The sequence below is a fragment of the Halobellus salinus genome (assembly GCF_014646875.1).
GTDB classification, from domain to species: domain Archaea; phylum Halobacteriota; class Halobacteria; order Halobacteriales; family Haloferacaceae; genus Haloquadratum; species Haloquadratum salinum.
Window position 1 is genome coordinate 1 of record NZ_BMOC01000013.1, and the last position, 97,623, is coordinate 97,623.

The window sequence follows — 97,623 nt, forward strand, 5'->3', positions numbered from 1 at the left end:
GTTAAACGTTCGTGTCGGCTTCACCCTCGGGGTCAAGCCCCGAGGCACTCGCCTTGTTTATCTGTAGACCGTCCCGGCCCCAATCCCCACGAGCGCGTACTGCAGGGACACAGCCGCCACGTTCGGTGCCCGCGTGTCCGGCCACGAGCAGGAGCGTCCCCCCGCTGGCGGGACTCGCGGCCCCACCCGGTCCCGCACCCACCCCGCGGGGAACTGCGACAACACTTGGAGGATCACGAATAGCGTGAATACCGTCCCCAGTGCCGTCTCCGACGCGCCGATTCGCGCCCCGAGCGGCGTGCGGATCGACGATTAGACGAACTGGTATGTTCCCCATCCCGGTCCCGACCGCCGCGATGGCGACCAGCCACCACCGGGAGAGCCGGTCCTCACGAGTCACAGTACCGATCCGGCGAACCGCGGTAGTGGGCTTGAGCATCGTCTTCAGACCTATTATACGGCTTCTCCGCGGATCACATACGGATCGTTGTCGTCAGTTACCGTGCGTCGTTGACCTCGAGCCGACGACGGCCGGCAGTTCGGAACGACGAGCCGTCTCAGGCGTTCGGCCAGCGCTCGATGTAGACCGACTCGTCGGTGTAGAATCGGACCACGTCCTCGGCCTGGGCGTGGAGGTCACCGAAGAACGAGTCCTTCTCGCCGCCGAAGTGGAAGAAGGCCATCGGCGCGGCAGTCCCCGCGTTGACCGCGAGGTTGCCCGCTTCGGCGTCGTGTCGGAACCGCTTGGCCTCCGCGCCACTGCTTGTGAAGAGGCTCGCAGCGTTGCCGTAGTCGCTCGCGTTCATCACCGCCAGCGCCTCGTCGAGGTCGCTGACGGGCATAATCCCCACGACCGGGCCGAAGATTTCCTTCCGAGCGATGACCATATCGGCGGTCAAGTCGCGGAACACGCACGGTCCCAGGAAGTTGCCGTCGTACTCGTCAACTTCGAGTTCGCGGCCGTCGTAGACGAGCTCTGCCCCCTCGCTGATCGCGGTCTCGATGTCGTTCCGAACCTGCTGTTCGTGCTCGGCGGAGATCAGCGGCCCGACGGTCGTCCCCCCGTCGTTGCCGTAGCCGACGACCTGCCGGTCGGCCCGCTCGACGGCCAGGTCGACGAACTCCTCGTAGACGGACTCCTCGACGGCGACAACATCGTTGGCGAGACACCGCTGGCCCGAACACGCGAGCGCCGATCCGATCGCTTTGTCCGCGGCGAACTCCAGATCCGCCGACTCGGTCACGATAATGTGGTTCTTCGCGCCACCCTGGGCCTGGACCCGCTTTCCGGACGCGGCCGCCCGCTCGTAGATGGTCTCTGCAACGGGTGTCGACCCGACGAACGAGACCCCCTCGATGCCCTCGTGGTTGAGGATCGCGTTGACAGTGTCGACGCCGCCGTTGACGAGTTGGACGACACCCTCGGGGAACCCCGCCTCCTCGGCCAGTTCGACCATCCGCTGCGGCACGAGCGGGTCCTGCTCGCTGGGCTTCAGAATAAACGAGTTCCCGGTGGCGACCGCATAGGGGAGAAACCACATCGGGATCATCCCGGGGAAATTGAACGGCGTGATCGCCGCGAACACCCCAAGCGGCTGGCGGACCGCTGTCTCGTCGATTCCCGGCGCGGCGTTTTCGACGTGGCCGGCCTGCATCAGCGACGGGATCCCCGTCGCTACCTCGACGTTCTCGATCCCGCGCCGAAGTTCGCCCTTCGCCTCCGCAAACGTCTTTCCTTCCTCGTCGACAAGTAGTTCCGCAAGTTCATCCTGGTGCTCCTCCAACAGCTGCTTCAGCTCGAACAGCGGCTGGATCCGCTCCTCAACGGGGCGTTGCCGCCACTCCTCGAAGGCGTCCTGCCCGGCCTCGACGGCCGCATCGACGTTCTCAGGGGTGCTGAACCCGATATGTGCGATCGTTTCGCCTGTCGCTGGGTTGTCGACGGGAATCCCCTCGTTACCCGGTGCCGTCCACTCGCCGGCGACGTAGTTCCGTACTTCCCCGTACTCGAGCTCTGCCTTCTGTGACATAGTGCTTTGAGTTCCTATCCGGACCATCATAAGCGTTCTCCAGTTTCCGAACAACGTACTACGAAACTACTCGCAGCCGGGAATTTATTCGCTCAGCTCTACTTCTATTGAACGCTATCGCAACGACCGGACCACCCAACGGATCCGACGTTGCGGCAACAGACGCCGCGATTCATACTGTTGGCTACTATGTGACGTGTGTCCACATCCTTAGGGTGTCGACATACGTCACGTGACCCTAGCCGATAGTATCAGGAAACAGCCTGCCGAGGAGCGTGTCATAGAATCATTCTCAACCGAAGACAGACGTGTAGATTGAGTAGTGAGACACCCACCAGATTGGAATGGTATTCGTACTGGTATGCAAGATATAGTGCGCGAATCTTGCAGCCTCGATAGAACGAACACCCGGTGGTGTCCGACGCGAACGTGGCGAGGCGGACGACACAGAGCCCCATTCGCTATAATCGTGGCGTCTCGATACGGGTATATGGCAACCGCGACTGACCATGACGTGTTGATCGTTGGGGGTGGTCCCTCAGGACTGTCCGCGGGGATTTTCACTGCTCGCGCGGACCTGAACACGCTCATCGTCAACGATGGGGACCCGATCCTCCGACGTAACGCCCACTTGGAAAACTATCCCGGGTTCCCTGCCGGCGTCAACAACCGACTCTTGTTGGATATGATGGCTGATCAGGCCGAGCGCGCCGGCTGTGAGCGCCGCGAGGCACGCATCGTGGACCTTGAGCCGGTTGATGGGAGGTTCGTCGCCGAAACCGAGGCGGGCGGAACGCTCACCGCGACGTATGTCATCGCCGCGACAAAGAATACGGTTGACTTCGTGGAGGGGATCGACGGTGTCGAGATTATCGACCGGGGCAATACGTTCGTCGAGACCGACAATCGCGGACGGACCGGGGTTCCCGGGCTGTATGCCGCGGGTCGGCTCACCCTTCAACCTTATCAGACAATCATCGTCGCCGGCCACGGGGCGTCAGTGGGAGTCGCTGTGATCGAGGACTCGGATGTCGAGTTCTACCACGACTGGGTCGCGCCCGACCAGTATTTCACCGGCCGGGGACGGGATCTCCCGCCAGGCTGTGAGGAGATCGACAAGGAGGAACGGGAGCGGAGAGAGCGTGAATCGTTGGAGGTCATGCGCGAGTACTTCGCCGACCCTCATCCGGACGAGCCGAATCAGCACCCGAGCGTCCGCGAGGAGTGAGCGATCACCGCTCGTGGCGTCATCGCGGATGGTTAGCGTCGGCGTCTGCCGTGTTCCCGCATCTGGACGGAATTGTCCTATGCGTATTTTGTGTGTTTTGGCAGATATCATCTTTAGCAGTTCGTTCTCTGCACCTCCTGCGCTGATGAATTCACCCTCTGTATCTTGCACGCGACTTCTGACGATACTTGGATAGTTCCCGTGGCAAGCTTTCTATGACACGCTGGCAATCCATCCTATACGAGACGTACAATCACCGGACAGGAGTTGAACGAACCAACGATGCGGTCAAGGACTGCGGCCTCGGGCACGTCCGCGCCCGAGGCCGCGTTCACGCACGAACACAAGTGTTCCTTGCGCTGTGTCTCCGTCTCGTCGTTGCAATCACCAACTTCGAGCGGGGAGACGACCCTGGCCGCGAGAAACTCAAGCTATGAGATGGTTTCTATGACAGGCTCACTTATGGGTAAAAGGCAGCGCTAAAGCACGGGGCTTTCTCCTCGATTCTCCGTAATCAGGAATCCATCGCGTCGTCGGAGACATCGAGTGCCTCGTCGAGGGCGGCGACAGCTTCGTCGACATGGTCTTCCCCGATCGTCAACGGCGGCGTGACCACAATCGTATTGACCGAGGTGTAGAAGTACACATCGTTGTCGAGCGCGTGTGCCCCCACGTCGTCGAGGACCGTCGTGTTGCTGGACACTTTGTCGCTGCGCTCCTCGAAGGGCACGCGCTCCTCGGTGCTACGGGTGAGTTCGAGCCCCTGGTGGAGACCGATCCCCCGGCGCTCGCCGACGCTGGGATGGCGCTCGGCGAGCGACTCGAGTTCGGACTTCAGATACTGCCCCATCTCCCGCGCGTTCTCGATGAGTTCGTCCTGCTCGTAGGTTTCGATGGCTGCGAGACCCGCGGCGCACGCGGTGGGATGCCCGGAGAACGTGTGCCCCTGGTTGAGGAGGTTGCTCTCGAAGTACTTGCCGATCTCCTCGGTGACAGTCGTCGCCGCAAGCGGCTGATACGACCCTGTCAACCCCTTCGCCATTGTGATGATGTCCGGTTCGGTCTCGAACAGCGTCGACGCGAACCACTCGCCGGTTCGGCCGAACCCGGTCATCACCTCGTCACAGATCAGCAGGGCGCCGTGATCGTGGGCGATCTCCTTCAGTCTGGGCAGGTAGTCGTCCGGCGGGGTCAACACGCCGTTGGATCCCACTAGCGGTTCGACCAACACTCCCGCGACAGTTCCTCCTTCGAGAGCCAACATCTCGTCGATGTACTCCAAACTCTTGTCGGGATCGAGGCTCGATCCGTACGCGTACGGGTCCGGACCCTTCACCATCCCGGGCACCTCGGGCTGAACGTCGGGACCCTCGGCGACCCGCCGAGGGTCGCCGGAGGCTGACAGCGAGGCCGCGGTCGCGCCGTGGTACGAGCGGTACCGCGAGAGGATCTTGTGGTTCCCTGTGTACGCGCGGGCGATCTTGAACGCGACCTCGTTGGCCTCGGTTCCGCTTGTCGAGTAGAACGTCCGTTTCAGTGATCCGGGCGTGATTTCGGCGAGTTTCTCGGACAGTCGCGCTCGCGGCTCGGTTGCCCACCCGGGGTTCACGTACGGTACTGTTCTGATCTGCTCGTTGACTGCGTCACAGACCCGTTCGGCGTCGTACCCGAGGCTCGTACAGACGTACTGGCTGCTGAAGTCCAGAATCGAATCACCGTCCGCGGTGATGATCCGCGGCCCGTCCGTATCGACGATCTGTGTCGGATCGAAGTCCCGCTGACGCGACCACGTTCCGAGCGTGTACTCCCGGTCGAGTCGTTCGATATCGTTTTTTTCGGCTGTCTGCTCTGCCACACGCACATATTGGAAGCGAACCGTAAGAATGTTTCGTACAATTTCCTACCAATTCCTAATTTTCGACTCTCTGTTGAACCAGATCCACTGCAGTAAGGATTATTTCCCAGTAGCGGGGGTTCTTTCCGAATCGGAACTCAAATACCACGGTCCACTCTCCCCATCCCGGCGTGAGACCGTCGACCGGTCGACCCGAGACGCGGGAGTTGACCCCGCGACGAACGCGACGGGACCCCGACACGCTCGCGAGACTCACGGCGCGGAACAGCCCCCGGTAGCCTGTGTCGGCGCGGCGCTACGGGTCGAGAATCGCATCGCGCCCGGACTGCGTGAGATTCGCGCTGATGTTTCGCGCGCCGTGGAACTCCTCCAACACGAACTTCGAGGATGTCTCGTTGACGCCGTCGATGGCGACGACCTCTTCGATGAGGTCGTTGAGTTGACTGCGCGTCTGTACTCGACTCACCGCCACGAAGTCGACGTCACCCATCGTGTAGTACACCTGTTCAACCCCGTCGATCGTCATAATCTCCTCGCCGATGTTCTCCGAGTAGCCCTCCCGGTGCGTCACCGACACGTCGGTGAGAGAGACTACTTCGAGTCCGAGCGCGAACGGGTCGACGTCGGCGGTTACACTGTTTATTATCTCCTCGTCTTTGAGTTTCTGTATTCGATAGTGGACCGCCGACTTCGAGAGGTCGAGTTTGTTCGCGACGGTTTCGAGGCTCACGTCAAAGTCGGCCTCTATCTGTTGTAGAATTTTCAGATCGATATCGTCAATATCCGGACACATAGACGAGTGCTGCCCCATATGGATCGTACATCTTCCGAATAAATAAGCCGTTTGACTAATATTAGTCAAGACGGCCGCCGGTAGCGGGGCATGCGAACCGCAACGGGGCCGACCTTCGCAGCGTCCACCGTATGGGTCCTGCCGTCCCCGACTACACTCCCAACAAGCGGACGCCCGAGGTACCGGCGGTATCGTATCCCGTGGCGCGGTCCGACGCACGACGGCGTAGGCCGTGGTTGTTATGTAACGCGGTTCCGTACGCCTTCGATATGGCTGTCTACCGGCGACCGAGGTGTGTGGAAGGCTCGCCGGCGAGGCTCAGACGGGGGCTACCGCCTCGTCACCGCCGCCGGGAGACGCGGGGTGCTGCTGGGGTAGTATGACGTCGCAGACGACGAACTCGCCCGCAGTCAACCCCGAGATCGGCCTCGGTGTCAGCATCCTCGCCATCTCGACCAGCGCCATCCTGATCAACTGGAGTCGTGCTCCGGCGGTCATCCAGGCGTTCTATCGGGTGGCTTTCACCACACTGTTGCTCGCCCCGCTCGCGGTCCGGCGTCACGCCGACTCGCTCCGGTCGTTCTCCGCAGGATCGTACCTCTGGCTGTCGGTCCCGGGGGTGCTCCTGGCGATCCACTTCGCCCTGTGGTTCGAGAGCCTTGACTGGACGAGCGTCGCCGCGTCGGTGACGCTGGTTCAGTCGCAACCGCTGTTCGTCGCCTTGGGGGCGACGCTTCTGCTCGACGAGCGGTTCAGCCGCCGGATGCTCGCCGGGGTTGTGGTGGCGACCGCGGGCACGGTGCTCCTCTCGCTCGGCGACCTGCTGGGAGGACCGGTGCTGGGCGCGTGGCCGCTGTACGGCAACGCGCTCGCGCTGGCGTCAGCGGTTGCGCTGGCCGCGTACATCGTCGCGGGGCGCTCGTTCCGCCAGCGACTGTCAGTCGTGCCGTACGTCACAGTTGTCTACACTGTCTGTGCAATCGTTCTGCTCGCGGTCGCCGTGATAAACGATCTGCCGCTGACCGCGTACCCGCCACGCGAGTGGCTGCTCTTCGCCGGAATGGCCGTCGGACCGGGCGTCCTCGGACACACGGTCCTCAACTGGTCGCTGGGACACCTGGAGTCCGGGGTCGTCAGCGTGACGCTCCTGGCGGAGCCGGTCGGGAGCGCGATACTGGCCTACGTCCTGTTGGACGAGGTGGTCGGCCCGACAACGGCGGTCGGTGGCGCCGTGGTGCTGGCCGGCATCTACTTCATCGCCGCCGATCGGTGACGAGTGTGTGGCGGCCGCGGATGAGCGGCGGAGGCACCGGCCGCGGCCGATGCGGGACCCGTGATGGCCGAACGGAGCGCCCCGAAGCCGCGCCGATCGCAACCGGTGAGCGGCCTCAACCGGCCGATAGCCGCTCCGAGAGGCTCCGGCGAACCCCTCGGAGAGCGACGGCGCGCCGGGGCTCTCTCCGGCGGCCCATCGCGAACCACCTCGGTCGACCCTCGCCGGTCGCCCCCGGGTGTCGCCGGATACCGCTCCCTCGCACGACATCATATCAATTTAATATTCGGAATATTCGCGGCCGTATATAAGGGCATATAGTGAGAACTAAGACGCATCAAACCATAGGTCTCGGTATGGAAACGCGCAAGGTACAGCGGTTGGGTCCCTCAACGCTCGCCATGACGCTCCCCGCGGAGTGGGCCAAAGAGCACAACGTCGAGAAGGGTGACGAGGTTTCGCTCCGCATGGGTGGGAAGGGAACGCTGACCGTGCTACCGGAGTCCGCGAGCCAGGAGGACTCCTCGGCGGCGATCCGCGCGGACAACCTCGACGCCGACTCCTTAGAGCGGGCGATCGTCGCCCAGTACGTGCTGGGACGGCGGGTCATCCACATCGAAAAGGAGGATGGCGCGCTCGATTCCGAGCACATCAACGCGGTCTACCAGGCCGAGACCCAGTTGATGGGGCTGGGCGTCATCGAGGAGACCCCCGACCGGATCGCGATCCGGTGTTCGGTCGACCCCGAGGATTTCACCCTCGACAACCTGCTCGAACGCCTCGAAAGCACCGGGAGTACAATGCGCGGGGAGGCCATCAAGGCGCTGGCTCACGGCAACACCGACCTCGCGGAGCGCGCACTGAACCGCGAGCGGCAGGCCAACAAGATCTTTGTGCTCCTGTTGCGCCTGATCTTCACCGCCTACCAGAATCCAAACCTCGCCCGCGCGGTCGGACTCGAATCGGGCTTCCCTCTCATCGGCTACCGGTCGGTTGCGAAAAACCTCGAACTGACCGCGGACAACGCCGAGGACGTCGCGACCATCGTCGCCGACGCGGATGGCGACATACCCGACGTCGACTCGAAGACGATGCGTCGGATCCGGGAGTTCACCGACCAGGTGGACGAGCTCACCCGAACCGCGGTCCAGTCGGTGGTCGAACGCGACTACGACAAGACCGTCGAGTGCCGCACGCTGTTCCGCCAGCTCCGGGACCGCGAGCAGGACGTTCTTGACGACCTCCCGGAGATGACCAACGACGAGGTGCTCCAGATTCGCGAGGTGCTGGTGAGTCTCCAGCAGACCGCCCAGTACGCCATGCGGAACGCCGAAATCGCGGCGAATCTCGCGCTCAACGAGGAGTCCGAGCACGTCCAGATCGGGTAACGATCCCGCGTTCCGTCCCGCGGTCGCCGGGGCCGACCGCCCGGGTTCGCATGAACTAAGTCACGACCCGCCAACCTCAATCTATGGAAGCCGCATCCGTGGGCTCCGACAAGGGGTTCGGGCTGACAGTCCTCTTTTCGGTTGTCGCACTCCTGGGCGTCGTGGGGATGTTCATCGCGGGGCTGACCGGCGATCAGCTCGTCGCTGCAGTCGGGTTCGCGGTGGCTACCATCGCCGCGTCGCTCGCCGTGTCTGCGACTCACCTCTTTGGGTAGTCCAGACGGGAAATTTAAGTCCGAACCGCCCGTATAGCGCGCACGATGAGCGATTTCACCGAGGAGGACGAGCGGATCGTCAGCTACCTCCGCGAGAGCGTCTCCGCCGGTGATCGGTATTTCCGCGCGAAGAACATCGCCGACGCCATCGGTCTCTCCGCGAAGCAGGTCGGGGCCCGCCTCCCACAACTCGCAGAGAAGTCCGACGACGTTGACATCGAAAAGTGGGGGCGCGCGCGGTCAACAACCTGGCGCGTCACGCGAAGCTGAGCCGCCCGCCCAGGTGGCGGGGTGGGGAGCCGCGAGCCTTTTTGACCCCCGCTGCCAACACGCCAGTATGACGGTACGTGTTCGGCGGGTCCTCGAGTTCGACGGCCCGCCCGAAGCCGTGTGGAACTTCATCTCCGATCCGTCCAAACGGGCAGACGCGATCAGCGTCGTCGACAGCTACGAGATACACGGGGACGGGTCGGCAACCTGGCGCGTTCAGTTGCCGATCCCGCTGGTGAACTCGACTGTCGGTGTCGAAACCGAAGACGTCGCGAGCGACCCGCCAACACACGTCAAGTTCGTCGGGAAGTCCTCAACCTTCCGGGTGACCGGCGAGCACACCATCGAATCGACCGACACGGGGTCGCGACTCGTTAACGAGTTCGTTGTCGACGGCCGGGTGCCCGGTGTCGAGGGGTTCTTCGAGCGCAACCTCGACGACGAGATGGCCAACCTCGAACGCGCGCTGGAGCAGGCCGTCGGGCCCGCGACGTGACCTGTCGGACGCGGTTGGGGCGGGACTCGATCCCGGTGGGTTTATTCGTCTGCGCTTCCGACCAATAAGTGCCGGCGACCGACGCTTTTCTCGTCGAAGTCGGCACTCAACACACCCGCCGCACACCGCCGCAGTGTCGGGGTCCACTGCGGCTCACCGCGTCCAGCGCTCCCTTCTCCCGGAGAGGGGGCGGCTGTTCGCACCACTCCCGCCTCCGCCTTCACGCGCCGTCCGCTCACGACGACGAGCGCCGACTACGGCGACGACGCCCGTTTCTCAATCTCGCCGTGGAGCACCGCGGCGTCGAATCCGTGGTCGGGCCGGATGTTGACGAAGTCCAGAAACCGGGCGGCCGTGAGTAGTTCCGCCGGGGAGAACGCCGAAAGCGCCGCGTCGACTGTGCGCTTGCCGCCGATCAACGGTTCCAGGGCGCCGAGCGCACACGCGATGTCGTAGGATTTCGCGTCTGTCGCCCGGGAGTCGGAGACGCTGGTGGCGTCGATGAAATAGATCTCCTCGTCCAGGATGAGCACGTTCTCCGCGCGGAGGTCGCCGTGGAGCAGGTCGTGGTGGTGCATCGTCCGTAGCGCCGCGAACACCGCGGGCGCGAGGTCGGCCTCCGAGGCGGTGTCGAGGTCGTTGAGGGTCCGTAACTCCGGAAGGTATTCGAGCACGACAACGCCGAGGCCGTCAACCTCGAACGCCTCCACGGGTTCGGGGGCGTTGAGGCCGATGTCCCGCATCCGGGTTGTGGCTTCGAGTTCGTGTTCTGCCATCTCCACGGGGTCCTCGAAGCGCTCGAAGAAGCCCTCAGTCCCCGAGGAAAAAGCGCCGAGGTTCCGCCCGGTGGTGAACAGCCCGTGGACCACGGAGTTTCGCTTCGAGATCACCTTCACGAACCACCGGTCGTCAACCACCATCGGTGTTGAGAGCCAGTTGTCGGCGTCGAGAAAACGGACTGACACCTCTTCGCGGCCGTACCGGTCGCGGATCTCGCGGGCCACAGCCTCCAAGCGGGGCCACTCAACGCGCCCGCGCAGGAGGCGGCGGAGCTCCATAGCGGCCTTAACGTTCTACGAGCGTATATACGTCGCCCCGGTGTGGCGGTCGCTCTCGTGTGGCCGTCATGCCTGCCCGGCCGCATCCACCTGGAGTGTCACAACCGGCACGTCCGACCGCCGGGCGGTCCGTTCGGCCGCGCTCCCCAACAGATACCGCTCCGGTCCGGCTCGGCCGTGCGTCCCCATCACGGTCAGATCGCAGTCGTGCGCAACCGCGTACGCCACGATGTCCCGGCTGGGGATGCCGGCCTCGACCGCGGCGACGGTCTCGATTCCGGCATCGGCCGCACGCGCCGTGACCGTCGCCACCACCGACTCCGCACGGGATCGGAGCTCCCGTTCGACGTGGGCTGCGTTCACCGCCGGGAGGGTCCGAGCCATCTCGGTCGCATCGACTACAGACAGGGCGTGGAGCGTCGCGTCCGACCCGGCTGCGAGGCCGGTCGCGTGGTCGGTCGCACGCTCCGCGCACTCGCTTCCGTCGGTCGGGACGAGGATCCGGTCGTACATACTCACTGGTCTGTGGCCGGCTGCGTTGAGCGTTCGGGTGGTTCCCGCTCGGTGGAACCGGGGCGTTCGGGCCGGGGTATCGGTCGGCGGCTCACTCCGAGAGCCGCTCGGCGATCCGACGGGCGCCCTCCGCGGGTGCGAGGTCCGGACGGTCAGCGGCGATACACTCCACGTCGCGGTCGAGCGCCGCGGAGAGCCGCTCCTCGAAAACGTCCACGATCCCGGGGATACACGCCATTCCGCCGGTGAGGACGATGGGTTTCGAGAGCGCGAGCTGGTAGGGCTTCATGTGGTCGTTCGCGAGCTGTGCGAGGAAGTTGTTGGCGACCTCGTCGACCGCGTCGTCGATGTAGTCGTCCAACGGCTCCATGACCGACCGCTCGATGGTGAACTCGTGGGCGCCACCGCCGGGCTGTTGGATCACGTCGGTGAACGGCTCGAACTCCTCGAAATCGGCGTGGTCTTCTTTGTACTCTCGCGCGGTGGTGAGGTCGATGTTGACCCGACCCTGGGTCTCCTCCTCGACGGCGTTTGCGATGTTGCGGTCGACTTCGTTGCCGGTGACTGCGCCCGACACGAACGGCGAGAGCTGTTCGCCGTGGCGGTACGCGGAGGCCTCCAGGTTGGTCGACCCCATGTTCACGGCCGCGAACACCTGCTCGATGGCTTCGAGGTCGTCGCCGATCGCCGGGATCGACCCACACAGCGACTCCGGGAAGCTCCGGACCGGGGCGTCGCCGACGGGGCTGTTCTCGATCACGCGTTCGAGGTTGCGGAGTCCGGGTTCGTTGTCGATGGTCGGGATGGCGTAGACCACCGCGCTGTCGGCGTCCGGCCCATCCGTGCTGTCGGCGTCCAGCCCCTCCGCAGTGACGACCTCCTCGAAGAACGTCGCCGCGAGGTCGACGCTCTCGTCGTCCTCCGGGAGCCCAGACCGGAGCATGTACCGGACCCGGTCGGGATACTTCTGAGCGGCCTGCTCGCCGAACAGCACCCGTTTCTCGCCGGTGAGGGCGTCCTCGTATTTCGCGAGACAGGTCAGCGTCCGCACGGTTTCGACTGACCCCTCGCAGACGTACTGGAGTACGGTTCGTGTACTGCCGAGTTTGACGCCGACCGGGGTGCGCCCCGGCTCGGACCGGGTGCCGGCGGTGTCGGCTGTCGCTTCCGTCTCCGATCCGTCCGCGTCGGCGGACGCGCCATCAGCTCCCATACTCCGAGGGAACGAGAACCGATTAAAAAGTCCTGTTGGTGTCCCGAAGCGACTGAGGCCGGGAGGTCACGTCATCGAGGCCAACCGCGCGATGTAGACCAGGCTGAGGTGGTGGTCGTCGACGTCGAAGGTCTCGGTCTCGGAGACCTCCCCGGAGAACCCCACGAGGTAATCGCGGAGTTCCGCTTCGACCTCCGCGGCCAGCCACTCGACGGTGTGGTAGTACCGGAGCGCGTCCAGTGTCCGCTTGAACCCACCCTTCAGTACGAGGAACTCAAGCCAGTCGAACAGCAGGCGTTCGGCGGCGTACGCGTCCGGAAGCGCCGTGAGGTACGGCTTCGACAGTCCCTCCGAGTCCGCGGTTTCGTGGACGAGAAGGTGTTCGAGTTGGTTCTCGCGCAGGGCTTTTGCGGGGCCGCTCCGGGGGCGCTCCCGAACCTCCGTGTCGAACTGAAAACGACCGACATCCTCGTCGGCGTAGCCGGTGCGGTGACGACCGCCCGAGTCGTGGCGGGGCCGCCGCTCGTTCCGGCCGCCGGCGTGGCCGTTCCGGTGCCGACCGTCGCCGTCGTCACCGAACCCGAACTCGCGGGCGATCCGGTCGGCGCGAACCACTTCCTCACCGTCTCGACCGCGGTCGGTGTGCTCCGACCGGCCGTTCCCACCCCGCGGCCGGACGGTAACCTTCCCGGAGGGTGACTCGTCCGACGACGCCTGATCCTGACGACTGTCACCGGGCTGCTCCCCGGACCGGCCGTTCCGACGTGGCCCCCGTCGGGCGCCGTTCGACTCGCCTCGGCGGTGCTGTGGTGGCCCATCTCGGTTGTGACGCCCGTTTTCCGCCCGGTCAGTGCCGTCGGACCGACGTGCGTCCCGCCGGTCGTCGGCGATACGTCTGAGCTCTCGGAGGTCGTAGTCGTCAGGATCGATTGTCATAGCCTGTGTGCGTCCCACGGCGGTCTACGGCCGCCCGGAGTGTCAGGTTTGAGTTTATGATGTCGGCGCATAACCCTATCCCTCGAGTTATCAGAAACGGTAACGTGAACTCCGTCGGCGTTCGGCCAACGCAGTGCGGGTGCTGTGGAGGCTCACCCCGGGCCCGGAGGGTCGTCGTCGGTGTCGGTGTCGGTGTCGGTGTCTCCCCCCACCTCCAGCCGCCGTTTCCGGAGGCGTTCGATCTGCCGACGCCGGTAGAGCAGCCCGCCGATCCCGACGAGGACGATCGCGCCGAGCACCCCAGCGAAGATGTAGAGGTCACGGCCGAGGTAGTACCGCACCGAGATGGTGTCGGCCGTCACCGGCTCCGCCCACACGATCCGGACACGCCCGCGGTCGTCACGGACGACCTCGTGGTTCCCCGGCGACACCTGCCCGAAGATCGGGAACTCGATCTCGCGGTCCGCAGGCAACACGACCTCGTAGGTCCCGTCAACGTACGTGGGGAGGGTGAACCGCTTCGGTGTGCCGCCGCTCGTGAACGCGAGGGTTCCGTTTTCCGGGGCGTCCGGCGGGAGTTCGACGACCGTCTCGTCTCTGGTCTCGCGCACCTCGCCTCCGCGCTCGCGGAGTTCGCTCCCCGTGATGACTGTGCCGTCGGGGTAGCGGTACCGGACCGCCTCGACAGAAAGTGGGTTGGACCCACCGAGGCCGTCGCGGCGGAACAGGTCGATCGTCGACTGGTTGATCTCCATCACCGCCCGGAACTGGGTGTTCTCCTGGACTGTGATGTGGGCTGTCCGGTTGGACTCCCACTCGTAGGGCTCGGCGGGGTCGCTGTCGAGGGTCTCCTCGCCGACCGGGCCGGTGCCGATGCCGAGACAGCCGCTCGTGACGGCGAGCAACGCCAGACAACCCGCTGCGAGAAGGAGTCGCCGGTTCATACGCGACCTTGGGGGTTCGGACTCATATGGTTCGTGGCCGCGCGCGTCACGTCAAGACGCACTTCAGTTCCGACCGGAGGTGCGGGCCGATGCTGGCGAGCAGCCCCGGAGGGTCGGTGTCCGCGGGACAGACGATGCTCTGTTCCAACAGCCCCAGCCGCTCGACGGTCACGATGTCGTCGGCGTGGCCGGCGCGATTGACCGTCGCCCGCACGCGGCCTCGGGTCGCGCTGTTGACGTTCACTCGGCCGCTGCCCTCGCCCCGCGTCCACTCGTAGAGCCGATCCCGGGTCGCGTCGGCCAGCCGGGAGGGCTCGCCGTAGACGAACCGCAGCGGGGTGTGTTGGACGATCCCGAACCGGTCGCGGATCTGTCCGGGCGTCCCGGTTCCGAGCCCGAGTTCCGCCGCGGGGATCCGGACCCGAGTGCCGTTGCCGACGTCCAGCAGCCATCCGTCGTCGTCCCACGCGTCGAGGGTTCCCACGTAGGTTTCGCCGGGCTCGAACGCCGTGCCGACCTCCCCCCACGACTCGGCGAGGGCGTTGCCGGCGGCGGTGGCGTCCGCACCCGAGAGCTCGACCGCCACGAAGTCGTCGTCCCGGACGTCGATCTCCCACTCGACGGCGAGGTCACCGATCTCGTTGTCGACGAGGGAGTCGAACCCCTGGATCGCACGGCCGCGTGCGTCGCCGCCGACGTAACACTTGGTTGCGAGGACAACCATCAGTCGTCACGACCCACGTCGACGTTGAGTTCGTCCCGAAGCTCCGCGATCCGCCGTTCCATGGCGTTGACCATGTCGTCGTTCTCCATCGGCTCCAGCGGGGCCCCGGTCTCGGGGCACTGAAAGCCCTGCTCCATCGCCTCGGAGAACTCGAACCGGATGCCTGCGGGCTCCGAAAGGTAAAATTCGTGGGTCTGTTCGTACTCCAAGCGCTCTTCGAGCGCCTCAAGCAGCCGGTCCATCTCCTCGCGGAGGTTCTCGGGGATGTTCTCGTAGTGGAACGTCCAGAGGTAGGTCAGCCACCCGGAGTCCTCGTCGCGGACCCGGCGGTACTCCGCGAGGTCGTTCTCGTAGAGAATAAACAGCGCGCGCCGAACGTCGTTGAGCTCCAGCCCCAACTCCTCGGCGAGTTCCTCGTCGGTCACCTCGCCGTCCGGTGGGGCCGCCGCAACCGGCATCCCCGTCGGTCCGACCAGTTCGTGGAGGTATTTCTGGATGACAGGGTCGTTCAGCAGCTCCTCAAAAGCCATTACGTACGTGTGCGCCGCTCACTCGTTTTAAAGTTGCGGAAGCCGGAGGATCCGTACGGCAGACGGCGCGCGGGGTGTGAGCGAGCCCCCCTGCTCGACGCGACGGTTGTGTCGTCAGGACACTGCCGTCAGAGTCGACGGGACATCCGGTGTGCGGTCCCCATAGGATTGATCACCGAGAAGCCTGCGCGGGTGTAGAACCGCTGGATATCCCGCTTCCAGGACTCGACGGAGAGCCACACGTACCCGACGCCTTCGTGCCTCGCGTGGCCCAACCCGACGGCCATCAGCCTGGTTCCGATCCCGGCGTGTTGGAACTCCTGGTGAACGAAGATCGCGAGTTCGTGCCGCCCAGTGCCGTCGGGGACGAAACTGATGTGCCCCACCGGCCGGTCGCCGTCGAGCGCGACGACGTTCACGCCCGCCAGCAGGCCGGTGAGCCACTCGCGGACCGCATCGGCGGCGAGCGGGGGCGTTCCCTGGGCTCGCTGTGCGGGGTCGAACGTCGTGTACATCCGGACGAGGCCCTCGAAATCCTCGGGGTGATACGGACGGAGGATGATCTCCCGTTCGGCACCGTCGACGAACGTTTCCGGCGGACGGACGGGCGTGATGCGGGTCGGTCGGATACGACCGAAGAGCCGTCCGAACGCCCGGCGGATCGTCTCGATCACTCGGGGACCCTCTTACAGGGGTGTCGTGGCAGAGGAACTTAAATGTAGATCGGAGATCAGGTTGTGGGACCGGCCGTCCGCGCGATAGGGACCGGTCTCCGGCCCCGCTCACGACTCGTCGGCCGCGCCGTCGCCGTCGACCACGCGCTTGCCGCTCGCCTGCGGGACCACCCGGTTTTCTGCGTCTTCCCACTCCTGCGCCAGCTCCCGGCCCTCGAACAGCCGATCCAGGAAGACCGCCAACCCTGCGACCTCCGAGTGGGGTTGGTTGGTGACCGCGACGTTCCAGTCGGCCGCGTCGTACACCTCGAAGGGCACTTTCTCGCCGCCGACCACGATCAACAGCGGCTCCGACCGGTGGCGCTGCCGGATGTCGCCCGCGACGTCTTGGACCCGTTCGCCGTACATCGTGAGGTGGACCACGGCCCCCGACCACCGGTCGATGGTGGCGTCCAACTCCGCGGTCTGCTCAACCTCGAAGGGGCCACCGAACCGGTCGGTGATGTCGGCGACAGTCGCCCGGGATTGGCTGGCGTTGTCCGGGAGGATCACGCGGTCAGCGCCGAGCGCCCGGGCGGTGAGTCCGACGTGGGTCGTCATCCGGTCGTCCCGGCCGGGGCGGTGGCCGTACCGGAGGACGGCCACCTCTGGTTCCTCGTGCATACCCCGACACACTCGGGGCGTGCGGTAATGGGCTTCGGAACGTGCGGACGACGACCATCTCGTCGCGGAGCGGTACGGCTTTGCGTCCCGGCCGCCATATCCGAGTGTGCAGATCGTCGGGTACGACACGTCGGAGCCTGGGGTGCTCGTGAGCCACGCGTCGCGTGGGTCCGACAGCGATATCCGCGGGCCGGCCGACGCCACGGGCAACGGGGCCGGGATCGCCGACCCCGACGCCCCAACTGAGGTGGCGTTCGTGCCGCTCGAACCCGGCACGGACCTCGAATACGCGCTCGGGGACCGCCACTGCGCGGGCACCCTCACCGACTCGGGCCACGTTCCGTGCGCGGAGCCGACCGCACCGCAGTGCCCGCAGCACCGCTCGACGTGGGTGTGCGCCAAGTGCACGGGGACGTGTCTGAAAGACGAAATGGACTGTGTCGAGCCCCACGTGGTCTACCTCGCCGCCTTCGCCCCGGACACGTTCAAAGTCGGCGTGACGAAGGAGTGGCGGCTCGAAACCCGGCTCCGCGAGCAGGGCGCCGACCGGGGCGCGCGGGTGACGACAGTTCCGGACGGCCGGATCGCCCGGGAGCGGGAGGCCGAGATCGCCGGCACTGTTCCGGACCGGGTCCGCGTGCCGGCGAAGCGCGCGGGCCTCCACCGATCGGTCGACGTCGACGCGTGGGCGGATCTGCTCTCGTCGTACGACGTCGCCGACAGCGATCGCTACACGTTCGACTACGGGCTCGACCTCCGGGATCGGCCCGTGGCGGAGACCATCGGCGCCGGGACGGTCCGCGGGGCCAAGGGGCGGTTGGTGGTCCTGGATCGTGCGGGCACCACGTACGCGGTCGATCTTCGGAACCTCGTCGGCCACAGGGTCACACAGGGGACGACAAGCCGGGATCTCCAGGCGAGCCTCAGCGCGTGGGAGTGATCGGACGCCTCTCGCCGGTCCGCGGCGCGAACACCGCTCAACCCGGCGAAAACCGGACTAATTCGGCGTGACGGACTGGCGTTTATATACCGAACGAGACCGTCGTGACGGACGCAATGAACAGAAACGCGCTCGCTGCCGCCCTGGTGGCGGGGCTGGTGGTGCTCGCTGGCTGTTCCAGCGGGTTCACCGGGTCGCCCGACGGGACAGCAACCGGGGAATCCGCACTCAACGGAGAGACGGCCGCCGAGGAGATCGAGGCGGAGACCGGGACGCTGAACATGTATATCAGCGACGAGCAGAACGCGATCGATGAGTTCGAGCACCTCAACGTCACCATCACCCGTGTGGGCGTGAAGCCCGCGGGCGACGACAGTGCGGATAACGACGCCGACGACGGTGACGACCGCGACACCGACGCCGACGATACCGACGCCAACGACACGACTGAAGACGACGACAGCAACGAAACCGCAGACGACGGCAACGAGACCGCGGACGACACGAACACGACCGAGTCCGGTGAGGTCGAAACCGAGACTCCTGAGGCCGAGGACGGAGCAGACGACGAGGACGACTCCGACGAGGCGGACGACGAGGACGACTCCGACGAGGCTGACGACGAGGACGACTCCGACGAGGCTGACGACGAGGACGACTCGGAAGACGACGATGGCAAGTGGGTCGAGTACGAGGTCGACAACCGGCCCGTCGACCTGACCCAACTGAAGGGCGCAAACGCCACCAAGCTCTCGTCGCTGGATGTGCCGAACGGCAGCTACGAGAAGGTGTTCGTCTACGTCTCCGACGTGAACGGGACGCTGAACGACGGGACCGACCAGCGCGTGAAGCTTCCGAGCGGGAAGCTCCAGTTGAACTCCGCGTTCACCGTCGGTGACGGCGAGGAGGTCGACTTCGTCTTCGATATCACCGCGGTGAAGGCCGGCAACAGCGGGAAGTACATCCTCAAGCCGGTGATCTCCGAATCCGGGACCGACGTGGAGATCGACGATGTCGACGAGCGCGACGACGATGAGGACCACGAACGCGCGGACGAAAAAGAACGCGGCGACGAGCGCGACACGGACCTGAACGCCAGTTTCGACAGCAACGTCACCGCGGGGGAGGGCGTGACACTGAGCGTCACCAGCGACGGTGATCCCCTCGAGGACGCGACCGTCTTCGTCGGCGGCGAGCGCGCCGGGACGACCGGCGCGAACGGCACCTACGCGATCCGGGTTCCCGACGACGCCGAGGAACTCGAAGTCGGGATCATTCACGAGGGAAGCGAGACGGAACTGGAAGTCGAACTCGGCGACGAGTCCGACAGCGACGGGACTGATGACGAGTCCGACGGTCCCCCGGAGGAAACCGCGACCACAAACCGGTCACAACAGCGGTTAGCCGTCGGCTAACCGACGGGACCGTCGCTCGCGGTTTTCTATCGAGACCGAGTATGAGTGGTGGACGACGGGATTGCCCGGCGTTCCGACACGGGGAATCCCGGGTGCCTCCTCCACCCCGCGATCCTCCGAGCGACGAACGTTCGTCGGTCCGCTGCTCGCTTCCGCGCCTGACGGACTGCCGACGACGAATCACCTCGGACCGGCCCTGCGGCCGGCGTCGGTGAACCGCCGCCCCCGAAGGACGAGGTTTCGACGTTGGCTTCCGGGGCCCGCACCGGTCTGTCCGGACGCCTCCGCGTTCGGTCCCCGCTGAAGGCCAAAGATGCGGGTGAGGAGCAGGGCCTAGCTGCCCGACCTAGTCCGCGCTGAGATATGCCGCACCGACATAAGGGGCTTTCGACTTCTCGACCCCCCGGATCGCAGGACACCGGGCGGGTCCCCCCGCTCGGGCGGTGGCGCTGCGTCACGGGAGCGTTGACATTGCGTACCCGCCGGCGGCCAGCGTGGCGAGCGCCGCGCCGGCGACGACAACCCACCGGTGGGACTCGATCCAGGCGTACTCCGACGGGAAACTGAAAATAACGGTCGGGTCGATCGAGACGGCCCACAACACCGCAAACAGCACCATCGACACCCCCGAGACGGCCGCGACCCCGGCCAGCGTCTGGGGGTCCGACCGGCCCTGTGCGCCGGCGAGAAATACTACGATATTCACCAGCGCGAGCACGCCAACGATCGAGACCCCCAACGGGCCGGACGCGTAGTACGCCGCGACGGCGTTGCCGGGGGCGGACACGAAAGCCGCCGGCACGAAAACCACGCCCGCGAGCAGGAGACACGCGGCCGCGCCCAGCCGCGGTGTGAAAGAGTCCAGGTCCATACCGAACCTCGGCCCGGCGGGTGTGTAAGCGCTTCGAGAGTCGGCCACCGGGTGCGGGTGGGGGACGCCCGGAAGGGAAACCGGTAAACCACACGTCTCCCCTTCTGGGGTATGGAGCGCGTAGCGATCATCGGCGCGTCGATGACCCAGTTCGGGCAGCGCGACGCCTGGATCCGCGAACTGCTCGCGGAGGCCGGCAGCGCATGTCTGGACGACGCCGGCGTCGCCGCCGACGCGGTCAAGCACCTGTACGTCTCGAACATGGCGAGCGGGGAGTTCGAGGGACAGACCGGCGTTCCGAACGCCCTCGCACACGACCTCGCGGCGGTGCCGGCGTACACCGCCCGCATCGACCAGACGTCCGCGTCGGGCGGTGCTGGCGTCTACGCCGCGTGGCAGTCGGTGGCGTCGGGTGCCTCGGATATGACCCTGCTCGTCGGCGGCGAGCGGATGACACACAAGACGACCGCCGAGGCCACCGACGTCATCGCGTCGCTGACCCACCCCGCGGAGTACAAACACGGTGTCACCCTCCCCTCCTTTGCGGGGTTGACGGCGAGACACTACCTCGAAACCTACGACGCTCCCAGGGAGGCGCTGGGTCGGGTCGCTGTCAAAAACCACAGCAACGGCGTCGACAACCCCCACGCCCAGTTCCAGAAGGAGGTCGACCTCGACACCGTCCTGGAGTCGCCGATTGTGGCCGATCCCCTCCGGCTCTACGACTTCTGCCCGATCACCGACGGGTCGGCGGGACTGCTGTTGTGCCCCGAGTCGGTCGCCCGCGAGTACACCGACGAGTACGCGGTCGTCTCCGGGATCGGCGGCGCGACCGACACCCACGTGGTTCACGAACGCGCCGACCCGACGACGATGGGCGGCGTCGTCAACTCCTCGGAGGAGGCCTACCGGATGGCTGACGTCGGTCCCGACGACGTCGACGTGGCGGAACTCCACGACATGTTCACCATCCTCGAGTTCCTCCAGTCGGAGGACCTCGGGTTCTTCGAGAAGGGCGAGGGGTGGAAGGCAGTCGAGGCGGGCGTCACCGACCGCGACGGCGACCTCCCGATCAACACGTCCGGCGGGTTGAAGTCCAAGGGCCACCCGCTCGGCGCGTCCGGCGTCGCACAGGTGTACGAGGTCTACAAGCAGGTTCTCGGCGACGCCGGCGCCCGGCAGGTCGACGCCGGGACGGGGTTGGCGTGCAACGTCGGCGGGTTCGGGAACTGCGTGACCACGACCATCCTGGAGGGAGCGGTATGACTGAAGACGGGAGCGGTGCGGCCGGATCGGACGCCGCCGACACGGGGGACGACACGACGCCGACGATGGACGCCGCCCGCTACCCGGACGGCAGCCTCACGCATCCACCCCACCCGGTCGGACCCGGCGGGAAAGAACCCGTCGGAACGGTCGACCTGAGCGACTACACGGCCGAGGTGGTCACCTGGACGACGTCGACCGCGACCCCACCGGGCGTCAGAGAGCCGAACACCCTCGCGATCGTGGAGTTCGATGTTGACGGCGAACCGGTTCGGGCGATCGGCCAGGTCACCACCGAAGCTGTCGAAACCGGCGACAGGGTGCGGCCGGTCTACTGCGAGGAGCTTCGAGACCCCGATGCCGGGATCAGAGCGCCCGACAGCCAGGCGTGGGACGGGTTCCGGTTCGAGCCGGTGGCGTAGTCGACGCCGCGGCTCCGCGACACACACGCTTTTAGTTTCGCTCTGAGTCAACCCGGTATGAGCCTTGACTACCGGCGACTCGGATCGACGGGCACCACGGTATCGGAACTCTGCTTCGGCACCTGGCGGTTCGGTCGCGAGACCGACGGCACGGTCGAAACCACGAAGCAGGACGCCCACCGCCTGTTGGACGCCTTCGCCGACGCCGGCGGCAGCTTCATCGACACCGCCAACGTCTACGGCGACCCCAACGGCCGCAGCGAGTCGTGGATCGGCGACTGGCTCGCCGACCGCGATCGCGCCGACTACGTGCTGGCGTCGAAGGTCTACTTCGGGTTCGACCCCGACAACCCCAACGGGTCGGGACTGTCGCGGACGCACGTCAGAAACCAGATCCAGGGCACCCTGGATCGGCTCGGAACCGACTACCTCGACCTCTACTACATCCACCGGTGGGACGACGAGACCCCAATAGAGGAGACGCTTGCGACCCTCGATCAGTTGGTCGAGGAAGGAACGGTCAACTACCTCGGCGCGTCGACGATGGCGGCCTGGAAGCTCGCGAAGGCGCTGTGGAAGTCGGACGTCCACGACTGGGAGCGCTTCGAGGTCACCCAACCGCTGTTCCACGCCGGCTACTACGAAGACGTGAAGGAGTATCTCGACGTCTGTGGTGACCAGGAACTGGCGGTCTGCCCGTACTCCCCGCTGGCGGGCGGGTTCCTCACCGGGAAGTACGAACGCGCCGACCCCGACGACCCCGAACGGGTCGTCGCCCCCGACGGCTCCCGTGGATCGCTCGACGACCAGTTCGGCGACTACTACCTCTCCGAACGCGGGTGGCACGTCCTCGATGCGATCAGAGCGGTCGCCGACGAGGAGGACGCCACCCCCGCACAGGTGGCGCTCCGGTGGCTGATGGAGTACCCAGACGCGACCGTGATTCCCATCGTCGGCGCACGGACGGTCGACCAACTCAACGAGAACGTCGCGGCCGCCGAGGTGGATCTCTCACAGGACCAGTGGGACCGGATCTTCGAGGCCCGCTACAACGACAATGGAAAACGGTTCGGCCACCGAGACTGACCCGGCGATCCGCCTTCGGAGCGGCGCTTAGACCGACTGTTTCACACAGCGGGTGATCGCGTCAACGTCGTAGTCGTCGGCGGCTTTGTCCCAGACTACGTCACCGTCGACGGCAACCGTCAGGACGCCGCGGTCGCCGGTCACCAAGGCGACGCGGTCCAGTCGGTCACCGAACTGTTCGAGCAGCGCGTGTTGGATCTTCTCGGCGCGCTCCAGGAACCCACAGGGGACGCAGTATTCGATCTCGACGGTTGGCATCGTCTCCGTATTGGTGACGACTCGTGTTAAATCTGCGTCCAGTCGCCGGAGTGTGTCACCCGTACTCTCCCCGGCTAGTCGCCGCCGACCGACGGCCGCCAGTACAGCAGCCCGACGGTCACCAGAAACACCGCCGTCGAAAGGTCGTAAGAAAAGCCCAACGCGGCGGTCGCGACCGCCGACCCCCCGCCAACCACGCCGGTCGCGACGGAGGCGACCACCGGCCACGTACACGAGACACACGAGAGAAGCCCAAAAAGGCCGGAAACGGCGGATCCAGCCGCGTCGATGAACGTGGCGTAGACCAGATACGAGAGCCCCACATAGCCGACGACGCGAGCGGGGACAAGCCCCACGACCACGTACGGCGTCGTGAGCACTGGTGCAGGACCCCACCCGGGCGGCAGCGGCACCAGGCGAATCCCCCACGTGGCCCCCGCCCCCGTCTCGGGGAAAGTGAGGAGGCCGCCGGCGACCGCAAGTGCGGCGAAGTAGCCGACGGCGGCCGCGGCCGCCCGACGCCGCGTCCGGTCGTCAGTCGTCGCGGGAGCGGTCTTCCAGACGGTAATGAGCCCGATAAACACCCATAGGAGCCCGTAGACGACGTACCGGGGTTCCGGGGCCGTGACGCCCCCAAATAGCATGTACGCGACCGCGAGGAGCACCAGCGTGTTCGCGACGATCGCGCCGTGCAACAGCGTGTGGATGTCGACCCGCGAGCGGAGTGACACGGCCGCCATATCACACCACCAGCGTATCGACGACGACCGCAAGCAGCAGCGCGCCGAGGTAGGCGTTCGACGCGTGGAACGACCGAAACGCCGCCCGCTCGGTCTGCTCATAATGGAGTTGGACCGCGAAATAGAGGAACGCGGCGCCGAAGCCGACGCTCGTGAGCGCGTACAGCGCCCCGAGCGCCTCCATCGACGCCAAGGCGCCGGCCGCCACGAGCGTCGCGGCGAGGTACCACAGAATCTGTTTTCGCGTTTCGGTCTCGCCGCGGACCACCGGCATCATAGGGAACCCGCCGCGCTCGTAGTCGTCTTTATACGCCAGCGCGAGGTTGTAGAAATGCGCCGGCGTCCACAGGAAGATGACCGCCGCGAGTCCCAGCCCCGCGAGTCCGATCTCGCCGGCGACCGCGACCCACCCGATCAGCGCCGGCAACGCCCCCGCAGCGCCGCCGAGGACAGTATTCTGTACGGTGTTAGGCTTGAGCAGCAGGGTGTACACGACACTGTAGAAGACGATCGCCGCGAGGCCGAGCACGGCAGCCAGCAGGTTCACCCACGCGAACAACGCGAGCGACCCGGTCGCGAGGACGACCCCGAACGCGAGCGCGTTCCGGACCGGGACGATGTCGGTCGCGAGCGGCCGGTCGTTCGTCCGCTGCATCCGGCGGTCGATGTCGCGCTCGAAAACGTGGTTGAACGTGCCGGACGCCCCGATCGAGAGCACCCCGCCGCCGAGCGTGGCGAGGACGACACCGACGGTCAACCCCCCGGTGGTGGTCGCCGCCAGCGCCATCCCCGCGGCCGCGACCAGACATAGCAGCCACATGAGCCGGGGCTTCGTCAACCGGAGGTACGCCGTTGCGGTCTCGGCGACTCCGGCAGTGTCGTGCGAGGATGCGGTTGACGGCGCGGTTGCGGTCGGTTCGCCGTTCGCCGGGGCCGGCGGGTTGAGGTCGATGTCCTCGTTGGGACGGTCGGTGGGGTCGCCTGTCGCCCGTTCGAGCGCCCACGCCAGCGCCACAACTAAGCCGGCGAAGATGGCCAGCCCGACGGTCAGGTGGGCCGCAGACAGCGTCGGTGTTACACCGCCGACAGCGACGAACGCCCCCAGCCCCGCCTGGACGGGGTAGAGCACGCCTGCGACCGTCATTGCACCCAACACCCGGTGGTCGATTCCGGCACGGACGCCCGCAACGAGCGCCGCGAGGCCGAGCAGGCCGACGACGACCGCCGCGATCCGGTGACCGATCGCGAGCCACCCGGCGGGCGTCGCGGGTGTTGTCCACCCATCGCCGCAGACAGGCCACGCCGCACACGCCGCAGCGGCGTCGGTCAGCGCTGTTGTCACTCCGACCAGAAGCAGGAGGTAGACCCCGATGGCCGTTGCCGCGAGCAGGCCGTGGAACCGATCGTGGGAGGGAGTCGATGCCACGTGAATCACCTGTCGGGCGTTGGGAACCACCGTACTTAGGCCCGCCGCTTCCGCCGTCGGCCGGCGGCTGGGGTGGGCGGTCGCGGGGTCGGCAGAGACGGCACATATTTACGTTGCTCTTTCTAAGCCCGGATTGATGCGAAAAACGCGCCTGGCACTCGGTTCGTTGCTCGCCGCGGTGGTGGTAGGCCTCTCTGCGGATCCGGTCGCCGCCCAGCCGTCCGCCAGCGCGGAGCTTATAAACGGCCTCAACGTGAAGTTGCTGTGGATTGCGATCCCCATCACCCTCCTGGTCGAGGGGATCCTGATCTACACGGTCGTGAAGTTCCGGAACAACGACGACCCGTCGCCGACCAAGGAGAACCGTCGACTGGAGATCACCTGGACGATCGCGACCGCGGTCATCCTGCTCTTCGTCGGGGTCGCCTCCTACGGCGTGCTCGCAGACCAGAACGTCGCGGGCCCGCCGCAGGCCGAAGACGCCTCGGGCGAACCGGTGGTCGTCCACGCGGAAGCGTTCCAGTGGGGGTGGGAGATGTCCTACCCCGAAGCCGGAAACTTCTCGACCGGCACGGAGATCGTCGTCCCGAAGGACCGGCCGGTCGTGTTCGAGATCACCTCACGCGACGTGATACACGGGTTCCACGCGCCTCAACTGGGACTCAAACAGGACGCGCTTCCGAACCAAGTGAACACCATCCGGACGGTCCCCTACGAGGAGGGCACCTACCAGGGCTACTGCTCGGAGTACTGTGGGGTGTCGCACTCCCAGATGTACTTCACAATCGAGGTCGTCTCTCAGGAGGAGTACCAGGGGTGGCTCGACGAACAGCAGAGCGCCAGTGAGGAGTAGCGCATACGCTCTCTGTTGAATCGGTCTCCGGCGTCACGTGCCTGAATCGGTCTCCGACGTCACGTGCTTGAATCGGTCTCCGACGTCACGTGCTTGAATCGGTCTCCGACGTCACGTGCTTGAATCGGTCTCCGACGTCACGTGCTTGAATCGGTCTCCGGCACCACATACGAGATACACCCGCTTCGGGTGTTCGTTCTGGCGTCTGTGAAACTCGACTACCGGGTGTCGGGCTCGGATGCCGCCCCACCGGCGCCCGCTGCCGGGCCGGCGTCAGCGCCTCGCTCCGCGAGGATCCGGTCGACGATCCGACCGGTCGAGAGGAGTTCGTCGCCGTAGTCTGGTTCTCGGGCGGACGCGCGCGTCACCTCACAGTCGATGTTCCGTGACCCGAGCGCGTTGCGGACGGCGTCGGCGTCGTGGTGTTGGTCGTGCCCCAGCACGATCACGTCGGGATCGATCCGCTCGATCGGGACGAAGATGTCCTCGGGGTGGCCGAGGTGGGCTTCGGTCACGGCTTCGAGCGCGTCAACGACGTCCCTGCGCTGCCGGCCGTCAAGAACCGGGCCAGTCTTGTGCGTGACGTTGTCCCGACGGGCGACGATGACATGGAGTTCCTCGCCCAACCCAGCGGCCTCCGAGAGGTAGTGGACGTGACCCGGGTGGACGATGTCGAACGTGCCCTGAGCGACGACCCGGCGAGTCACCGGCTGGAGCCTCCGGCGTAGCCGCCGCCCGTGTAGTCCAGATCGAGGTCGGCTTCGGTGAAGTCGAAGAAGTCCTCGGGGTCCGGCAGGTCGATATCGAGGACCGCAAGCTCGCGGACGTCGCCGTCCTGGTCGAACGCTCGCCAGTCGGTCAGCCCGTAGGGGTGGCCGAGGATGATGTGGGCTGTGCCGTTACCGAAGGTGTCGAGGTCGGCGTCGCTGGGGCGGAGGACGCCGTTGGGGTGAGAGTGAATCGACCCCACGGTCCGGCGGTCGTTCGGGATCATGTTCGAGTCGACGGTGGCGCTCGTCGGGTTCGAGCGCGTGCCCGGGACGATCAAGACCTCCGTGATCACGGTCCCGGACCGGTCGAGGTCGAAGTTGCGGGCGTCCTCACCGCGCAGAAAGCCCATATACTCGTCTGGGTGGGTCTCTTGGGAGGCCTCCCGTGCGAAGTTGAGGGCGTCGGCGGCGATCCCGAGGACTTCACTCGACCCGAAGAGTCGCATACTCGGTGGTCGGGTTCGGTGGGTTCTAAGCGTTCCGGTCGCGCTAACGGGACCGCGCGTACGGGGCTGTACTCGGCAGGGGCAGCGCCGCGACGACTCCGGGCGTTGCCCCGTTGTCGGCCCGATCGACTCGTTTCAGTCGTCTACTGGCGCCCGTTTCGACGAGTCTGCCGGCTCGGTCGGTCGTGTGTAGGGAAACGATAGCCGGCCAGAAAGCCGCCCTCGAGCGGGAGTCCCGCGAGTCGGGCGGGACTGGAGGTCCCGCCGGAAGCCGGCGCGGAGCGCCGGCGATGGAACGAGCAGGACATCGATGGACGCGAGGGTCCATCGGGACTAGACGGGGCCGCGCTCCCAGTGGCTTCGGCGTCGTAAGCCGTGCGAACGACAGCGAAGCCATCGAGTCGAGAGTGCGGGGGCTTCCGCGCCCGTCTCGCTCCCGTTCTCACCGAGTTTCCCCCTCGCTACACAGCGCTGCTCGGTCAGTCACAAGATTCATACGCCGCGAGAGGGACGCGCGGACGTGTCAATCGACACCGAGAACCTAGAGCAGGAGTTTTTGACACTCACGGACGGCAATCAGACCGAGCTACGGATTGCGTTCGGCCGACTGCTCGAACGGTATGCTGAGGTATACCCACACGTCACGGAGCTCGAAGACCTCGCTGCAAACGGAGACGAGGATGCACCACCACGCTTCGGTGAAATGGTTGATGAGAGCGAGCTCATCGCGTGGAAACGCGAAAACGCGGAGGTTGCTACCGAGATCCGTGACCTGTACGGCGAGTTTGACGAGATGCTCTCGAGCATCGGCGTCGAGTCTGCAGACCCCGTTTCGGACAGAGACGAGGTGGAGCGGGTGATCGGAGCGGACCTGACAGACATGTACCGTGACCTTCTCGTGTCGTCCGCTTTCGTTCACTGGGCGGACCGGGGCGGAGGCGCGTCGGACACGGATAGCGGACTCCTGTCCGGCGTTCGATCGAAACTCACCCGGTAGGTTCCGGCCGGCGGGGGGGTGTGCTGCCGGAGTCGGACCCCCTCGCGTCCACCCGAGGTGTCCTCGGTCGCCCCCCGGCAACCTGCCCACGGCTCACGCAAGATTGTAAAGTCTTAACCCCGGCGCACCACTGTTCACCAGTATGACACCCGATACCGCCGGGGATTCCGGCGGCGAGGCGACTCCGGATTCGGAGTCGGACTCGCGACCTGTGGTATACGACCTCGCACCGGATTGCACCGCCGAAGACGTCGACGTCGGCGCGAACTACCACGCTGTCGTCAACGGCGTCGTGGAGTACGGGATCTTCGTCGACGTCTCCGACGAGGTCTCCGGTCTCGTCCACGAGTCGAACCTCGACCGCTCCTACGAAGTCGACGACCGACTGACGGTCACCTTGTCCGAGGTCCGGGAGAACGGCGACCTCGCCTTCGACGTTTTCCAGGCGTCGACCTACCAGACCATCGTGGTCGACCACGACCCCGTGCTCACGCCGGTCGCGAACCTCGATGTCGGCGACGAGGTCCACGTCGAGGGACAGGTCGCCCAGATCAAACAGACCGGCGGCCCGACCGTCTTCCGTATCGCCGACGAAACCGGGATCGTCTCCGCGACCGCGTTCCGGGAGGCCGGGGTCCGCGCGTTCCCCGCGATCGACCTCGACGACGTCGTCCGGGTCGGCGGCAGTGTGGAGTCCCACGAGGGGGCACTCCAGATCGAGGTCGACTCGATGGCCCGGCTCAACGGCGACGACGCTACCGAGACCCGACAGCGGCTGGACGCCGCCATCGCGGAGCGCGCCGAACCCACGCCGGTCGAGCCGCTTGTCGAGTGGCCCGCGTTCGAGAGGCTCCGCGGCGACCTTCGGGACCTCGCCCGGCTGCTCCGCCAGACCGTTCTCGAGGGGCGCCCGATCCGCGTCCGCCACCACGCTGACGGCGACGGGATGTGTGCGTCGGTGCCGGTCCAACTGGCGCTCTCGAACTTCATCGAGGAGGTCCACGACGACGAGGACGCTTCGCGGCACCTCATCAAGCGACTTCCGTCGAAGGCGCCGTACTACGAGATGGAGGACGTGACACGGGATCTGAACTTCGCCCTGGAAGGGCAGTCGCGACACGGCCAGCGGCTTCCCTTCCTCCTGATGCTCGACAACGGGTCGACCGAGGAGGACGTCCCCGCCTACGAGAACCTCGCCCACTACGATATGCCGATTGCAGTCGTCGACCACCACCATCCGGATCCCGACGCGGTGGAGGACCTGCTCGCGGCCCACGTCAACCCCTACCTCTACGATGAGGACTACCGGATCACTACCGGGATGATGTGCGTCGAGCTCGCGCGGATGATCGACCCCGACGTGACCGACAACCTCCGACACGTCCCCGCGGTCGCGGGGCTCGCGGACCGGTCGAAGGCAGAGGTGATGGAGGAGTTCATCGGGCTCGCGGAATCCGAAGGCTACGACCGAAGCCGCCTGCTTGACGTCGGCGAGGCGCTGGACTACGCCGCCCACTGGCTCCGCTACAACGACGGCCAGTCGCTGGTCAACGACGTGTTGAACGTCGGCTGCGACGACGAAGACCGCCACCGCGAGCTCGTCGACTTCCTCGCGACGCGAGCCGAGCGCGACGTAGAGCGGCAGATGGACGCCGCGGCGTCACACCTCGAACACGAACGGCTCGACTCCGGCGCGCACCTCTACACCGTCGACCTCGACGAGTGGGCCCACCGCTTTACGTACCCCGCGCCGGGGAAGACCACCGGGAAGCTCCACGACCGACAGGTCACGGAACACGGCGAACCAGTCATCACCATCGGCTACGGCCCCGACTTCGCGGTGCTCCGGTCGGACGGCGTCCGGCTCGACATCCCGCGGATGGTCTCAGAGCTCAACGAGGAGGTCGTCGGCGGCGGCGTCTCCGGCGGCGGCCACCTCGTGGTCGGGTCGATCAAGTTCGTGAAGGGGATGCGCGAGGACGTCATCGACAGCCTGGTCGACAAGATGGCTGACGCAGAGCTCGACGCGGAGCTCTCCTCGCAGGCGGTCGTTGACACCGACCTGTAGTGTCATCCGTCCCGCGTCCTCTCGACACACTCACTCGAATTCGACCGTCCGCCGAAGCACGAACCCCGCCAGCACGACTGCCGCAACCCCGCCCGCGGCGAGCGTTGCGTGGAGCCGCCACCTGTCGATATCGGTCCCGGGGTCGGCTCCGCCTCCGGCCGCGGCCTCCCAGTCGGACTCGAACGTGCGGCCGTAGTACGATGCGGACTCCCTGCTGCGGAGCGCGACGACGACCTCCCGGTTCTCCCTCGCGGCGTGTTGGTTCCAGTTGAGACTTCCCAGGAGCACGGTCCGGCCGTCGATCACGGCGCCTTTGGCGTGGATCTTCTCGAACCGGTCGGCGGGCACAGCGATCCGGGCCTCGATCGGGAGGCCGCGGTCGCTCAGCCGGTCGACGTGGGCGACCAGTTCACAGTTCGATTCCTCGTCGTACCACGCGTTCGAGAGGAGAATCCGGACTTCGACGCCGCGCTCGGCGGCCACGACGAGCGACTCGAAGTACGGTCCCGACGGGTCAAGGCGGGGTGAGATCACGTCCACGGTGTCGTTTGCGGCCTCAATCGAGCGCCGCGTCGCGTTCCCGGCGTTCCCAGGGGCGGTCAACACGCGGACGCTGCCGACCTCAACCGACGCCGGGTCGAACGCGGTGTCGTACGACCCAGAGGCCGGATCAACCTCGACGAACGACGCGTTGCGCCGCCGGTCGCGCCACGGGATCGCGTCAATCCCGTCGGCGTCGTGGGCGAACACCGACGCGAGCGCGTCGGCAGTGCGTTCAGAGCGGATCCGGACGCCCCACCCGCGGCTGCTCCGGCCACCCGTGCCCGCGGGCTTCCAGTTCTCCGTGAGCACGAGCGCCTCGTTGTCGACGACGGCGAACTTCGGGTGGTAGTACGCGAAGCGGGCGTGAGGCCCGTCGATAGTGCGGACGTCGACGCCGCCCGCAGCCAACCGGTCGAGTTGGTCGCGCTGCCGCGTCGTCATCCCGCCGATCGGGCCGCCGTCGAGCACCACCCTGACCCTGACACCGCGGTCGACAGCCGAAAGCAACACGTCGGCGACGCGAGGAGATGCGAACGTGTAGCCCGCGACCAGGATCCGACGGTTAGCGCTCCGGAGGGTCTCAAGCGGAACGTCGGGCGCATCCGGGAGCACGAACGCGGTCGCTGTCGCCGGGCCGGTCGCGACGGCCTCCCGTCGGTCAAGGCCGCGGGGAGTCCACCGGCCGGTGGTCGCGTTCAGTCGTTCGCCCTCGTTCGTGCTCTCGTAGCCGACGCGGTCAACGACAGTCCCGTTCCGCCGGAGCACGAGCCGCTCGCCGCTGTTGGCGAGCGAAAGGTCGGCCTCGACCACCGGCACGCCGACGAGGTCACGGGTCAGATTCGGGGTTGTCGACACCGCAATGGGGCCGTCGGGCGGGAGTGAGACGGTGGTCTCGCCGTCCGACAGCGACAGGTTCGACGCGCCCGCGGGAGCGACGAGGACGTACTCTCCGCTGTCGCCGTCGGCGACGGGATCCGGGAAGACGGAGACGATGTGTGGGTCAGTGTGAGCCGGCGCTGGCGCCTCCGTGCCCGGCTCCGAGCCGCCAGCGACGGGCGGAGCAGCGGCGAGCGACGCGCACACAACGAGCGCGACACACACCAACTGAGCCACACGGGAGGCCGCAGGCTCCGTGGCTCGGTCGGGGGCCGCGGCGGGTCGCCGGAACACGGGGCGTCTGGCCCCCCGACCGTATTTGAATTTACGGGGGCTGGAAAACGAGACGGGGAGGAAACACCGCAGTGTGACGGGGCCTCACGCGGTCGGCGCTTCAGCGTCGGCGTCGGCGTCGCCGTCGTCCAGCGCGTCGGCCGCGAGGTCGGCCTCGTGTTGGACGAGGTACGACCGCTCATCGGTGTACGCCGCGGCGGCTTCTAACGCGTCTCGGGTCCCGATCTGCCGGAGCGCCCACGCCGCGGCGGCCCGGACGGTTTCGACGCCGTCGGATTCCAGCGTCTCCGCCAGCGGGTCGATCGCGCGCCCATCGCCGATGAGTCCCAGCGCGCGCGCTGCGTACGGCCGGACATTGTCGTTATCCATCTCGAGTTTGTTCGCGAGCGCCTGTGTAGCTTCCTCCGAACCGATCTCGCCAAGCGCGCGAAACGTCACCTTCTGGAGTCCGGGGTCGGAGTCGGCGTCGACGTACTCGATCAGGGTCTCGACAGCCTCGTCAGCACCCGCACCCATCCGACCCAGTGCCTTGATCGCCTTTTTGTTCCGGCGCTGGGCGAGTTGGTGCAACTCCTCGAACGCGTCGGGGTTCGCCATCCGGATCAGCGCGTCCATACAGTGACCCTGCATGAACTCGGATTGGAGGCTGTCCTTCGCGAGCAGGACCATGTCGACGCGGCCGCGCGTCTCCCACTCTTTCAGCGCCGAAAGCTCCGGCGGGAAGTCCTTGTAGTGGCCGAGCACGTCGTAGAACCCCTCGGCCATCAACTGCTCGTTGACTTCGAGGTCGTCCCACTCCTGAGCGTCCTCCAGGCCCGCTTCGAGGTCGTCTGTCGCCTCGAGCAGCGCCGCGATGGGTTCGGCGTCGTCGTCGGGGTCCAGGTCCGCGTCCGCGACCGCGGCAACGGCGTCGTCAAGCGTCGTCGCGAGAGTTTCCGGGTCGGCCGGGGCGTCCGCCCCGTCGTCGTCGGCATCCACGTCCTCGTCCGTATCGGCGTCCACGTCGTCGGCGATGTCGGTGCCGAGCACCTCGTCGACCTCGTCGGCGAACGCCGCGACGGCGTCGGCGACCGCGGGCCCGCCCTGGTCGGTCCATCGCGTCCCCGTCAGCGTCGCACTCGCGGACTCGATGGCGTCGGTCACGTCCTCGGCGTAGGGACCGCGGTGGGCTTCGAGGTCGTCCCGGAGGTCGGACACGCGGGATTCCAGTGCCTCCCCCGGGTCCTCCTCGTCCTCGTCGTCGGGGACCGGGAGGTCGGTGTCCTCGAGGTCGGCCGCCACGGCGTCGAGGATCGCCTCCACGTCGTCAAGGTCGGCCTCCGTCTCCGCGGCGTCGAGGTCGGGTTCGACCCCGTCGAGACGGTCGTTGAGGGTGTCGGGCGTCGCGTCTGTCGGCTCGTCGGACCCCGCCGTCCCGTCGGATTCGGCGGCGCTGTCGTCGTCCTCGTCGCTCATACGCCGAATATCCGTCCGTACCCGAAAAGAGCGTTTCCCTTCGGTCTCCGCGCCGGCGTGGCCGCCGGCCGACGGGGGGCGGCGGGACGACGCCACACCAGAAGTCACCTCCGGGGACGACGGCTCCGCCGGACCCCGACCGCAACGGCTGGGATTCCGCAGCGTATGGCGGCCCCTGCTCGTTCGTTAACGAGTCTCGATCGGGCGTTGGCGAGCTGTTCGATCACCCGACCCGACGAGCGGGTCCTCGGAGTAGGGTGTGAGACCGATCACCTCACCGATCGGATCGCCGAGTCGGGTGCGGAAGTAGTCGTGCTCGGCAAGGATGAGGGGTGCTCGCAACAGCGCGGGCCCCGTCCCCGACCCGATGGATCCGGCGGGCCGACGCCCGCGACCTTGACGTCAGAAAGCCGTTCGATACTGGGGTGTTGATACTGTCGGCTATAGTCGCGTGACGTATTTCGACACCCCGGGGTGTCGAAAATCTTCACGTAGTTATAGCCGACAGTATGAGTGCGGTGCTCCACTGGATCGACAGCCGGGAGGCGGTGCTCCACTGGATCGACAGCCGGGAGGCGGTGCTCCACCGGATCGACAGCCGGGAGGTGGGCTCCGGTCGGCCGCCGACGCGCTCCGTCCCGGCGGGCGGTTCATTACGGAGTTGAACCGAGCGGAGAACGTCGCGATCATCGTCGACACGGAGCTTTCAGCGTGGCTGAAGACGTTCGGCGGCCGACTCCGGGCGGAATCAGACCGTCTCCGGGTACGCCTCCGCGAGGCCGTCGAGCGCGTCGTGGCCCTCGGTGGTGTGCGGCGCGGTCAACGGCGACACCGACACGTGACCTTCCACGACCGCGCGCCGGTCGGTGCCCTCGGGGTCCGGGAAGTCGTCCGCGCGCATCCGTTCCCAGATGCGGTCTTCGAGCGTGATTTGTCCCTCACCGTCGTGATTGGCGGTCATGTCGTACAGCGTCGAGGGGCGGGTTATCTCGATCGGCGCGACCGGATCGTCGGCGGCGGCGATCGGGGCGTTGAGATTCAGATATCCGGTTCGTTCGAAGACGCCGGCGTCTACAGCGTGCCGGAGGAGGTACCCCGTCGCGCGGGTGGCGTTCCGGAACTCCGCCGGGGACGTGGCCTGCTCGTGCCACGGGACCTCGCCGCCGCCGGGGACGTACAGCGAGGTCGCGATCGCGGGGACACCGAAGAACGCGGACTCAACCGCGGCACTCACCGTGCCCGACCGCCCGAGGACGTACGCGCCGAGGTTCGCCCCCTTGTTACACCCCGAGACCACCGCGTCCACGTCGGGACAGAGCGCTTCCAATCCCGCGACGATGCAGTCCGCCGGGGTCCCGTCAATCGCGTAGCCGAGGCTGTGCTCGTGGACCGCGGCGTCGGTCGACAGCTGCCGCCCCACGGCGCTTTGATCATCCATCGGCGCGACTGCGGTCACGTCGGCCCAGTCGGCGAGTGCGTCGTACAGCGCCCGAAACCCGACGGCGTCGATCCCGTCGTCGTTGGTCAGGAGGACGGAGAGAGAATCGGCCATACACGCACCAGTCCCGGCGAGCGCAAGTAGCTTTTCCACCGACCTTTTGCTGCGGGCGGCTCCGCCGCCCTGACAAAAGCTCGGTCAAAAGCGCGGCGTCGTCACCAGAACGCGGAGCGTTCTGGTTAGCTCACGAGAACCCTGGTTCTCGTGAACGGCCCCTTTGGGGCCTCCTTGGCCCGCTCGCTCACTGCGTTCGCTCGCGGTAGAAGTACCTACACTAACCCAAACCGATCCGCGACAGCGACAACGCCCTCACGCCACCCGCTCGACCACCGTCTCGCGGTCGACGACCAGGTTGTACGCTTCCTCGTCGTCGTTCCACAGACAGAGCACGTTCTCGAAGCTCAGCACGTCGCCGTAGTCGGCCGAAAGCAGCGCGTGGTTCAGCGGATCGTCGGTGGTCGAGACCGCGTAGTGATCCACCGACTGGCTCCCGTCGCCGACCCTGAACAGGGGGTTGGCGTCGGCGTCGTCGGTCAGATCGCGGCTCAGTTTCACCGCCAGGAGGTCGATGCGGTTGGTGATGTGACGCTCCATCTCGGCCATCTTGGCGTGGCGGTCGGAGCTCGCACGGACCGCGGTTCGACGGTCGCCGTCCGGGCGGAGGATCGAATACGAGAACTGAACGGTCTCGTTCGTGAAGGTGCCGTCGCCGGGGATCCGACCGCCCTCGTTGGAATCGGCGTCGCCGCCCTCATCGAGCCGGCGCTGGAACGCGGGGGCGTCGATACCGGGGCGGCGGTCGAACGACCACCCGCGGTCGGTCGGCGCCGCGTCGGGCCAGAGCCTGAGCGTCGGCGCGTAGACCGCGGCTCCGGCGTCGGGGGGTGCGAGCGCCCGCTCGACCCGCCTGAGCCCGATACTGGTGTTGCGGTCGGCCGGTGCAAGCGCGACGAACGAGCCGTCGGCGGCGACCGCGTTGAGGTACTGGGCGGCCACCGACTCGGGGTCGTCGAGTTCGCTCAGGACGTTCGCGAACAACACCAGGTCGAAGCCGCCCTCGGCGTCGGCGACGGCGCCGGGGTCGACCGACTCCGCCGTCTCGCGGTGGATCGTCGACCGGAAGTTGCGGCCGGTCTCGTCCAGCAGCCGGTCGAGCACGTCGGCGGCGGCGGAGGGTTCGATCGCGTGGTAGTCGACAACCGCGTCGTCGGGGAGGTAGTCATAGAGGCCGAGCGCCGGGCCGCCGGCGCCGGCGCCGACGTCGAGCACGCGGAGCGTCCGGGGGAGCCGCTCCCGTGTGGCGAGGTCGTCGAGGACGTAGCCGGCCGCGGCGTAGTAGTTCGGGAGGTGATACACTGCGTACGCTACGGCGGTCTCGCCGTCGTACTCGACGTCGTTCCGGCGGTAGTAGTCCGCCTTGAGCCGGGAGATCGTCTCCCGCAGCCGGTCACCGCTCTCCCCGCGGTGCCAGTTGGCGCCGTGGCGTTCGACGAGCAGGTCCTCGACGGCGAAGGCGTAGGTCTCGGGGAACGCTCCGGGCTCCCACCCCGGTTGCGGCGCGGGGTCGTCCTCAACCGGAACGAACGTGCCGTCCTCGAGTTCCCTGAGCCCGAGGTCGAACGCCTCCTCGCGGAGGACCTCCCGGACGACCGCCGGGTGGGGAGTGCCGCCGACGTAGTCGACGAGTTCGTCGGGGTCAATGGGGCGGACCCGCCGCAGGTACTTCGCGGTGTCGCGGATGGCCTCGCGGTCGATCACGCTCCGGGCTCTCCGGTCCCGCCAGTCCCGTCGACGTTGCCAGCCCCCCCAGTGCCGTCAGTCCCGTCGTCGGCGTTGCCGCCCCGATTGCGGCGGGCGTGGTTGCCCGCCTCCTCGTAGAGCTGCTCAAACGCGTCGCCGTCGGCGTCGGCGACCCGATGTGCGGCGTCGGCCACCGCGTCGGCACCCTCGAAGGACCCCTGTATCTCTCGGTACACCCGTGGAGTGCCGCCGGTCACGGTCTCGACCAACTCCGACAGGTCGCGGGAAACCGGCGTCGCAAACTCCTCGCGAACGCCCGCAGCCGACAGCGCGTACGCCAAGATCGCGGTGTGGGCACCGGCTTGGACGGTCTCCATTGCGGTGTCGTGCTCCTCGGGCGTGGTCTCGAACGTGTGGTTCCCGCCCGCGGCGACCGCGTCAAGCACTTCCTCAGTCACCGGGCCGGGAGCGTCGCGCACGACCGCGACGTTGCCGGGGGCGTTCTCGGGGGCGAAAAGCGGGTGAAGGCTCACCCGCTCGCGGTCCGGCAGGTGGTCGCGCATCGCCGCCACTGGATCCGCCATCACGCCGGTCACGTCGACCATCGCCCGCGACGCCCGGTCGGCGTGGGCGGCGACCGCCTCTCGAACCACGCCCATCGGGACCGCGAGACACACCACGTCGAAATTCTCAGCGGTGTCGAGGCCGACCACCCGGCCGCCCACTGCGTCGGCAGCGGCGCTCGCGGCGGCCAGGTCCCGGTCGGCGAACGCGATGTCGGTCGGCGGCGCTCGCGCTGACACGAGCGTCCGGCCAGCCCACCGCCCCATCGCGCCCGATCCCACGACGAGTACCTCCATCGAAGCCGACTACGCGCTGCCGGAATCAAAAGGGGTTCGATGCTGTACCCGTTGGGGGTTCACCGAGGGCGGCGGAACTGCACTCCGCAGCGTATCGGCTGTGATATTCGGGGCGTCAGGGTTATTATACGGCGCGCTTAGAATGCTACTGAGACACCGAGAGTCCGTTACAGACCGGCCGAGGCGCGGCAGACATCCCCCGCCGGGTGTGGGGGAAAGAGCGTCGCACGCGTTGCCGTTCTCTGGTAAAACGCGACCCGGACACCACAGATGAAATTCCCAACCGTCCCCGGACGGGACACACGCGGTACCCGTCTCGCGTTGCCCGATGACCTCAACGGTGAACAGACGCTTCTCGTCGTCAGCTTCCACCACCGGCAGCGGTCGCTGGTGGGGTCGTGGCGACGGTTCGCCGAGGAATTGAGCGAGCGGTTCGAACACTTCGGGTACTACGAACTCGTCGTGGGCGCGAGGTCCGGAATGGTGCCGCCGAGTGTCAACGGCGGGTTGTCACAGCCGAGCGCGACGTACCGCCAACACGACAACACGATCCGTGTGTCCGTCGACAAGACGGCGTTCCGCCGCCGACTGGGGATGGTCGGTGAACAGACGATCTACGCGTTCCTGCTGGAAGACGACTACGTCGTCCGTCGGGAGGCAGGGGTGCTCACCCCGTCGGTGGGAGAGGGCCTCGAGTCGCTGCTGGAGTCGTACCGTGACGCGAAACACACGCGCCTCACCGGCACCGAGAGCGCGGGCGAGTCCTCGGGGTAGTCCGCCGCCGCGGGCGCCCCGCAGCGGGGCGCTTCCTGCCCGAGCACCCACTTCGGTGGACGGTCGTCGTTCGGCCTGTGTGCTACACCCGGAGTCCGATCGGGTACTCGGTCAGGTTCTCGTAGCCGTCGTCGGTGACCACCATCAGGTCCTCGATCCGAACGCCGCCGACCGACGGGTCGTAGAGGCCGGGTTCGACCGTGATGACGTGTCCGGGACGGAGTTCGTTGCCGTCGGGGGCGACCCGCGGCAACTCGTGGACATCGAGGCCGACGCCGTGGCCCGTGGAGTGAATGAACCCGGTTTCGGCCGTCGGGTCCGACCGGAGCGTGGGCACCCCGGCGCCCTCGTACACGTCGCAGACGGCGTCGTGGACGGCCGCTCCGGTCACACCGGGTTCGACGGCGTCGAACGCGGCGTCGAACGCCTCGTGGGTGCGGTCGAACCACTCCGAAACGGTGTCGTTGGGGTCACCCACGACGAACGTTCGGGTCATATCCCCGTGGTAGCCGGTGGTCTTCGACCGCGGGAAAATGTCGACGATGATCGGCTCGTCGGGTCGGAGCGGACCGCTCCCCCTGTTGTGTGGGTCGGCCGCGTCGGCCCCGCAGGCCACGATCGTCTCGTCGAGCCCGCAACCGTGTTCGAGCAGTGTCGATTCGATCTCGGTTTTGACCCGTTCGCTGGTCAGGGCCGACCCGTCGTGGTGGAGGACGGGGTCGGCACTGCCGTCCGCGGCCACGTCTGCCTCACGCAGGAGCGCCTCGGCCGCCCGCATCGCCCCCTCGTTGGCTCGCTGGGTGTCCCGGATGTGGTCGATCTCGCTGGGCGTCTTCCGCGCGCGGATCCCGGTTACGACGTCGTCGGTGTCGGGCGTGACTCCGACATCGCGCTTGCGGAGTCGGTCGGCGGGACCGAGCGGGAACCGGTCCGGGGTGGCGACGGAGTCGACGCCCAGATCGTCGAGCCACGCCGCGACGACTCGGGCTTTCGCCTCCTCGGTGCCGTGCTCCGACGCCAACTCGCGGTAGTCGTAGTCCGCCAGCCGCGACACGTCGTCAGCGCGGCTGTCGGTCTTCGCGCGGCCGAACTCCAGGCCGGAGACCAAGATTGCGGTCGCGTCGGGGGTGTAGACGGTCGTGAACGGGTCCGGGGCCGCAAACCCCGAGAGGTACCGCTGGGTCGAGTTCGCGCCGTCGGCGTCGACGAGGTAGCCGTCGAGTCCGGCGTCGGCGAGGTGGTCGTCGAGCGCGGAGAAGTCGGGGTCCATACCCGCCACTGCGGCTCGGGCGAATAAAGTCTCACGGCCCGCGGCACGGCACCGCACGGTTCCCACGCCGGACCACAACGGTATTACGGGTGCGCCGCCGTCGTTCGACTATGGCTGTGGAGAACGTTGTCTGGCCCCGCTACATCGACGCCTCGGTCTCCCGGGGCGACGGCCGCCGGGTCCCGCTGTCGGAGGCGGTCGCGGAGCCGACGGTCGACGAGATCGCGGAAGCCGTCCAGCAGATCGGCTACGACGCCGTCATCGAGCGGGATCAGACCCACCCGCGGGAGTGGGAGCCCCGGGGGCGCGTGTTGGTCCAGGGTGCAGCGGACTCGACGAAGAACGACCTGGTCCAGGCGGTCGCCGCCTACGTCGGGATCCTTCGGGACTGATCGGCGTGGAACGGCTCGGCACCGCCTCGCGGCTGGCTCAGAACCTCCTGATCGTCCGGTGTGACGACACCGACCACCCCGATATCGGCGCGACCGCTGTCGACGAGTCGCTGTCGCGGGTCGGCCGCGTCGTCGACGTGTTCGGTCCGGTCGAGCGTCCCTACGTGGCGGTCACGCCGGCTGACGGCGTTCGCGCCGCGTCGTTGGTGGGTGAGCGACTCTACGCGAAGTAGGGGGTACTATCCAACTCTTCGCGTACACTGGGAGACGCACGAATCACTCACTACAGGTGAACTACCCACCGCGAGCGACCGGAGGGAGCGAGCGGGTCAAGGGCCGACCAACGGGAGGCTCGCGGGCTTTTGGCGCAGCTTTTACCAGCGAGCCGAAGGCGAGCGCAGTAAAAGGTGCGCAGACACGATCCCCGGGTATTCGCGGACAAAGAAGTGAAAATAACGTCGTATGAAGATTCTACGAGTTATCGAAGGAGTGTCGTGACAGCCGATGGACACGGGTGTACGCTCCAAAGCACAACCCCCATAGTGGGTCAGTCGTAACGCCCGGGTATGCGAAGACGCGTCGCCGCTGGCGTCGGGTTCGCCGCGCTGCTGTTCCTCCTCGTCCAACTCGGTGCGCTGGCGCTCGTGCCGACGTTCGACGCCGCGGGCTACCAGACGGTCGAGGATCCCTCGGACCCGACCAACAGCCTGGTGTACATCGGCGCAATCTTGGTCGCGACGGCGGCGATGCTCGCGGCGTTCAAGTTCGACCTCCAGTGGGTCGTCCGCGGGTTCGTGGTGCTCGCGACCGCGTCGCTGTCGTGGTACGTCTTCTCCGTCCTCCTGCCGCCGCTGCCCGCCATCGGCGCGTCGATCGTCGTCGCCGCGGCGCTCGTCGTTTATCCCGAGTGGTACGTCGTCGACACCGCGGGCGTGGTGATGGGCGCGGGCGCGGCGGGGCTGTTCGGGATCAGCTTCGGGCTGCTTCCCGCCTTGGTGTTGCTCACCGTGCTCGCGGTCTACGACGCGATCTCGGTCTACGGCACCGAGCACATGCTCGACCTCGCGGAGGGTGTGATGGACCTGAACCTCCCGGTCGTTCTCGTGGTCCCGACGACGCTGTCGTACTCGCTGCGGGATGCCACCACGGACGTCGGGTCCGGGGACGGCGAGTCGGGAGAAGACGGGAGCGAGGGCGACGCACACGACGGAGGTGACAGCGACAACTCGCCGACCGACACCGACAACTCCCCGACCGACACCGACGACTCGCCGACCGACACCGACAACTCCCCGACCGACACCGACGACTCGGCGACCGACAGCGACGAGCCGGCTGACTCGGACGGCGACGAGTCGAGCATCCGCGACGCGTTCTTCATCGGACTCGGCGACGCCGTGATCCCGACCGTGATCGTCGCGAGTGCGGCCTTCTTCCTCCCAACGGAACTTACGCCGTCGCTCGGCGTGCCCGGACTCCCCGCGCTGACGCTCCCCGCGCTGACTGCGATGGTCGGGACGTTCGCGGGGCTGTTCACCCTCCTGTGGATGGTGTTGAAAGGCCGCCCCCACGCGGGGCTCCCGCTCCTGAACGGCGGCGCGATCGGCGGGTACCTGGTGGGGGCGCTCGCAAGCGGTGTGCCGCTCCTGACCGCGCTGGGGCTCTGAACCCCCGTAACGGCTACTCGTTGCCCTCGCGCACGAAGACCGCGGCGCCGGCCTCGAAGTCGGTCATCGCGTCCGCGGAGAGTTCGGCGCGCCCGACCGCGAGCAGCGTGTCGTCGCCGAGCACGACCGCGACCTCGTCACCCGGGCGGATCGCGGGGTCGACCTCGCGGACGAACTTCGCGAACGCGTTCTTGCCGTCGCGGACGAACGGTTCGCTCTCGGAGCCGACCACGACGCGGGCGGTCGGTGGATCGAACGCCGCCAGCAGCCGTCGGCCGCCCTCGAGCCCGAGCGTGAACCGGCCGTCGGTGCCGTAGGAGACGATCCGGCCCTCGGGGGCGACGACCTGCCGGGGTCGGCCGCCGGTCGACCGGTGGAGAGTCAACTCCTCGTCGGCGTCGGGTGGGAACAGCGCGGCTCCCGCGCCGGCGCCGAACTGGTAGTCGGCGACCGTCCGGAGCTCTCCCAGGGTCGTGTCGGCGGCTGTATCGGTCATACCTCCGATACCGAGCCGGGCGGCAAGAGCGCCGCGGTTCGGCGCCGGGAGTCTGAGGATCGCCGTCCCGGCGGGCCGGGGCGGTAGCGGCGTCGCCGTCCGGGATGTCAGACGTTTCACTGATTGGTTCCGACCCGCATCATAGACGATGATCGGACTCCAAGCGGTGTTTCCGATCGAGCCCGACAAGCTCGACGACGCGGCGGCGATGGAGGCGCACGTCGAGTTCGACCACTTCGGGGAGTTCGAGGCGGCGCTGCCCGAGCCGCTCACGGGCACCCCCGACATCGTCCGGTTCGACGTCGACTCGGTCTCGGACGTCGGGCCGTGAGCGGACCGACTGACGCCTACAACAGGAACGTCTCCTGTCGCTCGGAGAGGTCGAGGAACGTGTCGGCGGCGTCGATCAGTTCGTCGGCGGTCGACTCCTCGAACGCCATCACTTCCACGCGCACGCCCTCGTGGCGGAGGTGCGAACACAGTCGCGAGAAGTCGCCGTCGCCGGTACACAACACGACTGTGTCGACGTGGTTCGCGAGCGTCACCGCGTCGAGACTCATTCCCACGTCCCAGTCGGCCTTCTTCGACCCGTCGCCGAACGTCTTGATCTCCTTGATCTTCGGCTCGAACCCGATGTCGACGAGGGCCTCGAAGAAGCTCTCTTCCTCCGGAGAGTCAGCGCGGACGACGTACGCGATTGCCCGAGTGAGTTCCCGGCCCGACACGCCCTTCTCCAGAAGCGCCGCGTAATCGATGTTCCGGGAGAAGAGGCTCTGGGCGGTGTGATAGAGGTTCTGGGCGTCAGCGAGCATCGCGACCCGCTGACTCGGATGGATCTCGGTCATACAGTCCTTGGGGACGGCATCCTACATGAATGTCCGGTCCCGCGGCGGTGGTGGACGGACTCGTACGTCCCTCCGAAACGGCGCACCGTTCGATTTAATTATACCAACTCCCTCCGCTGCTCTGTTATGATCGGTGGCGATCACGCGCCGCAGGGAGTTCCTGCGTCTCGGCCTGGCCGGGGCGGTCCTGATACTGTCGGCTATAGTCGCGTGACGTATTTCGACACCCCGGGGTGTCGAAAATCTTCACGTAGTTATAGCCGACAGTATGAGTACGGCAGGGTGTTCGCAGGAGTTCACGTCATCACCGGACAACGGGGAGGACGAACGCACGCCACCGGACTTAGACGGGACGACCTTCGAGTTCCGGTACGATGCCGAGAACCGCCGCGCCGAGGTCGAGTTCACCGGTGGCACGCCGCTCAGAGCCGGAAACGTACAGATCCGGATTGACTCCGGTATGCGGACATCTTGGGCAGAACTCGGATCCACGACCGCAGACACCGACCAGCGAATGGAGGTCGGATCAGTCGCGGTGCTCGGCGAGGAGATCATCAACTGGGGGGAGCCCGTGTCCCCCGACGACTCGATCCGGCTCGTCTACACCGGTCAGGAGACGCCGGCGACACTCGGCCGGTTCGAGCCCGCCACAACCACAACGCTCACCACGACAGTCCGGACGACGGCGACACCGACCGAGACGGCGACACCGACCGAGACGGCGACACCGACCGAGGCAACCACGGGGACAGCCACGCCGACCGAGACGACCACGGGGACTGCGACACCGACCGAAGCAGCGACGCCGGCCGAGACGGCAACGCAGACCGACACGACCACGCTGGAGGACGACACCCAACCGTCGATCACGGCGTTCAGCCTCGCGAACCCGTCGGGTCGCCGGCTCAGGCCATCGTTCGATTCGAGCGAGCGACTCGACGAGGTCACCGTGGAAGTCAGCGGAGCGGAGTCGACGACACTGACCGCCAGCGCGTTCTCGGAGACGGAGACCCAGGATGGGACGTACCGGTACGAAGCAACGTACACGCCGTCGATCGATGGGGCGTTCACCGCAACGCTGCGGCGGGCGGTGGACGCAAGCGGTGACGACGGCGCCAGCGGGCAGTCGGTGCAGTTGTCGGTGATCACTACGGAGACGATCCGGTCCGCCGACGGGAGTCTCGCGCTCGACCCGCCGGAGTCCGGAGACACGCACGCCGGCTTCTTGGGTGATGTCCGCTACGACGGAACCACGCTGGCTCCAAGCGTGAGCGCGTCGCCGCGGCTCCCCCCGGTGACCTGTTCCAGTTCGTCGAGCGCGATCGGTTGGAGCGTGTCGAGACGGCTGCGGTGAGCGGGTACAGAGCTGTCGACGACTACACCTCGAACGACTACACGCTCCGGATCACGAGTGCTGTCGTCGTCGATAACGATGGCGACAGCGGCCTCGTCTCGATGGAGCTCACGAACACGGGTAGCGGGACCATCGAGCTCGACACCCCCAGCTCCTACGTCGGGCAGGAGACGAGTGTGGCTTACCTCGGGTTCGTCGAGTCACAACGCGGAAACGGCGACGAGTACAAGTTCTACGTCTCAGAGGACACCCGCCGGAGCTTCTCGGAGGTCGGCCAGTGGGAGACGTACGAGATCGCCGGCTCGATACCGTTTGTGATGGCATCGAACAGCGACTACTCGGTCGCGGTCGGCGTGGGTGATGGGCCGGCGGATACGAACCTCGCGATGACGGAAACCGATCCGCCTACACTGATCCGGATCTTCACGAACCGGGTCGTGCTGGATCCCGAGGAGACGGTGGAGTGGCAGCTTCCGTACACCGGACTCGGGACCGGAGACCTGCCCGCCGACGAGGCGCGTAACCGGATTGAAGCGGCGTCGTCGCTACCGATCCCGGACGACAGCGAGTGGGAGATCTTCGGGTGACCCGGCCTCGGGCGGAACCCACCGACGCCTGACCCGCTGTGGCGACGCGTCCGCCGGTGTGGTCCCTCGATCGACCGGAGAGACGAAACGTATATTATTCCACACGTCCTGTACGCGAACGTGCGACGCGCTATGCCGTCCGCGAGAGACTCGACGCCCTTGCGAGCGACGGGTGGCGCCCCCGCTTTTCTGAAGAAACGTGCACGCTGATACGGGTCGTCGGCGTTGACTGCCGGCCGTCGCCGAACCGCGCCGGTGACGGTCTGACGTCCGGTACGACGATCCGTCCGACGCCCCGAGCGGGAGTGGCACCCCCGTTCGTGGCGGCCTCCTGGCAGGCGCACTGCGCGTACGACCGAGCGTCGACCGACAAACCCTACACAGACGGGGTCACACCTTACACCACCCATGACAGACATCGACTTCACCGGCGTGTTCCCTGCGATGACCACGCCGTTCGCACCCGACGGACGCATCGATCACGAAACCCTCGCCGAAGACGCCCAGCGGTTGGAGAACGCCGGCGTCGCGGGGCTCGTCCCCGCTGGCTCCACCGGCGAGAGTGCGACGCTCACCCACGACGAACATATCGAAGTCGTCGAAACGGTCGTTGAGGCCGTCGACGACGTGCCCGTGATCGCGGGGTCGGGGTCGAACTCGACGCATGAGGCGGTCGACCTCTCCCGGCGGGCCGCCGGCGCCGGCGCCGACGCGCTGCTTCTGATCTCGCCGTACTACAACAAGCCCGAACAGGCCGGATTCAGACGGCACTTCCGCGCGGTCGCCGACGCGGTCGACCTGCCGCAGATCGTCTACAACGTTCCGGGCCGGACCGGAAAGAACGTCGAGCCCGAGACGGTCGCCGAACTCGCCATCCACGGGAACATCCGGGCGTACAAGGCCGCAAGCGGTGACGTCGCACAGATCTCGGAGGTCATCGAGCACACCCGCGGCGAGGATCTCGCGGTCCTGTCGGGCGACGACGCGCTTACACTGCCGGTCTGTTCGCTGGGCGGCCGCGGCGTGATCTCCGTCGCCGGCAACGTCGAGCCCGAACGGACCGTCGAGTTGGTCGACGCTGCCCTCGCGGGCGATCTCGACCGCGCGCGCGAGCTCCACTTCGAGTTGTCGCCGCTGTTCCGGCAGCTGTTCGCCGAGACCAACCCCATCCCGGTGAAGGCCGCGATGGCGATTCGCGGGCACGCACCGGAGACGCTCCGGTCGCCGCTGACGGAGCTCTCCGAGGAACCGCGCGAGGAGCTCGAACGGATCCTGGCGGAGCTTGCGGCCGCCGACGAAGCCGCGACCAACACCACGGAGGCGGCGTGATGGCCGGGCTCCGCGTCGCGATCACGGGCGCCAGCGGCCGGATGGGCGCCGAACTGATCGACGCCGCTGCCGGCCGCGACGACGTCGAATTCGTGCTCGCAGCGAGCCGGACCCCCGAGGCCGTCCCGGGCGGCGACGCCCCCGGCGCGGCCGACGTGGTCGTCGCCGACGCCGACCTCGGCGCTGCACTCCGGGAGCGAGAAATCGACGCCCTCGTCGACTTCACCGTGCCCGAGGCGAGCGTCGGCTACTTGGAGGCGGCCGCCGACGCCGGCGTCGCGGTCGTCGTCGGAACAACAGGGTACGACGAGGATCGACAGGCCGCACTCGACGCCGTCGCCGACCGGGTGCCGTTTCTGAAGGCCTCGAACTTCTCGCGGGGAGTCGCGGCGCTTCGGCGGGCGGTGCAGGCCACCGTTCCCGCGCTCGACGGCTACGACGTCGAGGTCACCGAGACCCACCACAGCGGGAAACTCGACGCCCCCTCCGGGACCGCGGTGACGATCCTCGACGACATCGAGAGCGCGCGTGGTGGCGGTGACCGAGGAGGCGACGGTGCCGACCGCGTCCACGGTCGCGAGGGCGATCAGCCCCGAACGGGAGACGAGATCGGTGTCCACGCCCGCCGGGCCGGCGACATCGCGGGCGAACACGAGATCCTGCTTGCGGGCAACAACGAAGTGGTGGAACTGACCCACCGCGCGGGCTCCCGGAGCATCTTCGCCGCGGGCGCGCTCGACGCCGCGGCGTGGGTCGTGCGTCGCGCCCCGGGACGGTACGATTTCGACGCCGTCTTGAACGCGGACGGCGACGACGGATCCAACGGAGACCGACAATGACACTCGAATCCGACATCGAGAACCTGTGGCAGCGCTACCAGGACGACACGGGAACCGACGCCGTCGGCTCTGCGGCCCAGTCGACGCTGGACGCGTTCCTGGAGGGGCTCGAGACCGGAGAGATACGGGCGGCCGAACAGATCGGCGATTCCGGCCCCGACGCGTGGGAAGTCAACGAGTGGGTCAAGCGGGGAATCCTCCTCAACTTCGGCCTCCGGGAGACGGAGGCCAGAGAGTACGGTGGGGTCTCGTACTACGACGTGTTGCCGCTGCGGTCGACCACCGACCTCGGGGGGCGCGGCACGCGGAACACCCCCGACGGGACCGCGATCCGGCGCGGCGCATATCTGGGATCGGACTGTATCATGATGTCGCCGTCGTTCGTCAATATCGGCGCGCACGTCGGCGACGGGACCTTGGTGGACTCGTGCGACACGGTGGGATCGTGTGCGCAGCTCGGCGAGAACGTCAAACTCGGGGCGAACACCCTGATCGGCGGCGTGTTAGAACCCGTCGAGGACGCGCCCGTCATCATCGAGGACGGCGTGTCGTTGGGTGCGGGCTGTCGTGTCACCTCCGGGTTCCACGTGGGCGAGAACACGGTCGTCGGCGAGAACACGCTGCTCACGCCGCGGATCCCGGTGTACGACCTCGTGACCGACGAAGTCGTCTACGGCCACCTGCCCGCGAACCGGCGGGCGTTCACCCGGTACGTGGAGTCCTCGTTGAGCGATCACGACCTCTTCGAGTCCGGCGCGTACAAGCCCGCGGTCGTCGCGCTCGACATCGCCGAGGACACCCTCGACAACACCCGGCGCGAGGAGGCGCTCCGGGAATGAGCCGGGTCGGCGACGGCGGCCCGGCGGTCCGCCGCCTCGCCGAGTGGGACGCGACGGACCTGCTCGCGCTCGCCGAGGAGTACGACACACCGCTGTACGTGATCGACCGCGACCGCGTCGCCGAAAACTGTGCGCGACTCCGCGAGGCGTTCCCGGACGCCGACATCAGCTACGCCGTGAAGGCACACACCGGCCAGGCCGTCCTCAGAACGGTCAGGGAGGCGGGTCTCGACGCCGAGTGCGCCTCGGCTGGCGAGGTCGAGCGTGCGTTCGAGGCCGGATTCACGGGGAATCGGATCCGCTACACCGCAGTCAACCCGCCCGGACGCGACCTCGATCGGGTGGTCGGGCGGTGGCAGGCGAATCCCGAACTGACGATCACCGTCGGCGCGGCCGACACGGTCGATCGACTCCGGGATCGGGGCTTCGACGGTCGGCTCTGCGTCCGCGCGAACCCCGGTGTGGGTGCGGGCCACCACGAGAAGGTCCGAACCGGTGCGAACGCCAAATTCGGAATCCCGATCGAGCGCGTGGCTGATCTCGCGGAGGCGTGGGCCGCGGAGTTCGACCTCGTGGGCGTCCACGCCCACGCCGGGAGCGGGATCTCCGGCGATGACCTCACCGCACACCGGGAGTTGGTGTCGCGGATGGGTGACCTCGCGCGGGAGGTCGAATCCCGCGGCGGGGGCCTGGAGTTCGTCGACGTGGGCGGCGGGTTCGGTGTACCATACCGGAGCGAGGAACCGCCGCTCGACCTCGACGCGGTCGCGGCGGCGACGCGAGAGGCGCTAGGCGACGTCGCCGGACGCAGTCCGGCGGGCTGCCAAGCGGAGCTTGGTAACGTCGACGCGACGCTATCGATCGAACCGGGGCGCTACGTGGTCGCGGACGCCGGCGTGCTCCTGACGCGGGTGAACACGGTCAAGGAAGCCCGAGACGCGACCGTGGTGGGCGTCGATGCGGGGATGACCACGCTGCTCCGGCCCGCGATGTACGGCGCGTACCACGCGATCCGGAACCTCTCGGCCGGCGTCGACTCCGACACCGATGGGGAGCCGAACGCGACCGGGGATCGCGAGACCGTTCCCGTGACCGTAGCGGGACCTATATGTGAGTCGGCGGACGTACTATGTGAAGAGAGACCGCTGTCGCGGCCCGAACGGGGAGAGGTCCTCGCGGTCGGGAACGCGGGGGCGTACGGATACGAGATGTCGAACACCTACAACACCCGGCCGCGACCCGCCGAGGTCGCCCGGTCGGGCACGACCGTCCGGCTCGTCCGACGACGCGAGACGGCCGCTGACCTCACGGAGTTGGAGCGATGACCGTCCTGCGCCACCAGGTACCGATTGAAAAGTACCACGGCACCGGCAACGACTTCATCGTGGTCGACGCGGCCGAGTCGGTTCCCGACCGGCCGGCGTTTGCGACCACCTACTGCGACCGCGAGACCGGTGTGGGCCACGTCGACTCGGCCCGAACCGACGTCGACTCGGCCCGAACCGGCGCCGACGGCGTGCTCTTTCTCTCCCTGGAAGCGCGCTACTCGCCGCCCCGCGTAGTAATGACGCTTGTCCAACCCGACGGGTCGATCGCCGCGATGTGTGGTAACGGCGCGCGGGTCGCCGCCGCGTGGGCCGCAGAACGCACCGGCGCGACGGAACTGATGATCGACACCCCCGCCGGGACACGCCGCGCGATGGTCGAGGGCGACGACGTGACAATCGAGATGGGCGTGCCGGCGTTCGCGCCGCGGGCGGTGCCGCTGTCCCGCGAGACCGAACTCGTCGAGGAGGACGTCGAAGGGCTGACCGTGACCGCGGTGAACACCGGAGTCCCCCACGCTGTCGCACTCGTTGACGACGTCGATTCGGTCACCCTCGGATCGGTCGCGCCTGCGGTCAGATGCGCCGGCGTGTTCCCGGAGGGCGCGAACGTCACGCTGGCGTCGCGGGCCGATTCCGGTCCCCCCGGGACGACAGACGACGAGGTGCCGCGGTTCCGCCAACGGACCTACGAGCGCGGCGTTGAGGGCGAGACCCGCTCCTGCGGCACTGGGGCGGTCGCGGTCGCGGCGGTCGCGAAGCGTCTGGATCGTCTCGGCGGCCACGACGCAGTGACCGTCACCCCGCCGGGCGGGGACCTCCGGATCACGGTTCCCGACGGCGGAGCGGCGACCCTCTCGGGTCCGGCCGTACGCGAGTTCGAGAGCGAACTCGAGACCGTGGTGCGGTCGGCGTAGATGACTGGTAATCCGACCGCGGACCCTGCACCCGCCGACGGGTTCGATCCGATCGACTTTCTGGAACGGGCTGTCTCCGTGGCCTCGAACAAGGACGTCACCGAGGTGCGTCACCGCCTCGTCGAGGCGATCGAAACCCACGGAATTGACGCCCGCGTCGATAACGCGGGCAATACGCTGGCGTCGAAGGGCGCGAGCGCGTCGGCCGCGACGACCCACCTCGTCCTCAACACGCACATCGACACGGTCTCCCCGCACGTGTCGTTCTCGCGGGAGCAGGGCGACGACGGGACCGACCGGATCCGGGGGCGAGGGTCCTGCGACGCCAAGGGGCCGCTGTCGGCGCTTCTCGCGGCGTTTTTCGCCGCCGATCCTCACGAGACCGCCCGACTCACGCTCGCGGTGACGCCGGACGAGGAGGTGCTCTCAACCGGCGCCGCGGCGCTCGACACCGATGCCGACCTGTACATCGTCGGCGAGCCGACCGGGTTGGACGTCTGTCCCGCGGCGAAGGGCCGGTTCCAGGGCGCGCTGACGCTGTCGGGAACCGCGGCCCACGCCGCCGACCCCGAGTCCGGCGCAAACGCGATTGCGGGGCTGGAAGACGCCCTCGCCGCGATCCGGACGTTCGACGCCGACCGCGACCCCCACCCGCAGTTGGGGCCGGCGACACTCACGCCCACGACTGTCACGGGCGGCGAGGCGACGAACCAGGTCCCGGCACGGTGTGCGGTGGTGGTCGATCGGCGGAGCGTGCCGCCGGAGACCGCCGCGGGGTTCCGGTCGGAGTTGACCGCGGCCGTTCGCGACGCAGTCCCCGACCACCTCGGCGTCGACTTCGCGCTGACCGACCGGCCGACGCCGTTCCTGGAGGCGTTCGCCACCGACGCCGGCCACGAACTCGTCCAGACGCTCGCGACCGCGGCCGAGCGAGCCGGCGGGTCGGGCGCGGTTCGACCCTTCACCGCCGCGACGGAGGCATCGTACTTCGCGCCCGCGCCGGTGGTGGTGTTCGGTCCGGGGGTGCTCGCCGACGACGAGGGCGCGGTGGCGCACGCCGAGCGCGAGTACGTCGCGGTCGCGGACGTCCGTCGTGCGGCTACGGCGCTGACGGACGCGGTGCGGCAGCTGGTCGGGTGAGCGGGAGCCGCGCCGACCCGCGGATCCGTAACGGCCATACGCGCCGGCCGCGTCGGTCGCGGTATGTACGAGGCGGTCTACGCCCACCCCGACGGCGATAGCACGGCCGCCCGGTTCGCGGTGACGGCCGACCGGGACGGGTACGACGGCGTGATCGTTCGCGCGGTCGACGCCCACCCCGACCACGATCGACTCCGGGAGTCACTACCGACCGACCTCGTCGACGCCGCGGAGGTCGTCGCTCCCGACCCACAGCACGCCAGCGGCGCGGTGGGGAACGCCCGCACCGAGCGGACCGTGGTCTGCGTCCGCGGCGGGACCGACGCGCTGAATCGCTTCGCCGTTGAACAGCCCCGGGTCGACGTGCTCTCCAAGCCGTTCGTCGGCGACGGCCGGGGAGACCACCGTCGCGGTGGCGGCTCCGGCGACGTCGATCACGTGCTCGCGAAGGCCGCACGCGACAACGGAGTCCACATCGAGGTGAACCTGGGGCCGGCGCTTCGGGGTCGCGGCGGCAGCCGGGTCCGCCACCTGAAGCGGCTCCGTCGGCTGCATCGGATCGTTGACCACTACGACACCCCGTACGTCGTGAGCGCCACCGCCGAGTCGCACCTCCAGCTCCGGGCACCCCGGGAACTGGCCGCCGTCGGCGAGGAGATCGGGCTCGGCGAGGAGTGGACCCGACGCGGGCTCGACGCGTGGGGCGACCTCGTCGAACGGAACCGGACGCGGCTGTCCGAGTCGTTCATTGCCCCCGGCGTCGAACGTGGCCGGTATGAAGAAGACGATCGCGGAGCACGCTGAGCGGTTTTCCGAAGCGGCGGGCACCTATGACGGCGATCAAGACTCCGAGGAGTACCTGGCGTGTGCGGACCTAGTGGTCGGCCACGCCGCGCCCGACGCCGACGAGGTCGTGCTCGATCTCGGCACCGGTACGGGCGCGATCGCGCTCGCACTCGCGCCGTCGGCGGGCCGAGTGATCGGCCGCGACATCAGCGCCGGAATGCTCGAAGCGGCCCGATCGAAGGCCGCCGACGCGGGGATCGACACCGTCGAATTCGGCGAGGGTCGGTTCCGCGACCCCGGTTACGACGGCCAGGTTGGCGTTGTCACCTCGAACTTCGCGATGCACCACCTCTCGGACGACGAGAAGCGGGAGGCCATCGGGGTCATCGCGGACCTGAACCCCCGGCGGTTCGTGCTCGGTGACGTGATGTTCTTCGGGGAGTCCGACCCCTCGGAGCCGTTCTACGACCCCGCTGTCGACGACCCCGCAACCGTCGGGACGCTCGTTGACACGCTGACCGACGAGGGGTTCGTTCTGGTCGCGGTCGAACGGGTCCACGACCAGGTCGGCGTGCTGGTAACCGAGCGGTTCGGCGAGAGGAGCGAGCGCGCCGGGGTCGTTGGGGGTGGGGTGGAGTGAAACACCTCCCCAAACACCTGCGAGCACGGTGGCGGTACCTCGCCGTTGGGATCGAGACGTGGCCCGACGCCGACGTCGACCGCGCGGCGTTCCAGCGGGAGGTGTGGTACGCCGCCCAAGACCTCTACGGCGACGTCGGCAGCGCCGAGGCCGACCTGACGGTGGTGGAGTTCGATCTCACGGAGGGCGACGGCGAGGCGATCGTCCGGGCGCATCGCGGGGCCGAAGAGCGCGCGCGCGCCGCGGTCGCGTGTCTGGCGGCCGTCGACGGCCACTCAGTCGGCGTCCGTGTCCGCGGGATTTCGGGGACGATGCGGGCGTGTTCGGAAAGGTATTTGAACGGCGGGACCCGAGGTGGTAAGCAGAGAGACGTCGTGTTCGAGAACGAACCTAGCCCTGCCGTCGTCCGTGGAACGCGTTTCGATGTCGACGCCGGGGACGGGTTCGTGGGCGCGACGCGGCTCGATTTCGAGTAATACTATGCAGGGACAAGCCCAACAGCAGGCATACGACCGTGGAATCACGATCTTCTCGCCAGACGGTCGGCTCTACCAAGTGGAGTACGCCCGTGAGGCGGTCAAACGCGGGACCGCAAGCGTCGGCGTCCGGACACCCGAGGGGGTCGTCCTCGCGGCCGACAAGCGGTCGCGCTCCCCACTGATGGAGCCGACGAGCGTCGAGAAGATTCACAAGGCCGACGACCACGCCGGGATCGCCTCGGCGGGCCACGTCGCCGACGCCCGACAGCTCATCGACTTCGCGCGGCGGCAGGCGCAGGTCAACCGCCTGCGGTACGGCGAACCCGTCGGCGTTGAGACACTGACGAAGAACATCACCGACCACATCCAGCAGTACACCCAGGTCGGCGGCGCGCGGCCGTTCGGCGTGGCGCTTCTCGTCGGCGGCGTCGAGAACGGCGACCCCCGCCTCTACGAGACCGACCCCTCCGGCACCCCCTACGAGTGGAAGGCGGTCTCGATCGGGTCGGACCGCGGCGACATCCAGGAGCACCTGGAGGAGAACTACGACGAGGACCTGAGTCTCGACGACGGTGTCGGGTTGGCGCTGCAGGCGATCGCGTCGGCGAACGACGACGAACTCGAAAGCGGCGGCGTCGACGTGGCGACGATCGGTGTCGACGACGAAGCGTTCGTCGAACTCAGCAACGATGAGATCGACGAGTACATCGCTGCGAACGACCTCGAACCGACCGAAGAGGACGAAGAGGACGAAGAGAACGAAGAGGACGAAGAGGACGCAGACGGCGACGAAGACACCGAAGAGTAGTCCCGCAGCGTCCGCATAACTGCGTTCTTTCGATTCGGTACGATCTTGCTCCGACAGTCTGTCCGCTGACAGTTCCGACGGTGATCGGCTCGTGAGAGTTGCGAAATCTGGTACAGAGATGCACCCTGCGAGGATTTTGCACCCGCCGTGGAGTCGGTCGGTGTAGTGCACTGGCCGCGACCGACCGGAGGGAGCGAGCGGGCTAAGGAGTCCTCAACGGAGCGGGCCAAGGAGTCCTCAACGGAGCGAGCCAAGGAGTCCTCAACGGAGCGAGCCAAGGAGTCCTCAACGGAGCGGTGACGCCGCGACTGAGAGGGTGACGCCGCGCTTTCGATCGAACTTCTGTTAGTGGAGTTTCAGAGGAACCTCATACAGCCGGGCGGCAACGCCGCCCGCGACAAAAGGTCGGTTCTAGTGCTCCTCGTACGCCAGATTCATGAGCCACTGCGAGAACGCGTCGCTGTTGTGGTTGACCTCCTCCTCGCCGATGAACGGCGAGAGCATGTCTCCCGCCATGAGGAGCCCGAACTCGAGGTCACGCGCGGCGGGCGCTAAGTGGTAGGTGTTGTGGCCGTCGTAGACCGTCTCCTCGCGCTGGATCAATCCCTGTCCGGCGAGCGACTCGGCGATCCGACTGCCTTTCCGCGAGGAGATGTCCAGTTCCTTCCAGAAGTCGCTCTGGTGGATCCCACCCGTCTCCCGTATGAACTCCAGCCCTTCGCGTTCGTCCTCCGAGAGGTCGGCCTCCGCGGCGCTCGCGCTCATACGTGTACGTGGCTTACCGAGTCGCTTAAATGTGGCCTTCCACCCGGCGGAAGGCGGTCTCACACGGTGGTCCGTCCGCGAACCGCATATCGGTGGTGCCGTCCGACCGCAGCGTGAAAAGCGAGGCCGAGCAGGTTCCGAACTCGCGCTCGGGGTCGTGAACGCAGACGCCGTGATTGTGGTCGCCCAGCGCGTCGGCCGCGCGGGACCGCCACGCCGGCGCCGACTCGCCGGGCTCGGGGGTTAAGACGTTTCGGAGCCGGGTCGCGTTGCCCGCCTGCTCGGCGCCGCGGCCGGGATCACGTTCGGGCTCGAAATACTCCCCGTCGATACCGACGTTGACAACCACGTGGACGCCGGGATCGAGCCGCCGGACGTCGAGGCCGCCGTCCCACTCGAAGTACAGTGCGGTGGGGTCACCGGGCGTTGCCTCGCCGCCGCGTTCGGCCACGATCAGGTTGAATCCGTCGTAGGTGTGGGCCGCGAGCGCGTCGTCGACGACTGACCGGGCCTCGTGGGTCGACGCCGCGCCGAGTACGTCGCGGACCAACAGTCCGCGGGAGCGCTCGCCACCGCCCGGGACGTCGACCCACCGGTTTGTGATCGCAACGACGACGCCGTGTTCGTTGGCGCCGATCCAGGTCCCGCCGGCCTCGGCGTCTCGGGGCGCGAGGATGGACGGATCGCCGTCGGTGACGGCTGGCGGCTCCGACGGCCGCCCGGACAGTTCGTCGCGGTTCGCGGCGACGACGACCGGCGCGTCGTCGACGACGCGCCACCCGAGCGTCAGCGTGCACATATCGAGTCTACGAACGGCAGCGTGAATACGCTGTCGACGGCGTCGGGCGGTCGAACCGCTGTCTACACCGGGAGCGAAGGGAGGCGGCTCCGCCCCCGCCCCCGATGTAACGGGACCATTGAAATAGACACTGTGCGAAGCCGGGGACGAGATGTACGATCGGATCCTCCTCCCAACCGACGGCAGCGACGGCACGGAACAGGCGTTGGCACACGCGGTGGAGGTCGCCGACGGCCGCGACGCGACCATCCACGCGCTCTCCGTGGTCGACCGCCGGCTCTATCTGGCGGCCGACGAGGCGCAGAAGCCCGACCTGAAGGCGACGATGCAGGACGACGCCCAAGCGGCGGTCGAGCGCGTCGCCGACGGGGCCGCCGAGGCGGGGGTCGGCTGTACCGCGGTCGTCCGCGACGGCGTCCCCTCCCGGGAGATCTTGGAGTACGCCGCGGAGACGCCGGTCGACCTCGTCGTGATGGGGACGCACGGCCGCTCGGGGCGCGACAAACTCGCGAACCTCGGCAGCGTGACCGAGCGGGTCGTCGAGAACACCGACACCCCGACCCTGGTGGTGCGGATCGACGACGCCGAGGCGTGACGGGCTGGCCGTCGACGGTGACGGCGATGCTCGTCTCGGCGTCGCCGTCCCGATACGTCTCGGCGTCGACCGTGAGGCGACCCCGACTCGCGTCGGTCCCGAGTGTCGCCATCGGGTACTCGAGGGTGACGCCGTCGGCGTGCTTGCTACGCAGCAGGCCGCTCAGACGCCGTACCGGCTGTCGCGTTCGACGACGGTGTACCCCTGCGCCGCGAGGGCTTCGTCGCGGTACCGGCCGGCGACGAGCCGCTGTGGGAGGCGGCGCAGCCCGAAGCGTCGGTCGGACACGTACTCGTACTCCACTCCCGTCCGGCCGTCGTGTGGGGTGACGTGGACGGTGTACGTCGACCACGGTTCCCCCTCCGCGGTCACCGTCAGTTCGACGGTCCGGCCGCGCTCCGGGGTGGAGTTGCCACGGGCGCGGACCGTCACCTCCACCGACTGCAGGCCGAACAGGTACGAGATGCGGTACGTGACCGCCTCGTCGTCGACGACGACCGCGTCCGCGATCCCCCACTGGAACGCGAGCACCGGCGGCGTCGGGCCGGTGAACGCGTTGACTACCGCGTCTGCGTCGGCGTCGGTTTCGAGTCGGACGGTCCCGCGCAGTCGGAAGATGGGCACGCTGACGAGTGCGAGCGACCCGGCGAAGACGCCGACCGCCGGGACCAACGACGTGGCCAGGTACGTGGCGAGGAACGTGACCACGACAGCGATGGCGACGAGTGCGCTCAGGGGGCGCTCGTACCTCCGGTATTGCTCCGCGACGGTGCGTGCGTCGCGTGGTCGTTCGACATCGGGGTTGGAGGGCATACCGAAGGATCCACGCCTTCACCGTTGTATGTCTGTCGGGATCCGCTGGCCGTTCTGCCGACGGTCTCCGGCGACGCCCGTCCACAGCGCCTGCGATCCCCGGGCGCGACCGACATAATCATACCTGTCGCTCCCTCATCTCGGTGCCGTGAACCTGGACGAGTACGTCGACCTCGAACGCAACGAGCGCGCGGAGCGTCGGCGACTCGCCGACCAGAAGTCCTACGACATCCTGGATCACCTCGAGACCTTCCAGGACCGCTTCGAGGAGACGCTCCAGGGCGATTCGCTCTACGGCGGCGTGTCGCCGTCGATCTTCGTCGGCACCTCGAACTACCCCCGCGTCTCCACGGGCGTGCTCTCGCCGGTGGGCCACGACGACGACGCCGAGCGGTTCGAGACCTCCGGCGCGTGGTACGACGAGGGAGTGTCGATCGCAGACGTGTTCGCCCGTCGGACATCGCTTCTGAACTCGACGCGGCCCCAAGAGGTGACGAGCGTCGCCGACTCCTGGAACGGCTTCCTTGGCACGCAACGGGAGGTCGCGATCTCCGACCGCCCGGTGACCGTCGAGATCGGGCTGAACGAGCGTCCGAACGTCGACCTCGACGCCGGCGTTGAGGACGTGGCAACGCCGCTCGGCCCGCGGGCCCGCGCCACCTCCGCGGATCTCGCGGAGAACCCCCACGTGCCCCGACTGGTCGAGAAGACGCTCGAAGACGACGACTGGAACGCTGAAGGCGCAATTACCTACCTCTACCGCCGCGGGTTCGACGTCTACGACATCAACACCATCCTGTCGGCGGGCGCGCTCGGACAGACCGAACAGCGCCGCCTCGTCCCCACGCGCTGGTCGATCACTGCTGTCGACGACACTGTGGGGAAATACCTCCGCGGGCGGATCCGCACCAACCCGTCGGTCGACAGTGTGGAAGTCCACCGCAACGAGTTCCTCGGCAACGCGTTCTGGGTCCTGCTCGCGCCCGGCGAGTGGGAGTACGAACTGGTGGAGCTCAAAGCCCCCGGCAGCGTCTGGAACCCCGATCCCGAGGCCGGAATGTACTTTGCCGCCGACCGGGAAGGATCGGAGGGTCGAACCGGCTACGTCGACGAGACCGCGGGCGCGTACCACGCCGCCCGGCTGGGTGTCCTCGAACACGTCGCGGAGCGCGGCCGGCAGGCCAAGGCGCTCGTGGTGCGGCACGTCTCCGACGACTACTGGGGCCCGGTCGGGGTCTGGCAGGTCCGGGAGGCCGTCCGGGACGCCTTTGACACCGACACCCACGGCACCGCAGAGACCTTCGGCGCGGCGCTCCGTGGGGTGACCGAACACCTGCCGGTGTCGGTGGCAGCGCTCCGACGCAAGTCGACGATGGCCGCGGGGTTACAGACGACATTCGGCGACTTCGGGTGACCGCCGCGGCGCGGTCCGTACGGGCCGGTCTCACGCGGTAGCCCGTTGAACGGGCGATACTACTTTATTCATCGGCTGAGACGATCCGACGGAGGTCTTACGGTGGAAATCTCAGATAAACTCCTGTGTCTGTTCAACGCTGACGTTCGCGACGAAGGCGATCGGTACGTCGTCGAGGTACCGAAACGCGAGGTCGAGACGGGGTCGGTCGATCCCGGCGAGACGTACCGCGTCGCTCTCATCTCCCGCGCGGTGGAATCGACGTCCGACCCCGGTGAGCCCGACGAACCGACGTCGGAGCCCCAGCCACCAGTCGAACCGGGCGAGCTCCGGTACGTCGAGATCGAGGACATCGGCAAGCAGGGCGACGGCATCGCCCGCGTCGAGCGGGGCTACGTGATCATCGTCCCCGGCACCGAGGTCGGCGACCGTGTCAAAATCGAGGTCGCCGAGGTCAAATCCAACTTCGCGGTGGGTGAAGTGATCGAAGAGGAGGTGTGATAATGGGTACTCTCGGCTCTTGCCGGTGAGTGACGTCAACGGAGGTAGCGCCCGGCTGTGAACAGTGAGAGTAACCGTTGTGAGGGTTACTCCGCGTTCGACCGCTCGTTGCGCGGATATCGACCGGTGAACGCGGTGAAGTCGATTTCGGGGCTCGGAACTGTCGCCGCTGAGTCGTACGGTCGGTTGACCACGATGTCACCGGCAGTGCTGTCGCCGATCCCCGGAATCGCGGTGAGTTCGTCCATCGACGCGGCGTTGGGGTCGAGCGGGTATGGCACCCCGGTGACCGACCGGTAGCCGTGGTCGACCACCGCGACGTCGGTGGTTGTACCCAACTCGCGCTCGCCCGGGACGCCAACCAGAAGGGGGTAGGTCCCGAGCTGTCGGCCGAACGTCCGGCCGTCTTGATGATACTCCAGGTGGACGTCCGGAAGCACCGTCCCGGTTGGCGCCAGCCGACGCAGCATCGGCTGGTCGATCTCCTCGCGGACCTCGCGTTTGTACCGTTTGAACCGCTTTTTGTGGTCGATCGCGATGTCGGCGCCCGCCTCCGACATCTCGGTCCCCTCGAACGCCATCACCTGCCGGATGTTGATCCGGCGGAGCATCAGTCCCGCGTCGTAGACCCGCTGGAGGAACCGCTTGTTGTGTTCGAAGGTCTCGGCGCGCTCGCCGTTGAGGCCGTGGAGCAGGTTGATGCCGGGGAGGAGTTTGGGGAGCCGGTCCGCGGCGTCGGTACCGTGAGTCGGCGCGTCTCCCCGGTCGTCGCCCGGCCGCCACCCCGCCTCCTCGTTGACGACCCGAACCGCCTCGAAACACTCGTCGGCGGTGACGTTGAGGTGGTTCTGCTCTTGGACCACCGGATCCGCCGACTCCAGGCCGAACGCCGCGGTGTCGCCGGGAGTATTGAACTCGGCGATGATCCGAATGCCCTCTCTGGCCTGCTCGGGCCACTTCACCACCGTGATGGGGTTCATGTTGTCGAGATGGAGGGTCTGGAGCTCGGGGGCGACCTCGCGGATCCCGGCGTAGAGCCGCCTGAGGGCGTCGGGGTTCGGGGCCTCGCCGTCGCCACCGTACGCGAGGATGTCGGCCTGCCGCCCCACCCGGAAGTGCCGCACGCCCCGGTCGGAGAGCGCGTCGACCTCGGTGACGACGGAGTCGGGCGGCCGGAACGCGGGATCGCCGTACATCGGCTCGGTGCAGAACGAGCACCGGTAGGCACACCCGCGGGAGGTCTCGAGTTCGCAGATCAGGTAATCGGGGTGGTTGGGGTGGTGCTCGACCACGAACGCGCCCCGTTCGGCCCACCGGTCGAGTTCGTCGTTGTCGCGATACCTGTTCTCGAAGCCTTCCAAGCCGTTATGGACCAGGTCGTACGCCGCGGCCTCAACATCGCCCATCGCGAGGAAGTCGTAGTCGAGATCCTGCCGCTCCATCTCTTGGGCGCCGGCGTTTTCTTCACCGACGCCGAATCGGATCGGGCCGCCCATCACCGAGACGCCCTCCGCGACCCACGCGAGTTCGCGCACCTCGTCGGGTTCGGCCGGGGTTCCGCCGACGTAACTTCCGGGGACGGTCATGCCGCCGATGTAGACGAGGAGGTCCGCGTCGGCGACGTCGGCCCACTTCCTCCGTTCCTCCCGGAGTTCGTCAATGGTGTGGTAGGTGACCTGCGATTCGGGAACGCCGGCATCGACGAGCGCACCGGCCGTGAACCGCGGGTACGTGGAGATATACGGTGGCACACCGAAGTGCGCCGGCTCGTCGACGTAGCCGTCGACGAGCGTCACGGAGAGGTCGGCCGGATCGATCATACCTGGGGGAGGCGGTCGAAGCCTAAAACGCTCACCCTCCGCGGTCAACGCCCGAGGGGTCGAGACAGCCATCCCGAACCGCAACACCGGTTATCCGCCGACGCCTCCCGTTCGGTATGCACGACGACGCCCCTCCGGGTGGCGACAACATCGGCAGCGACCTCGAGGGCACGACCCCGGCCGACGCCCCCGTCACGATCCGTCCGGCCCGCCCCGACGACGCGTCCGGCGTCCGCGCGATCTACGCCCCGTTCGTCCGCGACTCGCCGGTGACGTTCCGAACCGAGGTGCCCTCCGTCGACGAGATGGCCGAGGAGATCCGCGAGACCCGGGCCGAAGACGAGTATCCGTGGTACGTGGCGGCCGTCGGCTCCGGGGAACGCGAGGTCGTCGGCTACGCGTACGCCGGCCGGCTCCGCGACCGGGCTGCGTACCGGTGGGCGGCCGAGACCTCCGTCTACGTCGCGCCCGACAGCCACCGCGCGGGGGTCGGGCGCCGGCTCTACGACCGGTTGCTCGGCACGCTCGGGCGGCAGGGGTACTGTTCGGCGTACGCCGCGATCGCGACACCGAACCCCGGGAGCGTGGCGTTCCACGAGAGTCAGGGGTTCGAGCGGGTGGGCACCTTCCCGGCGTCGGGATTCAAACTGGGCGAGTGGCACGACGTGGTGTGGTACCACCGTCGGCTCAACGACCCAGAGGGCGAGCCCGCGGCCCCCGACTCAGTCTCGGTGGTCGACGGCGGTGGCCCGACCGGGTGACCGAACCTCCGCCCCCTCCGCAGAGTCGCCACGTTCAAGCGCGCTCCCCGAGTTGCTTCGCACAAGATGACACGAAGCGTCTGGCTGAAGGCCGACAACGCGGTCGGCGACTGGGAGACACGGAAGCGGCGGATCACCGCGGGGCTCGAAGCGGGCGTCGACTGGGTACTCGTCGACGAGGCCGACGTCGGGCGTGTCCGGGACCTCGGCGACGTGTCGGTTGCGGCGTTCCACACGACCGCTGAGACCACCCTCATCGACGATGTGGGCGGTGACAGTGACGGCAGCGACGCGGCCGATGACAGTCCAGTGGACGCCGCGGAGTTGGGTGGCACGGACGGGGACGCCGGCCCCGACGCGCACGTCGTAGGCAAGCACGGTGAGGGCGACGGCACTGTCGACCTCCCGACCGACTTCTCGGGGTCGGCGGACCTCACCACCCTCCGGCGGACGGATAACCGGGCCAAGGGGGCGTACGTCCGGATCCGCGCCGAAGAGTACGAAGCGTTCGCCGAGGAGGCCGCCACCGACGCCGACTACACCATCGTGATCGGCGACGACTGGACGATCATCCCGCTTGAGAACCTCATCGCGCGGATCGGCGAGGAGACCGACCTGATCGCGGGCGTCACCTCCGCCGAAGAAGCAGAAACCGCGTTCGAGACGCTCGAGATCGGCGCCGACGGGGTGCTGCTCGACTCCGACGATCCCGACGAGATCAGAAGGACTGTCGAAGTGCGCGACAACGCCGAACGGGAGACACTCGACCTCCAGTGGGCAACCGTGACCGACGTCGAACGCGCGGGGATGGCGGATCGAGTCTGTGTCGACACCGGGAGTCTGATGGAGCACGACGAGGGGATGTTGGTGGGGAGTATGGGCCGCGGGCTGTTCTTCGTCCACGCCGAGACCGCGGAGTCGCCGTACGTCGCCTCCCGGCCGTTCCGCGTGAACGCCGGTGCGGTCCACGCGTACGCCCGGACGCCCGGTGGCGGGACCACCTACCTCTCAGGGCTGGGAAGTGGCGACGAGGTCCAGGTCGTCGATAGTGAGGGTGGGACCCGCGAGGCCGTTGTCGGCCGCGTGAAGATCGAGAAGCGGCCCATGTTCCGGGTCGAGGCCGAGATCGACGGCGACCGGGTGGAGACGCTGCTCCAGAACGCCGAGACGATCAAGATCCACACCCGCGAGGGCCGAACCGCGGTGACCGATCTGGAAGCGGGTGACGAGGTGCTGCTGTTCTACGAGCGGACCGCGCGCCACTTCGGCGAGGCCGTCGAGGAGAGTATCATCGAAAAGTAGCGCGCACCACGCCGGTTGTGCTATTCGTCGGCGGCGTCGGGGTCGACCCACTCCAGTTCGGCCGTACACCACGGACAGAAGTCGATCTGGCGGTCGAGTTCCTTCCCACAGGACGGACACGCCGGGGTGTCGCCGGCCGCCGCTTTCGGGACGGTTGCGAGCCGGTGGGCGTCCAGAGTGCTAAGCAGCAACAGCGCAAACACCGGCCAGACGACGACGCTGGGGAGCGCCGACGGATCAAGCGTGGCGACCGCGCCGGGGTCGCCGAATCCGCCCATCCCCGGAAGGACGAACGCGACGAGCAGGGCGAGCGCCGCCCCGACGACCACTACAAACCACACCGCGGCCCGCCGCCACCGCCGGAGGTAGAGATGCCCCACACCGGCGATCCCCACGGTGGCGCCGAGAACAGCGGCGAGCGTCGCGACCACCGCGCGTCGGCTCGGTCGGTTCATACCGTGCCACGACGCGATACTCCCGGTTAAACGTGCGGAAAACGCCCGGCGGTGCGAGGAGTGTAAACTGGATTTGTTACTCGGACGTATCCGCCGAGCAACTCGTGCTCGGCGTGTCGTCGTTCCGATCCAGATGTCACACAGCGCGTGGTCAACCCCCAACAGTCCGCTCCTCAGGATCGGGCCGCCCGGAAGCCAGGCGCTCCGGTAGCGGTTTCACCGGTGGTACGCCGTCCGAGGAGGAGCCGTTCCACCACTCCTCCCACCCCCAGGCCACAGCACGGACCGTGTCCCGCTGGTCCCCGATGCTCCGCTTTCCCCAGCGGCGATCTCCGCCGGTCCTAATCCTGAGCAGTACCCGCCGTGGGGGGACCGCGGACGGTTCGTTGCCCGTGATCCGCATAGCCGCGGTGGCACTCAGCAACCACCCGACCGCACCTCCGTCGGGGGGCACGACTCACCCGTCCTCAGAACCCGACGGAACCACCGTCGACCGGATCGCCTCGCGTAGATTTAATTCGACAGGTCAAGAACTACCCGCGTATGGGCCTACTGGAACGCTTCTCGCTCGACGGGGAGGTGGCCGTCGTGACCGGCGCGGCACAGGGACTGGGCAGGCAGATGGCGGCGGGCCTCGCGGAGATGGGCGCGGACGTCGCGATCGTCGACCTGAACCACGAGAAGGCCGTCGACACGGCCGCCGAGCTTGATGGGGAAACCGAGGTGACCGCCATCGAAACCGACGTCACCGACGAGGTGTCGGTCCGCCAGATGGTCGAGTCGGTGACGGAGCGACTCGGTCCGGTCGATGTCCTGATCAACAACGCCGGCGTCGTCGAGAACGCTCCGGCCGAGGAGACGAGCCTCGAATCCTGGCAGCGGGTCCTGTCGGTGAACCTCGACGGCGTCTTCCTGTGTGCCAAACACGTCGGTCGGCAGATGCTCGATCGTGGGCAAGGACGGATCGTCAACGTGTCGTCGATGTCGGCGTTCGACGTTAACCTGCCGCAGAAACAGGCCAGCTACAACGTCACGAAAGCCGGTGTTTCGATGCTCACGAAGTCGCTGGCCGTCGAGTGGGCCGACCGCGGGGTCCGGGTGAACGCCATCGCCCCCGGGTATATGCGGACTGAACTCGTCGACGACGTCCTTGCGAACAACCCCGAGATGGAGGAAACCTGGATCGAGAACACGCCGCTGAGGCGGCTCGGGCGGCCGGAAGAACTGCGCGAACTGGTGGTGTATCTCGCTTCCGACGCCTCCTCGTACATGACTGGTACCACGGTGGTGATCGACGGCGGCTACACCGCCCAGTGACGGACTCTCGGGGAGTCCGACACGCCGGGACTTCGACCAACGCCCGCATCCGCTCCGTTGTATTGGACCAGCCACAGCCTGGTTCGTGGGTTCTTTTCAGAAGGACGGCCTGTCAGGTCACGCCCGGAGCTCAGATCGGGGAACGGTCCGATCCCGACGGGCCGTGTCAACGGGTTGCCGACGGCAGTGGCTTCGACCGGGGCCGGCCTCCACCGGCCGGCGTCACGTCGACGAGCAGCACATACCGGAGTCCGCAACGGATGCCGTCCATTGCCGATATCGATCGCTGCACCATCCAACTGTTTTTGAACTTATATAAAATATTGAAAAGTGTAGTTCACAACGTACGTGCAGAATTATGGATACCAGAATCAGAGCGGGTAGAACGAGTGAAACACTGAGGCCACTCGGATCCTATTCGAGAGCAACTCATCGTATAATGAATATTTGCCTGGAAAGGTATTTGATATGTAATGTAAAGATATTTTATTATTCGAACCTATAGATCAACACCAAGCAACTGACAGTAGACCCGTACCCTCTTCTTTCTAACGGAACTGGTGCTACACTCGGTGCCCCGATACGAACATTCGACAAAATACGATTTTCGGGTCGGATGAACTACCGCTGTAACACTCACTCGTCGAAGCGGTGAACGCATTCGGTTCATTCCACTGGAATCTCGAAAGTATAAATAATTTTACTGACATAGAAACGGAGATAGAATATACTTTCCCGGCTGGGTACTGAAATCTTGAACCGTCCAAACATCATCACCCACACGGCTGTTTGCATCTGCCTCCCTGACGTTCCTCACAGACGATCGGTCCAGGAAAATCTCAGTACCCGTCCTCGGTGGTTGAATATTCACAAAATTACAATCGTATAACCGTAATGCAAGCCCCAAGCATATTTATATTTTGAAGAATGCGACCGATGTGGTCGATACTGCTTGACAAACAGAGGCCTGAATGAATGTAACGAACCAGTGCAATTAGAGAGATATTTTGAGCGAAATACTTTGAATTAACAACTGAGCAAGTAATAACAATCACTAGGGTACGATACTAACTTCCGCTTTAGCCGATTAGGTAACGCGATTGTGAACGGACAATACTGATAGAATATACTAGCAAACTAAATATTGACTTGAAAGACGTTAAATTAATTATTATTATTAACTAATAATCAGTCCAACGACGAACTACCTGCTGAAAAATAGTATCTAGTATCGCTCCGGCCGCGCGATCCTTTTGATACCGGAGCGAGTGAGAATTTATATAGGTGGACCCAGTTCATTAACCGGAAGACAATGGAGACCGCCGAGCTTTTAGACACCCCTTCGGGGAACGCAGTAGTTGTAGCGTTAGACCACGGACTCAGCCTTGCAGCACCTGAGGGCTTCGAAGACCCGGCGGAGACCCTCGAAACAGTGCTACGCGGTGAACCGGACGCTGTGCTTGTTGGGCCGCACTTTGCCCGTCATTACTCGGAGCGATTGGAGGCTGCAGACGTCGACGTCGTCCTCACCGCAGATGTAGTGACCTGGTCAACCAGTCCTGGTCGTGACCACGGCCAGGACATCTGGACGCCAGCGTTCGACGTCGAGTTCCTTACACAACTTGACCCCGTCGGAGTGAAGACTGTCCTCGTGTTCGGCCGCGACGACGACGAGACGTTCCGGCGTAACGTCGAGTACATCAGTCAACTCGCCGAGGAGTTACGTGGTACGGGCGTCCCGCTAGTCGTCGAACCCGTGATGTGGGGCGAACGGATCCCCGACCAGTTGGGGACGGACCCGGACTACGTCGTTGACGCACTTCGCATGGGTTGGGAGTTTGGAGCTGACATCTTGAAAGCGCCGTACACTGGGAGTGTCGAGTCGTTCGAGCCCCTGGTCGAGAACGCGCCCGTTCCGGTGATGATCCTCGGCGGCGCCGCAACCGGAACCACCCGAGGAATGCTCGAATCCGTCGAGGGGGCAATGGACGCCGGTGCGCGCGGGCTGATGATCGGGCGAACCATCTGGAAGTCCGAGGATCCCGAACGGACTGTCGGTGCGCTAATGCGGATCGTCCACGAAGGCGCCGAAGTCGACGAGGTTTGGGGCACGGATGCCAAACCCGTTTCCGGCAGGGGAGAAGACTAAGTAACGGTCACACGTACCCGTCTCTATGTTACGTGTATCGATGAGACAAGCGCTCAACTCCCGTTCTATCATCGGATGACCACACCCGAGCAGCGCCGTCGCACTATTGCGGATCTTGTCACGCAACACGATGGATTGTCGGTCGACGAACTCGCCGCACGCCTCGAGGTATCGTCGTCGACTATCAGGCGCGACCTGTCGGCTCTTGCCGAGCGAGACCTCGTTGAACGTACTCACGGCGGCGCCGTCCCGGTAACGAACGTTGGCGTCGAACAGCCATTCAACCAGCGGGTTGTCCATAATCTCGAGCGGAAACGACCGATCGGGGAACGAGCCGTCAGGGAAATTCAGGAGGGACAGGTCGTCTACTTCGATGCGGGGACAACGACGATGCAAGCGGCGAAGAAGACCCCCGAGGACCTATCAAACGTCTTCGTCACCAACTCGCCGTTATTGCTGTCTCGACTCGCCGAAGGGGAAGAAACTGTCAAATTGACTGGCGGCCAGTATCGCCCCGAAACGAAGGCTCTGGTTGGCCCGACGGCCGAAGCTTACATCAGAAACTCGAATTTCGACCTCGGCTTCCTCGGTGTCAACGGGATCTCCGAGGACGGGGAGCTCTCAACGCCAAACGAGTCCGAAGCGGCACTCAAACGCCTGGTGATGGCCAATACCAGCCGGGTTGCCGTCGTGACTGCCACCGAAAAGTTCGGCGAGCGGAGTTTCCGGCAGTTCGGCTCGATCGACGACATCGACCTCCTGGTCACCGACGCACGCGTCCCGGAACCGTTCCGCGACCTGTTCGACGGGACGGAACTCGTTGAGGACACATTCGGATGAGTCGAGTACAGCGCTTCTCAAACCGGAATCGATCGACACGGTCGAACGCGAGTAATGGCCCGGTCTCGCTCTCCTGAAGTGGCTCCGCCACGACTTACCGACGACGCACTCACGAGCAGTTGATGCGGCAGTTCGTCGCGGAGATCCGAACTGAAAGGTAAACCGCAGATCAAACCGTTGGGTCGCCCTCACCCGGGAGGACGACCTTCTTAAGTCCGTGGTTACTTTCCATCTGTTCAAACGCGGACGGAATCTCCCCGAGACCGATCTCTTCAGTAACGAGCGGATCGGCGTCGATACGGCCGTGCTGCAGTAGTGTCACTGCCTCCTCAAACGTCTCGTGTGTGAGAGCGAAGGTCCCCCTGATATCGAGATCGTTATAATAAATTTCGAACGGATTAATCTCCATCGTGGCGTCCTGTTTCGGGACGCCCACGATGAGGGTAGTCCCACCCGCAGCCGTCACGTCGTACGCCTGTCGGATCGTCGGCACCAATCCGACGACTTCGATGCCAGCGTCGACGTCACCGATCTCTTCCCTGATGGTTTCGACGGGGTCGCCGGCTTCGGGATCGACAACGAGGTCGGCACCCATCTCCTTCGCGATTTCACGCCGTTTCGGGTTGAGTTCCGACACCGCAATCGGACTCGCGCCACGGTTCCTGAGCGTCTGTAACATCAGGAGACCGATCGGCCCCGCCCCGATCAGCGCGACACTGTCGGCCTGACCGACTCCGCTCCGGTCAGCGGCGTGAATACAGCACGCCAGTGGTTCGGCGAGCGCTGCGTGACGGAAGGGTAGGTCGCCAATCTGCTCCACATTGCCCGCGGGGGCTCGGACGTACTCGGCGAACGAACCGTCGATGATGCGATCCCCCGCACCGCCGATCGAGGCCGCGTTCTCACAGAGGTTGGTCTTCCCTCGCTTGCAGTACGAGCAGTTGTAACACGGCACCACCGGGTTCACCGTGACGCGGTCGCCGGGCGCCGCTCCATCGACGCTGTCACCGACTTCGACGATGGTTCCGGCGCTCTCGTGCCCGAGCACTACCGGGAAATCGACGGCAAAGGAACCGCGGAACATGTGCAGGTCAGTCGCACAGACGCCGCACGCACCGACACGCAACACTACGTCGTTCGGCCCCGGTTCCGGCCGTTCCTTCTCCCGGACTTCCATCTCCCCGGCGTCCGTCAGTGATGCTACTCGCACTGCTGTCCCCGCTGACAGGAACTAATTCTTGTTTCGGTTCGGGTATCAGTACTCTTTATATGTGACATATCTATCATTTTATCGTGGAACTCGGGGTACCCTGAGAGTGACAGGAGGCGTCGGCCTTCACCAAACACGAGTGAGTCGTTCGCACAATCAAACCTCGGTTTGATATGATCGGACCCGGAAAATAAAAGTTGGCACCGGAGTCCTGGTCGTGGTTAGTTAATCGACTTCCGACCCGAAAACCACCGACGGGCGGGACTGGAAGGGGCCGCGCTCTCGACGCAGACGCGCGAAGTAGGCACCGCAGGAGCGGACGTAGTGAGCGACGAGGAGCACAGCGAGCACATCAAGTCGAAAGCGCGGGGGTTTCCGAGGTCGTCACTCTACCGTCTTCATCCATTTCAGCCCTAACTAAACAGTACCGGAGTTCTGGCGGTGTGGCTATCGACTATCCAGCTGCCAACTGTCGATGGGGACCTGTCCGCCGTCGACACGGAGTTCGTGACCGTTGACGTAATCGCTCGCTGGGGCGGCCAGGAACGCAACCGCGTCGGCGACCTCCTCGGGTTCAGCGAACCGTCCGAGCGGATTGTTGTCAAGAATCTGCTCGGTGACCGCGTCGCTGAACTCCTCAGTTAGCCTCGTGTTGGCCCACCCGGGGGCGACAGCGTTGACTCGGATCCCCTCTCGCCCGAGTTCGAGAGCGAGGCTTTTCGTCAACCCCAGGAGGCTGTACTTCGCGACGTCGTATGCGGGTGACATCCCGACGCCGTTCTTGGTGTGGATCGATGTGAAATTGATTATCTTCCCGTACCCCTGCTCCACCATCCCGTCCAGCACTTCACGGGTGCAGTTCAGCGCTCCGCCGAGGTGTACGTCTAGATTGAGGTCGAAGGTTCCGTCGTTCTCTTCGTTCAGGAACGGTCCCGCGTCGCCCACACCTGCATTGTTGACGAGGATGTCGATCGGTCCGAGTTCATCTTCCGCGGTCTCGACCATCGCGGCGACTTCCGCCTCGTCGCTTACGTCCGCGGGGACGCCGATGGCGTCAACACCGAGGTCGCGAACGTCCGCTGCCGTCTCGTTCACCACCGTCTCGTCGATGTCGTTGACAACGACGTCAGCCCCGTTTCGTGCCAGTTCTTCGGCGGATGCCCGTCCCATTCCTCGACCCGATCCGCTGACGAGTGCCGTCTTTCCCGTGAGGTTACAGTTCATTATACTACCCTGGTTCCGCTACGGTAGTTATTAAACGTGCCGTGACAAAGTTTTATATACAATCATTATTAATTCCCCAGCGGAGCACGTATGACAGACGATTACAAACGGCGGCAGTATTTAAAAGCGGCAGGCGTAACGGGATTAGGCGTCCTGAGCTCCCTCGCGGGTTGTACCCGCGGTGGCTCAGACGGTGACTCGGGCGGTGACTCAAGCGGTGGGTCCACCAGCGGTGGATCCACCACTGAGGGATCCGGCGGAGGAGACTCGGGATTCTCCGAGGACCTCCCCATCCCACTCAGCGAATACGATAGCGCGGACATCGAATGGCAGCAGTTCGAAGGCGATCAGATCAACATTGGCGCGGTCTCACACCCATGGGTTGACGCCATAAAACCCGCAATCCCCGTCTTCGAGGAACTCACCGGGATCGATGTCGTCTGGAACATTCTGCCGGAAAACCAGTTCCGGACGAAGCGCCAGACTGACGTCAGCACCGGTTCGGGACAGTTCGACGTCTTCTTCATGGACCAGGTCGTCAACCAGTTCCGTAACGAAGATTGGCTTCAGCCCCTCGATCCGTACATCAACGACGGCAGTATGTTCGACGAGAGCTGGTACGACATGGACGACCTGTTCGAGTCGTCGATCTGGCAGGCTCACGGCGGGGGCTACAGCGACACCTGGACCGGAATGCCGATCACGGTCGAGGTCCAGACACAGTACTACCGGCAAGACCTCTATGATAAACACGGCTTGGAGGTCCCGGAGACGTGGCAGCATCACCGTGAGAACGCCAAGGTCATCCACGAGGAGGAGTCCGACATCGTCGGGACTGCCGGTCGTGGGCTGAAGGGCTACGGGATGAATATCTACATCCTGAACACGCTCCTTCGCCAGGAGGGGTCCACACTCTGGACTGAGTTCCCGAACGACTCGGGGCTTGACACCCAGGGCGTCATCAAGGCAGCGGAGTATTACACCAGCCTGCTCCAGGACTATGGTCCGCAGGGCGCATCGAGTCAGGCGTGGTCAGACGTACAAACGACAATGCAGGAGGGCCGCACCGGTCATATCGTTGCCGATGCCAACCTGTTCTGGGGCGGCCTGACAAGCGATGAATCGAGTGTTCAAGACACCGTCCGAATCACGAAAGTACCCAAGCCCGAAGGCGGCGAGCTGAACCCCAACGCGTTTAATTGGCAGATTTCGACATCGCAGGCCGCCAGCAACTCCGAGCAGGCGTTCCTGTTCATGGTGTGGGCGACCTCGGAGCCGACCAACACCTGGATGCACACGGAGAACGGCGCCGTGTTCTCCGTGCGGCAGTCCGTCTGGGAGAACGACGACTTCATCTCACAAGTCGGCGAGGACTTCGCGCAGGTCTCGCTCGAATCGCTGCAGGTCTCGTCGCCGGACCCGTTCGACCGGAGATATCCCGAGTGGGGACAGCGGTACTCCGAGGAGCTCCAGAGAGCTATCGCGGGCCAGAAATCCGCCGAGGAGGCGATGACAGACGCAGCGGCAGCCGCCGAAGACATCTACAGCTGAGGCACAGACCGAATGATCGTACCGGGGTAATTTTTCAAATACGCGTCTATGAGCACACCAACAAAGACACAGACGGAAACGACCAACAGACAGGGGCTCGCCCGAGTCCGGGATCTGTGGAACGACTACCTGCCGTACTGGATGATAACACCGATGGTGGTGGTGATGGTGATGATCACCTTCTTTCCCGGTGCGTACGATCTGTACCTCAGCCTGATCGAAGAACCCACGGTAAACATCCTCGCGTCGGAGTTTGCCGGACTGGAGCACTACGAGACAGCGATCACCCGTGGTGGCGCGATCAACTCGTTCGCCATCACGGTCACCGTCGTTGTCAGTGCCCTGTTGCTCGAGAGTGTCATCGGTTTCTTTTTGGCTGCCTTCGTGACTGGAGTCGAATCCAGCCGGCTCAAGTCGTTCTACCGAGTTCTGTTCATCCTCCCGATGGCCGTCGCCCCCGTCTCACTGGCGACCATCGGCAGGATTATGTTGAACAGCGAGATCGGAGTCATTCCGTACGTGATCAACACGTTGACGCCGTTGACGGCGCCATCGTTCCTCTCGGACCTGCCACTGCTGACCGTGATCCTGCTGGATACGTGGAACTGGACGCCGTTCATGTTCATCATCTTCTACGCCGGCCTCTCGTCGGTGCCTGACACGCTGGTCGAGGCGTCGCGCGTCGATGGCGCACCGCTGTGGCGGCGCTACGTTCACGTCATCATCCCCTACATCAAGCCGGTGGTGTTCGTCGCCGTCCTCATCAGGATGATCGACCTGTTCCGGACGTTCGGCGTGGTGTACGGTCTGACCCAGGGCGGGCCGGGGACGGCCACCCAGCTAGTGAGCATCAACATTTACGAACAGATGTTCATCAACAACGCGCCGGGAGTTGCAGCCGCGATTGCAGTCGTCTACCTCGTCTTTGTCATCGCGATCGCGAACATCGTCATCGCAAAGGTCGGCTTCGAGGGGGTGTGGGACTGATGGCAACAGCAGACACCGAACCCGGGTCGTCACAGCGGTTCGAGAAGGGGACGCGTGAGACGCTCGTCACGGTTGCCCGCCACGCCGTTCTCCTCACGTGGTCGTTCCTCGTGTTGTTCCCGCTGTACTGGCTCGCATCTATGTCGCTGAAGCCCTCGGGGCAGGCGAACTCCCTCCCGCCGGACTGGATCTTCCTACCGACGGTATACAACTATCTCCAGCTCGTCCAGAGTTCGGATTTCGTGACGGCGTTCGCCAACAGCCTGCTTATGGTTGGGGCGTCGGTGGTTCTCGTCCTGCTGATCGGCGTGCCGGCGGCATACGTCCTCTCGCGGTACGACATCCCGAAAGAGAGGGACGTCCTCGTGTGGATCCTCTCGTCGCGGATGCTCCCGCCCATCGCCGTCGTCCTCCCGTTCTTCATTATCTTCCAGGAGTTCAACCTGTTCGACAGCAAGATCGGAATGGTCCTCATGTACGTCAGCATCAATCTCTCCCTGGTCGTGTGGGTGATGAAGGCGTTCTTCGATGGTATCCCCGAGACGCTGGAGGAAGCCGCACGCGTCGACGGCGCGACCCGCTTCCAGGGGTTCCTGAAGATCATCCTCCCGGCGGCCAAACCCGGCATCTTCTCGGTCGCGATCATCAGCTTCATCTTTGCGTGGATCGAACTGTTGTTCGGCCTCGTGCTGACGAGCTTCAATGCGGTGCCGGTGACGTTATTCGTGTACTCGTTCATCGGCTCGCGGTCGATCGAGTGGTCGATGCTCGCGGCGGCCTCGACGGCGATGATCATCCCCGTCGCCATCTTCCTCATAGCGGTGAACAAGTACCTCGCGGCGGGACTCAGCTTCGGCGTGGTGATCAAAGAATGAGAGACACTACCGACGACACGGACTGCTCGCAACGCGCACTTCCGTCACAGTCATTACCCAGCCACACCACGGGGGGAACAAAATGGCAGCCATCACGCTAGACAGCGTCACGAAGCGCTTCGGAGAGGGCGGAGACGCGATCCTCGCGGTCGACGACGTCTCTCTCGACATCAAAGACGGCGAGTTCGTGGTCTTCGTCGGGCCATCGGGGAGCGGCAAGTCGACGCTTATGCGTATTGTCGCCGGACTCGAAACCCAATCGGAGGGTGACGTCTACATCGGCGACACGCTCGTCAACCAGTTCGGGCCGCGCGCACGGGACATCGCGATGGTGTTCCAGAACTACGCGCTGTACCCGAATATGACCGTCGAGGAGAACATGTCGTTCGGGCTGAAAATGTCGACGGAGCTCTCGACGTCCGAGATCAAAACGAACGTGACTGAGACCGCCGAGATGATGGGCATCGGCGACTTACTCGACAACAAGCCCGGTGAGCTATCCGGCGGGCAACAACAACGCGTCGCGCTGGGTCGGGCCATCGTCCGCGACCCGAACGTGTTCCTGATGGACGAACCACTCTCCAACCTGGACGCGAAACTACGGACGACAATGCGTACCGAAATAAATCGTCTCCAGAACGACCTCGACGTGACGACGCTATACGTCACGCACGACCAGACCGAGGCGATGACGATGGGAGACCGGCTGGTTGTTCTCGACCACGGTGAGCTCCAGCAGGTCGGCACGCCGGTGGATTGTTTCTACCGTCCGGTAAACCAGTTCGTCGCGGGCTTCATTGGCTCGCCCTCGATGAACTTCTTCAACGGTCATATGGAAAACACAACGCTTCGAGCCGACGGGTTCGATTACGAACTCACTACACGGATGCAATCATCAGTCGGCGACACCGACGAGGTCGTGCTTGGCGCCCGTCCGGAGGACATCGTGCTCCGCGACGATCCGAACGTTGATTACGAGTTCGAGGCGGTTGTCGACGTCGTCGAGCCGATGGGGAGTATCGCCTACGTGTATCTCCGTCCGAAGGCACAGGAAATCGACCAGACGTTCGTCGTAGAGACTGACGGCAGGCGTCCGATCACTGAAGATGAGTATATCAAAGTAAAGATCCCGGACAAAGACGTCCACCTGTTCGATGGGGAAACCGGGCGGACGATCCACCAGCGGGAACTCGATTCGGAGGGACAAGTCGCGGTGAGCGAACAGAGGTAGTTCGCCGACAGCTCTATGCGACACCCGTTATCTCCCGCGAGTCGGGGTGTCCCTGCCCGCTTCCCGTGACGGCACTGACACGGCCGACCACGGCGGCTCCGTTCCGTCTGCCAAATTTATTAATACCTGTATGACACAGATTCTCATATGAGAACCGCGGTGCTGGTCGAACCACACCAGTTCGAGCTTCAAGACCGACCCCGACCATCGCCAGGCCCGGACGACGTCCTCGTCGCCGTACGAGAAGTGGGTATCTGCGGCTCCGACGTGCACTACTACGAACACGGTCGTATCGGGGACATTGTCGTCGAAGACCCGCTCGTCCTCGGTCACGAGAGTGCCGGGGAGGTGGTCGATACCGGTGAGAACGCCACCACACTCGAACCAGGTGACCGCGTGGCCCTCGAGCCCGGTGTCCCGTGTCGCCGATGCAGTCACTGTATGGAAGGTGACTACCACCTCTGTGAGGACGTCCGTTTCATGGCGACACCGCCCCACGACGGGTCCTTCAGCGAATACGTGTCCTGGCCGGCGGATTTTGCCTACAAACTGCCGACAACCGTCTCGACCACTGAGGGCGCCCTCTGTGAACCGCTTTCCGTCGGCATCCACGCCTGCCGTCGTGGCAACGTTGGCACGGGCGACACCGTACTCGTGACCGGTGCGGGGCCGATCGGATTGATGATGCTAGAAGCCGCCCGAGCGGCCGGCGCGACCGACATCATCCTGACCGACATCGTCGATGAGAAGCTCGCGTTCGCACGCGAACGGGGGGCCGATCTCGCGGTCAACGTCGCGGACGACGACCTGGAAGCGGCCGTCACCCGATATACTGACGACGGCGGAGCCGATGTCGTCATCGAGGCGTCCGGTGCAGTCTCGTCCATTCAATCCACGCTCGAGGTGGTCCACCGGGGGGGCACCGTCGTCTTGGTCGGACTCGCAAACGAGGCGACGGTCCCGTTCGACGTACTCGACATCATCGACAACGAACTCGACGTTCTCGGATCCTTCCGATACAAAAACACCTACTCCGCAGCCATCGACCTCCTGAGTGATGGCGCCGTTGATGTGGAAGGGATTGTCGAATTCGAATCCACGCTCGCGGATATCGACGACGCTTTCGAGCGAGCAATGGACCCGAGCGTCGTCAAGGGGCTGATTACCGTGGGGGAGTGAGGGTGTCGTAGCGCTTGCAACTGATCACTCGGCAGATCGCACGACCACGTGCGATCGGGTAGGTGGAGACCTGGAAACGCTACCGTAGAGCGGACCAATCGGTCGTGGTTCCGCGTCCCGGTTGGCCCGCTACGCACGGACTGGTCTCGTCCGGTGATACCCTCGACGGGACGTCAGACGGGACCGCTCGGACACGCTGTCGCGCCCGTTCGCTCCCCGGAGCACCACTACTCATTTAACGACTGGTCGTGTGGCTATCCGACAATGGCAGACAGAGAGCGCGCGAAGAGTGACACGAGAACGGCAGTCCGCTCCTGCCGCGAGCACTTCTCGACGGATCCGCAGGAACATACGGTCCTTTTCGGGTTTGACGGCATCATCGACACGGTCCGCGAGATGATCTCGGAGCGCGAAAGCAGGGATTCGGTGTCGCTCATCCGGGAACTGGATTCCCTGGGGAGGAGAATCACCGACTCCGTGGCGTCGGAGACGTCGGTCGCGATCGAGTGGATGGACTGCGGGACGCGAACCGGGGGACACGTGTGTCATCTCTCGCGTACGCTCGGTCGCTGGGGGCTTGACCCGCTCATGGTCGGAACGTTTGGGACTCCGATGGAGTCGGAGTTCGAGTCGGCCTTCGCCGAGTACACGACGCACTCGATCGGAGACCCCGGCACGACCGATGCAGTCGAGTTTGACGACGGAAAACTCCTCCTGACTGAGACCGGTGACTACCGGAAACTAGACTGGGACCTGCTGGACAAACGGCTGGGCCACGACCGACTCGCAACCCTCCTAGAGCAGGCTGACCTCTTCGGGATGGGGTACTGGTCGATGATTCCGGACATGCCCGGGATTCTGTCCGGACTCGCGGAGGACGTCTGGCCGACCCTCTCGGATCCGCCGGCGCACGTCGTTTTCGACCCGGCGGACATCCGCCACCTTCCGGATTCACAGCTCGTAGACGGGTTTGAAGCGTTGCAGACGTTGAACCGACAGGTTCCGGTGACACTCAGTGCGAACCGCGGTGAAACTGAAGAACTCGTTACGAGCGGTGGTGGATCGGTGGCGGGTGACTCAATGCTCGATCTTGCCACCGCCGCCCGCGACGTCGTCGGCGTCGATACGGTGGTGTCACACGGTGCACGTGCGTCAGCGATGACCAGTTCGGACGACCAAGCGTTGGTTGAGACACTCCACATCGAAGAGCCGGAGATCGTGACCAGTTCGGGCGACCATTTCAACGCCGGCGTCTGTCTCGGACTGTTGGAGGGATTCGACGCCGAAGCGACGACGGCACTCGGAAACGCGGTGGCTGGAGCCTTCATCAGGGTCGGCAGGTCTCCGACGCTCCCCGAAGTTGGGACGTTCCTCGGCGAGTACGCGAGGCAGATATAACCGACCTTCCGGTGTACTCGCACCCACCAGCGAGCCGTGTTCGGTCAGGCTGATAGGGTTTACTGTAAGGAACTACCGGTCAGCGACCGTACGGTCTGTCGCTGATCAGTAATCGACTACGGCAATCCGTGTGAGTCCATCCGAAATCGAACGATCTTGGCAACTCGCAAGGAGTTTTGTTTCGTCGCTGCTGAGACAATCATAAATTTGATAGTTTTCATTAACTTAAAATATATTAAATTTTTAGCGATCCGTATATCGTTTATAAGGAATGATTTTGGGCCGAAACGAATCCAATCACTACAGAAAGTTTAGAATCTGAATAGTATTTTGAAATGGTACTTTGCATAGGGAAACTCAATGTTGAGTATGAGTATCGGTCGTGGTGTTAGCTTTTGTCCCACACGGTCCACGTTGATATCGGTGAAAACGCCACAGATGCGATCGTTGTGGAGTACGTACGGTGGACACGCGCCACCGCTCGTTTCGACCCTTATTCGAAGACCGTCCCACAACCGTACGCGGTCACAATGGGTACTCTCGCCTTGTACCGCCGAGCGGTGTCAGCGGGGGTTTCGCTCGGCGGTGCACAGTGAGAGTAGCCGTTATCAGAGGTGCAGTCAGTTGCAGGCCTACGGTGGCCACTCCTTCCCGGATCCATCGTTTTGAACGAACGTAGGGCGGGTGAGCTGACGGTCGTACGTCGAGACGTAGCGGTCAGCACCGAATCGGACGAGGAACGACCGGAGAGTCCGTTACGGGACTCCGAATCAGGCGAGCCCGATGCTCTCTTCGGCTTCCAACAGCTCGTGGTACCGGTTCCGGATCGTGACCTCGGAGATGTCAGCGACCTCGCTCACCGCGGCCTGGGTCGTCTTTTCGTTGGTCAAAAGCGCGGCGGCGTAGACCGCGGCCGCGGCGAGGCCGACCGGCGACTTTCCGGAGTGGACGCCCTTCTCCTTGGCGTTCTTCAGCAGTTGGCGCGCGCGAAGCTTCGCCTCGTCGGAGAGGCCGAGCTCCGAGGCGAAGCGAGGGACGTACTGCTCGGGATCGGCGGGCTTGACCTCCAGAGAGAGCTCCCGCGCGATGTATCGATAGGTGCGCGCGATCTCGCTTTTCGGAACGCGGGAGACTTCCGCGATCTCGTCGAGTGAGCGCGGAACGCCAGCCATTCGAGCAGCGGCGTAGACACACGAGGTCGCGACGCCCTCGATGGAGCGACCGGGCAGGAGGTCCTCATCGAGCGCGCGACGGTAGATCACGGAGGCAGTTTCCCGAACGTTCTCGGGGAGGCCGAGCGCGGAGGCCATGCGGTCGATCTCGCCGAGCGCCTGTTTGAGGTTCCGTTCTTTCGAGTCGCGGGTCCGGAACCGCTCGTTCCACTTCCGGAGCCGCTGCATCTTCTGGCGCTGGTTCGACGACAGGGAGTTGCCGTAGGCGTCGCGGTCGCGCCAGTCGATGTTGGTCGACAGCCCCTTGTCGTGCATCGTGTTCGTGGTCGGCGCACCGACCCGGGACTTCTGATCTTTCTCCTTGGAGTCGAACGCGCGCCACTCCGGGCCGCGGTCGACGGAGTCTTCGGTGATGACGAGGCCGCAGTCCGCACAGATGGTCTCACCGTGCTCATCGTCGGTGACGACGTTACCGCTGCACTCCGGACAGACGAGTTCCTCGTCTGTGGTCTGTTCGTCTTCCTGTTCAGTCTCCTCGCCGGGGCGAACCCACCGCTGGCCGACCGAGTCACCGCTTCGACCGTCGTCTCTCTGCGATTCGTCTCTCGTGCTCGCGTTCACGCGAGTGTACGTGCTCTTCTCGCTCATCAGTATACAACGAATGCGCCGGCCCCGGGATCGGAAGTACTGGGCCGGTGCGGTCCGTACGATTCTCACCGAGGGAGAATATAAAAACGGTTCGGAATCGGTCTCCCGAATCCAGCACACAGCCCGTATTCTGGCCGTCTATGTGGAACGACTGTGATAGTATATATACGTCGGTCGCGGGGCCGCGGCGGCGGGCGCCAGCCGCCGAAACGCACTTATCGACGCCCGGGGTGAACACGAGTATGCATCCGTCTGACGCTTCCCCACCCGGGGCGTCCGGCCACAAGGCGGGCGACCGGGAGCGGATGACGACAGGGACACCCGTGTCGGGGGCCGGCACCCCCACCCGGATCGTCTCGCTCGCACCGAGCGCGACGGCAACCCTGTCGGCGATGGGCGCCGGCGACGCGGTGGTCGGCGTTACGGTCCACTGTGGGCTGGACCGCCCACCGGTCGGCGGGTGGCTGAACCCCGACTACGACCGACTGGCCGATCTCGATCCCGACCTGGTCTACACCGCCGACCCGCTGCAGGCCGACGTGCGAGACGACCTCCGCGACCGCGGCTACGACGTCTGCCACGTCGAACCCGCGACGCTCGATGGGGTCGTCGACTCCTTCGAGACGGTGGGACGCGCGGCCGGCCGGCCCGACGCGGGAACGCGGCTCGCCGCCGACGCACGCGACCGGCTGGCCGCAGTTCGGGAGCGGGTGGCGGACGGGTCGGAGCGGACAGACGGGACGAGTGGGACGGACGCCGACCCCCGGCCGGTCGTCTACTGCGAGGAGTGGGGCGACCCGCCTATGGCGGCGGGCAACTGGGTGCCCGACGCGGTCGCCGCCGCCGGCGGCCGGCACCCGTTCTGCGACCCCGGCGATCGCTCTCGGGAGGTCACGGAGGCCCGCGTCGCGGCCGCAGACCCCGACCACGTCGTGGTCCACCACTGCGGTCACGGCGACCGCGCGGATCCCGACATCCTCGCCGAACGGGGCTGGGACCTCGACGCCTCGGTTCACGTCCTCGACGACGACCTCCTGAACCAGCCCAGCCCCGCGCTGTTGGACGGCATCGAGACGCTCGCGGAACTGTTCGACGGCGACGAGTAACTCCCACGCCGACCCCGCGCCCGGCCGCCACGTCGCCGCCGATCGAACCGAAAACGGTTCCTCACCCGAGTTCCCGACTCCGGGGTATGCGAGTCGCAGTCGGCAGCGGCAACCCTGTGAAACGCGACGCAACCGGTCGGATCTTCAGCGAGGCCGAAGTCGTCGTCGAGCCGGTCCCCTCCGGCGTCTCCGAACAGCCGATCGGACGCGGAGAGACCAAACGCGGCGCCCGAACCCGCGCCGAGCGAGCGCTGGAGTCGGGCGGATACGACCTCGGAGTGGGGCTGGAGGGTGGCGTTACCGCCGTGGACCCCGGCGAGACGAGCGACGCTGGGGCTGCCGACCGGTACCTGATAATGTGGGCGGCGGTAACCGACGGCGACAGGTGGGGCGTCGGCGGCGGCCCCAGCTACCCGCTGCCCGAATCCATCGCGGCCCGGATCGGTGACGGCGAGGAGCTCGGCCCGGTGATGGACGACGTGCTCGGGGCGTCGAACGTCGCCGAGAACCAGGGCGCGGCGGGCGCGCTCACCGCCGGCCGGACCACCCGAACCGACGCGTTGGCGACGGCAGTAGCGGCGGCCTCGGGGCCGTTCCTGACGGATCTCTACTGACCCCAGTGCTCACCGGGGTTCGCACCGGTGCCGGAGCTAATCGAGTTCGGGCGCCTCGTCACCCCGATCGCGGACCCCGCGGCTCTCCTTGACAGCGGTCGTCAACGAGACGTTCAGACCGACCATCGAGGCGTACCCGCCGATGACGGTCACGAGGTTCTTGACCGCGTGATCCAGCACCGCCGCGCCGAGCGCGAGCTCCGGGCCGAGCGGCGTCAGCCCCACGACCAGGAGCGTGAACGCCCCCTCGTAGAGCCCGACGCCGCCGGGCGACAACGGGAGCACCTTCGCGAGGTTGCCGACGCTGACCGCGAAGAAACTCACCGCGACGAGTTCGACCGCGCCCAGTCCCGGCGCGAACGCCGCGAGCACCAGCAACGCGGTCACCACGTCCAGCGTCCACACGACGGCGCTCACTGTCCCGACCCGGCCGAACCCGCGGCGGGTCCCGGCCACCGCTTGGAGGTCGTCGACGAACCGTTCGATCACGCCGACCACGAAGTCGGCGTAGGAGTCGGTGCTCACCCGGTAGACCGCGGCCGCGACGAGATCGCGATCACGCCGCGCCGAGAGCGCGATGGCGGCCGCGGCGGCGACCGCGGCGAGGCCAACCCCCGTTGCGACCACGACTGCCACGCGGCCCGCGCCCTCCGCGCCGACGACTGTCCGGGCGAGTTCCGCCGTCCGGCCGGTCACGGTGTACCCGATGAGGACGGCCCCGGCCATCGAGGCGATCGTGAGCAGATCGAACACTCGCTCGGCCGCCAGCGACGCAAAGCCCGTCGGGTAGGGGATTCCGCGGCGCGCTTTCACCACGTACGCCCTGATGAGGTCGCCCGCTCGGGCGGGAAACACCAAGTTCCCCGTCTGGCTGATGAACACCGCACCGGTCAGGAAGCCAACGTGTTCGTGGTGGCCGAGTTCCGCGAGGATGTCGCGGTACCGGAGGCCCCGGAGCGGCCACGACAGGAGATACACCACCGTTGCGGCCCCGACCAGCACGGGGTCGGCCTCGCGCATCTCCGCGAGCACGGCCCCGAAATCGAGATACCGGGTCATCAAGAACAGAGCCACGACCGCGAGCACCGCGCCCGCGACGAGGCCCACCCGCTGGGAGAGCCGGGGGCGAACCGACAGTTGCCACCACGTCCGGAGGATCTGACTCCCCATCCCGAGGACGTCGCGGACAAGGTCGACCTTCGTATCGCCTTTCGGGGTCCACTCGACCGGGAACTCCACCACCTCGTACCCGCCGCGTTGTGCGCGGACGAGGAGTTCGGTATCCCAGAACCAGTGGGCGTCCGCGATGTCGGCTTCGAGCGAGTCGAACGCGTCTCTGCTGATCGCTTTGAATCCGCACTGGTGATCTTGGAGGTCCGACCGGAGGAAGACACGGACCAAGCCGTTGTAGATCCGGCTGGGAACGCCGCGCTTCGCCGGCCGGTCGGCGACGTTCTCCGGGAGCCACCGGGAGCCGGTCGCGACGTCCGCACTGCCCGACTCGACCCGGGTAACCAGCTCTTCGAGGTGGCGCATATCCGTCGCGAGGTCGGTGTCGAAATAGACCAGGGTGTCGCCGCTGGCAGCCCTGAACGCGGCCTCTAAGGCGCCACCCCGGCCGAGCCGCTCGTCGCTGTGGAGGTGGCGGACGCGGTCGTCGCCGGCCGCGAGCCGGTCCGCGATCTCCGGGGTCCGGTCGTCGCAGCCGTCCTCCGCGACGATCACCTCGAAGGTTCCGGGGTCGAGGAACGACCCGAGGCGCCGAAGCGTCGTTGCTATTGTCGACTCGATGGTGTCGGCCTCGTTGTACGCCGGGAGGACGACACTCACGGAGACCGCAGATTCGACGTCGGGATCGGTGGTGGAAGGACTGCCGGGCCGAGGACCATCCATCGATCCCTTATGTGACTCCGGCGAGTATGAACGTTCTGATACTGTCGGTTATAACTACGTGAAGATTTTCGACACCCGGGGTGTCGAAATACGTCACGCGACTATAGCCGACAGTATGACTCGTGGGAGGTGGGGCGGGACCGGGGCGAGTCGGGTTCGGCGACCGTACCTCACGCGGCGTGCTCGGCCGACCACGCGACGGTTTCATCGGGAAAATCGCAGTACCGCGCGGTGTTAGCCACCCGTACCAAACCCCTCATACCGCCCGGAGGCGTGTGCCGTCGTATGAGCACGACGACCACCGCGGCGTCCGGGACGGATCTCAACGAGAAACAGCGCCGAATCCTCCGGTACCTCCGAACTCACGCCGATGACCGGACCTACTTCAAATCCAGGCTGATCGCCGAAGAGGTCGGACTCTCCGCGAAGGAGGTGGGCGCGAACATGCGTGCCCTGCTCAACGGCGACGTAGGCATCACCGTCGAAAAGTGGGGCTACTCGTCGGGAACGACCTGGAAAGTGACGCTGTAGCGGCTGAACCCGCCTGGGCCGCGAAACACAGGCTTGTGAGTGCGTGGTCACAAATTCGCTCATCAATGACCGACCCGACGACAACGCGCCGACGGCTGCTCGAAGGCGCGGGCGTGGGCGGCGGCACCCTGCTCGCGGGGTGCACGGACCAGCTCAACCTCGGTAGCGGCGACGGCTCCGGAGCCGACGCGGCACAGACCGACGGCGACGGGGCGAATGTCGACGGCGTCGGCGCCATCGCTACCGTCGATCAGGAAGCTCTCCAACGGGAACGGCTCAGAATACGGGAGGAACTCCAGAACGGCAACATCTCCCGGGAAGAGGCACAGGAACAGGCCACAGACCTCCAAGAGGAGTTCATCAGCGACGCCGTTTCCGCGCTCGCGGAAACAGCGAAAGCGACGGACGGTGTCGACGTCGCCGATGAGTACGCCACGCTCGGCGCGGTTGTCCTGACCGGTGAGGCCGCCCCCATCATCGGCCTGCTGGACTCCGCGGCGGTGAGGGCGCTCGTGTCGCGGTCCGATGTCGAGGAGCAAGCAGAGACCGCAACGCCGACCGAGTCGGCGTGACATCCCCACCGGCCTGGAGTGCGAGGCGTTCGGATTGCAGTCTCCGTACGCCGCCGCGAACCGGCACGGTCGCTTCAGGGATCGTACTGCAGCAGTTCGTCGGCGCCGTCGGCAACGGCGACCGCTTCGGGACCCAGTGAGTCCGCATACCTGACCACAAGCGTCAGGACCGTCTCCGGTCGCTCGACGGTGTAGCCGTCGTCACGGGAAAGCACCCCCGCCTCGTCGAGGTCGCCCGCGTACCCGCTGACAGTCGGCCGCGAGACGTCTAGGCTGGCCGCGAGCTCCGACCCCGTCGCATCCGGGGTCGCGAGGAGCTCGAGCAGCATCCCCCGCGGGGTCGTCCGCCGGAGGTATCCCAGCGCAACCTGCTCGAACTCGGAGAATCGGCCGGCGATAAAGAAGCGCTTGTAATCGCCGTCGCGACGGAAGGCGACAGCGCCGTCGTCAACCAGCCGGCGGAGGTGATGCTGCGTTTCACCCGTCCCCAAACCGAGATCGTCGCGAACCTTCGAGAAGTGGGCGCCGGGGGTCGACGCCACGTACCCCCGGATCGCCTCGCGGGTGTCCGTGGTCTCCGCGTCGGCGGCGGCCGCGGACCCGACGCCGCCGAGTCCCGCGAGCGGCGCCGCCGCTCCCAGCGCGGCGAAGCGCCGGAGGGTCGACCGCTTCTCTTGGTCGATGTCGCGGTCCGACATCCGGATACGCTTTGTTGGATCGAATCGGACAAAAACGCTTCGTTCCCGCGGACTCATACCAGGGAACGGGACGGGGGGCCGGGAAGCTGGGGTGGAAGCGCACGCCTGCGCCGGTCGTCACTCCGTTTCGGTCTCGACGGCGCGTTCGTCGTCCGCCTCGTCGGTGCTGTTGCCTGCGACTTCGTTGTCGGTGTCGGTCCCCGGCGTCGCGTCGGCATCGGGGACGGTTGTCTCGTCGGCCCCGACGTCGTCAACGACCTCATCAGGGCTCTGGATGTCGACGCCGCCGCCCTGTTTGATCGCCTCGGCCTCCTGTTCGAGTTCTTCGACGTCCATCTCGGTTGCGGCGTCGATCTGCCCGAGGATCTCCTCGATGTTGTCGAGTCCCAGCAGCTCGCGGGTCTCCGACTCGAACTCCAGGCTATCGAGCCCGGCGGACTCTTGGACGTCGGAGTCGGTCAGCTGCCGGCCGTACCGCCCGAGCAGGCTGGTGAGCTCCTGCGGGAGCACGAACGTCGTCGACTCACCCTGCCCGATGGTCTCTAAGCTCTCCATTCCCTTCTCGATGATCGCGCGCTCGCCCATCGATTCGGCGGATTTCGCACGGAGCACCGTGGAGATCGAATCACCTTGCGCTTCCAGGATCTGGCTCTGCTTTTCACCCTGCGCACGGATGATGTTGGACTGCTTTTCACCTTCGGCCTCCTCAACCGCGGAACGGCGTTCACCCTGCGCCTCCAGGATCATAGCCCGCCGACGGCGCTCGGCGGAGGTCTGCTGCTCCATCGCCTGCTGGACGTCCTTCGAGGGGTTGACCTCGCGGACTTCGACGCTCTCGACGCGGACGCCCCACTCGTCTGTGGGTTCGTCGAGTTCCCGGCGGATCCGACCGTTGATCTCCTGGCGCTTGTTGAGCGTGTCGTCGAGTTCCATGTCGCCGATGACCGCGCGCAACGTGGTCTGGGCGAGGTTCGAGACTGCGCGCTTGTAGTCGTCGACTTCGAGGAACGCCTTCTTGGCGTCCATCACCTTGATGTAGACGACCGCGTCGGCGGTCACGGGCGAGTTGTCCCGCGTGATCGCTTCCTGGCGGGGCACGTCGAGGGTCTGTGTCCGCATGTCGAACGGGTACGTCCGTGAGACGAACGGGGGGATGAAGTTGATCCCCGGCTCCAGAAGCTTCCGGTACTCGCCGAAGACCGTCAGCGTCTTTTTTTCGTAGGCGTCGACGATCTCGACCATCTGGTAGACGGTGACGACCGCGAGGAGGAGCGCCAGGAGCCCGACCGTCGGGATCCCGAGCCCGAGCTGTAACGAAACGGGACCAAATGCCATACGCCATATTGGAGTGTCGCGGTCATAAGGGTTGGCCCGGGGATGCAACGCCGTAGCGACGAGGCGACAGCTACGGGACGTCGTACGCGAGCAGCGGTTCGAGCCCGACCAGGAGAGTCCGATCGATACTCGCGAGTGGTGCGAGCGGTAGCCCCTCCGACGGGAGCGTGGCCTCGGCGAGCCGGTCGCCGGAGTCGAAATCGAACATCCGCAGCTGGTGGAATTTGTCGAGAGCGAAGACGTAGTTGTCGACGACCGCGGGTCGGTCAGTGTAGGCGTCCATCTCGCCCCACCACCGCTGTTCGCCGTCGTACCCGACATCGAAAATGCCCGCTTCGCCGTTGGCGAGAATCCCGTCGGACGTGAAGCGCAGATCGCTGACCGACCCGCGGAGCGTGGCCTCCCACGTGAGTTCGTGTTCCGAACCGGTGAGTCGGTATCGGTAGACGTTGCTGGAGGTGGCGACGAAGAGGTCGCCGTCGCGAACGTACCCCGACCCGTACAGGTGTTCGTCGTACGACGCGACTGCCGACCGCGAATCGAGCGCGTAGAGGTCGATGAAATTGAACGTCCCGATATACAGGTTATTTCCGACTCGGCCGATCGATTCGATCGGGGATCTGAGTCCCGTGTACTCGATGGTGTCGACCACGTCGCCGGACCCGCGGTCGAGGACGTACACGACGTACTCGTCGTCGGTCTCGGGCGTGTCACCCCGATTGGCGCAGATGACGTACTGGTCCGTGACCAGCGGCTTCGTGGTCCAGGAATCGTACCGTCCGCCGGTGAAGTTCCACAGCGGTGTCCCGCTCGACCGCTCGACCGCGGTGAGTTGGCCGCCGTACCCGCGTGCGAAAATCGTCGACTCGGTCACCGACAGCGAGTCGCGTTTGAACTTCCCGAGTTGGTCGGTCTCCCACTCGATCGTTCCGTCGGGTTGCACCGCGAGGAGTTGCTTCGAGACCCACGTCGAGAGGTAGAACGTCCCGTCGTAGGTCACGATGTCGCTGCCGTATTTGTCAAGCGTCCAACTCTCGCGAGCGTCGAACGACGAGGACGGCGTCCCGCTCTGCGCGGCCGTCGCGTCGGGAGCGGTTCCGGTGTCGGGGGCGTCCGTCGATCGTGGTGTCGGCGTGTCAGCCGTGGACTCAGTCAGCCGGAGACAGCCACCGACGCCGCCGATAGCGCCCAGCGAGGCGCCCTGGAGGAACCTTCGGCGGCTGACGTGCTCGGACATGTGCGCAGAAGCCGCCGGCGACATAATAGCTGTTGTGAAAGAAGGACAGCGTTCGACGCCTGCGTCCGGCGGTTTTCAGGCGCGCTCCGTCTCGGATTCGATGTCTGGCTCTCCGTCTCCGGTTCCGTCCTCGGGGTCGCCGGTCTCCTCCTCGCTCGCCTCGGTCGCACGGCCGTCCGCTCTATCAGTCTCCTCGTCCCGGCCGCGTGCGAGCTCCCGGTCGATGTCGTCGTACGCGGCCGACACTGACTCCACAGTCACGACGTTGCCGCCGCCGGGATCGATCACCAGCACCTCGGTCCCCTCCGGGATCTCGCCGTCAACCGACCGCGCGGAGTACAGCGGGTTGAACCCGCCGTTGTCGAGTTTGACCTCGCCCTCAGTTGGGGTGACCCGCTCTGTCACTCGGCCGGCCCGCCCGCGGAGGCTGGTGGAGTCGCTGGTTCGGCCGGCGCCCTTCCCGCCGTAGACGTCGAACTCGCGGTAGCCGTAGATCGCGAGCGCCCCGAAGACCAACACGAACACGCCGAGGACGATGGGCGACGCCAAGGGGCCGAGCAGCAGCCCCACCAGCCCGGCGGCCAAGAGCGCAACCCCGAGCACGATGAAGTGAGCGCCCGGCGCGAGCGCTTCAAGAACGCTGAGTCCGAGCCCGGCGGCAACGAGGACGAGCGGCAGCGTCCCCGGCGGAAGGGAGAGCTGGATGGCGACCAGGGACGGTTCGAACATATCACGCGTAGGGCTGTCGGAGGATTAAGGGTTGTCACCGTGAGTCGGGGGGTGTGTCCCGTCCACCGGTTCCGCCGGGTCCCCGTCGTTCCCGACAGCCGGTAGGGTCACCCGTACGGTGGTGCCGTCGTCGGCGGTGTCGAACTCGACCGTCCCGCCCAGGGAGGCCACGCCCCACTTCACGATCCACAACCCCAGCCCGCTGCCGTGTTCCAACGCCGTCTCCTCGGTGGCGCCGAGCACCTCGAGTTCGTGGTCGGGGATCCCAGGGCCGTCGTCCGCAACCTCGAAGCACACGCCGCTGTCGACGTCGACCGCGCGGACGGTCACGACCGGCGTGTCGGCGTCGGTGTGTTCCACCCCGTCGTCAGGTGAAACCTGACTGCTAGTGGAACTGTGTTCCACCCCGTTCTCGAGGAGGTTCTCGAAGACGACCGCGAGCACTGCTGCGTCGGTCCGAACCGAGAGGTCCGCCGGCACCTCGATCCGGATCTCCGCGTCCGTGTCTACGAGGAGGTCCGCACGGATGTCTTCGAGTACGGGGCGGATCGCGAGGGTGGTGGTGCCGCCCGCGTCGGTCCCCATCGTGTCCTCGATGCTCCGGGCCTTCTCACCCAGTTCGACCACGCCCGCGGTCGTCCGGGCCGCGGTCTCCAGCATATCCCGCACGTCCGGGTCGTCGACCCGATCGACGCCGAGGTCGAGATACCCCTGGACGACGTTCAGGTCGTTCCGGAGGTTGTGGCGCAACACCCTGTTGAGCACCGCGAGCCGCTGCTCGCGTCGGCGCTCAGCGGTGATGTCCTGCAACACCACCGAGTTGCCGACCACTGTGCCCCCGGCAGTTTCGAGCGGTGCGGTGGTGACGGTGTAGGTCCGCTCTACCCCGTCGACCGTCCGGGCGGTGGTCTCCCCGCTCGCCGTCGGGTCGATCTCCGGGGCGTACGCAGAGAACTGCCCGCCAAGGGCTGCGCCGGCCGGGAGCCCCAGCACGCGCGTGGCCTCGTCGTTACAGTCGATGAGCCGCCCGCCGGCGTCGACGATGGCCACCGGGGTCCCGAGGGTGTCGATCGCGGCGCGGTCGGCGATCCGGCGGGCCGCGGGGACCATGTCGAACATGTCCCGCGAGAAGAACGCGTACATGTCGAACGCCAGGTGGATCGGGAAGAGCAGGGGCGTCAGGTTCAGCGGCGGTGCAGATCCGACCTCCGCGAGCCACAGGAGGAACGGAAGCCCGGGGAAGATCGGCGAGATCGCGATTGCCGCCGCCTGCGTCCGATAGAGGGGACCGTAGCTGAACACCGTCTCAGCCAGCAGGAACGACGCGACCCCGATCATCGCGACGAACCCCGCGGCGTTCACGAACAGCCACGGCTGGTGGGCGTAGGTCACCGTCGCCAGCCCGAAGACGGGGTCGATCCGGTAGCCGGTCCACGCGATCCCGTGGATCGGATTGGTGACGACCACGAGGGTGTGGAGGACCTGGAACCCGACGACTGCCCCCATCGCCTTCGAGCGCAGCAGTTCGCTCCGACCGGTGTACTCCAACGCGAACGCGAGGAAGAACACGCCGATGAAGTTGATAGCGAGCCAGATCGGAACCTCGAACGCATACCGCAGCCTCGGATCGAAGACGAACAGCGCGACGCCGTAGGAAAGCGCCCACAACGCCTCACAACCGATCGTCGCGACGAAGAAGCGCCCCCCGAGCCGGTCCCGGTACGGCCAGAGGAACCACACGAACCCGACCGAAACGACCCCGGAGGCAATCGACGCGAACGCGAGCCACGGGAGCGACTGGAGCACGGGTGGCCGGTGAGATGTCCTTCACCGACAAAAACGCCAGTGGTCCGGAGCGTTCCCCTTCGGATCCCCGTCAGCCGTCGTCGATGGTCGCCTCGGGCGTCACGCCCCCGTCGCGGACGAACCGGACCTTCGCCTCATCGTCGAGGACGATGGTGACGCTCCCGGCGTCGTCGGGGACGGCAAACACCGTCCAGACCTCGCGGGTGTCGCCCGGCGCGAACAGCCCGGCGCTCGGAAAGCCCGTCACGCCGTCGAGCGGTTGGTGGCCGTACCGCGTCCCCGCGACGTCCGCCGCCAGCGCCGACTCCGCGAGCTGTACCGGGTCGTCGCCCCCGTTCGTCACGTTCATACTGACGACGAGGAACGTCTGGTCGGCCGGGGCGTCGTAGGTGGTCCCACCCACCGTCAGCGAGTCGGTCGCCCGCGCGTTCCACCGCACGTCCGCGGTGGCGTTCGCCCCGCCCGCGGTCGACACCGCCGAGACCTCCGGGCCGGCGTCGCCGCCGCCCGAGAGCGGTCCCCCGACGCCGAGCCCGACCGCGGGGCCTACTGTCGCGCCGAGTGTGAACGCCACGAGCAGCGTGACCGCGAGCAGGATGGCGGGGACCGGCCGGGTGGCGTACGCCCGACACCTCGCGACAATCCCTGAGCCGTCGGGTGACGACGACGAGGACGCAGGCTGGTCAGCCGGCGGCGACCCGCCCGACCCGGTTGTCGTGTCGGCGCTCTCATCGCCGACCGGCAGGAGTCCGTTGGTCGCGGCGCCGATGGCCGCGACCGACGGGAGCCCGCCCCTGATCGACGACGGGACTGGAACACCGAGGTCGCGGAGCTGACCGAGCGCCCCCCCGGAGCCGTCGGCCTCGGTGAACTGGGCCAGTACGTCGCCGAGATCACCCGCCTCGACGGTCTCTGCGAGCTTCGACCGGTCGAGAAGGTGGACACCCCGTTCCGAGGCCACCCGTTCTGCACCCTCGGCGAACGCCCCCTGTGTCGCCACCACGGCGACGTCGATTCCCTTCTTCCGGCAGAACGTCACGAAGGCCTTGACGTGGCGCTCGGTCACCGTCGATGTCGTGGTCGGAAAGGTGTAGATAACGCCGCGCTTCCCGTCCGGACGCGTTCCGGTCACGAAATACGTCTCGTCGGACCGCTCCCGGATCGAGGTGTCCCACCCACGGTCGTCCCACAGCGCCGCCAGAAACCCGACGAAATCCTCGGGATCGAGTTCGGGGATCACGACGACCCACCTCCGCGTGCGAGCAGCGCGGCCGCAGCGAGCAGCGCCGTAATGGCGACCGCCGGCGACAGCGGGATGGTTGACTGCGTCGCTCCCGACGACGACAACGGCGTCCGGGTTGCGACGGGGTACGGCGTGGCAGTCGGTGTCGCGGTCCGTGTGGCGGTATCGGTCGTGGCCGGCGCGTCGGTCGCGGCGGGCGTCTCCGTCGGCTCCGGCGGGAAGTTCACCACCGCGGTGTCGTTCACCACCGCGTCGCCCGTCGTGTACGCCGGCGACCCGGGGTTGTACGATCCCTCGTCACCGGCCCGGACGAGTTCAGCGCGGAGCCGCTGGGTCTCGAACAACGGGGTCCCGAGTTCGGCCGTTATCGCGGTGTGACGCCCGGGTTCGAGGTAGTCCGAGCGGCCGACGACCTCCCCACCCTCGTCGACCAGTCGGACGAATCCGCCCTCGGGGAGTTCCGCGCGGGTCACCTCGACGGTCGTCCCGTTCGCGGTCTGGTTCTGAAACCGGACGCCGGGGTCCGGAGCGACCAGGTGGACCGTCTGTCTGGTTTCGGGGACGTGGCCACGGACCCACAACGTGGCGTTCGTCCCGCGGGTGACGTCGCTGAGGTCCAGCGACGCATTGAAACGGCCGTCCTCGCGCACAGCCGCTGTCCGGATGAGGAGGAACGCGCCGGGGTCGGTCGACCGGAGTCGGACTTCGAGTTCGGTGGTGGGCGCGCGGTTCGTGTGCCCTTCGACAACGAACGTGTCGTTGTCCCACGGGTAGTGGGTGGCGTCGTCGGCCGGTGACACCGACGCCGACTGCCGCCGGAGGTCGAACGTGGTCGACGCGAGCGTGGTGTCCCCCTCGACGAACCCGCTTTCGGCGGTCAGCGACAGCGACGCCCGATACCGGTTCCGCGCGTCGATGTTCTCCAAGTCGACGCCGCTCGTGTTCCAGACGACGTAGAACTCGTCGTCAGCGAGGTTCGGAAGCAGTGTCACGTCGGCGGTGTCGGTGGCGACGTACTCGCGGGGCTGGGTGTTCGGTCCCGGCTCGGTCTGGGTGAAGTTCACCTTGAGGCCGTTCGCGGCGTCGCTACCGGTCAGATCCGAGGCGTTCAGCGCGGTTTCGAGCCCGCTCTCCTCGAACCGGACCACGGCGTAGTCGCCGCGGGCGACGGTGGTCCCCGACGTCGTCGCCGCCGAAAGCGGCCCCACGTCGGCGTCACCGTCCTCGCCGCCGCCGACGTACTCCGCGGGGGTGAACGCCCCCGGCGCGCGGTTCGACTCGGCGGCGTACTCTCCGCGGGGTTCGACGGTGAGCGTGCCGATGTCGTACTCCACCCCATCGATCTCCACCCGCAGCAGGTACTCCGCGGGGTTCATCGGCTCGTCGAGCGGGTCAGAGTGTAGGGTTACGCTCCCGCCCTCAACGAACTCGGTGGGGTCCGCAGCGGTGGTTCGGCGGGTGTCGAGCACGATCTCGGTGGTGCCGCTGCCGCCCACCGAGACGGTGACGTTGAACCCGTTGTCGTCGCTACCGATCGTCACGTTCGCGGGATCGGAGTGGCTGACCGCGACCGTCACCTCGTCGCCCCGTGTGACCGTCAGGTTCTCCGGGAACGACGCGGAGGCGTCGTCGGTCTGGGCGCGGACGCCGTCCCCGGCGCCCGCACCGCCGTCGAGGTCGGCCGCGGCTCCCGCGTGGTTCGATCCCGACTCGCCGAGCGCCGAGACGGGCGCGACGCCACCCACCAGCACCGAAAGGGTCACACCGAACGCGAGAAACAAAGGCACGTATGACATCGTGGATACCGTCAGTACCCGTTGCTACCGGACAGCTCTTATAAAACGCTACGGTCGAAACATCAGACGTGATAATCGACACCCGCCGGAGCGGGCAGGGGGATGCCGCCGCCGAGCCGCCTCAGAGGAGTCCGGGGACGAGCACTGTTCCGAGAAGCGCCACGGTTCCCAACGCCCCGAGGAGCACGAACACCGCATTCTCCGCCCGGAGCGGCTCGGGTTCGATCGGCTCGGGCTCCCGAAGCGCCCCGGGGTCCGCAACCGAGCGGCCCGCGCTGTCGGCGTCGTCCACTCCGGCTCCAGCGCTGTCGACGTCGTCCACTCCGGCTCCGGCGCTGTCGACGTCGTCCACTCCGGTTCCGGCGCTGTCGGCGTCGCCGTCGGGCGGGTTGGCGAGACGCGGCGTCGCCCGGCTCTCGCCTGCGTCGCCGTCTGGATCGCTCGATGGGTCCGGTTCAGCCATCATACCCACTACTGTCGCCATCGAAAAAGTCCTGCCGGCTCCGTGGTCCTACCACTCCGCGGGTTCGCGCCGCCGGTGTCTGATCAGGTCGCCCTCGTAGACAACGCCGCGCTCGGCGTGGAGCGTCACGGTCTCTGCCGACGACACCCGATCCAGGATGGGGGCCCCCGAGATCATCGGGATGTCGAGTTCGCGGGCGACGATGGCGGGGTAACCGGTCATACCCGGCCGGGCGTCGACGATCCCCGCGAGTTTGGTCGCGTCGCCGACGAACTCACCGTCGAAGGTCGCCGACAGCGACAGGATCGCGCCCGCCGGGGCGTCCGAGAGGTCGCCGTCATCGGAGACGACGAGCGGACCGGCGACCCGGCCGCCAACGACCTTCCGCCCCGTCGCGACCGCCTCGGCGGCGACGTGAAGCTTCAACATATTCGTGGTGTTTGTCTCCTCTAGTTCGGTCATCATGCCCGAGAGGACAACGAGCGTGTCCCCGGACGCGGCGACGCCGGCGTCGAGTGCGGCGTCGACCGCGTCTTCCATCATCCGGTCGATGTCCTCGCGGTACGCCGAGTATTTCGGGGTGATCCCCCACGACAGCGCGAGTTGGCGCCGGACGCGGTCGTCCGGAGTGGTCGCCACCACCGGCACGCCGGGGCGGAACTTCGCGGTCTTCCGCGCGGTGTACCCCGACTCCGACGCCGCGACGATGGCGCTCGCGCCGACGTCTCGCGCCAGATACCGGGCCGACCGGGCGAGCGCCTCGGTCCGGGACTCCTCGTCGGCGGTCGGGATCCGAGCCTCCCTGTTCTCGTCGGACTCGGCGCTGGCCTCGATCTGCCGGACGATCCGGTCCATAGTCTCAACCACCCTGACAGGGTCGTCGCCGATCGCGGTCTCGCCCGACAGCATCACTGCGTCGGTGCCGTCGAGGACCGCGTTCGCGACATCGGAAGCCTCCGCTCGGGTGGGGCGCCGCGCCGAGACCATGGAGTCCAACATCTCTGTGGCGGTGATGACCGGCGTCCCGGTGGCGTGACACTTTCGGATGATCCGCTTTTGGATGATCGGGACGTCTTCCAACGGCATCTCGACTCCCAGGTCGCCGCGGGCCACCATCACCCCGTAGGCGGCCTCGATGATCTCGTCTAAGTTCTCGACTGCGCCCGCCCGCTCGATCTTCGCGATGACCGGGATGTCCGCCCCATTGTCGTCTAAGGCGTCGCTGATTGTGTAGACGTCGGCCGCCGACCGGACGAACGACGCCGCCACGAAGTCGGCCTCGGTCTCGGCCGCCAGCGCCAGTTCCCGCTGGTCGCGCTCGGTGATGAGGTCGACTGCGAGGTCGACCCCCGGCAGGTTCACGCCCTTCCGGCCACCGAGTTCACCGCCGGAGTCGATCCGCCCGACCACCGTGTCGCCGTCGACCCGCCGGACGGTGGCCTCGATCCGCCCGTCATCCAGCAGGATCCGATCACCGGGGGCGGCCGCAGCAACGGAGTACGACAACCCCACCGTTTCGGGCGTCGCATTGTCGCCCGCCACGAACCGGACCTCGCTGCCGGTCTCCAGCCGGATCGGCTCCGACACCGGCGCGGTCCTGACCTCCGGGCCCTGGAGGTCCACCATGGCTGCGAGCGGTTCCTCGGTCGTCCCGTCGACCGTTCGGATCCGGTCGATCACCGCCCGCCGGTCCGCCGGCGTCCCGTGGCTGGCATTGAGCCGCGCGACGCTCATTCCCGCGTCTGCGAGCGCCCGAATCGTGGACTCGTCGTCCGACGCGGGGCCGAGCGTACAGACGATCTTCGCTCTGCGCATACCCCGCCATACTCGGGACCGAGTTAAAAAGTCGCGGATCGGACGGGTGGCGCCCGACGCCACCGCCCCATCGAGTCACGCCTGCGAGTCGACGCCGACTACCGTACCTCGTCGAGGTCACCCAGGAACGCTCGGAGTATCTTCCGGGTGACGTGCGGCATCACCACCACCCGGGCGAGTCCGCAGCCGGTCCGGGAGAGCCGCCACCCGCGCTCGCGGAGCGACTCGACTACGCCCCCGCCGAGGTCGGCCACGACGGTCGGAAGCTCGACATCGGCCACCCGCTGTCCGCGGTCCCGGAGTTCGCCGGCGAGCCACCGCGCGACCCCGTCGGCGCGCTCGTACTCGTCGCGGTAGCCGTCGGGCCACAGCGCGTCGATCGCGGCAACGGTGCTCGCGACGCCCGCACCGCTTCTGGTACCCGCGAGCGACGCCTGCGACCGCGACTCCAAGTAGGGCGTGTCGACCGCGAGGACGTCCATACCGGCGGCGTCGCGGAACAGCAACCCGCCCGCGGGGATCACCGCCCGGCCGCACTTGTGGGGATCGATCGTCAGCGAGTCGATCGGGGCGTCCGCAAAGCCCCACGCGTGGTCGGTGAACGGGAGCAGGAACCCGCCCCACGCGGCGTCGACATGACAGTACGCCCCGGCGTCGTGTGCGATGTCGGCGATCTCGGGGATCGGGTCGACCCGGCCGTACTCGGTGCTCCCAGCCACGCCGACTACGAGCGCCGTCCGGTCGTCGACCGCGGCCGCAACCGCGTCGGTGTCGGCCCGGTGGTCGGCGTCGGTGGAGACTGTCCGGAGTTCCACGCCGAGGACGTCGGCGGCCTTCGTGAACGAGAAGTGGGCGCTCTCGGGGACGACGAGGTTCGCGCCGTCGACGTTCCGGCGGTCCCGCGCGGCTCGGACCGCCTGGAGGTTTGCCTCTGTGCCGCCGCCGGTGACGTAGCCGTGTGGGGGCTCCTCGGCGCCCTCGCCCGCCCCGCTCGCGGTAGCGAGTCCGGTTATCGCTCCGAGCGCGGCCACCGCGCGGGCTTCGAGGTCGGCGACTTCGGCGTAAGTCGCGGGATCACCGGGGTTCGTCGCCAGGAAGCGTTCCGCGGCCGCACGCGCGGCTGGGTGCGGGTCGGTGCACATCGACGAGAGCACGCGGTCGAACGCCTGCGGAGCCGCCTGCTGCATACCACTCATACCCCGGGACCGGGTTTAGCTGTACCGAGGCGCTAAGCCCCCTTCCTCACCGAGCCCCGACCGAATGGGAGGCGCGAGCAGGCAGGGGATACACCGCCGCACGGTTCTCATACACTCTACGGTTGCAGGCCCACAGCCCCACGCAATCGTAACGTTTTTTCAGTAGGGTAGCATCGTATTGAACAAACCCAATGGAATATGACCTCGACTCGGGAGCGCACTCGACGTATTCCCTGCACTACCACCTGATACTCACCACGAAGTATCGGCGCGGAGTGCTAACCGAGGAGCGAACCCAATTCATTCACGAGGTCATCAGTGGGTTCACCGACAACTACGGTGTCGAACTGACGAACCTCGACGGCGAGGACGACCACGTTCACATCCTGTTCCGAGCGAAACCAACCACAGGCCTCGTGAAGTTCATCAACACGGTCAAGGGCGCGACCGCCCGCCGTATCCGCAACGAGTACGCGGACGAACTGAAGACCGAACCGTGGGGCGATTCGTTCTGGAACGACTCGTACTGTCTCATCTCGACGGGGCAGGTATCGCTGGATGTGCTGAAACAGTACGTCGAGAACCAACGCGAGTAGAGAGCCATGTACTACGCCTACAAGTACCGTCTCAAGCCGTCCGACGCCCACCGTGAGGAGTTGGACCGCCACCGAGACATTTGTAGGCAACTCTACAACCACACGCTCTACCGCCTCAACGAGTACCAAGACGAACACGGCGAACTGCCGTCCATAACCACCCTGCGGTCGGAACTGCCCAACCTCAAAACGTGGTGGGACGGCCTCACGGACGTGTACTCGAAGGTTCTCCAAACCGTCGTAGAACGCCTGTTCGACAATCTCAAAGGACTATCGGCGCTCAAGCAGAACGGCTACGGCGTCGGTCAACTCAAGTGGAAGCCGCCACGAGAGTTCCGCAGTTTCACGTACAGTCAGTCTGGCTTCAAGCTCGACAAGAAGGGCGGTCAGACTGTGCTGTCACTCTCGAAACTCGCGGACATACCGATTCGGCTTCACCGCGCCATTCCCGACGACGCCACGGTCAAGCAGGTCACGGTCAAGAAGGAACCGACGGGCGAGTGGTTCGCCACCTTCGGCGTCCAAATGGACCGTGAACCGCCCGAACCGCCTGAGAATCCCGAGAAGTGCGTCGGTATCGACGTGGGGATTCTCAAGTACGCCCACGACACCGACGGCACGGCGGTCGGGTCGCTTGACCTCGCGGACGAACGGGAGCGACTGGAGCGCGAGCAACGGAAGCTCTCGCGGAAGCAACACGGGTCGAACAACTACGAGGAGCAACGGCGGCGAGTTGCGGAGTGTTATGGCGACCTCCGTCGGAAGCGCCGCGACTTCTTGCATAAGCTCTCGAAGTACTACGCTCGGGAGTAC

98 protein-coding genes, 1 other RNA gene and 1 pseudogene are annotated in these 97,623 nt (G+C 66.3%); 54 read left to right on the forward strand and 46 right to left on the reverse strand.

What is annotated here, in order from left to right:
- Window positions 1-557: 557 nt before the first annotated feature.
- Window positions 558-2,030 carry a CoA-acylating methylmalonate-semialdehyde dehydrogenase gene (locus IEX72_RS10340; protein WP_188787311.1) on the reverse strand — a complete coding sequence of 491 codons (1,473 nt, stop codon included), beginning with the start codon at window positions 2,028-2,030 and terminating at the stop codon, window positions 558-560.
- 490 nt (window positions 2,031-2,520) lie between these two features.
- On the opposite strand from IEX72_RS10340, the gene IEX72_RS10345 reads away from it, so the two are divergent.
- Window positions 2,521-3,258, forward strand: coding sequence for an NAD(P)/FAD-dependent oxidoreductase (locus IEX72_RS10345; protein WP_188787312.1), 738 nt, complete (start codon window positions 2,521-2,523; stop codon window positions 3,256-3,258).
- A 227-nt stretch (window positions 3,259-3,485) separates the two neighbouring features.
- Window positions 3,486-3,695: pseudogene (locus IEX72_RS10350) on the forward strand (transposase); the annotation flags it as partial.
- Window positions 3,696-3,772: 77 nt separating this feature from the next.
- Here the strand turns inward: IEX72_RS10350 and IEX72_RS10355 are convergent.
- Both IEX72_RS10355 and IEX72_RS10360 read right to left on the reverse strand, forming a co-directional pair.
- A complete protein-coding gene (locus tag IEX72_RS10355; protein ID WP_188787313.1) occupies window positions 3,773-5,113 on the reverse strand; it encodes an aminotransferase family protein in 1,341 nt (446 codons plus the stop codon).
- A gap of 295 nt (window positions 5,114-5,408) precedes the next feature.
- Window positions 5,409-5,924, reverse strand: a complete 516-nt coding sequence (locus IEX72_RS10360; RefSeq protein ID WP_188787314.1) for an Lrp/AsnC family transcriptional regulator — start codon at window positions 5,922-5,924, stop codon at window positions 5,409-5,411.
- A 361-nt stretch (window positions 5,925-6,285) separates the two neighbouring features.
- On the opposite strand from IEX72_RS10360, the gene IEX72_RS10365 reads away from it, so the two are divergent.
- The 5 genes from IEX72_RS10365 (at window position 6,286) to IEX72_RS10385 (ending at window position 9,608) form a co-directional block, all read left to right on the forward strand.
- On the forward strand, window positions 6,286-7,179 hold the full coding sequence (locus tag IEX72_RS10365) for a DMT family transporter (RefSeq protein ID WP_188787315.1): 894 nt from the start codon (window positions 6,286-6,288) through the stop codon (window positions 7,177-7,179).
- A gap of 356 nt (window positions 7,180-7,535) precedes the next feature.
- Window positions 7,536-8,567 (forward strand): phosphate signaling complex PhoU family protein, encoded by a 1,032-nt coding sequence (locus tag IEX72_RS10370; RefSeq protein ID WP_188787316.1) that lies wholly within the window; start codon window positions 7,536-7,538, stop codon window positions 8,565-8,567.
- 83 nt (window positions 8,568-8,650) lie between these two features.
- The gene (locus IEX72_RS10375; protein ID WP_188787317.1) at window positions 8,651-8,842 is read left to right on the forward strand and encodes a DUF7525 family protein; all 192 of its coding nucleotides are present in this window, start codon (window positions 8,651-8,653) and stop codon (window positions 8,840-8,842) included.
- A gap of 45 nt (window positions 8,843-8,887) precedes the next feature.
- Window positions 8,888-9,112: a DUF7123 family protein gene (locus IEX72_RS10380; protein ID WP_188787318.1), complete on the forward strand. Its 225-nt coding sequence runs from the start codon at window positions 8,888-8,890 to the stop codon at window positions 9,110-9,112.
- Window positions 9,113-9,179: 67 nt separating this feature from the next.
- Window positions 9,180-9,608: a CoxG family protein gene (locus IEX72_RS10385; protein WP_188787319.1), complete on the forward strand. Its 429-nt coding sequence runs from the start codon at window positions 9,180-9,182 to the stop codon at window positions 9,606-9,608.
- Between the two features lie 254 nt (window positions 9,609-9,862).
- Here IEX72_RS10385 and IEX72_RS10390 read toward each other — a convergent pair whose 3' ends face one another.
- The 9 genes from IEX72_RS10390 to IEX72_RS10430 form a co-directional block, all read right to left on the reverse strand.
- Window positions 9,863-10,666 (reverse strand): RIO1 family regulatory kinase/ATPase domain-containing protein, encoded by an 804-nt coding sequence (locus tag IEX72_RS10390; RefSeq protein ID WP_188787320.1) that lies wholly within the window; start codon window positions 10,664-10,666, stop codon window positions 9,863-9,865.
- A gap of 66 nt (window positions 10,667-10,732) precedes the next feature.
- A complete protein-coding gene (locus IEX72_RS10395) occupies window positions 10,733-11,179 on the reverse strand; it encodes a universal stress protein (RefSeq protein ID WP_188787321.1) in 447 nt (148 codons plus the stop codon).
- Window positions 11,180-11,270: 91 nt separating this feature from the next.
- Window positions 11,271-12,392: a cell division protein FtsA gene (locus tag IEX72_RS10400; protein ID WP_188787322.1), complete on the reverse strand. Its 1,122-nt coding sequence runs from the start codon at window positions 12,390-12,392 to the stop codon at window positions 11,271-11,273.
- Window positions 12,393-12,458: 66 nt separating this feature from the next.
- Window positions 12,459-13,328: a FlaD/FlaE family flagellar protein gene (locus IEX72_RS10405; RefSeq protein WP_188787323.1), complete on the reverse strand. Its 870-nt coding sequence runs from the start codon at window positions 13,326-13,328 to the stop codon at window positions 12,459-12,461.
- Between the two features lie 152 nt (window positions 13,329-13,480).
- Window positions 13,481-14,272: a DUF5803 family protein gene (locus tag IEX72_RS10410; protein ID WP_188787324.1), complete on the reverse strand. Its 792-nt coding sequence runs from the start codon at window positions 14,270-14,272 to the stop codon at window positions 13,481-13,483.
- Between the two features lie 46 nt (window positions 14,273-14,318).
- Window positions 14,319-14,996 carry a DUF2110 family protein gene (locus tag IEX72_RS10415; protein WP_188787325.1) on the reverse strand — a complete coding sequence of 226 codons (678 nt, stop codon included), beginning with the start codon at window positions 14,994-14,996 and terminating at the stop codon, window positions 14,319-14,321.
- Complete coding sequence (locus IEX72_RS10420) at window positions 14,996-15,526, reverse strand: transcription factor (RefSeq protein ID WP_188787326.1); 531 nt, start codon at window positions 15,524-15,526, stop codon at window positions 14,996-14,998. Before IEX72_RS10420 ends, IEX72_RS10415 begins: the two co-directional genes overlap by 1 nt.
- A gap of 128 nt (window positions 15,527-15,654) precedes the next feature.
- Window positions 15,655-16,200 (reverse strand): GNAT family N-acetyltransferase, encoded by a 546-nt coding sequence (locus IEX72_RS10425; RefSeq protein ID WP_188787327.1) that lies wholly within the window; start codon window positions 16,198-16,200, stop codon window positions 15,655-15,657.
- A gap of 108 nt (window positions 16,201-16,308) precedes the next feature.
- Window positions 16,309-16,863, reverse strand: coding sequence for a tRNA (cytidine(56)-2'-O)-methyltransferase (locus tag IEX72_RS10430; protein WP_188787328.1), 555 nt, complete (start codon window positions 16,861-16,863; stop codon window positions 16,309-16,311).
- Between the two features lie 106 nt (window positions 16,864-16,969).
- Between IEX72_RS10430 and IEX72_RS10435 the strand changes: the two genes are divergently transcribed.
- The gene (locus IEX72_RS10435) at window positions 16,970-17,803 is read left to right on the forward strand and encodes a DUF2797 domain-containing protein (protein ID WP_188787329.1); all 834 of its coding nucleotides are present in this window, start codon (window positions 16,970-16,972) and stop codon (window positions 17,801-17,803) included.
- Between the two features lie 116 nt (window positions 17,804-17,919).
- On the forward strand, window positions 17,920-19,218 hold the full coding sequence (locus IEX72_RS10440; protein ID WP_188787330.1) for a DUF4382 domain-containing protein: 1,299 nt from the start codon (window positions 17,920-17,922) through the stop codon (window positions 19,216-19,218).
- 46 nt (window positions 19,219-19,264) lie between these two features.
- On the opposite strand, the gene ffs is transcribed toward IEX72_RS10440, so the two are convergent.
- Both ffs and IEX72_RS10450 read right to left on the reverse strand, forming a co-directional pair.
- Window positions 19,265-19,575, reverse strand: an RNA gene (gene ffs / locus IEX72_RS10445) — signal recognition particle sRNA.
- 97 nt (window positions 19,576-19,672) lie between these two features.
- Complete coding sequence (locus IEX72_RS10450) at window positions 19,673-20,089, reverse strand: DUF7548 family protein (RefSeq protein ID WP_188787331.1); 417 nt, start codon at window positions 20,087-20,089, stop codon at window positions 19,673-19,675.
- 111 nt (window positions 20,090-20,200) lie between these two features.
- Between IEX72_RS10450 and IEX72_RS10455 the strand changes: the two genes are divergently transcribed.
- From IEX72_RS10455 to IEX72_RS10465, 3 genes are all read left to right on the forward strand, one after another.
- Window positions 20,201-21,355 carry a thiolase family protein gene (locus tag IEX72_RS10455; protein ID WP_188787332.1) on the forward strand — a complete coding sequence of 385 codons (1,155 nt, stop codon included), beginning with the start codon at window positions 20,201-20,203 and terminating at the stop codon, window positions 21,353-21,355.
- A 65-nt stretch (window positions 21,356-21,420) separates the two neighbouring features.
- On the forward strand, window positions 21,421-21,777 hold the full coding sequence (locus IEX72_RS10460) for an OB-fold domain-containing protein (protein WP_229663818.1): 357 nt from the start codon (window positions 21,421-21,423) through the stop codon (window positions 21,775-21,777).
- A gap of 57 nt (window positions 21,778-21,834) precedes the next feature.
- On the forward strand, window positions 21,835-22,863 hold the full coding sequence (locus IEX72_RS10465) for an aldo/keto reductase (RefSeq protein ID WP_188787334.1): 1,029 nt from the start codon (window positions 21,835-21,837) through the stop codon (window positions 22,861-22,863).
- Window positions 22,864-22,890: 27 nt separating this feature from the next.
- On the opposite strand, the gene IEX72_RS10470 is transcribed toward IEX72_RS10465, so the two are convergent.
- The 3 genes from IEX72_RS10470 to IEX72_RS10480 form a co-directional block, all read right to left on the reverse strand.
- Window positions 22,891-23,121: a SelT/SelW/SelH family protein gene (locus IEX72_RS10470; RefSeq protein WP_188787335.1), complete on the reverse strand. Its 231-nt coding sequence runs from the start codon at window positions 23,119-23,121 to the stop codon at window positions 22,891-22,893.
- A 74-nt stretch (window positions 23,122-23,195) separates the two neighbouring features.
- On the reverse strand, window positions 23,196-23,861 hold the full coding sequence (locus tag IEX72_RS10475) for a DUF7546 family protein (RefSeq protein WP_188787336.1): 666 nt from the start codon (window positions 23,859-23,861) through the stop codon (window positions 23,196-23,198).
- A 1-nt stretch (window position 23,862) separates the two neighbouring features.
- Window positions 23,863-25,287, reverse strand: coding sequence for a heme o synthase (locus tag IEX72_RS10480; RefSeq protein ID WP_188787337.1), 1,425 nt, complete (start codon window positions 25,285-25,287; stop codon window positions 23,863-23,865).
- 136 nt (window positions 25,288-25,423) lie between these two features.
- Between IEX72_RS10480 and coxB the strand changes: the two genes are divergently transcribed.
- Complete coding sequence (gene coxB, locus IEX72_RS10485; RefSeq protein WP_188787338.1) at window positions 25,424-26,140, forward strand: cytochrome c oxidase subunit II; 717 nt, start codon at window positions 25,424-25,426, stop codon at window positions 26,138-26,140.
- A 218-nt stretch (window positions 26,141-26,358) separates the two neighbouring features.
- On the opposite strand, the gene IEX72_RS10490 is transcribed toward coxB, so the two are convergent.
- The gene (locus IEX72_RS10490) at window positions 26,359-26,847 is read right to left on the reverse strand and encodes an adenylyltransferase/cytidyltransferase family protein (RefSeq protein WP_188787339.1); all 489 of its coding nucleotides are present in this window, start codon (window positions 26,845-26,847) and stop codon (window positions 26,359-26,361) included.
- Window positions 26,844-27,356 (reverse strand): Mov34/MPN/PAD-1 family protein, encoded by a 513-nt coding sequence (locus tag IEX72_RS10495; protein WP_188787340.1) that lies wholly within the window; start codon window positions 27,354-27,356, stop codon window positions 26,844-26,846. The genes IEX72_RS10490 and IEX72_RS10495 overlap by 4 nt, the downstream gene beginning before the upstream one ends.
- Window positions 27,357-27,912: 556 nt before the next feature.
- Here IEX72_RS10495 and IEX72_RS10500 point away from each other — a divergent pair.
- Window positions 27,913-28,353, forward strand: coding sequence for a hypothetical protein (locus IEX72_RS10500; RefSeq protein WP_188787341.1), 441 nt, complete (start codon window positions 27,913-27,915; stop codon window positions 28,351-28,353).
- A gap of 142 nt (window positions 28,354-28,495) precedes the next feature.
- Window positions 28,496-30,421 (forward strand): DHH family phosphoesterase, encoded by a 1,926-nt coding sequence (locus IEX72_RS10505; RefSeq protein ID WP_188787342.1) that lies wholly within the window; start codon window positions 28,496-28,498, stop codon window positions 30,419-30,421.
- Between the two features lie 30 nt (window positions 30,422-30,451).
- Here the strand turns inward: IEX72_RS10505 and IEX72_RS10510 are convergent, their stop codons facing one another.
- Together IEX72_RS10510 and IEX72_RS10515 are read right to left on the reverse strand one after the other, a co-directional pair.
- Window positions 30,452-32,134, reverse strand: coding sequence for a phospholipase D-like domain-containing protein (locus IEX72_RS10510; protein ID WP_188787343.1), 1,683 nt, complete (start codon window positions 32,132-32,134; stop codon window positions 30,452-30,454).
- Between the two features lie 84 nt (window positions 32,135-32,218).
- Window positions 32,219-33,589, reverse strand: coding sequence for a HEAT repeat domain-containing protein (locus IEX72_RS10515; protein ID WP_188787344.1), 1,371 nt, complete (start codon window positions 33,587-33,589; stop codon window positions 32,219-32,221).
- Window positions 33,590-34,098: 509 nt separating this feature from the next.
- Here IEX72_RS10515 and IEX72_RS10520 point away from each other — a divergent pair.
- Window positions 34,099-34,254, forward strand: a complete 156-nt coding sequence (locus IEX72_RS10520; RefSeq protein ID WP_188787345.1) for a hypothetical protein — start codon at window positions 34,099-34,101, stop codon at window positions 34,252-34,254.
- A gap of 83 nt (window positions 34,255-34,337) precedes the next feature.
- Here IEX72_RS10520 and surE read toward each other — a convergent pair whose 3' ends face one another.
- From surE to IEX72_RS10535, 3 genes are all read right to left on the reverse strand, one after another.
- Entirely contained in the window at window positions 34,338-35,141 is an 804-nt protein-coding gene (surE, locus tag IEX72_RS10525) for a 5'/3'-nucleotidase SurE (RefSeq protein ID WP_188787346.1), read from the reverse strand.
- Between the two features lie 255 nt (window positions 35,142-35,396).
- Entirely contained in the window at window positions 35,397-36,845 is a 1,449-nt protein-coding gene (locus tag IEX72_RS10530) for a small ribosomal subunit Rsm22 family protein (protein ID WP_188787347.1), read from the reverse strand.
- Entirely contained in the window at window positions 36,842-37,687 is an 846-nt protein-coding gene (locus IEX72_RS10535) for a prephenate dehydrogenase/arogenate dehydrogenase family protein (protein WP_188787348.1), read from the reverse strand. Before IEX72_RS10535 ends, IEX72_RS10530 begins: the two co-directional genes overlap by 4 nt.
- 270 nt (window positions 37,688-37,957) lie before the next feature.
- Here IEX72_RS10535 and IEX72_RS10540 point away from each other — a divergent pair, with 270 nt between their 5' ends.
- A complete protein-coding gene (locus IEX72_RS10540; protein ID WP_188787349.1) occupies window positions 37,958-38,461 on the forward strand; it encodes a hypothetical protein in 504 nt (167 codons plus the stop codon).
- An 82-nt stretch (window positions 38,462-38,543) separates the two neighbouring features.
- On the opposite strand, the gene IEX72_RS10545 is transcribed toward IEX72_RS10540, so the two are convergent.
- Entirely contained in the window at window positions 38,544-39,731 is a 1,188-nt protein-coding gene (locus IEX72_RS10545) for a M24 family metallopeptidase (protein ID WP_188787350.1), read from the reverse strand.
- 110 nt (window positions 39,732-39,841) lie between these two features.
- Between IEX72_RS10545 and srp19 the strand changes: the two genes are divergently transcribed.
- The 3 genes from srp19 to IEX72_RS10560 all read left to right on the forward strand — a co-directional run bounded on the left by srp19 (window position 39,842) and on the right by IEX72_RS10560 (window position 41,790).
- Window positions 39,842-40,123 carry a signal recognition particle subunit SRP19 gene (srp19, locus tag IEX72_RS10550; protein ID WP_188787351.1) on the forward strand — a complete coding sequence of 94 codons (282 nt, stop codon included), beginning with the start codon at window positions 39,842-39,844 and terminating at the stop codon, window positions 40,121-40,123.
- A gap of 5 nt (window positions 40,124-40,128) precedes the next feature.
- Window positions 40,129-40,356: an H/ACA ribonucleoprotein complex subunit GAR1 gene (locus IEX72_RS10555; RefSeq protein ID WP_188787352.1), complete on the forward strand. Its 228-nt coding sequence runs from the start codon at window positions 40,129-40,131 to the stop codon at window positions 40,354-40,356.
- A 333-nt stretch (window positions 40,357-40,689) separates the two neighbouring features.
- Complete coding sequence (locus IEX72_RS10560; protein ID WP_188787353.1) at window positions 40,690-41,790, forward strand: presenilin family intramembrane aspartyl protease PSH; 1,101 nt, start codon at window positions 40,690-40,692, stop codon at window positions 41,788-41,790.
- A 13-nt stretch (window positions 41,791-41,803) separates the two neighbouring features.
- On the opposite strand, the gene IEX72_RS10565 is transcribed toward IEX72_RS10560, so the two are convergent.
- Window positions 41,804-42,286: a PUA domain-containing protein gene (locus IEX72_RS10565; protein WP_188787354.1), complete on the reverse strand. Its 483-nt coding sequence runs from the start codon at window positions 42,284-42,286 to the stop codon at window positions 41,804-41,806.
- A 148-nt stretch (window positions 42,287-42,434) separates the two neighbouring features.
- Between IEX72_RS10565 and IEX72_RS10570 the strand changes: the two genes are divergently transcribed.
- The gene (locus IEX72_RS10570) at window positions 42,435-42,617 is read left to right on the forward strand and encodes a hypothetical protein (protein WP_188787355.1); all 183 of its coding nucleotides are present in this window, start codon (window positions 42,435-42,437) and stop codon (window positions 42,615-42,617) included.
- Window positions 42,618-42,633: 16 nt separating this feature from the next.
- Here IEX72_RS10570 and IEX72_RS10575 read toward each other — a convergent pair whose 3' ends face one another.
- The gene (locus IEX72_RS10575) at window positions 42,634-43,131 is read right to left on the reverse strand and encodes a LabA-like NYN domain-containing protein (protein WP_188787356.1); all 498 of its coding nucleotides are present in this window, start codon (window positions 43,129-43,131) and stop codon (window positions 42,634-42,636) included.
- Window positions 43,132-43,399: 268 nt separating this feature from the next.
- Here IEX72_RS10575 and IEX72_RS10580 point away from each other — a divergent pair, with 268 nt between their 5' ends.
- The 13 genes from IEX72_RS10580 to IEX72_RS15375 all read left to right on the forward strand — a co-directional run bounded on the left by IEX72_RS10580 (window position 43,400) and on the right by IEX72_RS15375 (window position 54,474).
- Window positions 43,400-44,485: a hypothetical protein gene (locus tag IEX72_RS10580; protein ID WP_188787357.1), complete on the forward strand. Its 1,086-nt coding sequence runs from the start codon at window positions 43,400-43,402 to the stop codon at window positions 44,483-44,485.
- Window positions 44,482-45,072 carry a hypothetical protein gene (locus IEX72_RS10585; protein ID WP_188787358.1) on the forward strand — a complete coding sequence of 197 codons (591 nt, stop codon included), beginning with the start codon at window positions 44,482-44,484 and terminating at the stop codon, window positions 45,070-45,072. Before IEX72_RS10580 ends, IEX72_RS10585 begins: the two co-directional genes overlap by 4 nt.
- A gap of 408 nt (window positions 45,073-45,480) precedes the next feature.
- Window positions 45,481-46,401, forward strand: coding sequence for a 4-hydroxy-tetrahydrodipicolinate synthase (dapA, locus tag IEX72_RS10590; protein WP_188787359.1), 921 nt, complete (start codon window positions 45,481-45,483; stop codon window positions 46,399-46,401).
- Complete coding sequence (dapB, locus tag IEX72_RS10595; RefSeq protein ID WP_188787360.1) at window positions 46,401-47,240, forward strand: 4-hydroxy-tetrahydrodipicolinate reductase; 840 nt, start codon at window positions 46,401-46,403, stop codon at window positions 47,238-47,240. Before dapA ends, dapB begins: the two co-directional genes overlap by 1 nt.
- The gene (locus tag IEX72_RS10600; RefSeq protein WP_188787361.1) at window positions 47,237-48,079 is read left to right on the forward strand and encodes a 2,3,4,5-tetrahydropyridine-2,6-dicarboxylate N-succinyltransferase; all 843 of its coding nucleotides are present in this window, start codon (window positions 47,237-47,239) and stop codon (window positions 48,077-48,079) included. Before dapB ends, IEX72_RS10600 begins: the two co-directional genes overlap by 4 nt.
- Window positions 48,076-49,404, forward strand: a complete 1,329-nt coding sequence (gene lysA, locus IEX72_RS10605; protein WP_188787362.1) for a diaminopimelate decarboxylase — start codon at window positions 48,076-48,078, stop codon at window positions 49,402-49,404. Before IEX72_RS10600 ends, lysA begins: the two co-directional genes overlap by 4 nt.
- The gene (gene dapF / locus IEX72_RS10610; protein WP_188787363.1) at window positions 49,401-50,321 is read left to right on the forward strand and encodes a diaminopimelate epimerase; all 921 of its coding nucleotides are present in this window, start codon (window positions 49,401-49,403) and stop codon (window positions 50,319-50,321) included. The genes lysA and dapF overlap by 4 nt, the downstream gene beginning before the upstream one ends.
- Window positions 50,322-51,461 (forward strand): M20 family metallopeptidase, encoded by a 1,140-nt coding sequence (locus tag IEX72_RS10615; protein WP_188787364.1) that lies wholly within the window; start codon window positions 50,322-50,324, stop codon window positions 51,459-51,461.
- A gap of 63 nt (window positions 51,462-51,524) precedes the next feature.
- Window positions 51,525-52,265, forward strand: coding sequence for an RNase P subunit p30 family protein (locus IEX72_RS10620; protein WP_188787365.1), 741 nt, complete (start codon window positions 51,525-51,527; stop codon window positions 52,263-52,265).
- Complete coding sequence (locus tag IEX72_RS10625) at window positions 52,237-52,887, forward strand: class I SAM-dependent methyltransferase (protein WP_188787366.1); 651 nt, start codon at window positions 52,237-52,239, stop codon at window positions 52,885-52,887. Before IEX72_RS10620 ends, IEX72_RS10625 begins: the two co-directional genes overlap by 29 nt.
- On the forward strand, window positions 52,884-53,363 hold the full coding sequence (locus IEX72_RS10630; RefSeq protein WP_188787367.1) for an Rpp14/Pop5 family protein: 480 nt from the start codon (window positions 52,884-52,886) through the stop codon (window positions 53,361-53,363). Before IEX72_RS10625 ends, IEX72_RS10630 begins: the two co-directional genes overlap by 4 nt.
- Window positions 53,364-53,367: 4 nt before the next feature.
- Window positions 53,368-54,174, forward strand: a complete 807-nt coding sequence (psmA, locus tag IEX72_RS10635) for an archaeal proteasome endopeptidase complex subunit alpha (RefSeq protein ID WP_188787368.1) — start codon at window positions 53,368-53,370, stop codon at window positions 54,172-54,174.
- Window positions 54,175-54,339: 165 nt separating this feature from the next.
- The gene (locus tag IEX72_RS15375; protein WP_268238885.1) at window positions 54,340-54,474 is read left to right on the forward strand and encodes a hypothetical protein; all 135 of its coding nucleotides are present in this window, start codon (window positions 54,340-54,342) and stop codon (window positions 54,472-54,474) included.
- Between the two features lie 111 nt (window positions 54,475-54,585).
- Here IEX72_RS15375 and IEX72_RS10640 read toward each other — a convergent pair whose 3' ends face one another.
- Together IEX72_RS10640 and IEX72_RS10645 are read right to left on the reverse strand one after the other, a co-directional pair.
- The gene (locus IEX72_RS10640) at window positions 54,586-54,939 is read right to left on the reverse strand and encodes a helix-turn-helix transcriptional regulator (protein ID WP_188787369.1); all 354 of its coding nucleotides are present in this window, start codon (window positions 54,937-54,939) and stop codon (window positions 54,586-54,588) included.
- 25 nt (window positions 54,940-54,964) lie between these two features.
- Window positions 54,965-55,738 carry an NRDE family protein gene (locus tag IEX72_RS10645; protein WP_188787370.1) on the reverse strand — a complete coding sequence of 258 codons (774 nt, stop codon included), beginning with the start codon at window positions 55,736-55,738 and terminating at the stop codon, window positions 54,965-54,967.
- 151 nt (window positions 55,739-55,889) lie between these two features.
- On the opposite strand from IEX72_RS10645, the gene IEX72_RS10650 reads away from it, so the two are divergent.
- Window positions 55,890-56,333 carry a universal stress protein gene (locus tag IEX72_RS10650; RefSeq protein ID WP_188787371.1) on the forward strand — a complete coding sequence of 148 codons (444 nt, stop codon included), beginning with the start codon at window positions 55,890-55,892 and terminating at the stop codon, window positions 56,331-56,333.
- Window positions 56,334-56,495: 162 nt separating this feature from the next.
- Here IEX72_RS10650 and IEX72_RS10655 read toward each other — a convergent pair whose 3' ends face one another.
- On the reverse strand, window positions 56,496-57,146 hold the full coding sequence (locus IEX72_RS10655; RefSeq protein WP_188787372.1) for a hypothetical protein: 651 nt from the start codon (window positions 57,144-57,146) through the stop codon (window positions 56,496-56,498).
- 148 nt (window positions 57,147-57,294) lie between these two features.
- On the opposite strand from IEX72_RS10655, the gene nreA reads away from it, so the two are divergent.
- A complete protein-coding gene (gene nreA / locus IEX72_RS10660) occupies window positions 57,295-58,560 on the forward strand; it encodes a DNA repair protein NreA (protein ID WP_188787373.1) in 1,266 nt (421 codons plus the stop codon).
- Between the two features lie 102 nt (window positions 58,561-58,662).
- Window positions 58,663-59,061: a TRAM domain-containing protein gene (locus IEX72_RS10665; protein WP_188787374.1), complete on the forward strand. Its 399-nt coding sequence runs from the start codon at window positions 58,663-58,665 to the stop codon at window positions 59,059-59,061.
- A gap of 86 nt (window positions 59,062-59,147) precedes the next feature.
- Here IEX72_RS10665 and IEX72_RS10670 read toward each other — a convergent pair whose 3' ends face one another.
- Window positions 59,148-60,881, reverse strand: a complete 1,734-nt coding sequence (locus IEX72_RS10670; RefSeq protein ID WP_188787375.1) for a radical SAM protein — start codon at window positions 60,879-60,881, stop codon at window positions 59,148-59,150.
- A 116-nt stretch (window positions 60,882-60,997) separates the two neighbouring features.
- Between IEX72_RS10670 and IEX72_RS10675 the strand changes: the two genes are divergently transcribed.
- Both IEX72_RS10675 and IEX72_RS10680 read left to right on the forward strand, forming a co-directional pair.
- The gene (locus IEX72_RS10675) at window positions 60,998-61,642 is read left to right on the forward strand and encodes a GNAT family N-acetyltransferase (RefSeq protein WP_188787376.1); all 645 of its coding nucleotides are present in this window, start codon (window positions 60,998-61,000) and stop codon (window positions 61,640-61,642) included.
- A 66-nt stretch (window positions 61,643-61,708) separates the two neighbouring features.
- On the forward strand, window positions 61,709-62,944 hold the full coding sequence (locus IEX72_RS10680; protein ID WP_188787377.1) for a 3-dehydroquinate synthase II: 1,236 nt from the start codon (window positions 61,709-61,711) through the stop codon (window positions 62,942-62,944).
- Window positions 62,945-62,964: 20 nt separating this feature from the next.
- On the opposite strand, the gene IEX72_RS10685 is transcribed toward IEX72_RS10680, so the two are convergent.
- Window positions 62,965-63,399: a DUF7575 domain-containing protein gene (locus tag IEX72_RS10685; RefSeq protein WP_188787378.1), complete on the reverse strand. Its 435-nt coding sequence runs from the start codon at window positions 63,397-63,399 to the stop codon at window positions 62,965-62,967.
- Between the two features lie 543 nt (window positions 63,400-63,942).
- Here IEX72_RS10685 and IEX72_RS10690 point away from each other — a divergent pair.
- From IEX72_RS10690 to glpR, 3 genes are all read left to right on the forward strand, one after another.
- Complete coding sequence (locus tag IEX72_RS10690) at window positions 63,943-64,716, forward strand: SDR family NAD(P)-dependent oxidoreductase (protein ID WP_188787379.1); 774 nt, start codon at window positions 63,943-63,945, stop codon at window positions 64,714-64,716.
- Between the two features lie 1,312 nt (window positions 64,717-66,028).
- Entirely contained in the window at window positions 66,029-66,865 is an 837-nt protein-coding gene (locus IEX72_RS10695; RefSeq protein ID WP_188787380.1) for a class I fructose-bisphosphate aldolase, read from the forward strand.
- A 75-nt stretch (window positions 66,866-66,940) separates the two neighbouring features.
- On the forward strand, window positions 66,941-67,705 hold the full coding sequence (glpR, locus tag IEX72_RS10700; protein ID WP_188787381.1) for an HTH-type transcriptional regulator GlpR: 765 nt from the start codon (window positions 66,941-66,943) through the stop codon (window positions 67,703-67,705).
- 169 nt (window positions 67,706-67,874) lie between these two features.
- Here glpR and IEX72_RS10705 read toward each other — a convergent pair whose 3' ends face one another.
- On the reverse strand, window positions 67,875-68,915 hold the full coding sequence (locus IEX72_RS10705) for a zinc-dependent alcohol dehydrogenase family protein (protein WP_188787382.1): 1,041 nt from the start codon (window positions 68,913-68,915) through the stop codon (window positions 67,875-67,877).
- Between the two features lie 447 nt (window positions 68,916-69,362).
- Window positions 69,363-70,139, reverse strand: coding sequence for an SDR family NAD(P)-dependent oxidoreductase (locus IEX72_RS10710; RefSeq protein WP_188787383.1), 777 nt, complete (start codon window positions 70,137-70,139; stop codon window positions 69,363-69,365).
- A 90-nt stretch (window positions 70,140-70,229) separates the two neighbouring features.
- On the opposite strand from IEX72_RS10710, the gene IEX72_RS10715 reads away from it, so the two are divergent.
- From IEX72_RS10715 to IEX72_RS10740, 6 genes are all read left to right on the forward strand, one after another.
- Window positions 70,230-71,690 (forward strand): extracellular solute-binding protein, encoded by a 1,461-nt coding sequence (locus IEX72_RS10715; protein WP_188787384.1) that lies wholly within the window; start codon window positions 70,230-70,232, stop codon window positions 71,688-71,690.
- 48 nt (window positions 71,691-71,738) lie between these two features.
- A complete protein-coding gene (locus tag IEX72_RS10720; RefSeq protein ID WP_188787385.1) occupies window positions 71,739-72,677 on the forward strand; it encodes a carbohydrate ABC transporter permease in 939 nt (312 codons plus the stop codon).
- The gene (locus IEX72_RS10725; protein WP_188787386.1) at window positions 72,677-73,552 is read left to right on the forward strand and encodes a carbohydrate ABC transporter permease; all 876 of its coding nucleotides are present in this window, start codon (window positions 72,677-72,679) and stop codon (window positions 73,550-73,552) included. The genes IEX72_RS10720 and IEX72_RS10725 overlap by 1 nt, the downstream gene beginning before the upstream one ends.
- 82 nt (window positions 73,553-73,634) lie before the next feature.
- Complete coding sequence (locus tag IEX72_RS10730) at window positions 73,635-74,783, forward strand: ABC transporter ATP-binding protein (RefSeq protein ID WP_188787387.1); 1,149 nt, start codon at window positions 73,635-73,637, stop codon at window positions 74,781-74,783.
- 147 nt (window positions 74,784-74,930) lie between these two features.
- Complete coding sequence (locus tag IEX72_RS10735) at window positions 74,931-75,962, forward strand: NAD(P)-dependent alcohol dehydrogenase (RefSeq protein ID WP_188787388.1); 1,032 nt, start codon at window positions 74,931-74,933, stop codon at window positions 75,960-75,962.
- A 264-nt stretch (window positions 75,963-76,226) separates the two neighbouring features.
- Entirely contained in the window at window positions 76,227-77,360 is a 1,134-nt protein-coding gene (locus IEX72_RS10740) for a PfkB family carbohydrate kinase (RefSeq protein WP_188787389.1), read from the forward strand.
- A 770-nt stretch (window positions 77,361-78,130) separates the two neighbouring features.
- On the opposite strand, the gene IEX72_RS10745 is transcribed toward IEX72_RS10740, so the two are convergent.
- The gene (locus tag IEX72_RS10745; RefSeq protein WP_188787390.1) at window positions 78,131-79,180 is read right to left on the reverse strand and encodes a transcription initiation factor IIB; all 1,050 of its coding nucleotides are present in this window, start codon (window positions 79,178-79,180) and stop codon (window positions 78,131-78,133) included.
- Between the two features lie 305 nt (window positions 79,181-79,485).
- Here IEX72_RS10745 and IEX72_RS10750 point away from each other — a divergent pair, with 305 nt between their 5' ends.
- The gene (locus IEX72_RS10750) at window positions 79,486-80,286 is read left to right on the forward strand and encodes a helical backbone metal receptor (RefSeq protein ID WP_188787407.1); all 801 of its coding nucleotides are present in this window, start codon (window positions 79,486-79,488) and stop codon (window positions 80,284-80,286) included.
- A gap of 86 nt (window positions 80,287-80,372) precedes the next feature.
- Window positions 80,373-80,900, forward strand: coding sequence for a DUF84 family protein (locus tag IEX72_RS10755; protein ID WP_188787391.1), 528 nt, complete (start codon window positions 80,373-80,375; stop codon window positions 80,898-80,900).
- Window positions 80,901-80,936: 36 nt separating this feature from the next.
- On the opposite strand, the gene IEX72_RS10760 is transcribed toward IEX72_RS10755, so the two are convergent.
- Entirely contained in the window at window positions 80,937-82,793 is a 1,857-nt protein-coding gene (locus IEX72_RS10760; RefSeq protein WP_188787392.1) for a flippase-like domain-containing protein, read from the reverse strand.
- 285 nt (window positions 82,794-83,078) lie between these two features.
- Here IEX72_RS10760 and IEX72_RS10765 point away from each other — a divergent pair, with 285 nt between their 5' ends.
- Together IEX72_RS10765 and IEX72_RS10770 are read left to right on the forward strand one after the other, a co-directional pair.
- Window positions 83,079-83,324 carry a DUF7123 family protein gene (locus tag IEX72_RS10765; RefSeq protein WP_188787393.1) on the forward strand — a complete coding sequence of 82 codons (246 nt, stop codon included), beginning with the start codon at window positions 83,079-83,081 and terminating at the stop codon, window positions 83,322-83,324.
- A 65-nt stretch (window positions 83,325-83,389) separates the two neighbouring features.
- Entirely contained in the window at window positions 83,390-83,896 is a 507-nt protein-coding gene (locus IEX72_RS10770) for a hypothetical protein (protein WP_188787394.1), read from the forward strand.
- Window positions 83,897-83,970: 74 nt separating this feature from the next.
- Here IEX72_RS10770 and IEX72_RS10775 read toward each other — a convergent pair whose 3' ends face one another.
- From IEX72_RS10775 to mfnA, 10 genes are all read right to left on the reverse strand, one after another.
- Entirely contained in the window at window positions 83,971-84,594 is a 624-nt protein-coding gene (locus tag IEX72_RS10775; RefSeq protein ID WP_188787395.1) for a winged helix-turn-helix transcriptional regulator, read from the reverse strand.
- Window positions 84,595-84,711: 117 nt separating this feature from the next.
- Complete coding sequence (locus IEX72_RS10780) at window positions 84,712-85,929, reverse strand: SPFH domain-containing protein (RefSeq protein WP_188787396.1); 1,218 nt, start codon at window positions 85,927-85,929, stop codon at window positions 84,712-84,714.
- 70 nt (window positions 85,930-85,999) lie between these two features.
- Window positions 86,000-87,166 (reverse strand): outer membrane protein assembly factor BamB family protein, encoded by a 1,167-nt coding sequence (locus IEX72_RS10785; RefSeq protein WP_188787397.1) that lies wholly within the window; start codon window positions 87,164-87,166, stop codon window positions 86,000-86,002.
- A 75-nt stretch (window positions 87,167-87,241) separates the two neighbouring features.
- Window positions 87,242-87,895 (reverse strand): NfeD family protein, encoded by a 654-nt coding sequence (locus tag IEX72_RS10790; RefSeq protein WP_188787398.1) that lies wholly within the window; start codon window positions 87,893-87,895, stop codon window positions 87,242-87,244.
- Window positions 87,896-87,919: 24 nt separating this feature from the next.
- Window positions 87,920-89,701, reverse strand: coding sequence for a sensor histidine kinase (locus IEX72_RS10795; protein ID WP_188787399.1), 1,782 nt, complete (start codon window positions 89,699-89,701; stop codon window positions 87,920-87,922).
- A 70-nt stretch (window positions 89,702-89,771) separates the two neighbouring features.
- Entirely contained in the window at window positions 89,772-90,941 is a 1,170-nt protein-coding gene (locus IEX72_RS10800; RefSeq protein WP_188787400.1) for a restriction endonuclease, read from the reverse strand.
- A complete protein-coding gene (locus IEX72_RS10805; RefSeq protein ID WP_188787401.1) occupies window positions 90,938-92,740 on the reverse strand; it encodes a DUF7282 domain-containing protein in 1,803 nt (600 codons plus the stop codon). Before IEX72_RS10805 ends, IEX72_RS10800 begins: the two co-directional genes overlap by 4 nt.
- Before the next feature lie 121 nt (window positions 92,741-92,861).
- The gene (locus tag IEX72_RS10810; RefSeq protein ID WP_188787402.1) at window positions 92,862-93,203 is read right to left on the reverse strand and encodes a DUF7312 domain-containing protein; all 342 of its coding nucleotides are present in this window, start codon (window positions 93,201-93,203) and stop codon (window positions 92,862-92,864) included.
- Between the two features lie 48 nt (window positions 93,204-93,251).
- On the reverse strand, window positions 93,252-95,018 hold the full coding sequence (gene pyk / locus IEX72_RS10815) for a pyruvate kinase (protein WP_188787403.1): 1,767 nt from the start codon (window positions 95,016-95,018) through the stop codon (window positions 93,252-93,254).
- A 98-nt stretch (window positions 95,019-95,116) separates the two neighbouring features.
- A complete protein-coding gene (mfnA, locus tag IEX72_RS10820) occupies window positions 95,117-96,205 on the reverse strand; it encodes a tyrosine decarboxylase MfnA (RefSeq protein WP_188787404.1) in 1,089 nt (362 codons plus the stop codon).
- Window positions 96,206-96,405: 200 nt separating this feature from the next.
- Here mfnA and tnpA point away from each other — a divergent pair, with 200 nt between their 5' ends.
- Entirely contained in the window at window positions 96,406-96,810 is a 405-nt protein-coding gene (tnpA, locus tag IEX72_RS10825; RefSeq protein WP_188787405.1) for an IS200/IS605 family transposase, read from the forward strand.
- A 6-nt stretch (window positions 96,811-96,816) separates the two neighbouring features.
- The coding region (locus IEX72_RS10830) for an RNA-guided endonuclease InsQ/TnpB family protein (RefSeq protein ID WP_188787406.1) at window positions 96,817-97,623 on the forward strand (807 nt) is incomplete at its 3' end.

Coding starts and splice junctions, on each gene's coding strand:
- IEX72_RS10340 (WP_188787311.1), bottom strand. CDS start 2,030: ATGTCACAGAAGGCAGAGCTCGAGTACGGGGAAGTACGGAACTACGTC.
- IEX72_RS10345 (WP_188787312.1), top strand. CDS start 2,521: ATGGCAACCGCGACTGACCATGACGTGTTGATCGTTGGGGGTGGTCCC.
- IEX72_RS10360 (WP_188787314.1), bottom strand. CDS start 5,924: ATGGGGCAGCACTCGTCTATGTGTCCGGATATTGACGATATCGATCTG.
- IEX72_RS10365 (WP_188787315.1), top strand. CDS start 6,286: ATGACGTCGCAGACGACGAACTCGCCCGCAGTCAACCCCGAGATCGGC.
- IEX72_RS10370 (WP_188787316.1), top strand. CDS start 7,536: ATGGAAACGCGCAAGGTACAGCGGTTGGGTCCCTCAACGCTCGCCATG.
- IEX72_RS10375 (WP_188787317.1), top strand. CDS start 8,651: ATGGAAGCCGCATCCGTGGGCTCCGACAAGGGGTTCGGGCTGACAGTC.
- IEX72_RS10380 (WP_188787318.1), top strand. CDS start 8,888: ATGAGCGATTTCACCGAGGAGGACGAGCGGATCGTCAGCTACCTCCGC.
- IEX72_RS10385 (WP_188787319.1), top strand. CDS start 9,180: ATGACGGTACGTGTTCGGCGGGTCCTCGAGTTCGACGGCCCGCCCGAA.
- IEX72_RS10390 (WP_188787320.1), bottom strand. CDS start 10,666: ATGGAGCTCCGCCGCCTCCTGCGCGGGCGCGTTGAGTGGCCCCGCTTG.
- IEX72_RS10395 (WP_188787321.1), bottom strand. CDS start 11,179: ATGTACGACCGGATCCTCGTCCCGACCGACGGAAGCGAGTGCGCGGAG.
- IEX72_RS10400 (WP_188787322.1), bottom strand. CDS start 12,392: ATGGGAGCTGATGGCGCGTCCGCCGACGCGGACGGATCGGAGACGGAA.
- IEX72_RS10405 (WP_188787323.1), bottom strand. CDS start 13,328: ATGACAATCGATCCTGACGACTACGACCTCCGAGAGCTCAGACGTATC.
- IEX72_RS10410 (WP_188787324.1), bottom strand. CDS start 14,272: ATGAACCGGCGACTCCTTCTCGCAGCGGGTTGTCTGGCGTTGCTCGCC.
- IEX72_RS10415 (WP_188787325.1), bottom strand. CDS start 14,996: ATGGTTGTCCTCGCAACCAAGTGTTACGTCGGCGGCGACGCACGCGGC.
- IEX72_RS10420 (WP_188787326.1), bottom strand. CDS start 15,526: ATGGCTTTTGAGGAGCTGCTGAACGACCCTGTCATCCAGAAATACCTC.
- IEX72_RS10430 (WP_188787328.1), bottom strand. CDS start 16,863: ATGCACGAGGAACCAGAGGTGGCCGTCCTCCGGTACGGCCACCGCCCC.
- IEX72_RS10440 (WP_188787330.1), top strand. CDS start 17,920: ATGAACAGAAACGCGCTCGCTGCCGCCCTGGTGGCGGGGCTGGTGGTG.
- IEX72_RS10450 (WP_188787331.1), bottom strand. CDS start 20,089: ATGGACCTGGACTCTTTCACACCGCGGCTGGGCGCGGCCGCGTGTCTC.
- IEX72_RS10455 (WP_188787332.1), top strand. CDS start 20,201: ATGGAGCGCGTAGCGATCATCGGCGCGTCGATGACCCAGTTCGGGCAG.
- IEX72_RS10460 (WP_229663818.1), top strand. CDS start 21,421: ATGGACGCCGCCCGCTACCCGGACGGCAGCCTCACGCATCCACCCCAC.
- IEX72_RS10465 (WP_188787334.1), top strand. CDS start 21,835: ATGAGCCTTGACTACCGGCGACTCGGATCGACGGGCACCACGGTATCG.
- IEX72_RS10470 (WP_188787335.1), bottom strand. CDS start 23,121: ATGCCAACCGTCGAGATCGAATACTGCGTCCCCTGTGGGTTCCTGGAG.
- IEX72_RS10475 (WP_188787336.1), bottom strand. CDS start 23,861: ATGGCGGCCGTGTCACTCCGCTCGCGGGTCGACATCCACACGCTGTTG.
- coxB (WP_188787338.1), top strand. CDS start 25,424: ATGCGAAAAACGCGCCTGGCACTCGGTTCGTTGCTCGCCGCGGTGGTG.
- IEX72_RS10495 (WP_188787340.1), bottom strand. CDS start 27,356: ATGCGACTCTTCGGGTCGAGTGAAGTCCTCGGGATCGCCGCCGACGCC.
- IEX72_RS10505 (WP_188787342.1), top strand. CDS start 28,496: ATGACACCCGATACCGCCGGGGATTCCGGCGGCGAGGCGACTCCGGAT.
- IEX72_RS10515 (WP_188787344.1), bottom strand. CDS start 33,589: ATGAGCGACGAGGACGACGACAGCGCCGCCGAATCCGACGGGACGGCG.
- IEX72_RS10520 (WP_188787345.1), top strand. CDS start 34,099: ATGAGTGCGGTGCTCCACTGGATCGACAGCCGGGAGGCGGTGCTCCAC.
- surE (WP_188787346.1), bottom strand. CDS start 35,141: ATGGCCGATTCTCTCTCCGTCCTCCTGACCAACGACGACGGGATCGAC.
- IEX72_RS10535 (WP_188787348.1), bottom strand. CDS start 37,687: ATGGAGGTACTCGTCGTGGGATCGGGCGCGATGGGGCGGTGGGCTGGC.
- IEX72_RS10540 (WP_188787349.1), top strand. CDS start 37,958: ATGAAATTCCCAACCGTCCCCGGACGGGACACACGCGGTACCCGTCTC.
- IEX72_RS10545 (WP_188787350.1), bottom strand. CDS start 39,731: ATGGACCCCGACTTCTCCGCGCTCGACGACCACCTCGCCGACGCCGGA.
- srp19 (WP_188787351.1), top strand. CDS start 39,842: ATGGCTGTGGAGAACGTTGTCTGGCCCCGCTACATCGACGCCTCGGTC.
- IEX72_RS10560 (WP_188787353.1), top strand. CDS start 40,690: ATGCGAAGACGCGTCGCCGCTGGCGTCGGGTTCGCCGCGCTGCTGTTC.
- IEX72_RS10565 (WP_188787354.1), bottom strand. CDS start 42,286: ATGACCGATACAGCCGCCGACACGACCCTGGGAGAGCTCCGGACGGTC.
- IEX72_RS10570 (WP_188787355.1), top strand. CDS start 42,435: ATGATCGGACTCCAAGCGGTGTTTCCGATCGAGCCCGACAAGCTCGAC.
- IEX72_RS10575 (WP_188787356.1), bottom strand. CDS start 43,131: ATGACCGAGATCCATCCGAGTCAGCGGGTCGCGATGCTCGCTGACGCC.
- IEX72_RS10580 (WP_188787357.1), top strand. CDS start 43,400: ATGAGTACGGCAGGGTGTTCGCAGGAGTTCACGTCATCACCGGACAAC.
- dapA (WP_188787359.1), top strand. CDS start 45,481: ATGACAGACATCGACTTCACCGGCGTGTTCCCTGCGATGACCACGCCG.
- dapB (WP_188787360.1), top strand. CDS start 46,401: ATGGCCGGGCTCCGCGTCGCGATCACGGGCGCCAGCGGCCGGATGGGC.
- IEX72_RS10600 (WP_188787361.1), top strand. CDS start 47,237: ATGACACTCGAATCCGACATCGAGAACCTGTGGCAGCGCTACCAGGAC.
- lysA (WP_188787362.1), top strand. CDS start 48,076: ATGAGCCGGGTCGGCGACGGCGGCCCGGCGGTCCGCCGCCTCGCCGAG.
- dapF (WP_188787363.1), top strand. CDS start 49,401: ATGACCGTCCTGCGCCACCAGGTACCGATTGAAAAGTACCACGGCACC.
- IEX72_RS10615 (WP_188787364.1), top strand. CDS start 50,322: ATGACTGGTAATCCGACCGCGGACCCTGCACCCGCCGACGGGTTCGAT.
- IEX72_RS10620 (WP_188787365.1), top strand. CDS start 51,525: ATGTACGAGGCGGTCTACGCCCACCCCGACGGCGATAGCACGGCCGCC.
- IEX72_RS10625 (WP_188787366.1), top strand. CDS start 52,237: ATGAAGAAGACGATCGCGGAGCACGCTGAGCGGTTTTCCGAAGCGGCG.
- psmA (WP_188787368.1), top strand. CDS start 53,368: ATGCAGGGACAAGCCCAACAGCAGGCATACGACCGTGGAATCACGATC.
- IEX72_RS10640 (WP_188787369.1), bottom strand. CDS start 54,939: ATGAGCGCGAGCGCCGCGGAGGCCGACCTCTCGGAGGACGAACGCGAA.
- IEX72_RS10645 (WP_188787370.1), bottom strand. CDS start 55,738: ATGTGCACGCTGACGCTCGGGTGGCGCGTCGTCGACGACGCGCCGGTC.
- IEX72_RS10650 (WP_188787371.1), top strand. CDS start 55,890: ATGTACGATCGGATCCTCCTCCCAACCGACGGCAGCGACGGCACGGAA.
- IEX72_RS10655 (WP_188787372.1), bottom strand. CDS start 57,146: ATGCCCTCCAACCCCGATGTCGAACGACCACGCGACGCACGCACCGTC.
- IEX72_RS10670 (WP_188787375.1), bottom strand. CDS start 60,881: ATGATCGATCCGGCCGACCTCTCCGTGACGCTCGTCGACGGCTACGTC.
- IEX72_RS10675 (WP_188787376.1), top strand. CDS start 60,998: ATGCACGACGACGCCCCTCCGGGTGGCGACAACATCGGCAGCGACCTC.
- IEX72_RS10680 (WP_188787377.1), top strand. CDS start 61,709: ATGACACGAAGCGTCTGGCTGAAGGCCGACAACGCGGTCGGCGACTGG.
- IEX72_RS10685 (WP_188787378.1), bottom strand. CDS start 63,399: ATGAACCGACCGAGCCGACGCGCGGTGGTCGCGACGCTCGCCGCTGTT.
- IEX72_RS10690 (WP_188787379.1), top strand. CDS start 63,943: ATGGGCCTACTGGAACGCTTCTCGCTCGACGGGGAGGTGGCCGTCGTG.
- IEX72_RS10695 (WP_188787380.1), top strand. CDS start 66,029: ATGGAGACCGCCGAGCTTTTAGACACCCCTTCGGGGAACGCAGTAGTT.
- glpR (WP_188787381.1), top strand. CDS start 66,941: ATGACCACACCCGAGCAGCGCCGTCGCACTATTGCGGATCTTGTCACG.
- IEX72_RS10710 (WP_188787383.1), bottom strand. CDS start 70,139: ATGAACTGTAACCTCACGGGAAAGACGGCACTCGTCAGCGGATCGGGT.
- IEX72_RS10715 (WP_188787384.1), top strand. CDS start 70,230: ATGACAGACGATTACAAACGGCGGCAGTATTTAAAAGCGGCAGGCGTA.
- IEX72_RS10720 (WP_188787385.1), top strand. CDS start 71,739: ATGAGCACACCAACAAAGACACAGACGGAAACGACCAACAGACAGGGG.
- IEX72_RS10725 (WP_188787386.1), top strand. CDS start 72,677: ATGGCAACAGCAGACACCGAACCCGGGTCGTCACAGCGGTTCGAGAAG.
- IEX72_RS10730 (WP_188787387.1), top strand. CDS start 73,635: ATGGCAGCCATCACGCTAGACAGCGTCACGAAGCGCTTCGGAGAGGGC.
- IEX72_RS10735 (WP_188787388.1), top strand. CDS start 74,931: ATGAGAACCGCGGTGCTGGTCGAACCACACCAGTTCGAGCTTCAAGAC.
- IEX72_RS10740 (WP_188787389.1), top strand. CDS start 76,227: ATGGCAGACAGAGAGCGCGCGAAGAGTGACACGAGAACGGCAGTCCGC.
- IEX72_RS10745 (WP_188787390.1), bottom strand. CDS start 79,180: ATGAGCGAGAAGAGCACGTACACTCGCGTGAACGCGAGCACGAGAGAC.
- IEX72_RS10750 (WP_188787407.1), top strand. CDS start 79,486: ATGACGACAGGGACACCCGTGTCGGGGGCCGGCACCCCCACCCGGATC.
- IEX72_RS10755 (WP_188787391.1), top strand. CDS start 80,373: ATGCGAGTCGCAGTCGGCAGCGGCAACCCTGTGAAACGCGACGCAACC.
- IEX72_RS10760 (WP_188787392.1), bottom strand. CDS start 82,793: ATGGATGGTCCTCGGCCCGGCAGTCCTTCCACCACCGATCCCGACGTC.
- IEX72_RS10765 (WP_188787393.1), top strand. CDS start 83,079: ATGAGCACGACGACCACCGCGGCGTCCGGGACGGATCTCAACGAGAAA.
- IEX72_RS10770 (WP_188787394.1), top strand. CDS start 83,390: ATGACCGACCCGACGACAACGCGCCGACGGCTGCTCGAAGGCGCGGGC.
- IEX72_RS10775 (WP_188787395.1), bottom strand. CDS start 84,594: ATGTCGGACCGCGACATCGACCAAGAGAAGCGGTCGACCCTCCGGCGC.
- IEX72_RS10780 (WP_188787396.1), bottom strand. CDS start 85,929: ATGGCATTTGGTCCCGTTTCGTTACAGCTCGGGCTCGGGATCCCGACG.
- IEX72_RS10785 (WP_188787397.1), bottom strand. CDS start 87,166: ATGTCCGAGCACGTCAGCCGCCGAAGGTTCCTCCAGGGCGCCTCGCTG.
- IEX72_RS10790 (WP_188787398.1), bottom strand. CDS start 87,895: ATGTTCGAACCGTCCCTGGTCGCCATCCAGCTCTCCCTTCCGCCGGGG.
- IEX72_RS10805 (WP_188787401.1), bottom strand. CDS start 92,740: ATGTCATACGTGCCTTTGTTTCTCGCGTTCGGTGTGACCCTTTCGGTG.
- IEX72_RS10810 (WP_188787402.1), bottom strand. CDS start 93,203: ATGGCTGAACCGGACCCATCGAGCGATCCAGACGGCGACGCAGGCGAG.
- pyk (WP_188787403.1), bottom strand. CDS start 95,018: ATGCGCAGAGCGAAGATCGTCTGTACGCTCGGCCCCGCGTCGGACGAC.
- mfnA (WP_188787404.1), bottom strand. CDS start 96,205: ATGCAGCAGGCGGCTCCGCAGGCGTTCGACCGCGTGCTCTCGTCGATG.
- tnpA (WP_188787405.1), top strand. CDS start 96,406: ATGGAATATGACCTCGACTCGGGAGCGCACTCGACGTATTCCCTGCAC.